General features: G+C 37.9%; 120 protein-coding genes (2 of these 120 cut by a window edge). 73 read left to right on the top strand and 47 right to left on the bottom strand.

Annotation, left to right across the window (positions count from 1 at the left end):
- A protein-coding gene (locus BM000_RS03120) for a hypothetical protein (RefSeq protein WP_091494718.1) crosses the window boundary here: on the top strand, positions 1-166 show its 3' end. It extends 1,373 nt beyond the left edge of the window; only the last 166 of its 1,539 coding nucleotides appear in the window; its start codon lies beyond the left edge, outside the window; it ends in the stop codon at positions 164-166.
- Between the two features lie 276 nt (positions 167-442).
- On the opposite strand, the gene BM000_RS03115 is transcribed toward BM000_RS03120, so the two are convergent.
- The gene (locus BM000_RS03115) at positions 443-646 is read right to left on the bottom strand and encodes a hypothetical protein (RefSeq protein WP_091494715.1); all 204 of its coding nucleotides are present in this window, start codon (positions 644-646) and stop codon (positions 443-445) included.
- A gap of 216 nt (positions 647-862) precedes the next feature.
- Between BM000_RS03115 and BM000_RS16595 the strand changes: the two genes are divergently transcribed.
- The 5 genes from BM000_RS16595 to BM000_RS03095 all read left to right on the top strand — a co-directional run bounded on the left by BM000_RS16595 (position 863) and on the right by BM000_RS03095 (position 5,496).
- On the top strand, positions 863-1,063 hold the full coding sequence (locus BM000_RS16595) for a hypothetical protein (RefSeq protein ID WP_143063879.1): 201 nt from the start codon (positions 863-865) through the stop codon (positions 1,061-1,063).
- Between the two features lie 39 nt (positions 1,064-1,102).
- Positions 1,103-2,308, top strand: a complete 1,206-nt coding sequence (locus tag BM000_RS03110) for an EAL domain-containing protein (RefSeq protein ID WP_177178180.1) — start codon at positions 1,103-1,105, stop codon at positions 2,306-2,308.
- 41 nt (positions 2,309-2,349) lie between these two features.
- Entirely contained in the window at positions 2,350-4,035 is a 1,686-nt protein-coding gene (locus BM000_RS03105) for a methyl-accepting chemotaxis protein (RefSeq protein ID WP_177178179.1), read from the top strand.
- A gap of 26 nt (positions 4,036-4,061) precedes the next feature.
- Complete coding sequence (locus BM000_RS03100) at positions 4,062-4,757, top strand: CBS domain-containing protein (protein ID WP_091494709.1); 696 nt, start codon at positions 4,062-4,064, stop codon at positions 4,755-4,757.
- A 289-nt stretch (positions 4,758-5,046) separates the two neighbouring features.
- Entirely contained in the window at positions 5,047-5,496 is a 450-nt protein-coding gene (locus BM000_RS03095) for a Dps family protein (protein WP_091494707.1), read from the top strand.
- A gap of 19 nt (positions 5,497-5,515) precedes the next feature.
- Here the strand turns inward: BM000_RS03095 and BM000_RS03090 are convergent, their stop codons facing one another.
- The 4 genes from BM000_RS03090 to BM000_RS03075 all read right to left on the bottom strand — a co-directional run bounded on the left by BM000_RS03090 (position 5,516) and on the right by BM000_RS03075 (position 8,311).
- The gene (locus BM000_RS03090; RefSeq protein WP_091494705.1) at positions 5,516-5,893 is read right to left on the bottom strand and encodes a response regulator; all 378 of its coding nucleotides are present in this window, start codon (positions 5,891-5,893) and stop codon (positions 5,516-5,518) included.
- Positions 5,894-6,147: 254 nt separating this feature from the next.
- A complete protein-coding gene (locus BM000_RS03085; protein ID WP_091494703.1) occupies positions 6,148-6,267 on the bottom strand; it encodes a YjcZ family sporulation protein in 120 nt (39 codons plus the stop codon).
- Between the two features lie 176 nt (positions 6,268-6,443).
- Entirely contained in the window at positions 6,444-7,298 is an 855-nt protein-coding gene (locus BM000_RS03080) for a Cof-type HAD-IIB family hydrolase (protein WP_091494701.1), read from the bottom strand.
- Positions 7,299-7,522: 224 nt separating this feature from the next.
- Positions 7,523-8,311 carry an HAD family hydrolase gene (locus tag BM000_RS03075; RefSeq protein ID WP_091494699.1) on the bottom strand — a complete coding sequence of 263 codons (789 nt, stop codon included), beginning with the start codon at positions 8,309-8,311 and terminating at the stop codon, positions 7,523-7,525.
- Between the two features lie 555 nt (positions 8,312-8,866).
- Here BM000_RS03075 and BM000_RS03070 point away from each other — a divergent pair.
- Entirely contained in the window at positions 8,867-9,778 is a 912-nt protein-coding gene (locus BM000_RS03070) for an AEC family transporter (protein ID WP_091494696.1), read from the top strand.
- 252 nt (positions 9,779-10,030) lie between these two features.
- On the opposite strand, the gene BM000_RS03065 is transcribed toward BM000_RS03070, so the two are convergent.
- Positions 10,031-10,435, bottom strand: a complete 405-nt coding sequence (locus BM000_RS03065; RefSeq protein WP_091494694.1) for a hypothetical protein — start codon at positions 10,433-10,435, stop codon at positions 10,031-10,033.
- Positions 10,436-10,858: 423 nt separating this feature from the next.
- Between BM000_RS03065 and BM000_RS03060 the strand changes: the two genes are divergently transcribed.
- The 4 genes from BM000_RS03060 to BM000_RS03045 all read left to right on the top strand — a co-directional run bounded on the left by BM000_RS03060 (position 10,859) and on the right by BM000_RS03045 (position 14,960).
- Positions 10,859-11,617: an alpha/beta hydrolase gene (locus BM000_RS03060; RefSeq protein WP_091494692.1), complete on the top strand. Its 759-nt coding sequence runs from the start codon at positions 10,859-10,861 to the stop codon at positions 11,615-11,617.
- A gap of 472 nt (positions 11,618-12,089) precedes the next feature.
- Positions 12,090-12,773: a response regulator transcription factor gene (locus BM000_RS03055; RefSeq protein WP_091494690.1), complete on the top strand. Its 684-nt coding sequence runs from the start codon at positions 12,090-12,092 to the stop codon at positions 12,771-12,773.
- Entirely contained in the window at positions 12,763-14,112 is a 1,350-nt protein-coding gene (locus tag BM000_RS03050) for a sensor histidine kinase (RefSeq protein WP_091494688.1), read from the top strand. The genes BM000_RS03055 and BM000_RS03050 overlap by 11 nt, the downstream gene beginning before the upstream one ends.
- 89 nt (positions 14,113-14,201) lie before the next feature.
- On the top strand, positions 14,202-14,960 hold the full coding sequence (locus tag BM000_RS03045; RefSeq protein ID WP_177178177.1) for a PepSY domain-containing protein: 759 nt from the start codon (positions 14,202-14,204) through the stop codon (positions 14,958-14,960).
- A gap of 97 nt (positions 14,961-15,057) precedes the next feature.
- On the opposite strand, the gene BM000_RS03040 is transcribed toward BM000_RS03045, so the two are convergent.
- Positions 15,058-15,258, bottom strand: a complete 201-nt coding sequence (locus tag BM000_RS03040) for a cold-shock protein (RefSeq protein WP_091494684.1) — start codon at positions 15,256-15,258, stop codon at positions 15,058-15,060.
- Between the two features lie 313 nt (positions 15,259-15,571).
- Between BM000_RS03040 and rlmN the strand changes: the two genes are divergently transcribed.
- Positions 15,572-16,636, top strand: coding sequence for a dual-specificity RNA methyltransferase RlmN (rlmN, locus tag BM000_RS03035; protein ID WP_091494682.1), 1,065 nt, complete (start codon positions 15,572-15,574; stop codon positions 16,634-16,636).
- Between the two features lie 53 nt (positions 16,637-16,689).
- Here the strand turns inward: rlmN and BM000_RS03030 are convergent, their stop codons facing one another.
- From BM000_RS03030 to BM000_RS03000, 7 genes are all read right to left on the bottom strand, one after another.
- Positions 16,690-17,973 (bottom strand): lysine N(6)-hydroxylase/L-ornithine N(5)-oxygenase family protein, encoded by a 1,284-nt coding sequence (locus BM000_RS03030; RefSeq protein WP_091494680.1) that lies wholly within the window; start codon positions 17,971-17,973, stop codon positions 16,690-16,692.
- A 329-nt stretch (positions 17,974-18,302) separates the two neighbouring features.
- Complete coding sequence (locus tag BM000_RS03025; RefSeq protein ID WP_091494678.1) at positions 18,303-19,082, bottom strand: ABC transporter permease; 780 nt, start codon at positions 19,080-19,082, stop codon at positions 18,303-18,305.
- A 1-nt stretch (position 19,083) separates the two neighbouring features.
- The gene (locus tag BM000_RS03020; RefSeq protein WP_091494676.1) at positions 19,084-19,815 is read right to left on the bottom strand and encodes an ABC transporter ATP-binding protein; all 732 of its coding nucleotides are present in this window, start codon (positions 19,813-19,815) and stop codon (positions 19,084-19,086) included.
- Positions 19,816-20,189: 374 nt separating this feature from the next.
- Complete coding sequence (gene metA / locus BM000_RS03015; RefSeq protein WP_091494673.1) at positions 20,190-21,095, bottom strand: homoserine O-acetyltransferase MetA; 906 nt, start codon at positions 21,093-21,095, stop codon at positions 20,190-20,192.
- 132 nt (positions 21,096-21,227) lie between these two features.
- Positions 21,228-21,368 carry a YvrJ family protein gene (locus BM000_RS03010; RefSeq protein WP_091494671.1) on the bottom strand — a complete coding sequence of 47 codons (141 nt, stop codon included), beginning with the start codon at positions 21,366-21,368 and terminating at the stop codon, positions 21,228-21,230.
- 117 nt (positions 21,369-21,485) lie between these two features.
- A complete protein-coding gene (locus tag BM000_RS03005) occupies positions 21,486-21,698 on the bottom strand; it encodes a DUF2922 domain-containing protein (RefSeq protein WP_091494669.1) in 213 nt (70 codons plus the stop codon).
- A gap of 40 nt (positions 21,699-21,738) precedes the next feature.
- Complete coding sequence (locus tag BM000_RS03000) at positions 21,739-21,963, bottom strand: DUF1659 domain-containing protein (protein WP_091494667.1); 225 nt, start codon at positions 21,961-21,963, stop codon at positions 21,739-21,741.
- Positions 21,964-22,112: 149 nt separating this feature from the next.
- On the opposite strand from BM000_RS03000, the gene BM000_RS02995 reads away from it, so the two are divergent.
- From BM000_RS02995 to BM000_RS02970, 6 genes are all read left to right on the top strand, one after another.
- Positions 22,113-22,895 carry a Cof-type HAD-IIB family hydrolase gene (locus tag BM000_RS02995; protein WP_091494665.1) on the top strand — a complete coding sequence of 261 codons (783 nt, stop codon included), beginning with the start codon at positions 22,113-22,115 and terminating at the stop codon, positions 22,893-22,895.
- 28 nt (positions 22,896-22,923) lie between these two features.
- On the top strand, positions 22,924-24,081 hold the full coding sequence (locus tag BM000_RS02990; protein ID WP_091494663.1) for a M20 family metallopeptidase: 1,158 nt from the start codon (positions 22,924-22,926) through the stop codon (positions 24,079-24,081).
- 106 nt (positions 24,082-24,187) lie between these two features.
- A complete protein-coding gene (locus BM000_RS02985; RefSeq protein ID WP_091494661.1) occupies positions 24,188-24,997 on the top strand; it encodes a transporter substrate-binding domain-containing protein in 810 nt (269 codons plus the stop codon).
- Positions 24,998-25,032: 35 nt separating this feature from the next.
- Positions 25,033-25,692 carry an amino acid ABC transporter permease gene (locus tag BM000_RS02980; protein ID WP_091494659.1) on the top strand — a complete coding sequence of 220 codons (660 nt, stop codon included), beginning with the start codon at positions 25,033-25,035 and terminating at the stop codon, positions 25,690-25,692.
- Complete coding sequence (locus BM000_RS02975; protein ID WP_091494657.1) at positions 25,685-26,407, top strand: amino acid ABC transporter ATP-binding protein; 723 nt, start codon at positions 25,685-25,687, stop codon at positions 26,405-26,407. Before BM000_RS02980 ends, BM000_RS02975 begins: the two co-directional genes overlap by 8 nt.
- Before the next feature lie 113 nt (positions 26,408-26,520).
- Positions 26,521-26,958, top strand: coding sequence for a DUF5392 family protein (locus tag BM000_RS02970; protein ID WP_091494655.1), 438 nt, complete (start codon positions 26,521-26,523; stop codon positions 26,956-26,958).
- A 58-nt stretch (positions 26,959-27,016) separates the two neighbouring features.
- On the opposite strand, the gene sda is transcribed toward BM000_RS02970, so the two are convergent.
- Positions 27,017-27,151, bottom strand: coding sequence for a sporulation histidine kinase inhibitor Sda (gene sda, locus BM000_RS16590; protein WP_143063878.1), 135 nt, complete (start codon positions 27,149-27,151; stop codon positions 27,017-27,019).
- Between the two features lie 141 nt (positions 27,152-27,292).
- On the opposite strand from sda, the gene BM000_RS02960 reads away from it, so the two are divergent.
- The 8 genes from BM000_RS02960 to BM000_RS02930 all read left to right on the top strand — a co-directional run bounded on the left by BM000_RS02960 (position 27,293) and on the right by BM000_RS02930 (position 33,689).
- A complete protein-coding gene (locus BM000_RS02960; RefSeq protein WP_091494651.1) occupies positions 27,293-27,508 on the top strand; it encodes a hypothetical protein in 216 nt (71 codons plus the stop codon).
- Between the two features lie 203 nt (positions 27,509-27,711).
- The gene (locus BM000_RS02955; protein WP_177178176.1) at positions 27,712-28,323 is read left to right on the top strand and encodes an alpha/beta hydrolase; all 612 of its coding nucleotides are present in this window, start codon (positions 27,712-27,714) and stop codon (positions 28,321-28,323) included.
- Positions 28,324-28,523: 200 nt separating this feature from the next.
- Positions 28,524-28,910, top strand: coding sequence for a GntR family transcriptional regulator (locus BM000_RS02950; protein WP_091494647.1), 387 nt, complete (start codon positions 28,524-28,526; stop codon positions 28,908-28,910).
- A 2-nt stretch (positions 28,911-28,912) separates the two neighbouring features.
- A complete protein-coding gene (locus BM000_RS02945; RefSeq protein WP_091494645.1) occupies positions 28,913-29,812 on the top strand; it encodes an ABC transporter ATP-binding protein in 900 nt (299 codons plus the stop codon).
- Positions 29,787-31,730 (top strand): ABC-2 family transporter permease, encoded by a 1,944-nt coding sequence (locus tag BM000_RS02940; protein WP_091494643.1) that lies wholly within the window; start codon positions 29,787-29,789, stop codon positions 31,728-31,730. The genes BM000_RS02945 and BM000_RS02940 overlap by 26 nt, the downstream gene beginning before the upstream one ends.
- Before the next feature lie 31 nt (positions 31,731-31,761).
- Positions 31,762-32,292, top strand: a complete 531-nt coding sequence (locus BM000_RS02935) for an RNA polymerase sigma factor (RefSeq protein WP_091494641.1) — start codon at positions 31,762-31,764, stop codon at positions 32,290-32,292.
- Between the two features lie 62 nt (positions 32,293-32,354).
- Positions 32,355-32,495, top strand: a complete 141-nt coding sequence (locus tag BM000_RS16720; RefSeq protein ID WP_177178175.1) for a hypothetical protein — start codon at positions 32,355-32,357, stop codon at positions 32,493-32,495.
- A gap of 147 nt (positions 32,496-32,642) precedes the next feature.
- Complete coding sequence (locus BM000_RS02930) at positions 32,643-33,689, top strand: lactonase family protein (RefSeq protein ID WP_091494639.1); 1,047 nt, start codon at positions 32,643-32,645, stop codon at positions 33,687-33,689.
- A gap of 71 nt (positions 33,690-33,760) precedes the next feature.
- Here BM000_RS02930 and BM000_RS02925 read toward each other — a convergent pair whose 3' ends face one another.
- The 12 genes from BM000_RS02925 to ilvD all read right to left on the bottom strand — a co-directional run bounded on the left by BM000_RS02925 (position 33,761) and on the right by ilvD (position 48,607).
- Positions 33,761-34,504: an amino acid ABC transporter ATP-binding protein gene (locus BM000_RS02925; RefSeq protein ID WP_425425155.1), complete on the bottom strand. Its 744-nt coding sequence runs from the start codon at positions 34,502-34,504 to the stop codon at positions 33,761-33,763.
- 71 nt (positions 34,505-34,575) lie between these two features.
- Positions 34,576-35,778, bottom strand: coding sequence for an amino acid ABC transporter permease (locus BM000_RS02920; protein ID WP_091494636.1), 1,203 nt, complete (start codon positions 35,776-35,778; stop codon positions 34,576-34,578).
- A 5-nt stretch (positions 35,779-35,783) separates the two neighbouring features.
- Positions 35,784-36,956 (bottom strand): amino acid ABC transporter permease, encoded by a 1,173-nt coding sequence (locus BM000_RS02915; RefSeq protein WP_091494634.1) that lies wholly within the window; start codon positions 36,954-36,956, stop codon positions 35,784-35,786.
- A 263-nt stretch (positions 36,957-37,219) separates the two neighbouring features.
- Entirely contained in the window at positions 37,220-38,320 is a 1,101-nt protein-coding gene (locus BM000_RS02910; RefSeq protein ID WP_091494632.1) for an amino acid ABC transporter substrate-binding protein, read from the bottom strand.
- A 245-nt stretch (positions 38,321-38,565) separates the two neighbouring features.
- Positions 38,566-39,156 (bottom strand): 3-isopropylmalate dehydratase small subunit, encoded by a 591-nt coding sequence (gene leuD / locus BM000_RS02905; RefSeq protein ID WP_091494630.1) that lies wholly within the window; start codon positions 39,154-39,156, stop codon positions 38,566-38,568.
- Positions 39,157-39,180: 24 nt separating this feature from the next.
- Positions 39,181-40,584: a 3-isopropylmalate dehydratase large subunit gene (gene leuC, locus BM000_RS02900; RefSeq protein ID WP_091494628.1), complete on the bottom strand. Its 1,404-nt coding sequence runs from the start codon at positions 40,582-40,584 to the stop codon at positions 39,181-39,183.
- Positions 40,585-40,630: 46 nt separating this feature from the next.
- The gene (leuB, locus tag BM000_RS02895) at positions 40,631-41,695 is read right to left on the bottom strand and encodes a 3-isopropylmalate dehydrogenase (RefSeq protein ID WP_091494626.1); all 1,065 of its coding nucleotides are present in this window, start codon (positions 41,693-41,695) and stop codon (positions 40,631-40,633) included.
- Between the two features lie 20 nt (positions 41,696-41,715).
- Complete coding sequence (locus tag BM000_RS02890; protein WP_091494624.1) at positions 41,716-43,233, bottom strand: 2-isopropylmalate synthase; 1,518 nt, start codon at positions 43,231-43,233, stop codon at positions 41,716-41,718.
- Entirely contained in the window at positions 43,220-44,251 is a 1,032-nt protein-coding gene (ilvC, locus tag BM000_RS02885) for a ketol-acid reductoisomerase (RefSeq protein ID WP_091494622.1), read from the bottom strand. Before ilvC ends, BM000_RS02890 begins: the two co-directional genes overlap by 14 nt.
- 64 nt (positions 44,252-44,315) lie before the next feature.
- Positions 44,316-44,840, bottom strand: coding sequence for an acetolactate synthase small subunit (gene ilvN, locus BM000_RS02880; protein ID WP_091494620.1), 525 nt, complete (start codon positions 44,838-44,840; stop codon positions 44,316-44,318).
- Positions 44,837-46,561, bottom strand: coding sequence for an acetolactate synthase large subunit (gene ilvB, locus BM000_RS02875; protein WP_091494618.1), 1,725 nt, complete (start codon positions 46,559-46,561; stop codon positions 44,837-44,839). The genes ilvN and ilvB overlap by 4 nt, the downstream gene beginning before the upstream one ends.
- 378 nt (positions 46,562-46,939) lie before the next feature.
- A complete protein-coding gene (gene ilvD / locus BM000_RS02870; RefSeq protein WP_091494617.1) occupies positions 46,940-48,607 on the bottom strand; it encodes a dihydroxy-acid dehydratase in 1,668 nt (555 codons plus the stop codon).
- 280 nt (positions 48,608-48,887) lie between these two features.
- Here ilvD and BM000_RS02865 point away from each other — a divergent pair, with 280 nt between their 5' ends.
- The 3 genes from BM000_RS02865 to BM000_RS02855 are packed head-to-tail and all read left to right on the top strand — an operon-like array spanning position 48,888 to position 52,176.
- Positions 48,888-49,346 (top strand): DUF6884 domain-containing protein, encoded by a 459-nt coding sequence (locus tag BM000_RS02865; protein ID WP_091494615.1) that lies wholly within the window; start codon positions 48,888-48,890, stop codon positions 49,344-49,346.
- Positions 49,347-49,388: 42 nt separating this feature from the next.
- Positions 49,389-51,164: a M3 family oligoendopeptidase gene (locus tag BM000_RS02860; protein WP_091494613.1), complete on the top strand. Its 1,776-nt coding sequence runs from the start codon at positions 49,389-49,391 to the stop codon at positions 51,162-51,164.
- A gap of 25 nt (positions 51,165-51,189) precedes the next feature.
- A complete protein-coding gene (locus tag BM000_RS02855; protein WP_091494612.1) occupies positions 51,190-52,176 on the top strand; it encodes a zinc-dependent alcohol dehydrogenase family protein in 987 nt (328 codons plus the stop codon).
- Between the two features lie 53 nt (positions 52,177-52,229).
- On the opposite strand, the gene spoVAE is transcribed toward BM000_RS02855, so the two are convergent.
- The 8 genes from spoVAE to lepB form a co-directional block, all read right to left on the bottom strand.
- Positions 52,230-52,580, bottom strand: a complete 351-nt coding sequence (spoVAE, locus tag BM000_RS02850; protein ID WP_091494610.1) for a stage V sporulation protein AE — start codon at positions 52,578-52,580, stop codon at positions 52,230-52,232.
- The gene (gene spoVAD / locus BM000_RS02845; protein WP_091494609.1) at positions 52,581-53,591 is read right to left on the bottom strand and encodes a stage V sporulation protein AD; all 1,011 of its coding nucleotides are present in this window, start codon (positions 53,589-53,591) and stop codon (positions 52,581-52,583) included.
- Entirely contained in the window at positions 53,588-54,049 is a 462-nt protein-coding gene (spoVAC, locus tag BM000_RS02840) for a stage V sporulation protein AC (protein ID WP_091494607.1), read from the bottom strand. Before spoVAC ends, spoVAD begins: the two co-directional genes overlap by 4 nt.
- Positions 54,050-54,065: 16 nt before the next feature.
- Positions 54,066-54,521: a hypothetical protein gene (locus BM000_RS02835; protein WP_091494605.1), complete on the bottom strand. Its 456-nt coding sequence runs from the start codon at positions 54,519-54,521 to the stop codon at positions 54,066-54,068.
- 143 nt (positions 54,522-54,664) lie between these two features.
- Positions 54,665-55,411: a hypothetical protein gene (locus BM000_RS02830; RefSeq protein WP_091494603.1), complete on the bottom strand. Its 747-nt coding sequence runs from the start codon at positions 55,409-55,411 to the stop codon at positions 54,665-54,667.
- Between the two features lie 18 nt (positions 55,412-55,429).
- Positions 55,430-56,554, bottom strand: a complete 1,125-nt coding sequence (locus BM000_RS02825) for a S1C family serine protease (protein WP_091494601.1) — start codon at positions 56,552-56,554, stop codon at positions 55,430-55,432.
- A 16-nt stretch (positions 56,555-56,570) separates the two neighbouring features.
- Positions 56,571-57,716, bottom strand: a complete 1,146-nt coding sequence (locus BM000_RS02820; RefSeq protein WP_091494599.1) for an FxLYD domain-containing protein — start codon at positions 57,714-57,716, stop codon at positions 56,571-56,573.
- Between the two features lie 18 nt (positions 57,717-57,734).
- A complete protein-coding gene (gene lepB, locus BM000_RS02815) occupies positions 57,735-58,244 on the bottom strand; it encodes a signal peptidase I (protein WP_091494597.1) in 510 nt (169 codons plus the stop codon).
- A 417-nt stretch (positions 58,245-58,661) separates the two neighbouring features.
- Between lepB and BM000_RS02810 the strand changes: the two genes are divergently transcribed.
- On the top strand, positions 58,662-58,838 hold the full coding sequence (locus tag BM000_RS02810) for an aspartyl-phosphate phosphatase Spo0E family protein (protein ID WP_091494595.1): 177 nt from the start codon (positions 58,662-58,664) through the stop codon (positions 58,836-58,838).
- 46 nt (positions 58,839-58,884) lie between these two features.
- Here BM000_RS02810 and BM000_RS02805 read toward each other — a convergent pair whose 3' ends face one another.
- Positions 58,885-60,036: an aminotransferase class I/II-fold pyridoxal phosphate-dependent enzyme gene (locus BM000_RS02805; protein ID WP_091494593.1), complete on the bottom strand. Its 1,152-nt coding sequence runs from the start codon at positions 60,034-60,036 to the stop codon at positions 58,885-58,887.
- A 99-nt stretch (positions 60,037-60,135) separates the two neighbouring features.
- On the opposite strand from BM000_RS02805, the gene BM000_RS02800 reads away from it, so the two are divergent.
- Positions 60,136-60,438 carry a hypothetical protein gene (locus BM000_RS02800; protein WP_091494591.1) on the top strand — a complete coding sequence of 101 codons (303 nt, stop codon included), beginning with the start codon at positions 60,136-60,138 and terminating at the stop codon, positions 60,436-60,438.
- Positions 60,439-60,444: 6 nt separating this feature from the next.
- Here the strand turns inward: BM000_RS02800 and BM000_RS02795 are convergent, their stop codons facing one another.
- Positions 60,445-60,903, bottom strand: coding sequence for a YkyB family protein (locus tag BM000_RS02795; RefSeq protein WP_091494589.1), 459 nt, complete (start codon positions 60,901-60,903; stop codon positions 60,445-60,447).
- A gap of 229 nt (positions 60,904-61,132) precedes the next feature.
- Here BM000_RS02795 and cbpB point away from each other — a divergent pair, with 229 nt between their 5' ends.
- From cbpB to BM000_RS02780, 3 genes are all read left to right on the top strand, one after another.
- Positions 61,133-61,603 carry a cyclic-di-AMP-binding protein CbpB gene (cbpB, locus tag BM000_RS02790; protein WP_091494587.1) on the top strand — a complete coding sequence of 157 codons (471 nt, stop codon included), beginning with the start codon at positions 61,133-61,135 and terminating at the stop codon, positions 61,601-61,603.
- A gap of 72 nt (positions 61,604-61,675) precedes the next feature.
- Positions 61,676-62,398 (top strand): 2,3,4,5-tetrahydropyridine-2,6-dicarboxylate N-acetyltransferase, encoded by a 723-nt coding sequence (gene dapD, locus BM000_RS02785; RefSeq protein WP_091494585.1) that lies wholly within the window; start codon positions 61,676-61,678, stop codon positions 62,396-62,398.
- Positions 62,399-62,608: 210 nt separating this feature from the next.
- Complete coding sequence (locus BM000_RS02780; RefSeq protein ID WP_091494583.1) at positions 62,609-63,727, top strand: N-acetyldiaminopimelate deacetylase; 1,119 nt, start codon at positions 62,609-62,611, stop codon at positions 63,725-63,727.
- A gap of 112 nt (positions 63,728-63,839) precedes the next feature.
- Here the strand turns inward: BM000_RS02780 and BM000_RS02775 are convergent, their stop codons facing one another.
- A complete protein-coding gene (locus BM000_RS02775; RefSeq protein WP_091494581.1) occupies positions 63,840-64,673 on the bottom strand; it encodes a mechanosensitive ion channel family protein in 834 nt (277 codons plus the stop codon).
- 390 nt (positions 64,674-65,063) lie between these two features.
- Between BM000_RS02775 and BM000_RS02770 the strand changes: the two genes are divergently transcribed.
- The 3 genes from BM000_RS02770 (at position 65,064) to BM000_RS02760 (ending at position 69,447) form a co-directional block, all read left to right on the top strand.
- Entirely contained in the window at positions 65,064-66,812 is a 1,749-nt protein-coding gene (locus tag BM000_RS02770) for an ABC transporter ATP-binding protein (protein WP_091494579.1), read from the top strand.
- 16 nt (positions 66,813-66,828) lie between these two features.
- Positions 66,829-68,658, top strand: coding sequence for an ABC transporter ATP-binding protein (locus tag BM000_RS02765; protein ID WP_091494577.1), 1,830 nt, complete (start codon positions 66,829-66,831; stop codon positions 68,656-68,658).
- Positions 68,659-68,778: 120 nt separating this feature from the next.
- A complete protein-coding gene (locus BM000_RS02760; RefSeq protein ID WP_091494575.1) occupies positions 68,779-69,447 on the top strand; it encodes a potassium channel family protein in 669 nt (222 codons plus the stop codon).
- A 101-nt stretch (positions 69,448-69,548) separates the two neighbouring features.
- Here BM000_RS02760 and rnjA read toward each other — a convergent pair whose 3' ends face one another.
- The 3 genes from rnjA to def all read right to left on the bottom strand — a co-directional run bounded on the left by rnjA (position 69,549) and on the right by def (position 72,316).
- On the bottom strand, positions 69,549-71,216 hold the full coding sequence (gene rnjA, locus BM000_RS02755; protein ID WP_091494572.1) for a ribonuclease J1: 1,668 nt from the start codon (positions 71,214-71,216) through the stop codon (positions 69,549-69,551).
- A gap of 3 nt (positions 71,217-71,219) precedes the next feature.
- A complete protein-coding gene (locus tag BM000_RS02750) occupies positions 71,220-71,429 on the bottom strand; it encodes a DNA-dependent RNA polymerase subunit epsilon (protein WP_091494570.1) in 210 nt (69 codons plus the stop codon).
- A gap of 329 nt (positions 71,430-71,758) precedes the next feature.
- Positions 71,759-72,316: a peptide deformylase gene (gene def / locus BM000_RS02745; RefSeq protein ID WP_091494568.1), complete on the bottom strand. Its 558-nt coding sequence runs from the start codon at positions 72,314-72,316 to the stop codon at positions 71,759-71,761.
- Between the two features lie 354 nt (positions 72,317-72,670).
- On the opposite strand from def, the gene BM000_RS02740 reads away from it, so the two are divergent.
- The 6 genes from BM000_RS02740 (at position 72,671) to BM000_RS02715 (ending at position 79,894) form a co-directional block, all read left to right on the top strand.
- Positions 72,671-73,321 carry a YkyA family protein gene (locus tag BM000_RS02740; RefSeq protein ID WP_091494566.1) on the top strand — a complete coding sequence of 217 codons (651 nt, stop codon included), beginning with the start codon at positions 72,671-72,673 and terminating at the stop codon, positions 73,319-73,321.
- A gap of 495 nt (positions 73,322-73,816) precedes the next feature.
- Positions 73,817-74,899: a pyruvate dehydrogenase (acetyl-transferring) E1 component subunit alpha gene (gene pdhA / locus BM000_RS02735; RefSeq protein ID WP_091494565.1), complete on the top strand. Its 1,083-nt coding sequence runs from the start codon at positions 73,817-73,819 to the stop codon at positions 74,897-74,899.
- Positions 74,900-74,902: 3 nt separating this feature from the next.
- Positions 74,903-75,880 (top strand): alpha-ketoacid dehydrogenase subunit beta, encoded by a 978-nt coding sequence (locus BM000_RS02730; RefSeq protein ID WP_091494563.1) that lies wholly within the window; start codon positions 74,903-74,905, stop codon positions 75,878-75,880.
- A 32-nt stretch (positions 75,881-75,912) separates the two neighbouring features.
- A complete protein-coding gene (locus BM000_RS02725; RefSeq protein WP_091494561.1) occupies positions 75,913-77,496 on the top strand; it encodes a dihydrolipoyllysine-residue acetyltransferase in 1,584 nt (527 codons plus the stop codon).
- Positions 77,497-77,502: 6 nt separating this feature from the next.
- Complete coding sequence (gene lpdA / locus BM000_RS02720) at positions 77,503-78,912, top strand: dihydrolipoyl dehydrogenase (RefSeq protein ID WP_091494559.1); 1,410 nt, start codon at positions 77,503-77,505, stop codon at positions 78,910-78,912.
- A 118-nt stretch (positions 78,913-79,030) separates the two neighbouring features.
- On the top strand, positions 79,031-79,894 hold the full coding sequence (locus BM000_RS02715) for a polysaccharide deacetylase family protein (RefSeq protein ID WP_091494557.1): 864 nt from the start codon (positions 79,031-79,033) through the stop codon (positions 79,892-79,894).
- 506 nt (positions 79,895-80,400) lie between these two features.
- Here BM000_RS02715 and BM000_RS02710 read toward each other — a convergent pair.
- The gene (locus BM000_RS02710) at positions 80,401-81,867 is read right to left on the bottom strand and encodes an aminotransferase class I/II-fold pyridoxal phosphate-dependent enzyme (RefSeq protein WP_091494555.1); all 1,467 of its coding nucleotides are present in this window, start codon (positions 81,865-81,867) and stop codon (positions 80,401-80,403) included.
- Between the two features lie 126 nt (positions 81,868-81,993).
- Here BM000_RS02710 and BM000_RS02705 point away from each other — a divergent pair, with 126 nt between their 5' ends.
- Complete coding sequence (locus BM000_RS02705; RefSeq protein WP_091494553.1) at positions 81,994-82,272, top strand: UPF0223 family protein; 279 nt, start codon at positions 81,994-81,996, stop codon at positions 82,270-82,272.
- Between the two features lie 48 nt (positions 82,273-82,320).
- Here the strand turns inward: BM000_RS02705 and BM000_RS02700 are convergent, their stop codons facing one another.
- Positions 82,321-82,875 (bottom strand): YktB family protein, encoded by a 555-nt coding sequence (locus tag BM000_RS02700; RefSeq protein ID WP_245751566.1) that lies wholly within the window; start codon positions 82,873-82,875, stop codon positions 82,321-82,323.
- 189 nt (positions 82,876-83,064) lie between these two features.
- Between BM000_RS02700 and BM000_RS02695 the strand changes: the two genes are divergently transcribed.
- A complete protein-coding gene (locus tag BM000_RS02695) occupies positions 83,065-83,871 on the top strand; it encodes an inositol monophosphatase family protein (protein ID WP_091494550.1) in 807 nt (268 codons plus the stop codon).
- 30 nt (positions 83,872-83,901) lie between these two features.
- Here the strand turns inward: BM000_RS02695 and BM000_RS02690 are convergent, their stop codons facing one another.
- Positions 83,902-84,108 carry a YlaI family protein gene (locus tag BM000_RS02690; RefSeq protein ID WP_091494548.1) on the bottom strand — a complete coding sequence of 69 codons (207 nt, stop codon included), beginning with the start codon at positions 84,106-84,108 and terminating at the stop codon, positions 83,902-83,904.
- A 148-nt stretch (positions 84,109-84,256) separates the two neighbouring features.
- Between BM000_RS02690 and BM000_RS02685 the strand changes: the two genes are divergently transcribed.
- Together BM000_RS02685 and BM000_RS02680 are read left to right on the top strand one after the other, a co-directional pair.
- Positions 84,257-84,511, top strand: a complete 255-nt coding sequence (locus BM000_RS02685; RefSeq protein ID WP_091494546.1) for a hypothetical protein — start codon at positions 84,257-84,259, stop codon at positions 84,509-84,511.
- 126 nt (positions 84,512-84,637) lie between these two features.
- Positions 84,638-84,919, top strand: coding sequence for an Fpa/YlaN family protein (locus BM000_RS02680; protein WP_091494544.1), 282 nt, complete (start codon positions 84,638-84,640; stop codon positions 84,917-84,919).
- Between the two features lie 257 nt (positions 84,920-85,176).
- Here BM000_RS02680 and ytvI read toward each other — a convergent pair whose 3' ends face one another.
- A complete protein-coding gene (gene ytvI / locus BM000_RS02675) occupies positions 85,177-86,232 on the bottom strand; it encodes a sporulation integral membrane protein YtvI (protein WP_342708148.1) in 1,056 nt (351 codons plus the stop codon).
- 590 nt (positions 86,233-86,822) lie between these two features.
- On the opposite strand from ytvI, the gene BM000_RS02670 reads away from it, so the two are divergent.
- The 6 genes from BM000_RS02670 to coaD all read left to right on the top strand — a co-directional run bounded on the left by BM000_RS02670 (position 86,823) and on the right by coaD (position 90,762).
- Complete coding sequence (locus tag BM000_RS02670; RefSeq protein ID WP_091494541.1) at positions 86,823-87,845, top strand: CAP domain-containing protein; 1,023 nt, start codon at positions 86,823-86,825, stop codon at positions 87,843-87,845.
- Between the two features lie 79 nt (positions 87,846-87,924).
- Entirely contained in the window at positions 87,925-88,308 is a 384-nt protein-coding gene (gene ylbD / locus BM000_RS02665; protein ID WP_091494539.1) for a spore coat protein YlbD, read from the top strand.
- A 381-nt stretch (positions 88,309-88,689) separates the two neighbouring features.
- On the top strand, positions 88,690-89,130 hold the full coding sequence (locus BM000_RS02660) for a YlbF/YmcA family competence regulator (protein WP_091494538.1): 441 nt from the start codon (positions 88,690-88,692) through the stop codon (positions 89,128-89,130).
- A 25-nt stretch (positions 89,131-89,155) separates the two neighbouring features.
- Positions 89,156-89,431: a YlbG family protein gene (locus BM000_RS02655; protein WP_091495037.1), complete on the top strand. Its 276-nt coding sequence runs from the start codon at positions 89,156-89,158 to the stop codon at positions 89,429-89,431.
- A gap of 274 nt (positions 89,432-89,705) precedes the next feature.
- Positions 89,706-90,284, top strand: coding sequence for a 16S rRNA (guanine(966)-N(2))-methyltransferase RsmD (rsmD, locus tag BM000_RS02650; protein ID WP_425425150.1), 579 nt, complete (start codon positions 89,706-89,708; stop codon positions 90,282-90,284).
- Entirely contained in the window at positions 90,277-90,762 is a 486-nt protein-coding gene (gene coaD, locus BM000_RS02645) for a pantetheine-phosphate adenylyltransferase (protein ID WP_091494536.1), read from the top strand. The genes rsmD and coaD overlap by 8 nt, the downstream gene beginning before the upstream one ends.
- An 813-nt stretch (positions 90,763-91,575) precedes the next feature.
- On the opposite strand, the gene ylbJ is transcribed toward coaD, so the two are convergent.
- A complete protein-coding gene (gene ylbJ / locus BM000_RS02640; protein ID WP_091494534.1) occupies positions 91,576-92,781 on the bottom strand; it encodes a sporulation integral membrane protein YlbJ in 1,206 nt (401 codons plus the stop codon).
- 203 nt (positions 92,782-92,984) lie between these two features.
- Between ylbJ and BM000_RS02635 the strand changes: the two genes are divergently transcribed.
- The gene (locus BM000_RS02635; RefSeq protein ID WP_091494532.1) at positions 92,985-94,007 is read left to right on the top strand and encodes a SepM family pheromone-processing serine protease; all 1,023 of its coding nucleotides are present in this window, start codon (positions 92,985-92,987) and stop codon (positions 94,005-94,007) included.
- Between the two features lie 82 nt (positions 94,008-94,089).
- Here the strand turns inward: BM000_RS02635 and BM000_RS02630 are convergent, their stop codons facing one another.
- On the bottom strand, positions 94,090-95,307 hold the full coding sequence (locus tag BM000_RS02630) for a nucleotidyltransferase (protein WP_091494530.1): 1,218 nt from the start codon (positions 95,305-95,307) through the stop codon (positions 94,090-94,092).
- A gap of 158 nt (positions 95,308-95,465) precedes the next feature.
- Between BM000_RS02630 and BM000_RS02625 the strand changes: the two genes are divergently transcribed.
- The 19 genes from BM000_RS02625 to BM000_RS02535 form a co-directional block, all read left to right on the top strand.
- Positions 95,466-95,987 carry a YceD family protein gene (locus BM000_RS02625; RefSeq protein WP_091494528.1) on the top strand — a complete coding sequence of 174 codons (522 nt, stop codon included), beginning with the start codon at positions 95,466-95,468 and terminating at the stop codon, positions 95,985-95,987.
- A 91-nt stretch (positions 95,988-96,078) separates the two neighbouring features.
- Entirely contained in the window at positions 96,079-96,252 is a 174-nt protein-coding gene (gene rpmF / locus BM000_RS02620; protein WP_091494526.1) for a 50S ribosomal protein L32, read from the top strand.
- Between the two features lie 234 nt (positions 96,253-96,486).
- Positions 96,487-96,945, top strand: a complete 459-nt coding sequence (locus BM000_RS02615) for a hypothetical protein (protein WP_091494524.1) — start codon at positions 96,487-96,489, stop codon at positions 96,943-96,945.
- A 314-nt stretch (positions 96,946-97,259) separates the two neighbouring features.
- Positions 97,260-98,135: a ketopantoate reductase family protein gene (locus BM000_RS02610; protein ID WP_091494522.1), complete on the top strand. Its 876-nt coding sequence runs from the start codon at positions 97,260-97,262 to the stop codon at positions 98,133-98,135.
- Positions 98,136-98,516 carry a DUF3397 family protein gene (locus BM000_RS02605; RefSeq protein WP_091494520.1) on the top strand — a complete coding sequence of 127 codons (381 nt, stop codon included), beginning with the start codon at positions 98,136-98,138 and terminating at the stop codon, positions 98,514-98,516.
- Between the two features lie 66 nt (positions 98,517-98,582).
- The gene (bshC, locus tag BM000_RS02600; RefSeq protein ID WP_091494518.1) at positions 98,583-100,208 is read left to right on the top strand and encodes a bacillithiol biosynthesis cysteine-adding enzyme BshC; all 1,626 of its coding nucleotides are present in this window, start codon (positions 98,583-98,585) and stop codon (positions 100,206-100,208) included.
- A 332-nt stretch (positions 100,209-100,540) separates the two neighbouring features.
- Positions 100,541-100,972, top strand: coding sequence for a division/cell wall cluster transcriptional repressor MraZ (mraZ, locus tag BM000_RS02595; protein ID WP_091494516.1), 432 nt, complete (start codon positions 100,541-100,543; stop codon positions 100,970-100,972).
- A 22-nt stretch (positions 100,973-100,994) separates the two neighbouring features.
- Complete coding sequence (gene rsmH, locus BM000_RS02590; protein ID WP_091494514.1) at positions 100,995-101,972, top strand: 16S rRNA (cytosine(1402)-N(4))-methyltransferase RsmH; 978 nt, start codon at positions 100,995-100,997, stop codon at positions 101,970-101,972.
- A 44-nt stretch (positions 101,973-102,016) separates the two neighbouring features.
- Positions 102,017-102,397, top strand: coding sequence for a cell division protein FtsL (gene ftsL, locus BM000_RS02585; RefSeq protein WP_091494512.1), 381 nt, complete (start codon positions 102,017-102,019; stop codon positions 102,395-102,397).
- Positions 102,398-102,418: 21 nt separating this feature from the next.
- Complete coding sequence (locus BM000_RS02580; protein ID WP_091494510.1) at positions 102,419-104,575, top strand: penicillin-binding transpeptidase domain-containing protein; 2,157 nt, start codon at positions 102,419-102,421, stop codon at positions 104,573-104,575.
- A 102-nt stretch (positions 104,576-104,677) separates the two neighbouring features.
- On the top strand, positions 104,678-106,615 hold the full coding sequence (locus tag BM000_RS02575; protein ID WP_091494508.1) for a stage V sporulation protein D: 1,938 nt from the start codon (positions 104,678-104,680) through the stop codon (positions 106,613-106,615).
- Between the two features lie 222 nt (positions 106,616-106,837).
- Positions 106,838-108,328: a UDP-N-acetylmuramoyl-L-alanyl-D-glutamate--2,6-diaminopimelate ligase gene (locus tag BM000_RS02570; protein ID WP_091494506.1), complete on the top strand. Its 1,491-nt coding sequence runs from the start codon at positions 106,838-106,840 to the stop codon at positions 108,326-108,328.
- 6 nt (positions 108,329-108,334) lie between these two features.
- On the top strand, positions 108,335-109,675 hold the full coding sequence (locus BM000_RS02565) for a UDP-N-acetylmuramoyl-tripeptide--D-alanyl-D-alanine ligase (protein WP_091494504.1): 1,341 nt from the start codon (positions 108,335-108,337) through the stop codon (positions 109,673-109,675).
- Positions 109,676-109,723: 48 nt separating this feature from the next.
- Complete coding sequence (gene mraY / locus BM000_RS02560; RefSeq protein WP_091494494.1) at positions 109,724-110,707, top strand: phospho-N-acetylmuramoyl-pentapeptide-transferase; 984 nt, start codon at positions 109,724-109,726, stop codon at positions 110,705-110,707.
- A complete protein-coding gene (gene murD / locus BM000_RS02555) occupies positions 110,707-112,053 on the top strand; it encodes a UDP-N-acetylmuramoyl-L-alanine--D-glutamate ligase (protein WP_091494492.1) in 1,347 nt (448 codons plus the stop codon). Before mraY ends, murD begins: the two co-directional genes overlap by 1 nt.
- Positions 112,054-112,096: 43 nt before the next feature.
- The gene (spoVE, locus tag BM000_RS02550; RefSeq protein WP_425425149.1) at positions 112,097-113,197 is read left to right on the top strand and encodes a stage V sporulation protein E; all 1,101 of its coding nucleotides are present in this window, start codon (positions 112,097-112,099) and stop codon (positions 113,195-113,197) included.
- 433 nt (positions 113,198-113,630) lie between these two features.
- A complete protein-coding gene (locus BM000_RS02545) occupies positions 113,631-114,434 on the top strand; it encodes a cell division protein FtsQ/DivIB (RefSeq protein ID WP_091494487.1) in 804 nt (267 codons plus the stop codon).
- On the top strand, positions 114,418-115,110 hold the full coding sequence (locus BM000_RS02540; RefSeq protein WP_091494485.1) for a DUF881 domain-containing protein: 693 nt from the start codon (positions 114,418-114,420) through the stop codon (positions 115,108-115,110). Before BM000_RS02545 ends, BM000_RS02540 begins: the two co-directional genes overlap by 17 nt.
- 12 nt (positions 115,111-115,122) lie before the next feature.
- Positions 115,123-115,343, top strand: the 5' end (the start) of a protein-coding gene (locus BM000_RS02535) for a DUF881 domain-containing protein (protein ID WP_245751564.1). Its footprint extends 493 nt past the window's final position; the window shows 221 of its 714 coding nt (coding positions 1-221); it begins with the start codon at positions 115,123-115,125; its stop codon lies beyond the right edge, outside the window.

Here is a 115,343-nt window from a genome sequence, read left to right as displayed (position 1 = left end):
TAGTCTTATTCCGTTTATCTTCTCAATGCCGTTCTTGGTCCATCCAGTGGTATTCTTTATGTTTGGAAAAGCAATGAAGGATGATGGCTTAATGCCTAAGAAAACGGTCTATGCAATTGCTTTAGTTGGCGTTATTGGTGTATTAGTTTCGATATTTGCTTTATAAATTTAATAAATGCACAAAAAACTCTGTAGCATCCACCAAAAGATGGATTGCTATAGAGTTTTTTCTTTTGCAACATATATCGGTTCTTTATCAAATAGCGATCGTTAAGCAAATGTTTGTATGGCTCCAGCAAAAAAAAAGAGCAGCTTTCTTGTGTGGCCTTTGAACACGTGCTATTCCCACAGGAGTCGGCTCTTTTTTGCTTCCGCCTATTCTTGGGGAATTATCTTACCAATGTTTTTTGATATACAACCCATATATCCATTCAATAATGATTTAGCCATTAAGCATAGTAAAGAACTGCATGTTTAAAGAGTTAGATGATTGATTCCATAATCCAATGATAAAGTAAACGAGGATGAGGATGACAATCGTCATCACTAAGTAACCCTTACCAAATCCTCTGAAAAACATATAAAGACAAATTGAAGCTGCTAGGAAAAAAAAGACACCGGCAGCTAATATTGCAAGGTAAGTCATGATGTGACCCCTTTCCCAACTAAAAAAATAGAATGAAAGAATAACTATCGACAAGATTCGATAAAAGTAATACCTATTTTATTATATATCCTTTGTCAAGTCCTATAAACTGCCGTTATTTAAGAATGGGTTTAATCCCTTACTTGAATAGATTATATGTGACCGAGCGTGCTATAATAATGATAACTAGCAACTAAAGCGAGGTTTTTTTATTCTATGACCAAACATTATCAACGATTTATGTATATGGCAATTTTACAGAGTATTTTACTGTTAACTTTTTTATTGTCCATGATTTTACTGTATCAAATATCGGTAGTAACGATCTCGGTAATCATTATTTTACTAATTGGTATTGGGATGAATATCATTTTATATCTATATTTTAGAAAAATAGCAACTTTAAAAAAAGAATAGCTAAAATAAACAAGATTGATTAGAGAGAGGTGTTGTAATGTGAGTGAACTTGATTTTTCAGAGGATATAAATGAAATTAGACCTGCTTTTCAACCGATTATTAGTGGCGTTACCCACGAGGTTGTCGGTTACGAATTGTTTGCTCAAAGGAACGAAGCAGGAGATTTAAGGAACCTTACTGAGGTTTTGATGCATGAGGACATTTCAGCTGAGCTTAAGCTGGAAATTAAACAACAGGTTTTACAACAAGCACTACGAACCGTAGCCAAAGATAAAAACTTGTTCTTATCAATTAAACGATCAGCACAAGAGTTGTTAATTGACGATGGCCAGCCTTTACTTGATACGCTTAATCATTTTGGTGAAACAGGTTTTCCAACTAATCGGATTATTCTAGAGGTAAATGAAGAAGATATTGAGTATTATTTTGCAGAGCTTTATCATTTATTACTGTACTATAAAAATTGTGGCATTCAATTAGCTATTGGGCAGTTAGGTAATAAAACGGCAACTATGGATCGAATTCGTCAACTAGAACCCAATGTCTTAAAGATTAATACCAAAATAATTGGAAACGATGACACCAAGGGCTACGACGATATTATGTATTCATTTGAAATGCTAGCTGATCGGATTGGGGCTAGCTTGTTATTTTGTAATATTGAAGATGATTTTCTCCAATATTTTGCCTGGAAGCATGGTGGACGTTACTATCAAGGGGCATATCTTGGAACTGCCCAACCAGATATTTCACCAATGAAAATGATCGGCATGGCTAAAATAACGAATCAGTTTGTTAATAGGCAAAAGCATTTAATTGAGGAGCGTATGAGTTGGATCATCGCCTGGGAAAAAACCTTAAATGAATTAGCTAATCAATGGAAGAATCTAGCTGGAGTTGAAGACTTTCTCGTTCTCCTAGGAGAAGCCTTTAACGAGGCATCGTTCAGAATATATATTTGTAATAGTGATGGTTTACAAGTTTCGCCTAACTACTATAAAGCTGATGGGCAATGGCTATTTGAAGATTTACATAAAGGATCTAATTGGGCATTTCGACCCTATTTTTTAGAAAATATGATGCAAATGCGAACTTGGAATCGTGCAATGCTGTCAAAACTATACGCAGATATAGAAACAAGAGAGCGAATTAGGACGTTGAGCTGTTCATTAAATGGCGATTTTTTTATTTTTATTGATATTTCATACAGCTTTTTATATGAAAATGAGAGCTTGCTTATTTGATAGTACTGACAGATAAAGAGGAAAGTATGGAGGGGAATACAATGAAAATAACCGGAAAGCTTATTTTAGTATCATTAATGTCTGTATTAATTTTAGTAAGTATTGGAGTCATTTCGCTGTTTGCATTAAACACGATTAATGATAATGCCAATCGTACCTACACTGAACGCGTGTTGCCATTACTCGATTTAAAAGAAATTATTCGTTTATCTGAAGGGACTAGAGTTAATATTGCAACTGGGGCGTTATTTCGTGACGCATCCCCATTAATTGATGTAGACGCAGATATTGAACAAATAAATGTTCATATTGAGCGACTTTTAGCTGCCAGATTAACTGATGAAGAAGAAACTGTCCTTAATCAATTTCAGGAAAATTGGTCAACATTCTTGGGGATCGTGGAACAAAACATTACCTTAATAGAAAATGGTCAGTATCAAGCTGCTATTCGTGGTATTCAGGAATCAGGTGCAAGCTTTAATTTAGTTAGTGAAGCATTATTAGTCCTGACTCAATTAAGCGAAGAAGAAATGCAAGCTACGAATGTCGCTAACAATCGATCTTCCGATCGGGCCCGACTAGTTGTATTAATAGCCATTGTAATAGCCTCTATCCTGTTAGTGGTGATTGGCTTCTTACTAGGGAGAAATATTGGACGGCCACTTAAAAAAATAGCTATTGAGCTTGAAAGCCTAGCAAATGGGAATTTGACAGGTGATTCAATTTCGTTAAATCGTACTGATGAAGTTGGCGTTCTGTTTATGGCTACTGACCAATTACGTTATGCATTTAAGCATGTGATCACCAGTATCCAACAAATGACGACGCAAGTATCTAACCAGTCAGAGCTCTTGACTCAATCCGTTGATCAAGTAAAAGATGGCAGTAATCAAGTCGCTATTACCATGGACGAATTGTCGAATGGAGCAGATAATCAGGCGGAGAAGGCAACGGCATTGAGTGAAATGATGGAACTGTTTGTTAATGAAATTAAGATGGCAAATACGAGCAGTGAAGAAACCGCTGTTACCGCAGAAGGAGTAACCAGGCTAACCGAGCAAGGCGTACAATCTATGAAGGCATCTGTCCAAGAGATTGAAGCTGTAAGCGAAACGATGGATACGGCTGTTCAAAGCGTTAGAAGACTTGATCATGATGCTAAGCAAATTACTAAGCTTGTTGATGTTGTATCAGACATTTCAGAGCAGACCAATCTGTTAGCTTTAAACGCAGCAATTGAAGCTGCCAGAGCTGGTGAGCATGGGCGAGGTTTTGCTGTTGTTGCTGATGAAGTGCGGAAGCTTTCTGAGCAGGTTGGTCAAGCGATAACAGAAATTACAGCAGTGACAAATAGAATTCAAGATCGATCGAGCGAGACAACAACTTTATTAGAAGCAGGCTATTCCAAAGTTAATCAAGGTGTAAATCAGGTGAATCAGACGGGCACTATTTTTAATCAGATTAATCAATCGTATGCAGAGATGGTTACTGAATTGGACGTGATTTGTCAAGAACTAAATAAGGTGGTTAAGGAAAGCATGACAATTAATGAAGCAATTGAGGATATCGCGTCAGTTGCTGAACAGTCTGCTGCGGGCATTGAAGAAACGACCGCATCAACAGAAGAAACGATTAGTACAATGTCGGATATTTCTTCATCAGCTGACTATTTAAAGCGTTTATCGGACAAACTAAATCAAGAAACTGAAAAATTTATCGTTACTTAAGTTATGTTTGGGAGCGTGAGTAGCAAATGAGAAATGATGAGCGGTTCTTAGTAGCATTTAATAAAATTGAAAAGCATTTTGATCAAAAACTTGATGATACAAAGTATGTACCGTTTCAACGTGCTGTATATCGCCTAAGAAACAGTGATGCTGCTATTAATCGGTATTCTAATGACCTACTAGAATTTTCAGAACTAAGAAATGCAATTGTTCATGAGCGTACAGAAGTTAATTATACAATCGCAGATCCTCATGACCAAGTCGTAGCCACAATTGAACAAATTGCCAAGGAAGTAACAGCACCACAACAGGTCATGCCAACTTTCGCCAAGGTGCTTAGAACCATCCAAGCTGATTTAAAGGTAAAGCAAGTATTTGGTATCATTCGTGAAACTGAATATTCCCAATTTCCGGTATATCGTAATAAGCGCTTTCTCGGTTTATTAACAGATAAGAAAATGTTGCATTGGGTCGCAAAAAACGTTAGTGGTGATACTACGAAGGTATTAGAAACAAGTATTTCCAAACTTATTGATGAAGAACAAGGTACCCACTATCAATTTATTCCACGTCATACGAGTGTTTATCAAGCGGAACAACTTTTTATTCAGAGTGTCAAACAACATAAACGTTTAGAAGCTTTACTAATAACAGAAACGGGTTCAAAGGATGAAAAGTTATTGGGAATGATCTCGCCACATGACTTAATTGAGATTCCTTAAAGTCATGTATTTAGGTAGAATAATAAAGGTTACTGGTTTGAATAATATAGGAATTAGCAATTGCAGTAATACGTATAAATATGGTTCGCTATTTGAGCGCCAGCACTTGAATTTGTGACAATTTTATAAACATAGGTTAATTTTGTTGAAAAATAATAATTATTATATTATAATAATTATTATATAGTTCGTTGTACTATGTACAAAAAAGCTAACTATTTTGTTTATTAAAGTTGACTTTTGGGTACAAGATATAATGTAAACTTAACTAATTATTGGAGGTAATGAAATGACTGCAAATCTTGAATTACAAAAGCATTTAAACAACCTTGTTGCGACACATGGCGTTTTATTTACAAAGCTTCATCAACATCACTGGTTCGTTAAAGGACCAAACTTCTTTGTTCTTCACGAAAAATTTGAAGAGTTATATGATGAGATAAATGAGCACTTTGATGAATTTGCTGAACGTCTGCTTACCATTGGTGGCGAGCCTTTTTCAACGTTACAGGAGTTTTTAGACAATTCGTCTGTTAGCGAAAAAGCTTATACGAAGGAAGTAAAGCAAGCTGATATGGTAAAAAGTGTCCTTGAAGACTTTCGTATCTTAGTAGCAGATTTAGCAACAGGTATCAAGCTTGCTGGCGAAGCTGAGGATGACATTACGGAAGATATGTTTATCGGTTATAAAACCGAAATTGAAAAAAATATGTGGATGCTAGAAGCATATTTAGGCTAACACTCAAACCCGATTGAGCTTAATCAATCGGGTTTGATTTGTCTAGCATAATGTTATCCATCTTATTAAGTAAATGTTCAAAATTTGGTTTCCTTATAAAGTCCTTAGCGCCATGTACTAAACACTCTTTAACAAGGAAGTCAGTTCCCATTGCCGAGCAGATGATCACTTTTGCGTTTGCATCAATTGACATAATTCTTTTTAGCACTTCTACACCTGTAATATCGGGTAAATGATTATCAAGTAAAACAAGGTCTGGCTTCGTTTTTCGATAATTTAAAATGGCCTCGTAGCCGTTCGAGGCTTCAGCAGCTATGGAATATGTCTGGTTGGTTATAAGTCTTTTCAGCCATGCCCGCATGAAAGAAGAGTCATCCACTATGAGTACAGAATACACTATCCAGTCCCCTCTCATGTCAATATACTTTTTTATCATAGCAAAAAAAAAATAAAAATGCGATGTTTTATTTTTGGAGAGCAATAGTTTTGGTTATTGTGTGGAAATAAAAACCTATTTTAACGTTAAAAAGCGAAGCGATATCTATTCAAGATAAGTCTTGAAATACCGCTTCACTTCTAGCTTGATCTACGTTACTTTTCTCGTTATCATCAATTAATGAGTACCCGTTTCTACAGGGAAATTACTGTGCATCAATAAAAAGAAGCACCAACAATAATTAATAAAATGAAGAGCACCACAATTAAAGCAAACCCGCCACCGAAGCCACCACCACAGGATGGCTGAGGGTATTGACATCCGCAACCGTACATACTAATTCACCACCTTACCTCTATTTACTTTAGCATATGCCCGCTTACAAACTTTGTTAGGGCATATGCCCCTATTTTTAAGAAAGTAAGCCTGGAAATTTGCAGTAAACAAGATAAGTCGAGTAGCAATTGCCTGGACTTAGCTAAATTAACGGTATGTAGTGACTAATCAGCTTCTAGAGGATGGCTTCAATTGCTTGAGCAACCCCATCTTCAATATTTGAAGCAGTGACATACTTACATCTTTTTTTCACACCAGCTTCAGCATTTCCCATGGCGACGCTCCTGCCGACCACATCAAGCATAGACACATCATTATAATTGTCTCCGATCGCCATTATTTCTTGCAAAGAAATCTTGTATTGGCTAGCAAATTGTTCTAAGGCAATACCCTTTTGAGCTTCAGGATGGTTAAATTCAACATTATCAAAACCTGATGAAGTAACAGTTAAATCTTGACGATTTAAAAATGGCTGTTTAATTCGTACTAATCCATCAGCCTCAAGAGAGAAGGCTAATGCTTTAAACACTTCGATTTCAGGATCATTAATAACTGCTCTAAAGTCATTTGTAAAAACAAATGACTCCTCTTGAAAGCGTTGCTCTGCTCTTTTTTCAATTTCTGCTCTCGTAATTTCAGGGTGTGCCGACAGCATAATATTAATGATAACATCTAGAAAATTCTCACGATCTTGTGAATAAACACCTTTGTTTGTGTATAGTTCAAAATAAGCATTTTCACGATTGACAACCTCAAATATTTCTAACGCTATTTTTTTAGTCATCGTTATATGTCTTAACTGTTCACCAGCAATGTTATAAATATTTGCCCCGTTCAAGCAAATAATAGGACAGCTTAGACCGGCTTTATTTATTGGCTCAAAAGCAGATTTATAAGATCGTCCTGTTGCGACGACAACCTCAATTCCAGCAGCTTGTGCTTGGCGAATTGCCTGAACATTTCGCTCACTGACCTCTCCCACTTGAGAGAGTAACGTACCATCCAAATCTGTTGCAATAAGTTTAATCATTAATAATTCTCCTCACTTTTACCTCAATAGTTAAATGTTGATAGGTTACTTTTTTTCTGAAAAACCACATAAATAGATGTATTTTATAATTGCTTATTCGAAAATATTCAAAACACATAAAAAACATTTATTTTTACTGATGTGGTATTAAATTGTCAAGTTGGTTCAAGTAATCGTTCTTTTAGTAAAGTTGAATATTATATAATGAAGCTAATTTAACCCATTTATTCAACTAATCCTAGTTTTCTTAATCCATTATAAATACCGTTGTCATCGACTGATGTTGTTTGCATACTTGCATATTGAAACAGATCCGGATGAGCATTTCCCATCGCGAAGCCCTGACCCACTATTGAGAGCATTTCCCGATCGTTTAATCCATCACCAAAGGCAATCGCCTGCTCAGGTCTTATTGCTAAAGCATTAAGAATCTCTGTGACGGCTGTTCCTTTATTTACATCCCGTTGGATAACATCATAAGTTTTTTCTAAACCGGCGACTATAACAGGTGAAAAAAATAGTGACTCGTTCTTAGTATAAAGTTGAATCTGATCTTGCTCGACATTCATCATTGTCATACCGAGAATGTCATGTCTATGTGCCTTTTGATATAGGAAATTCTTTTTCATATTAACAACTCTAATTAGGTCTTTTACATATGGGGGTTCGGTTCTTGTAAATAGATTGGCATTACGTGTGTAAAGTACAATGTCATGGTTGTATTGTTGTGCGGTTTTCTGATAGGAATCAACGAGCATAGGATCAATTGTCTTATTGTACAATTCTTTACCGTTATCGGTTGCAAAAGCACCGTTGTAGCCAATTATAGCAGTAATCCCAAGTCTTTGACTTAAATCATCCAGCTCATGTATTGGTCTACCGGTTGCCAGAAATACTTTTATCCCTTGTTCTTTAGCCAAGTGAATCGCGGTGACGGTCGATGGTTGAATAGCATGTTCACTTGTTAGAATTGTACCATCAACATCAAGAAATAGAATTTTATATTGCTTCATGTCGTTCTCCTTTTCATCATTTCTCGCTCTATTCTACCATACTATGATATAGTTAATCATGTTCTACCGTCTAACATAGTGTAAAAAGAATGTTAAGAATTAAAAAGTCACAGATGTGAATCAATTTCACCATGCAATATTCAATTTAAAAAACGAGCGTATATATGTTTCTTTTTTTTGTATGTGTTGGATTGTTGTTAACAATTAATATAATGGTTAGTATAGCGCACCTAGCACTTCGTTCGCTTACGGGCACTAATGTGACATCTTTAAGCTCACAGGACCTGAGCTAGTTACGTGGTGCGACGAGGCGTCGCGTACTTAGTCTAACATTCTATATCCATATTTAGTGTCACGCTAACCATGAGCCTGAGGTGATGACGCTTTTGTGTCGGTGGGTGAGAGCAAGTCCATTGGCTGACAGATCGGGTTCATTTACTAGTCCCTTTCTTAATATTCGAGTTTGAAACTAGTATAAGTACTGGTGTAATTCATGCATGTAGCTGTTTATTAATTTATTTTGTTTTCATACATATCTAGAAGGGATGATTATCCTTGGCAGGTTTTAATCAACAATTTATTTTGTCAATCTCAATTATTTTCGTAGGTTTTATTTTAAAACAAACTGGTCTGCTTAAGGAGTCAGACGGGGAGGCGGTATCAAGAGTAGTCTTTAATCTAACCTTACCTGCGTTAATTATTATATCTTTTCATAATATTATCTTTGATTGGTCACTGTTAATTGTTGTGGTTTCAGGTCTTGTCTTTGGATTTGTTTTTGCAATTGTAGGTATTCTCTTTTTTGCAAATAAATCGAAGACCATTAAGGGAATGCTTGTTATGATGATGCCGGGTTTTAATGTGGCATTGTTTGCGTATCCTCTGGTGGAAGGAGTTTGGGGTGTCGAAGGGATTAAATATTTTGGAATGCTAGATGTGGGAAACGCCTTTATTGTTTTTGGCCTCTCTTATTTACTAGGAAGCTACTATGCAGATGATCAAAGTCAGCTCACGTTGGCTGTCGCGCTGAAGAAGCTAACCCGTTCGGTACCGCTAATGACTTATTTTTTTATTTTTGCCATAAACATGCTCAGTTTCGAATTACCGAATGTTGTACTTAACACAGCTTCAACTATTGCAGTTGCAAATATGCCCCTGTCACTCTTATTGCTTGGCCTCTATGTTGATTTACGTTTCAACAAGGCTTATGTCAAAATGATTCTAAGTTATATTGGGCTAAGGTATGGAGTAGCTATACTAATAGGTACTAGTTTGTATGTTTTTCTACCAGTTAGTGAGATGATTAAATTAACTCTATTAATAGGTCTAATATTACCAATTCCACTATCGTTAATTCCTTATGGTGTTGAGTTTGGCTATGACAAGCGTTTTATTGGAACTGTTTCCAATGTCACCATGTTGCTCAGCTTTTTATTAATTTGGATCATTGTAAACTTGACCGTTTAGGAACATTGGCGAAGACCAAAGATAAACAAGGAATCATAATAATTAACCAAGCTTTTTTGTGTTTAAAATACAGCAACTGAAATATACAAAGCTCTAGACAAAAGCTGATAATGTATGACATAGTCGTTTGACTAAGAGCAGAAATCGTGTCATCATGTCTGTCGGTTTGCTATGGTGAAAGCGGGTATATCTCAGTTGCTAGCACTGAATGCACTATGAATAGCTACAGTAGGAGTGTCCTCTCTTAATTGACTAATCTTTTTCTTGTGAGAACTGTTTGAACAAATCAGTTATTTGATCATTTTCTATTAATGATTTAAACATATCAAATGATTCGTCTAGAATCTTCGGGTTATCCTTTAACTGACCAACAATTTTAGTTAAGAAATCATCTTTCTCTTCTGTCACTTTATTCAACCCCTTGTCAAGAAAAGCTTCTAAGAGTAAGCTCTGTAATTTTTGATAGCCAAATTTTAAGAAGCTAGCTAGTAGCTCATTTTCTTTTATTTTTTTAAATAAGATTTGGAAAGAATCTGCGTCAATGCTAATTAACGATTGATATTTAGGCAAATGTGACGAACCTTCTTGATCTTCTGGCCATATCCTGCGAAATTTCCCGTTATGATCCCGTTTAAATTGCGCTATTTCTTCAACCAAAGTATCAACTCCTTTCAGTCTGCTACTCTATATCTATGCAAATAATAAAATCTATTTCAGTCATTTAACTCAGAAGGAATAAAAAAGGCTATAATCTAGCAGACAAATATGGATTTATAGTAGAGGCAGGAGATTTAACCAATCAATGATTGTGAGCTAGAATACGCTATTGATGTGAGGCCATACAAGTTGATAGAAGGGAGGGATAAGCATGATTGCAGCTTTAGCATTACTCTTCTTTTGGTTCTTTATCTTCACGCCGATTGTGTTGATTATTGCAGTCCTTGCATTTTTAGGTCTATGAACAGATGAACGCACCCCATGTTAACTGGGGTGTGTTTTTTCTATAAAAAAGTAGCAGTTTAACGATAAGTGTGTAAAAATAGATTGAAAGCGTTTTATATAAAAAAGGAGGCCAAGTGAATGGCAAAAATAACGTGTGAGTTCTTTTCAACTGTTCTTAATTTAAATACGACGATGACGGTGTTAATACCAGATCGCGAGCTTAGTACTGAAGAACACGGCTATAAAACACTGTATTTATTGCATGGTTATAGTGATAACCACTCTGCGTGGACACGACGAACATCAATTGAAAGATATGCTGAAGAGGCTGGAATTGCTGTTGTGATGCCAGAGGTCGATCATAGTTTTTATACCGATATGACTTATGGAAAGAAATATTGGACATTCCTAACAAAAGAATTACCAGCTCTAGCTCGAAAGCTATTTCCATTGTCTGACCGTAGAGTAGATAATTTTGTAGCGGGGTTATCCATGGGGGGATACGGTGCATTTAAATGGGCATTAAATTGTCCAGATCAATTTGCCGCTGCTGCATCACTTTCTGGCGTGCTCGATTTGGCTGCTCACCAAGAGCTCACACCTATAGATGAGCCTATCGCTAAATCCTTGAAGCACGCCTTTGGTGATGAACCATTGGGTCGTACCATGCACGATATTCTCTACCTTATCGAGCAGCACAATCAAGATTCACAAGTCAAGCCAATGCTTTATCAAGCCTGTGGCACGGAGGATTTTCTTTATCAGGGAAATGTTACTTTTAAAGAACGAGTAGGTCAGACCGAGTTTCAAGTTAAAACAGTGTTTGATCCGGGTACACATGAATGGGGTTACTGGGATAAGCATATTCAGAATGTCATTAATTGGTTACCTCTTTAAAGTTATAGCTCTAGTTACGTATGTCTACCCCAAAGGTAATATTCTTTGGGGTTTGATTTGGTTGGATAGCAACTAACGGCGGTAAGTTAATTTCCCAGGTTTAAGCGGAAGCAAAAAAAAGAGCCGACGCCACGCAAATAGCTATCTATTTGCGTACGACGTGATGTATTGCTTTCGTCGTTTTCCTTCTCCTGCGAGAATAGCACGTGTCGCAATGTCTAACTGACTCACACCTGTGTGAGCCCTAGGCCGTGCCAGCGAAAAGCGGCACTCTGTTGCAGAAGCCATACAAATATTTGTTTAATCAAACTATTTAATGAAGATCTTATTATTTATTTAAAGCGAGGTCTCTTCTCTTATTATACAGGCCGTTTGAGCTACTTCGTTTCTAATACTGTCAATTTGGTAAAGAATAAACGACTAATTGTAGCCAATTATGCTAAACTAACAGTAATTAATAAAGGGGTAGGTGATGGCGGTGCATATTTTAGTTGTTGAAGATGAAGATAAATTAGCGCGTTCTTTGCAATTAGAATTGGAATTTGAGGGCTATCAGGTCTCGGTCAGCTATAATGGTCGAGAAGCATTTGAAATGATCCAAACTAACCAATACCAATTAATTTTATTAGATATTATGTTACCGGGCTTAAGTGGAATAGAGGTCCTACGCAGAATAAGGGCTATCGGTAATCAAACACCAGTTATTCTATTGACAGCAAGAGATGGAACCATTGATAAAGTTTCAGGCCTAGATCTAGGCGCAAGTGATTATGTCACAAAACCATTTGAGATTGAAGAGCTGTTGGCAAGAATTCGTTTGCAAATTAGATTGACCAATGATCAAGCACACCGTAGCAAAAAACTTACTATCGGAGAGCTTATTATTGATCAAGATCAATATAAAGTGTATTGGCAGGGTAAGGCAATTGAGTTAACTAAACGTGAATTTGATTTGCTTTATTATTTAGCACTAAACCAGGGAAATGTTTTACATCGTGAGCAGCTTCTAAATGAAGTATGGGGCTTTAATTATGTTGGTGAAACTAATGTTGTTGATGTTTATGTCCGTTATTTACGACAAAAGCTGACTTATGAGCTCATTCAAACAGTAAGAGGAGTAGGTTATAAGCTAAGGGTGAATCACCATGACACTTAAGGGTAAAACAGTATTAACTTCAATTACTACTTTTCTCTTATTTCTTATTATTGTCTTTAGTTTAATTTACTTTTCATTCCGATTTATTTCAGTTAATCAAGAAATGTCGCGCATTGTAGATCAAACAGACATTGTCATGGAAGCATTAGCTAGTGATGAAGGACAAGGTGTTGATGCGATTCAGCTATTAAGAGCATATCTTCCAACCGATGGAATGATTAGAATCATTGGGCCTGACGGTGCTGTCATACAAGCGATTACCAAAGAGCAACAGTTAACAACAATTGAACCTATTTATCGAGCAAGTCACCATCAGGCTCAAAAGATTGACAATCAGCTAGGGCATTATGCTTTAGTGTCCAGACCAATTATCTGGAGCGATGGCAGTGTGGTAACCTTGGAAGTTGTTGAATCATTAGAGCAAATTGATGAAGTGATGGAAACATTGAGTCTCGTTCTTTTTGTCGCTCTTCTTATTATGGTTATACCTGCATGGCTTGCGGGCAAATGGATTGGCCAAATTGTCATTAAACCAATTGGCCGGCTAAATGCTGTTATGCAAGAAAATCAGCAGAATGGTCAATGGAAAGACCTTGTTATTAAAGGTAAGGAGAAGGATGAAATCGTTCAGCTTGGGTTAACCTATAACGAGATGAATGGTCGTATTAAAGACAACTTTCTTAAACAGAAGCAGTTTGTTGCGGATGCATCACACGAACTTAAAACGCCATTAGCAATTATTAAGAGCTATGCTCAATTAATTAAGCGGCAGGGGCAGACAAGGCCAGAAGTACTGAATGAGTCTGTGCAGGCCATTGAATTTGAGACGAACCGAATGGACAAGCTCATTCAACAAATGCTTGCATTAGCAACCTTAGACCGAGCAGATAAATTGAAATTTGAATCAGTAGATATTGCTAAGCTATGTCGTGAGATTGTTCGTTCCTGTTCGCTTACTTACAACAGAACCATTACCTTTGAATCTGATCAAGCAGCTATCCTTGCGTCTGTTGACCGTGAAAAAATAAAGCAGGTACTTTACATTCTATTAGATAATGCTCAAAAGTATAGTGAACAACCAATTAACGTGGTTGTTCAGCAGTTTAATGACTGTGTTAAGCTATCGGTAAGCGATTTTGGTGAAGGTATACCAGCTGAGGAGCAAGCTAAGATTTTTAATCGTTTTTATCGGATTGATAAAGCAAGAAGCAGGGGAACTGGAGGAAGTGGCTTAGGTCTAGCTATTGCACATGCAATTATTGCTGCTCATGGTGGTGAGCTTGCAATTGAAAGTGAGGTAGGAAAGGGATCAACCTTTAGCTTCACCTTGAGGGAATAGTTTTTTCTCATCAAATTCTCATTTTAATTAAAGCGTCTTTTCATTTTTAATAAGTAAACTAAAGATAATCACATAAGGAGGTTATGAAAATGAAAAAAGCGATAATTAGTTTAATTGGTGGTGCGGTGGTCTTCGTCATAGCTTTACTTGTTTTTCAAGGACTCTCAACAACATCCCAAGCGAGAATAACAAAATCTGAAGCTGAGCAATTAGCTACACAACAATTTCCAGGACAAGTTATTGCAATTGAATTTGATGATGGTCGCTATGAAGTAGAAATTGCTAATGAAGACATCCACTATGAACTAGATTTAGATGCTGTAACTGGAGAAATTTTAAAGCTTGAAGAGAAGCAGGCCGGTTTGCCAAATAACTCAAACCAACAAGAGGACAATCAGGTTGTTGATGACAACACTTTAGCAAGTGGAGAGCTTATTACAATAGAGCGAGCAATGGAAATCGCTTTGGAGCAGGTTACTGATGGTGTCATCATTGAACTTTCATTAGATTCAGATGATGGACAGCGTTACTATGAGATTGAGCTAGAGACGTCTGATCAAGAAATTGAGCTTGATATCGATGCTTATACTGGTGAGGTGCTCGTTATATCATACGATCGTCACGATTTCACTGCTAAATGGCAAGCTAATATGCTTCCAATAGCTGAGGCGATAAAGCTAGCTCTTGATGACGAAATGGACGGTACTTTAAAGCAGATTAAGCTCGAACAGGAAAATCAAAAAGCAATTTACGAAGTTGAGTTGATCAGTAATAATCAAGAAATTGAACTAGAGCTAGACGCATTTACTGGTCAAATCAGTAAGCGAGAATTTGATACTTTAGATTAACGCTGATTCTTAATTGATTCATGTTATATAACGCCAAATTATAAAAAAAGCGCATTTACTCAAATTGAGCAAATGCGCATCTTTTATTAAGCACTAATTAGTTTTTTTCAACGTTAGCTGCTTGTGGTCCACGGTTACCTTCTTCGATATCGAAAGTTACGCTTTGACCTTCTTCAAGTGTTTTAAAGCCGTCGCCTTGGATAGCTGAGAAGTGTACGAATACATCATCTTGACCTTCAACTTCGATAAATCCAAAACCTTTGTCTGCGTTAAACCATTTAACTGTACCTTGTGCCATATTACTTTTCCTCCTAGTGTGGACGTTCCACACAATGTATTACTATTCTTGCTCAAGCATCAAAACGAAAACTTTCACGTTGCATGTTACTTGAAGTGTTTTGTCGAACAAAATAGCTAATCACATTATAACAAGTCTGTTCTTTGATTGCAACCCCTTACGATAAAAATAGCAGAAATTCCTTTTTAAAAATTCTGAATTTAAGCACACAGTTTCGAGTTTACGAAATGTCCTTGCTTAACAGTTCGATAACAGATAGTATAGTAACAGAGATTAGACAAGTTCTGATTTAATATAAGAGAGGTGTAGTAGAATGGAGCAGAAACAGTCCATTTATGGTTTAACTAAAGCTCAATTGACAGCTTGGCTTACTGCACAAGGGATTAAGGAATTCCGCGCAAAGCAAATCTGGGATTGGCTATATATAAAAAGAGTAAAGCAATTTGCTGAGATGACCAATTTAAACAAAGAAACACGTGAATTACTTGCCCAACATTTTACTTTAGGCTCTTTGACAGAAGAGATTAAGCAAGAGTCAAAGGATGGCACCATTAAGTTCTTGTTTAAGCTGACTGATGGGAATCTAATTGAAACGGTGCTGATGCGCTTTTCATACGGATTATCTGTTTGTGTCACAACGCAGGTGGGCTGTAACATTGGTTGTACTTTTTGTGCAAGTGGGTTACTGACGAAAAATCGCGATTTAACAGGTGGAGAAATTGTAGAGCAGATCATGAAAGTTCAGCATCATTTAGACGAACAAAATGGTGACGAACGGGTTAGCCATATTGTTGTGATGGGCATTGGAGAACCGTTTGATAATTATCAACACACGATGAGCTTTTTAAGAATTGTAAATGATCAAGAGGGGCTCTCAATTGGGGCACGCCACATTACCGTATCGACCAGTGGTTTAGCGCACAAAATAAAGGAGTTTGCTGATGAGCAATTACAGGTGAATTTGGCTGTTTCTTTACACGCACCGAATGATCAACTACGGACTCAAATTATGAAAATTAATAAAGCCTTTCCGATTGCCAAGCTAATGGAAGCTGTTGATTATTATTTAACTAAAACCAATCGCCGCATTACCTTTGAATATATATTGTTAAAGGATGTTAATGATCATAAGGAAGAGGCACTTCAATTAGCGAAGCTATTGAAGGATAAGCGTCACTTATCATATGTCAATTTAATTCCTTATAATCCAGTCGAGGAACATAACCAATATGACCGTAGTGAGAAAAAGGCAATTGTTGGTTTTTATGAAACGCTATTAAAAGCAGGTATTAATTGTGGTGTGCGTGTTGAGCAAGGTTCAGACATTGATGCTGCCTGTGGACAACTGAGAAGTAAGCAAATGAAAAAAGCAAAATAATGTGGTTTAAAAGGGCGAGCTGTATCAGCATCGCCTTTTTTGGAGCCATTTTTTTAAAAGGAAGTGAAAATGCCGCCTGTTTGCCTTTGATAAACTTCTTTTCCCATAATCGAATTAATAATTTGAATATTACGGTCAACTGCTAAGCCTAAATTAGTTGCGCTGCTCCCATGCGAGTGTTCAAGGTTAGTATGTGTGTAAAAACGACTGTTACTACCATCTTTAAAAATAAGTTGGTGATCTTCTGAAACTTTAAAGCGATTTTGATCTTCATAAACCATTAATGGGGCTATCTTTTGATTAAACCATTCCGGAATATTAGGCTTGTAGCCGGTTGCAAGAATAATTTTGTTTGTCTTCCAACTGAAGCTTTTGCCCTGTTGCCATTGCTGCATATTTAACAAATAATGCCCATTTTTGCTCTCAATTGCCTCTAATGAAGTAAGAGGCTGAATGTGCACGGCAAGATTGGGTTCATTAATCGATCGATGATACAACTCATGATAAATTTGGTGAAGGGTATCTTTTTGCACACCATTCCTAAGTGGAGCTAACTGTTCAAGGGCTTTGGTTCTTGTTGAATAGTCAAGTTGGTGGAAATACTTCACATAGTCTGGTGAAAAAATTTCTTGACCAAGCTTGGAGTGATCAAGTTGGACATGACCCGGGCTTCTGGTAAACCAACTGAGCTGATAATGACAATCATCTTGGTTTTTAAATAAATCAAGAAAAATTTCTGCTGCACTTTGGCCAGACCCGATAATGGTAATATTATTAGCTTTAATGGTGTCTTCTTTATGATATAAATATTGACTGGAATGATGGACGTCATGAGACGGAAAGGCTGAGAGATCGAGAACAGTGTTTGGTTTAGCGCCTGTTCCCATAACAATATTTCGCGTTAAGAAATGCCTTGTTTTACTTTCGTTATCCTTCACTTCAATTCGATATAAATCATTTACAAACTCAACGTTAGTAACTTGATGGCCAAATTGACAAGAACTAAGCTGCTTAGCTACCCAGCTTAAATAAGCATCATACTCCTGTCTCGGTATCTCAAATTGATGATAAAAAAAGAAAGGGTACAGTCTGTTTTTGGTGTGAAGATAATTTAAATATGTATACTTGCTTTTAGGATTTGCAAAGGTAGTCAAATCAGCTAAGAATGATACTTGTAAATCAGTCCCGTTGATTAGCATACCAGGATGCCAGGTTAGATAATCGTTTTGTTCAAAGAAAAGTGCATGCAGTTCGGTCTGTTCATCTATTAAGGCAGCTAAGCCTAAATTATAAGGGCCAATGCCAATACCAATAATATCGTAAATTGTTTCGTTCATAGCTACTAAGCCTCTTTTCCACAGAAAATTTCTTAATAACTATTCCCTTAAAAAGCGCTGCTTAACCCTAGCCATGTAAAAGATGAAAAACGGTTATTTATTTTAATAAGTTGTGTAAACGATTTAGTTTAATGTCTGTAATGATCCCAATAATTTTTTGTAATTTGAATTAATTTCTCCATTCAATATTCAACCTTAAAAAAAAGGCGTTTATATATTTTTGTACGCGTTAGATAGTAATCATTATAATGGTTAGCATAGCGCACCCAGAAGTCCCTTTGCTTGCCAAGGGACTTCTGGGTGATTATGTTCAGTGGGCGAAAGTTGAGTTACTTAAAATAAGAAGATTGCTCCCCTTTTTCGAGACTTGCCCAATTACATGCCCATTGCTCAAGGAGATCAATACTTTTAAAAATGAACAAGCCAAGTAAACTGATCGCGATAATACCAGCATACATCTCTAAATAATTAATGCGCGTCCAAGCGTCCATAATAAAATAACCAATACCGTAGCGGGTAGCAAAGTTTTCAGCAAAGAATAAAACTGAAATACTTGTTCCTACGCTAAGTCTAAGTGCTGTTAGTGCTTTTGGTAGAATAGCTGGAAGAATGAGATGCTGATAAATCTGTAACTTTGATGCTCCTGTAGAGCGGACTGATAAAAACATTGTTCTACTTAAGCCCTTAACACTGTCGCGAATGGTTACTAATACTTGGAACATAATAATAACCGTAATTAGGATTATCTTCGAGGTATTTCCTAACCCAAATAAAATCATAAAAACAGGCAAAAAAGCGATCTTTGGTATCGGGTATAGTAGGTATAAAATTGGTCCGAAAAAACGATCAAAGCGATCATTTAAGCCCAGAAAAAGCCCAAAGGTCCCACCAATGAGCAATGAGAATATGATAGAAATTAAAATTCTTAGTGTACTCGCTCCGAGGTGAAAAAGAAGTTCACCTGACAACAATCTAACAAAGGTTGAAATCGCATCAAATGGATTTGGTACAACCTTTGTTTGCATTGTTAAATGGATAAGATACCAGATTAGCCAAATCACTATGGTTGCGTAGGCAGTTTGATGTTTTTTTATTAGCTTACTAAGCATACTAGATTCCCTCCATTTCCTGTCGCACATGAACACATAGCTTATGAAACGCAAATTCATTTCGAAATTTAACATCGCCAAAATGAGGGTTGGTTATGATCCGCTTAATTTGCCCTGGATTAGGCTGCATGACAATAATCCGCTTACCTAGAATAACAGCTTCCTCAATACTATGGGTTACAAAAACAAGGGATAACTTATGCTCTTGATGTAGGTTAAGGATAAGATCTTGCATTTCTTCCCTGACGGTTGCATCTAGAGCAGAGAAGGGCTCATCCATTAACAGCAGGTCAGGCTCCGCTATTAAAGCGCGGGCGATAGCAACGCGTTGTTGTTGACCACCACTCAATTGAACAGGAAACTTATTAATTTGTTCTTCAATATGTAATGCGTTTAGTAATGCATTAACCTTATCTTCTATAACGCTCTTGGCTACACCGCGAATAGATAGTGGCAAAGCAACATTTTGATAGACATTTTTCCATGGTAGTAAGCCATAATCTTGTAAAATTACACTTGTTTCCATACGTGGCTCTAATAATGACTTCCCATTAATCATGATAGATCCAGAAGTTGGTTTTATTAATCCCGCTATGCTATATAGAAGCGTGCTTTTACCACAGCCTGATGGGCCGATAACAGCAATTGTTTCATGGTCTGCTATGGCGAGGTCTGTAGCTGCTAATACGTCTTTACTGCCATAGCTAACTGTGAGCTTATTAATCTCAATCACACCTAATAACCCCTTTCAAAAAACACTATTTCTAGTGTAATTGAAAAGGGTTGGCCATTCAATGTGAATAAATGCACAATTTTATGAACTTTTTATAAATAAAAGTTGAACGAAAAAACAACAATTAGTCAAAGCCTGATTTATTTCAGAGGCTATTACTTGGGGGAGGCGCCCTTTGACCAGATCTTTAAGTGAATGCCTGTGTCACTAACCATTAGTGACGGCACAAGAAAACTGCGGGCAACTCATTTGTAAAAATGACATACTTCTTTTATCCCTAATCTTGCTCTGAAATTCATTTTGTCTTGTCTAACAGAGCAGAACTAATTAAAGTGTTTTGCCGAAACACTATAAATACAAAGTCTTTAATGGCGCTATAGGTTATAAGGCGTTACTTGATAAACGTAGTAATTTAGCCAGTTTGAGAATAATAAATAGGCCGAGGAGCGCCAGCGATTTAACGGTGTGTTATTTATATTTTCGTTTGGATAATAGTTTTCAGGCATGTTTACATTAAGACCCTTAGCTAAATCACGTTGATATTCTTCAGCGAGTGTATTCGCATCATACTCAATATGGCCAGTAATCATCACATGCTTTTTATTGCGCGAAGCAATCAAAAGTGGTCCTGCTTGTTCTGAATGATCTAAAATAAACAGCTCAGGGTGGTGTTCAATTGCTTGAAAATCAGTATCGGTATACCGCGAATGTGGTGCGAAAAAAAGGTCGTTAATACCTCTTACAAGTTTATTAGTTGGTTCAATTAGCTGATGACTGTACACGCCACTTATCTTATTGCTACGATCAAATTTATCAACTTGAAAATGATGATAAAGTGCTGCTTGAGCACCCCAACAAATATGCAGAGTTGAGGTGACATGCTGATCAGCCCAATCCATAATCTCAACCATTTCAGGCCAATAATCTACCTGCTCAAAATGCATTTGTTCGACTGGTGCACCAGTAATAATTAGGCCATCGTAGTGCTTTTGTTTCACATCTGAAAATGTAAGATAAAACTGTTCTAAGTGCGACTTGGGAACATTACGTGACTGATAACTTTCAGTATGAATAAAATCAATTGATATTTGCAGTGCTGAATTACTTAGCAAGCGGAGCAATTGTGTCTCTGTTCGCTCCTTTTCTGGCATTAAATTAAGAATTAAAATCTTTAAAGGTCGGATATCTTGCGCTGAGGCACGATCTTTGTCCATTAAAAAGATGTTTTCTCTTTCTAGTATCGTTCGTGCTGGTAACCCCTTTGGAATGTTAATTGGCATTGTCACGCTTCCCCCCGATGACAGATCCGAATTTTTTATTACCGTCAATTATAGCTATCTTTTCTGGCAACGGCAATATAAAGTTTGATAATTCCGACAAATTCTCTAGAGGGAAGGTGAGCTGTAAATGAATTATTTAGTTAGTTTTTCGGATAAGAACATAATTGATTCAATGACCGTATTTAACTTTGTTTCAATTCTGTGTAGTAAATAGAAGGTGACCGCTACTGGAAAACCCACATCTGTTAACAAAGATAACCATTGGTCTGACATATCTATACCTCCTTCGAATAGCTATTGAGCGTTGATTAACTATCTGTACAGCTTTCACTAATTAAAAATTGACTAGCTCTATTAACGGTCATTGTCAACAAAGCTAGTCGAGTCTATTTAGATTTCAATCTCTTCAACATGTCTTTCTACCAGACGAGCACTGTGCTTATCAACGATAGCCCCACCTGTTGATGTGAAAGCGCCGGATGCAATAATAACCGCCATTGTATCTTGAATTAACTGAGGATCGACTGGTTCAATTGGTTTTTCTAATGATAATGTGACAAGCCGATTTTCTTGATTAACAAACCTAAGTTCTAATTGCTTCACTTGGTTCACCTCCTTTTTTAAAATTAGCAATCCAGAGTGATTAGTCGTTTGATAAAATGGTCGTGTCGTTTCTGCGCACTTCATGGAGGTTGAATTGCTGCAGTGTAGCTAACGCTTCTGTAACAGCTAATAGCTGTTCTGTTGTTGCTGAGGTATTAATATTATTAAACGATTTTGACTTTGTTTCTACCTCACCAACCTCGTCGTTATAGCCTGTTTGAAAAACTAACTGCAATCGCGTGTTAATTCTTTCTTCTAGTACCATTTGTATCACCTCCTTTCATAGCTATAATCGAACAGGGGCATTTAAAGAGGCTTATAATTAGTTGAAATTTGAAAAAAAGCAACTGATATTTAATTGTGCTATACTAGGACAGGATAAAAGATAGGCATTACTACTGAGGGGGACAGCTGATGAATAAGAAATCGGTAATTTTTTTTGATATTGATGGAACACTATTGAATGAACAAAAACAAATGCCACAATCGACAAAGGCTGCGATTGAGCAACTTAAGTCTGATGGCCATCTCGTTGCAATTGCAACAGGACGGGCCCCATTTATGTACGAGCAGATTAGAGAAGAACTTGGCATTAATACTTACGTAAGCTACAACGGTTCTTATGTTGTTTTAGAGGGAAAGGTTATTTTCACAAACCCATTAAATAAAGATGCATTACTTGCCATGACAAAAGAGGGTTTAGAAAATGATCATCCCATTGTGTATATGGATGAGCATGATATGCGAGCGAATGTACCTGATCATGCTTATATCAATGAAAGTATTGAATCATTAAAGGTTGGCCGCTTTCCAACTCACGATCCAGATTACCATCAGGGTAGAGATTTGTATCAATCATTGTTCTTCTGCACTGAAGGCGAGGAGGAGCATTATCGTCAACGATATGATAGCTTTACATTTGTTAGATGGCATCCATTGTCGGTTGATATTCTCCCAAAAGGAGGATCAAAGGCACATGGTATTAAGCAAGTGATTAACGCATTAGCTATTTCTGAAGAAAATGTGTATGCATTTGGTGATGGTCTTAATGATGTCGAGATGCTAACGACAGTAAAGAATAGTGTTGCGATGGATAACGGTCATCAGGCAGCTAAAGAAGCAGCTAAATTGGTCACCAAGTCTGTTGACGATGATGGGATTTATCACGGTTTAAAACAGTTAGGATTAATTAAATAAAAGACATAGGTAAGAGGAGAACTGAACAATGAAAGAGCAATTACAAAGACACATAGGAGATATAGCGGCTGACTTAATTAAGACAAGTCAGCAACTATATGATAACCCAGAGCTGGGCGGAGCGGAATTTAAATCTGCGCAATTACTAGTTAATTATCTAAAAGCCCACAACTTTAAGGTAGAGGTTGGTTTAGTAGAGCGCCCAACAGCATTTCGGGCAATTTTTGAAAGTGAAAAACCAGGTGCTACCATTGGTTTTATGGCGGAATATGATGCTTTACCAGGTGTTGGGCATGGTTGTGGTCATAATTTAATTGGGACGATGAGTGTTGGGGCGGCCATTGCTCTAAGTAAGGTCTTGCATGAAACAGGTGGTAGAGTAATTGTTTACGGTACACCTGCAGAAGAAACAAATGGGGCGAAAGTGCCAATGGCTGAAGCTGGACTTTTTAATGAATTAGATATTGCAATGATGGTTCATCCAGCCGGAGAATCAGTTAAAAGTGGTGCCTCATTAGCGATGGATGCCCTTGAATTTTCATATCGAGGCAAATCTAGTCATGCTGCTGCTGCACCAGAGGAAGGAATTAACGCTTTAGATAGTGTGCTTCAGTTATTTAGTGGTATTAATGCGCTGCGTCAACATGTTAAATCAGATGTCCGTATTCATGGGATTATTCCTGAAGGGGGACAGGCAGCAAATGTTGTGCCAGACTATGCCGTTGCTCAGTTTTATGTGCGTGCACAAGAACGAAAATACTTAAATCAAGTGGTTAAGAAGATAAAAAGGATTGCACAATCAGCTGCCGACATGACTGGAGCAACTCTTGCTGTGCGAAACTATGAATTAAGCTATGATGATATGCGTACCAACCAAACTTTATCAGCTATTTATTCAAAGAACTTGATTGCATGTGGCGAAACGCTGATTCATGATGCTAAAGGAGGTTTAGGTTCAATTGATATGGGTAATGTTAGTCATGTTGTTCCAGCTATTCACCCCTATATTAGTTTAGACTCACCTGGGTTAGTTGCACATACTAAGGAATTTGCTAACCAAACGGTTACGGATTCGGGGCGGAAAGCTTTAGTCCGTGGTGCTTTATCCTTAGCTATGACTGGCTTTGATATTCTAAATGATGCGACTTTACTAGAGCAAATTAATCAAGAATTTGATATAAATTAAACTTTTTTAGCGATTAGGCTTCCCAAATGCATAAAAATTTGTTAAAATTCATTATCATGAATAAATATACAAATATATTTTAATAAAGAGAAGGGGAGTACTTATCATGAAAAAGAATTTATTGATGCTGTTAATGGCTGCAATGTTAACATTGGTTTTAGTTGCCTGTGGGACAAGTAGTGAAGACGATCAAGTAGATGATCAAACAACGGAAAATACTGAGGAGCCAGGTGAAGGCGGGGAAAATAACTTGCTAATTATGGCGACCTCTGCTGATTATCCACCATTTGAATCAATTGATGAGTCAGGTGAGTTCGAGGGCTTTGATATTGAGCTAGCACGCTACATTGCTGAAGAGCTTGGTTATGAGCTTGAAATTAGAGATATGAACTTTGATGGTTTGATTGGTGCATTACAAGCAGAGCGAGTTGATATGGTCTTATCGGGAATGTCTGCCACTGAAGAACGTAAAGAAAATGTAGATTTTTCAATTGAGTATCATCGTTCAGGAGAAATGTTCGTCACAAGAGCAGATTCTGATATTGAAGGCATTGAGGATCTTGACGGCATTGTATTAGGTGTTCAATTAGGAACAATTCAAGAAGAAGGTGCGTTAGTTCTTCAAGAGGATTATGACTTTGAAATTTCTGCGCTAGATGATGCTCAAGTACTTATTCAGGAGCTACTAACTAATCGGATTGATGTTGTTTATTTAGATAAGCAAGTGGCTCATGGCTTTATTGAAGCACAGGGCTTAACTGGATTTGACGATCCAACCCGTGTATCACCAGGTATGGCGATTGCATTTCCAATTGGGAGTGATCTAGTTGATGAAATTAATGCTGTCCTAGAAGAAGCACTTGAAAACGGAAAAATTGCCGAGCTTGAAGATGAGTGGTTACTGGATATAGAATAATTAACTAATTTATAGAAAGAAATGAGGTGTAAGGCATGAATTTGGACTTTAGCCAAATCGTGCCTTATATTCCTTTTATTTTAGAAGGAATATGGGTAACATTACAATTTGTATTAGTATCAATTTTGCTCGGTTTCTTATTGGGAACCGTTTTAGCTTTGTTTAAAATTAGTAATATTAAATTACTGAAATGGCCGGCTGATTTTTATACATCAATTTTTAGAGGGACACCGCTAATTCTACAATTAGCTATTATTTATCTAGCAACACCCCAATTGACTGGTTATGATATATCACCCTTCCTTTCAGCTGTGTTAGCTTTTGGTCTTAACTCATCTGCCTACGTTTCTGAAATTATTAGGGCAGGAATTTCGGCAGTAGATCGGGGACAAACTGAGGCTGCCATAGCATTAGGCATACCTTATCGTCCAATGATGAAGGATATTATTTTACCACAGGCGATGAAAAATATTTTACCAGCATTAATGAATGAATTTATTACCTTAACAAAAGAGTCTGCCCTTGTTTCGACAATTGGTTATGTTGACTTAATGAGGAGAGCCCAAATTACCTCTTCTAGGCTATATAGCTATTTCGAGCCACTGATGTTTGTCGCAATTATTTACTGGTTAATGGTCATGGTTTTAACATTACTAGGGGGCTGGGTAGAACGGAGGATGAAGGAAAGTGATTAAGGTAGACAAGCTGTTCAAACAATTTGGCAACAATGAAGTTTTAACGGACATTTCAATTGAGATTAATAAAGGTGAGGTTGTCTCAATTATTGGCCCATCTGGATCGGGAAAATCGACCTTTTTACGCTGTATCAACCTATTAGAAAAACCAACATCAGGAACCGTTTCAGTTGCTGATCAGGTCATGACAGCTCCAAAAACTAACGTTACCAAAGCACGTGAGAAAATCGGCATGGTATTTCAGCATTTTCATCTTTTTCCCCATTTAACGGTGTTAGAGAACTTGACTTATGCGCCAATGAAGGTACGTGGCTTGAAAAAGGCTGAGGCAAATGAAAAAGGTTTGCAATTATTAGAACGGGTTGGCCTGGCTGATAAGGAGAAAGCTTATCCAAGTAGCCTTTCGGGCGGCCAAAAACAACGGGTAGCCATTGCTAGAGCGTTGGCAATGGAGCCAGATTTAATGTTGTTTGATGAGCCTACTTCAGCGCTAGATCCAGAGATGGTGAAAGAAGTCCTTGATGTTATGAAGGATTTAGCTCACACCGGGATGACAATGCTGGTGGTAACCCATGAAATGGGATTTGCTCGTGAGGTAGCTGATCGGGTCTTGTTTTTAGACGAAGGACGTTTAGTCGAAACAGGCGAACCGAATGCATTCTTTACCGATCCACAGACAGAGCGTGCGAAAGACTTCTTAGCTAAAATTTTATAACGTATTACTTACAATGGGCGGCTGCTAGCAAATTAATTGACCAACAAGGTCTATTGACTTTATAATGACAGTAACATATCTATTTGCAATTTGTTACAGGAGGAGTGGTACATTTGAACTCTGCCCAATTTGAACAGCTTCCACCGTTTATTAAAAGGGAAATGGACCTGATTTCTGAAAAGATTAGACCAATTATGAAGAAGGTCTCAACGTACTACATGTTTGGCTTTCCATTAATGCTGATAGGAATATTAAATATGGTACTCCCGTTTATTAATACTGATTTTGCGATGGAGACATTATTAATACCGGCAATCTTTGCCCTTGTGGCGGCGATAGGAATTGCTCTGTTTAAAGAATCACGCTTCTTAAGAAAGCAGATTCACAGAATAGGAAAAGATTATATGGTCGAGCGAATTAGCAAAAGTGAGGTTATGGAAGACTCGGAGAAATCCCGTTATATTACTAATGTTAAGAAGCAGGTCAGAATGGATTTACAACCTTTTTTTAAATTTCTGACCGAAGAGAACAAACGACGGCAGCTAAGATGATTTAAATAATAAGCGAAGCACTTCATTAAAGAGGTGCTTCGCTTATTTGTTACGGGGATCAATTAATCTTATTTACGTTTAATTGCCTTGTGCTTATTTCACTCCACAACAATTTAATAAAGCGCTGATCTAAGTGATGATCAATTGCGGATAAGTAAGCTTCCACGAGCAAATCGTCAGTTAGCAAGTTCATACTGGGCAACACTCCTTTGTTATATAGATGTTGTGGCAAAGATAATGATAAAATCGCTATTTTCTTATTGTGAAATAGTTGAAAATACTTTATCATGATTGATAGTATAAGTTATTTATGTATTTATCTTGAGGTGAGTCCATGGAATTGATTAAAGAAGCAATACAAGAACCGTTTGAAAACTTACTTGGTCTTTTTATTTATTTCTCAGCAGTTGTCTTAATTACGATTGCAATTGCAGGCTTGGCATTATACTTAATCCCGAATCCTCTATCTAATCGGATAAAGAATTTAATTATTAGCGGCATAACGTTTACCGTTATTTTTATTTGGATTCAAACTGTAATTCTAAACTAATTAGTATGGCTAGTACTTATTTTTTCCCGTATAACTGGTTTTTAAACCAGTTATTTGCTAAAGTTATTTGAAACCGCTTTCAATTAATATGACAGTATTATTTTGAATAAACAATGGTTTGGTTAACAGGCTACCAATTGACATCGCCTCGCCTTAATTGCTATTATTATCTTGAATTCAAACTAAAAAGGAGGGTGAAGATAGTGAAGCATTTATTTAAGCAGGGGAGTAATGATCATCCAGTGTTATTGTTGTTGCATGGTACGGGTGGGACGGAAAAAGATTTGCTGCCAATTGCTGATCGAATTGACCCTGATGCTAGTGTTTTAAGTGTGAGAGGGAATGTAGTCGAAAATGGCATGCCTCGTTTTTTTAAAAGACTGGCAGAGGGCGTTTTTGACGAACAAGATCTTGTTAAACAAACAGCAGAGCTTAATCAGTTTATCTCTGTAGCGAGTGAACGGTATAATTTTAACAGGGATACTGTTGTTGCTATTGGCTATTCAAATGGTGCGAATATTGCTGCCAGCTTGCTGTTCCATTATAAAAACGTGTTTAAAGGTGCGGTATTGCATCACCCAATGGTGCCTCTCCGTGATATTTCTAGACCAATGCAGATTGATATTCCTATTTTTATTGGTGCTGGTGTAAATGATCCGCTCTGTGCTCCAGAGGAAACGACTGAGCTGGAAGGGTTATTAACTAGCCAGGAGGCAGTGGTAACGGTTCATTGGGAGGAAAATGGTCATCAATTATCACATACGGAATTAAATGCTGCGAAAGACTGGTATACGACCAATCTGTTAAATCAATAATTTATTAATTAATACGTTTACCTTAAACAAAGGATATTATTATCCGAAGTTTAAGGTTTTTTTATTGTGAAAATCCTTACTAAGCTATTCTAGAGATCATTTAAATTAAATTTTCTTCTTTACAAAGACACAAAGGTGGAGTAAGATGTAACTGTATTAAATAAACTAGTACGGTTAATACAGTTGAAAGGGAGGGTGTTATGTTTGAGTTAGATCTAAGGAGTCGCGATCCAATTTATCAGCAACTGGTTGATAAGTTTAAGGCACTTATTATAAAAAAAGTGCTCCAAACTGATGAAAAACTCCCGTCTGTTCGTACACTTGCACAACAAATGACGATTAATCCTAATACGATTCAGAAAGCTTATCGTGAGCTTGAATCATTGGGTTTTATCTATTCAATAAAGGGAAAAGGCAGTTTTGTTGCGCCAATGGTTGAAGAGGAGAACGGGGAAGCAATACGTACAATTAAAGCTAGCCTAAGCCAATTGATTCAAGAGGCGTTGTTTTTAGGTGTGACGAAGCAAGACATAATTGAATTAATTGAGCGAGCCAATCATCACCTGCACAGTAAGGAAGGGGAATGAGCATGATCCAAGTTCAAGATTTAACAAAAGCATATGGTAAAAAACCAATTCTAAATAAAATAAATGTTTCAGTTAATAAAGGTTCCATTTATGGATTGCTGGGATCAAATGGAGCGGGTAAGACAACCTTATTAAAGATGATGGCGGGTGTGCTCAAGCAGGATAAGGGATCGGTACTCATAAATAATCAAGCTGTTTTTGAAAATACGGTGAATAAACAACAGATTATTTTTATTCCTGACCAACCCTATTACTTCCCGCAATACACGGTTAAGCAGATGGCTCAATTCTATGCAGCAACCTATCCAAGCTGGAGCCAGGAGCGTTTTGATAAGCTTCAGCAAGTGTTAAATTTGGATCTTAAAAGTAAAGTGCAGCAATTCTCAAAAGGTATGCAACGTCAGGTATCCTTTTGGCTGGCATTAAGTGCGATGCCTAATTATTTAATTTTAGATGAACCGTTTGATGGTCTTGACGCAGTTGTTCGCAAAAAAATAAAAAATTTGATTGTTAATGATGTAGCAGAACGGGAAATGACGGTAATTGTATCATCACATAATCTAAGAGAAGTCGAGGACATTTGCGATTATATTGGTATACTACATAATGGTAAATTTCTACTAGAGAAGGATCTTGATGATCTTAAAAGTGATATTCACAAGGTACAAGTTGCATTTAAGGAAGAGCCGGCAGCGGAATTCTACAGTACTTTTCAAATATTACATCAAGAAAAGCGCGGCAGTGTCTATCAATTTATTATTAAAGGTGAACGAGACGTTGTCGATCAAGCATTTAGCCAAGAAGCGCCACTTGTCTATGATTTACTACCATTAACTCTAGAAGAGATTTTTGTTTATGAAATGGAGGGCGTTGGCTATGCGATCGAGAACATCCTGGTTTAATAAAGAAATGATCAAACAAGATTTCCGACAAGTTGGTTGGATCAGTCTTATTCATTTTGTAACGTTGCTGCTGTCTGTAGTGATGGGAATCTTAATCAGGCTTGAGCAGGTAGCAGATGATTATTACTATTACTACTCAAATTCACTTTTTTCTTTTGCTACCTTAATTCAAGTTATTTTAATTTTTATTATCCCAGTGTTAATGGCGGTATTTGGTTTGCGTTACTTGCATCAAAAGGATGCAAGTGATTTCATGCATAGCCTGCCAATATCTCGTGGTCGCTTATTTTGGCAGAAAATTTGCTTCGGGTTATCGAGCTTGTGGTTTTCATATCTGGTCAATGCACTTTTAATTGTGCTAATTTATGTTACTCAAGATGTCGCACTGTTGTTCAGATTTAGCGATATTTGGCATTGGTTAGTCATAAGTGTTGTGATAAGTTCCTTTGTCTATTGTTTATCAATATTTGTGGGTATGTTTACTGGTATTTCAATTATTCAAGGGGTATTCACTTATATTTTTATGTTCTTTCCAGTCGGCTTTAGCATGTTAATAACCTATAATCTTAATTTTGCACTGTTAGGGATACCGCAATCATTTTATATAGAGGATCATGTTTTAGTGTTTTCGCCTATTACAGATTTTGAGAGCTTCTTTTTTTCTAACGGTATACCTCAAATGAAAATGCTAATGTATAGTTGTTTATCGCTTTGTTTGCTCGTATTTAGCATGGTTTTATATTTAAAGCGCCCGATAGAAGCAGCAAGTCAGGCTATTGTTTTCCAAAGGTTAAAGCCTGTGTTTATTTATAGCTTTACCTTTTGTTTTATGCTAATTGGCGGATTTTACTATGGAATGATTAGAGTTTCAAACCACTGGATTCTGATTAGCTATTTTATTTTTTCTTTAATCGGTTATGTGATTAGTCAAATTATTGTGCACAAAACTTGGCGAGTATTTAGTGAATGGCGTGAATATGGCTATTACCTTATTGGTACATTAATTTTAACCTTAATTATTATTTTTGATGTATTTGGTTTCGAGAAAAGAATTCCTAGTTTTGAGGATGTTTCACAAGCCTACGTTATTAATGATACGTATATGTTTGCTGAACGACAATCTTATTATGGTGGGTTAATTGGCTTTACTGAGCCCGATGAGCTTGAATTGGTAAATAATCTTCACCGTGATCTTATCGACAAAGCAAATCGTAATAATACGTTATATTATGGTAATGAGAATATCACACTAAGATATGAGCTTAATAATGGTTCGACTCTTATCCGTGAATATTATGTTGATCAATCATTTTATCAAGAGCCGACTTTACAACAGATTATTGAAACAGATACTTATAAAAGATACAACAATGCGATTCATATGATTAATTCAACTAGATCCGATAAGATTACTTTTACCGCTGATCAAGACTACAAGCAAGTGGAAATTACTGATCGAGATCAGATTATCACCCTAATTGATTTACTAGGTAAAGATGATTTAACTGTTTCTGCTCATGCAGCTGATTTAATGACAACCGCCACAATTCGAATGGTTAACGAAAGTGATTTGGAATTAAGATTGTCGAACGAACATCTTAAGACAATTGCGTGGTTAGAGGAAGAAGAATTGTTTGATCAAATTAAGATTACCGCTTCAGATGTAGAGCAAGCCTTTTTAATACCTTATTATGATGGAATTAATTACTATAATTCAATATTTGAGTTGGAGCGACAATTAGCAAACATGGATTATCAAACTTTTACCGATGAAGATGGCATTGATCAATTACTAAATCAAGTACCATATACATTCTATTCAATGCCTTATTACGACTATACAGGATGGGTAGAAGAACAAGTCCTTGTTATCTATTTAAAACAAAGAATGGAACCGTTAGTTTACTTTATTAACTAAACACAGCAATGACAAGAAGGAGGGTGATGGAATGGAAGCACTACAAGCGCAAGAACAGTTTGATTTTAATTGTTATTTTAAAGCGTACTATCAGGAAATGTATTACATTGCAAAACGAATTGTCCATAATCACTATACCGCCGAGGATGTCATTCAGGAAGCCTATATAAAAGCTTATCGCAATTATGTTTATTTGTCTGATCATGCCAAAGGAAGGGCGTGGCTAAGAACGATAGTCATTCGTACGGCGATCGATTTTTATCGCAAAGAAACAAAGTATAGTGTTGCTTCTGTCGAGGCACAGGCAGAAGAAGGACATGAATGCTGTGTAGCGACTAAGCAAGTGCAGGATCAATTTGATTATCAAGTTAATATTGAATTAATTCAACAGGCTTTGCTCAATTTGCCAATTCGATTACGCCAAGTTATTGAATTAAAATTAACCAATGATTTATCAGACGCAAAAATAGCAGAGAAATTAAATATTTCCCTCTCAGCGGTTAAAACAAGACTTCACCGTGCGCGTAAGCAGCTCATTCTGTGGAATCCTTGCCATGATTAGCATATATTGCTGGGCTAGCAATTAAAAAGCGGGGCATGCTATTAGTAGGGAGGTGATGGTAGATGAATCACAAAAGTAATATGATTATCCCATTGATCGCATCCATTGGTATTGGCTGTGCAACATATTATAGTATGCGTCATAATGGCAATTTCCATCCTTTTCAACAAATGAGTCAAATGATGAAAGGCTCAATGAAATAAAATTAATGCAGTTACCGACAAGCGGATATTAATCTGTTTGTCGGTTTTTTAAACAAAATGGTTTTTTTAAATACCTTATCCTAGTGGGTTAACCTGATTTTTGTTATAATATGTGGTAAGTAAATGATTAATTAAAGGAGAGGTAAAATGACGAAGCAATTACATGGTTATATAGGTACATATACAAAAGCTGAAAGTGAGGGTGTCTACAAATTCACATTAGATCTAAATGAAAAAAAACTAGTGAATGTCACATCAGTAGCAGTGTTAGATAATCCAACTTATGTAACAATGACTAACGATCAGAAGTACTTATATGCAGTAGCTAAAGAAGGTGACCAAGGAGGAGTAACAGCCTTTGCAGTTGATGCTCATACAAAGCAGTTAACAAAATTAAATAGCTTAACTTTGCCTGGTTCACCCCCGTGTCATGTTAGTGTTGCAAGTGACAATCGAACAATAGTCACTGCTAATTATCATACCAAGCAAATTGTTGCTTATGTGACGAATGAGGATGGTTCATTAAAAGAAATTTCTGATGTAGCTGAGCATGATGGCTCTGGTCCTCATGAACGTCAAGATAAGCCCCATATGCATTATGCGGGTTTTTCTCCTGATGAGCGCTTCGTTATTGCGGTGGATTTAGGAAGTGATGAGATTACAACTTACGCACTAAGTGCGGGTAAGCTGATTAGAAAACATGTATTTAAAACACCAGCAGGTAGTGGGCCACGACATATTAGCTTCGCGCCTAATAGTGCATATGCGTATGTTATGACTGAATTAACCTCAGAGGTGCTCACGTTAAAATATGATCAAGAAACAGGTGCGTTTGCGTTATTAGGAACAATTAAGGCAATCCCTGATGAGCATACAACGGTGAATGATGGTAGTGCCATTCATATCTCAGCAGATGGGAAATTTGTCTATGTTGCCAATCGTGGACACAACAGCATTGCTGTATTTCAAATAAATGATCAAACACATTTACTTGAATTTGTTGAATGGACATCAACAGAAGGGGACTGGCCACGAGATTTTATCTTAACTCCTGATGATCAATACCTTATTGCCACAAACCAAAAAACAGGTACACTGACTTTGTTTGAACGAAATAAGAAGACAGGTAAATTAACTGCTGTTCAAACTGATGTTGTGGCACCTGAGTCAGTATGTATTAAAATACTTGGCTAGGTAGAAGGCTTTGGCTAATTAAACTTAAGAACCGACAAGCATTAATTTGCCTGTCGGTTCTTTTTAATTATTTAAAGAATTTGAGATAGGAAGAGCTTGGTCCGTTCATGTTTAGGATTATCAAATAACTCTTCTGGTGTCCCAGTTTCAACTATTTCGCCACCGTCGAATAAAACAATCCGATCGGCTACCTCTCGGGCAAAGCCCATCTCGTGCGTCACGCACAGCATCGTTATCCCAGAGCGAGCAAGTTCTTTCATAACATCTAATACTTCTTTAATCATCTCCGGATCAAGAGCTGAGGTAGGTTCGTCGAACAGCATAATTTCAGGCTGCATTGCCAGTGCTCTTGCAATAGCAACACGTTGTTGTTGGCCGCCAGATAGTTGTCCGGGATATTTGTCCGCTTGTTCAGGTATTCCAACACGTTCGAGTAGTTCGCGCGCAATCTTCTCTGCTTCTGCCTTAGGTTTCTTCTTAACCCAAATTGGCCCAAGCATAATATTCTTAAGGATTGTCATATGCGGGAACAGGTTAAATTGTTGAAAAACCATGCCTGTTTCCCTTCTGATTGCTTCAATATCCTTAATATCATGTGTTAAGCTAACCCCATCAATTTCAATATGTCCTTTTTGAATCGGCTCCAAACCGTTAATCGTTCGAATAAACGTTGATTTTCCGGATCCAGAAGGGCCGAGGATAACAAGCACCTCTCCTTTTTTAATTGTTAAATTAACATCTTTTAGAACATGCATATCACCAAACCATTTATTAATGCCCTCACAGGTTATAATTGTTTCCTCTGATTTAGCCATCGGACTCACCTCTACACTACTTTGTGATTGTGCCATTTAAATAGCCTCCTTAATTTTGATTAATCTGTAACCTAACGTTCTCCCACACCTAATGATTTCTCAATTCGTCTACTTGAATAGGACATTGAGTAAGCAATAACCCAGTACACAAATGCAATGTAAATATAAACCTCCATGTGACGCCCTAAAAATTCAGGATTTGATTTAACCGATTGCGCAATCCCAAGTAGATCAAGTAAACCAACAATAGCAACAAGTGAAGTGTCTTTAAACATAGAAATACTTTGACCAACAATTGTCGGGATGATCGCCCGAAGTGCTTGTGGTAGGACGATAAAAAACGTTGTTTGAAAAGGATTCAAGCCAATTGCTTTTGCTGCTTCGTATTGTCCATTAGGGATCGACTGTAACCCACCCCGAACATTCTCAGCGGCATAAGCAGCTGTGAAAAGGGTTGCCCCTAGCATGACCCGTAACAAGTTGTCAATTGTAAGGCCAGTTGGCAGGAATAACGGAATGAGCACTTGAGCCATGAGAAAGATTGTAATTAGTGGAACTGCACGAATGAGCTCGATATAGCCAATACAAAAGTATTTAATAGCCGGTAGTTTACTTGTACGCCCTAAAGCAAGTAAAACACCGAGTGGAAAAGATAAAATAATGGCAACACCAGCTAACAGTACGGTAAGTAACAATCCGTTCCAAAATGTTGTCCTTACTTCAGGAAGAATACCAAAACCATGGATAAAGAAGAATACTAAAGGTATGGTAATAACCCAGCCAATAATGGCAATTCGCTTATTATAGGGTAGTTTAAGCGCAATTAAAAACCCGATTACTAACCCAGCTAACTGCACAGCTAGCCAAACTTTTGAACTGCTTGCTGTAAAGGGAGCAAGCAAGTGGATCAGATAAATGCCAGCAAGAATCCCAGATAATCGTAAGATCGTCCCCTTAAAGCTGCCCGAGCATAGACCGAACATAAAGGATACGATCGTTAATAAGCTCCAAATCCGCCATAGTTCAGACAGGGGGTAGCGCCCAACCATGAACAGTCGATAATTATTAGTAATAACAGTCCACTGAGCTTCAAAGAGGACCCAACTTAATACGTTATAGGCGATGCCAATAATGATAAACCCAGCAACAAACGTAAGAATCGTATTGTACCAATTATTAAACAGGTTATTTCTCACCCAATCCCATAGTGAAGCAGATGTTTTTGGCGGAGCGATCATTTGCTTATTCTCGACAATTTTTAAATCAACACTCATCTCAATCACCTCTCAACCAATTGTGTTTTTCGATTAAATATATTCATAAACAATGAAGTCGTTAAATTTAATGCTAAATAAACACAAATGATAATTAAAAATACTTCTACGGCATGACCGGACTGATTAATGGTTGTATTCCCGACAGCAACCAATTCTTGATAGCCGACTGCAATGGCTAAACTTGAATTTTTGGTTAAATTCAAGTATTGGCTCGTAATAGGTGGAATAATAATCCGGATTGCTTGTGGTAAAATAACAAGCCGCATCATTGTTGAACTTTTAAGTCCAATTGCCTGCGCGGCCTCGGTTTGGCCTTTATTAACCGATTGAATGCCTGCTCGAACAATTTCGGCAATAAAGGTTGCTGTATAAATAACAAGTCCAGTGAGGATCGCAAGAAATTCAGCTGAGACCCGTAACCCACCACTGAAATTAAAGTTACCTAATTCAGGAATTGAAATATTGAAAGGTCCTGATTGAGTGACCAGAAAGGCAAGTAACCAGCTCGTTAAAAGTGCAGCTAGCGCCCAAATAAATGGAAATGTTCGTTTTCCTTTTTTTACTTGTTGATTTAACTGGAAGCGCCAAGTGAAAAAGGCTCCTGCCAAACCGACAATAAATAGAACAAGCCAAATTAATGTGCCATCATTTGAGAGAAACCAAGGAATGGCGATTCCACGATTGTTAAAATAAAAATTACCAATAGCAAAGCTTTCCTGTACTTGAGGAAGGGGTAAGATAACGGCGAAATACCAAATGAAAATTTGCACAAGTAAGGGTGTATTTCTAAAAATTTCAATGTACATGCCGGAAAGCTTTCTGACCAGCCAGTTTTTTGATAATCTACCGATACCGACAAGGACACCTAAGATAGTTGCTAAGATGACCCCAATTATTGCAATGCGGAGGGTGTTTAGCATACCAACAATTATCGCTCTTCCATAAATATCGCTGGCATCATAGCTAATTAATGATTCGGATATATTAAATGAGGCAGTTCTTCTTAAGAAGTTAAAACCGAAATTGATCCCTAATCGACTTAGACCATTAATAGCATTATTAATTAAAAAGCCAAAAAACAATACAACTATTACAACAAACACAACTTGAAAGATGATAGGCAGGATGCGATCATCGCGCCAAAAGGGCGTTTTAACCTGTTGTGATTTACTCATAACTCGACACCTCATTTTTTTATTGTCTAAAAATAATAATATCCAAACGGATAAACAGAATAGCAACGGTTCATTCCATCATGCAACAAGTAGTTGCTTACAACACCACTATGATAAGTTTCCTTCAACTCACCATCATTCATTAGCGTAATTGATACTTACCACTGACTAGTTGTTTATATGGAACTTGCTCGTTTGTACGCTACTGTTAATGGAAAGAACCTGCAAAACGCAGCAGGTTCTCTCTTTTTACGTAACAGGTATTAACGGAATGGAGGGGAGTAAAGAATGCCACCATTTGTATAAAGATCATTTAATCCTCTACCTAAGTTGAAAATGGTATCTGGACCTAAGTTTCGATCATAGATTTCTTGGTAGTTACCAACGTGCTTAATGACGTTGATTGCAAAGGTATCGTCAATTCCGAGCATCTGACCAAGCTCGCCTTCTAAGCCAACGAACCGTCTAACGACAGGATCTTCACTATCTAGAAACTCTTCATAGTTTTCAGAGGTAATACCAAGCTCTTCTGCTTCAATTGTAGCAAGTGTTGCCCATTTAACAATGTCAAACCATTGATCGTCACCGTGACGAACGGTTGGCCCTAATGGCTCTTTTGATAAGCTTTCCGTTAAAATACTATGGTCGTCCGGACTAGCCATTGTTGCTTGTCGTGATACTAAACCTGACTTATCAGTTGTCCAAGCGTCAATATTACCAGATTCGTAAGCTTCCACAACTGCGTCACTATCATCAAACAGTACTTGCTCATAAGTAATCCCATATTTTCTAAACTGATCAGCTAAGTTTGATTCTGTTGTAGTACCTGTTTCAACACCAATACGAGCACCTTCAAGTTCTTCTAGGGATGTGATACCGCTATCTGCTCTTACCATGATCCCTTGCCCATCGTAGAATGTTGTTGGGGTAAAATTCGTTCCTAAAGCAACGTCGCGATCTAGTGTCCAAGTCGTATTACGGATTAAGACATCGACTTCCCCGGTTTGTAATGCTGTGAAACGTTCTTGAGCTGAGAGTGGGCGAATTTCTAATGCGTCTGGATCATCGAATAATGCAGCAGCTACAACTCTAGCAAAATCAACATCAAACCCTTCGTAATCACCATCTGAATTCACATAACCAAAACCAGGAAGCTGATTGTTTCCACCAACAATGACATAACCACGATCCAATATCGCAGCCAAGGTATCGCCTTCATCTGGCTCAGGTGTTTGGGTCTCCTCGCCACTGGCAGCATTTGGCTCGCTTGTTGTGTCTTCATCTTCGGCACAAGCCACTAAAAACACACTACCAATCAGTGTTACCCAAAGTAAAAGTGTTAATAATTTCATTTTCTTCTTCATTATGAATCCCCCTAAAATAGATTAGATGTAATATCTAACATCGATTGTAAAGTATAGACATTTATCCACCTACAAACCTGTAAGATAATCTAACGTACTTTTTCTGAATTTTCAGTTTATTGTTCACATTTAAATTGACGCTGATTGTTGATATATTAGGGTTTTGATGTTTAATCTTGTTGGAAAGTGATTGGATGTTCACATTTTTAATGGAGGTAAAAAGATCTAGTAACAGATCTTTTTACCTAATAGACGGTATGTTTTCTTTCGAAGGTAGCAATCTTATCTTGATGTGTAAGGGTAACTGAAATTTCGTCCCAGCCATTTAATAACATTTGGCGTGGATATTCAGCTAAATGAAAAGAAGCTTCAAATGATGTAAGGTCTGTAACCTTATTAGCTTCAAGATCAACGGTGAGTTGATAAGTGTCTGTTTCGGCATTTTTAATTAATTGTTGTATTTCAGTTTCAGGTAAAACTACTGGTAGAATTCCATTCTTGGTGCAATTGTTAAAGAAGATATCAGCAAAGCTAGGAGCAATAATGACCTTGAAGCCAAAATCCTCTAACGCCCATGGGGCATGCTCTCTGGAAGAGCCACAGCCGAAATTTTCGCCGCCAACAAGAATAGAAGCGGTTTTATACTTTGGTGAATTTAACGAAAAATCGGACCTAAGATTATCTTTCTCATCATAGCGCCAATTATAAAACAAGTATTGACCAAAGCCTTGCCGTGAAATACGCTTTAAAAATTGCTTAGGGATAATTTGATCGGTATCGACATTGGTACGATTTAATGGATAAACGAGGCCTGTGTGTTGTTTAATTGGTTCCATCTAATCACCTCCAGTTATAATTAATTAAACAAATGATCTTACGTCAACAAAATGACCAGCTAAGGCAGCGGCAGCCGCCATCTCAGGACTTACCAAGTGTGTTCTTGCATTCGTCCCTTGACGACCTTCAAAATTTCGATTAGATGTTGAGGCACATCGCTCGCCAGCAGGCACAATATCATCGTTCATAGCTAAACACATGCTACATCCCGGTTCCCGCCATTCAAAGCCTGCTTCAATAAACACTTTATCTAGTCCCTTTTCTTCCGCTTGCAATTTAACGGTTTGTGAACCTGGCACAACAATTGCTGTTACGTTTTCATTTACTTTTCTACCATTAATTACACTGGCAGCCTGCTCAAGATCACGTAATCGAGAATTTGTACAAGAACCGATAAAGACATGTTCAATTGGAACCGAGGTGATGGGAATATCCGCCTCTAAGCCCATGTACTGAAGTGCTTGCTCAATAGCTTGCTGATCACCAGCGTTTTTTGCTGTATTAGGGTTTGGGATCTTGTCATTAACTGAAATACACTGACTTGGATTCGTTCCCCATGTTACTTGTGGTGCAATTTCGGAAGCATTTAATGTAACGGTATGGTTATATTCCGCACCTTGATCACTTGCAAGCTCAAGCCACTCTTGTTTAGCCTGTTCGAATAATGTACCTTCAGGGGCATACTTTCTTCCTTTAAGGAAATCAACAGTAGTTTGATCAGGACTAACTAAACCAGCACGAGCTCCCGCTTCAATTGACATATTGCAAATGGTCATCCGTTCTTCCATTGAGAGCTTGCGAATTGCATTACCTGTATATTCTATGACATAGCCGGTACCAAAATTAACACCATATTTAGCAATAAGTGCAAGGATGATGTCTTTAGCGGTCACACCGGTTCCAAGCTGACCATCAACTTTAACGTTTAATGTTTTTGGTCGTGCCTGCCAAATGGTTTGAGTCGCCAGAACATGCTCAACCTCACTAGTGCCAATACCAAATGCTAGAGCACCAAATGCTCCATGCGTAGAGGTATGACTATCTCCGCAAACAATTGTTTTTCCAGGCTGGGTAAGGCCAAGTTCTGGTCCAATTACGTGAACAATTCCTTGATGTTTATGCCCCATACCAGCTAAAGGGACACCAAATTCTTCGCAATTTTGCTTTAAGGTATCCATTTGCAACTTTGAGACTTCATCCTTAATAATGTTGGTATGAACAGTAGGAACATTGTGATCCATCGTCGCAAACGTCAGCTTTGGTTGTCGAACTGTTCTGTTCTTCATTCTTAATCCTTCAAACGCCTGTGGTGAAGTTACCTCATGAACAAGGTGAAGGTCAATATAGAGCAATGCAGGCTTACCTGGCTCTTCAAAAACGACGTTCTTTTCCCAGATTTTTTCAATAATTGTCTTAGGATTAGTCACTCAGAATCACTCCTTTAAACTAGCAATTTAATTAGCTAAAAATATGTTAGATATTCCGCAAAATATTATTGGTCATTTCTTTTGTAGTCACAAGGCTACCAGTTTTTACTTTTAAGTCTGCCGTATAATAACCATTATTAATTGTCGCTTCGACTGCTTGCTCAATATTGCTAGCTTCAGTATCCATTTTAAATGAATAACGGAGCATCATAGCTGCTGAGAGAATCATTGCAATTGGATTAGCGATGCCTTGCCCAGCAATATCTGGAGCAGAGCCATGTGCGGGTTCATATAAGCCAATCCCGTTCTCAGCAAGACTAGCAGAAGGGAGCATGCCAAGTGAACCGGTAAGAACTGAAGCTTCGTCACTTAGAATGTCACCAAACATGTTTTCAGTCACAATAACATCAAATGAGTTTGGTTCAGTAATTAATTTCATTGCTGCGGCATCAACAAGCATATGGTTAACCTCAACATCAGGATAAAACGGTTTTTGTTGATCAACAATTTCCCGCCATAGCTTACTAGATTCAAGGACATTTGCTTTATCAACAGACGTTAGTTTCTGCTTGCGTAGTTGAGCACTTTCAAAAGCTTTCTTAATAATACGTTCCATTTCATAACGTGTATAAGTTAAGGTATCGACAACAGATTGCCCGTCCTTGCTTCGTTGACTTGGTTCACCAAAATATAACCCGCCTGTTAATTCCCGAACAATTAACAAATCGCTACCGTTAATAATATCAGGCTTTAGGGGAGAGGCATCTAATAGGTGTTCAAAGCCTTTTACAGGACGGAGGTTTGCATATAGATCGAGCGCTTTGCGAATGGCGAGTAGTCCGCGCTCTGGACGTAAGTGGGAAGGGTTCTGGTCCCACTTTGGTCCGCCAACGGCCCCTAATAAAACAGCATCTACTTTTTTTGCTGCAGCAATTGTTTCAGTAGGGAGTGGGGTAGAGGCTGCATCAATGGCAGCCCCCCCAATAAGATGTTGCTTAAAAGTAAATTCATGCTTGAATTTTTTTGCTATTGCCTCTAGGATAGCGACAGCACTATCAATAATCTCAGGGCCAATTCCATCTCCGGGTAGCAAAAGAATGTCTTTCTTCATTTTATATCACGCCAATCCAATTAATTTCTTAAGATGAAAACTCGATTAACAGCATTTAAGAACGCCGATGAGGCAGCTTCGAGTACGTCCTGAGCTGTACCACGACCATTTACAGTTTGACTGTCCACGCTTAAGCTAACATGGACTTCGGCAAGAGCATCTTTGCCTCTGCCAATTGAGCTTAAATTAAAGTCAGTCAAATAGGTTTCTTCTTTAATTAAACCTTCAATTGTATTGTAAAGTGCTTCAACACTTCCAGCCCCCGTGTTCTTACCCGACACTTCTTCACCATCTGGCGTAAGAAGTGAAACAGTAGCGGTGGGGGAGTGGGCTGAATCATACTGCACTTGAAACGAGCGCAGCTGGTATTGCTTACGATTACTTGTATCTGTCTGAATCTCCATTAGAATAACAAATAAATCATCATCGGTTACTTCTTTTTTGCGGTCTGTTAATTGTTTGAAAGCTAGGAATGCATCGGCTATCTTCTCATCTGATAAATTAAAGCCAAGCTGTTGAATACGATCTTTAAATGCATGTCGACCTGAGTGTTTGCCTAAAACAAGGTTATTTGAATGGACACCAACAAGCTCAGGTGTAATAATTTCATAGGTTTGGGCATTCTTTAGGACACCGTCTTGGTGAATACCGGACTCGTGGGCAAAGGCATTGCGTCCAACAATTGCTTTGTTTCCAGGTACGACCATACCAGTAAATTGACTAATTAAATCACTTGTTCTCTTAATTTCATTTAAGACAAATTGGGTAGTAAAAGGGTAAAAGTCCTTTCTAATTTCAAAGGTTACCGCCAGTTCTTCTAGCGAAGCATTTCCCGCTCGCTCACCAATACCATTTATTGTTCCTTCCACCTGAGTTGCCCCATTTTGCACGCCAGCAATAGAATTAGCAAGAGCCATTCCTAAATCATCATGGCAGTGGGTCGATAAATCAACTCGCTCAATATTGGGCACATTTTCTTTCATATATTTGAACATTTCACCATATTCTTTTGGGGTCGTATAGCCCACCGTGTCGGGTAAATTAATAACCGTAGCCCCAGCATCAATAACCTGCTCAATAATTGCAGCTAAGAAAGCCAAGTCAGAACGGGAAGCATCCTCTGCAGACCATTCAATATCGTCACATTTTTCTTTTGCGTATTTCACCATTTCAACAGCAATTTCGACAACTTGTTCAGGTGTTTTTTTAAGCTTATCCTTCATATGGATAGGGGAAGTGGCGATAAAGACATGAATACGTGGATGTGAAGCATCCTTTATTGCTTCCCAGGCACGGTCGATGTCATTTCTGTTTGCTCTTGCTAGTGCGGTGACAGTTGAATTCTTTATTGTTCTAGCGATCTTCTGCACTGCATCAAAGTCACCTTGTGAGGAAGCGGGAAAGCCCGCTTCCATAACATCAACGCCTAATCTTTCAAGCTGCTTAGCAATTTCTAGCTTTTCAAGTTGATTTAGGTTGACACCAGGTGATTGCTCACCATCACGCAGGGTCGTATCAAAAATCTTAATTCGAGTCATCAGTGACCACTTCCTTCTTAGCATTAGCACGTTGCTTAACGAAAGGCATTAGATCACGCAGTTCTTTCCCTACTTTCTCAATTAGGTGATTATTCTCTGCTTGGTTAATTGCATTAAATTGAGGGCGGTTTGCTTGATTTTCTAAAATCCATTCCTTAGCAAACTTTCCTGTTTGGATATCAGTTAAGACGTCCTTCATCCGTGCTTTCGTATCAGCATTTACTACCCGTGGTCCAGAGACAAAGTCGCCCCATTGTGCAGTGTCTGAAATTGAATAACGCATACCTTCAAGACCACCCTCATAGAGTAAATCAACAATTAACTTAAGCTCATGTAAGCATTCAAAGTAGGCAACTTCAGGTTGATAGCCAGCTTCAACTAACGTTTCAAAACCAGCTTTTACAAGGCTAGTTGCGCCCCCGCATAGGACAGCTTGCTCACCAAACAAATCAGTTTCCGTTTCTTCTTGGAAAGTAGTTTTCAGAATACCAGCACGTCCTGCACCAATCCCTTTTGCATAGGCAAGTGCAATGTCCTGCGCTTTACCAGTGTAGTCTTGGTAAATACCGTAGAGGGCAGGGACACCAGCACCTTCTTCAAAAGTACGTCGAACGAGGTGACCTGGTCCTTTTGGTGCCACTAAAAAGACATCAACATTTTCAGGTGGTTGAATTTGACTGAAATGAATATTGAAGCCGTGGGCAAATACAAGTGCATTGCCTGCTTCAAGATGATCCTTGATGCTCTCATGATAAATCTTTGGTTGGTACTCGTCAGGAAGCAATACCATAATGACTTCGGCCTCTTTAGCTGCTTCAGCTACTGTTTTAACGTCAACACCATCCTCAACCGCCTTATCCCATGACTTTCCTTCTCTTAAACCGACAACGACATCGAAACCACTTTCTTTAAGGTTTAAAGCATGTGCGTGTCCTTGTGAACCATAACCGATTATTGCGATTTTTTTCCCCTTTAATACGTCCTCTTGAATATTATTGTTGTATACTACTTTTGCCATGAAAATCATTCCTTCCAATTTTGTTTTATATAGTAAATGTAGAGCTACATGTTACTGCATTTAATTATCTTAATAAAGAAAAGGGTGTTGCATCCTGACTTGCTTGGGGCTGTTGTCCTCTTAGAAAAGCAGTCACGCCAGTCCGGGCAATGTCCTTAATACCATATGGTCTTAACAAATCAATTAATGCTTCAACTTTTTCTGATTTACCTGTTACCTGAATAGATAGCGTATCTTTACTTACATCAATCACACTGGCACGAAAAGGCTCGATAATCCCTTGAATCTCAGAACGAAGTTGGGCATTGCTGGTGATCTTAATTAAGGCTAACTCGCGAGCTACAATGGCTTTATCCGTAATATCGGAAACCTTTAAGACATCAATTTGCTTATTAAGTTGCTTAGTAACTTGCTCAAGCTTCTGATAATCCTCAACATCAACAACAAAGGTGATCCGAGAGGTTCCTTCGTGCTCAGTTCGGCCAACCGAGATACTTTCAATATTAAATTGTCGTTTTTGCAGTAAGCCGGTAATGCGGTTAAGCACACCACTTCGATTGCTAACTTTTGCTGTTATAATGCGTTTCATGGTTTCACTCCTATCATTTCATGAATCCCTTTGCCAGGTGCAATCATTGGATAGACATTTTCCTGTTGTAGCACGCGAGCATCAATTAAAACTGGGCCATCATGGGCAAGTAAATCAGGTAGCTGTTGCTCAAAATCGTTAGGACTTTCAATTTTAACACCTCTGACTTCGTAAGCCTCAGCCAACTTAACAAAATCGGGTTGAATACTAAAAATTGACTCTGAATAGCGCTCTGAGTAAAACTTCTCTTGCCATTGTCTAACCATACCTAAGGCAGCGTTGTTAACGATAATTACCTTTACCGGTAGGTTGCGTTCTTGAAGGATTGATAACTCCTGTAATGTCATTTGAAAACCACCATCACCTACGATTGCAATGACGAGGTCATCTGGTGCAGCAAGCTGAGCACCAATTGCCGAAGGGAAACCAAAGCCCATTGTGCCTAATCCACCTGAAGTTACCCAACGATTCGGTTTCTTAAATTTGTAATATTGTGCTGACCACATTTGATGCTGGCCCACATCAGTTGAGACGATTGCTTCACCTTTTGTTTCCTGGTAAACCTTATCAATGACCCATTGACCAATCATCGCTTGCTCTGGTTGCTTATACCACAATGGGTAGTCTTGCTTATATTGATAGACATGCTGTCTCCAATTACCAAAATCAGGCGTTTGATTAATTTGCTTTTTCATTTCCTTTAAAGCATACTTGGCATCCCCAACTACCGGGATATGTGTGTTAACATTCTTGCCAATCTCTGCTGGGTCAATATCAATATGTGCTACAATAGCAGAAGGTGCAAAATGGTCTAAATTACCGGTAAGGCGATCATCAAACCGAGCCCCAATATTTATTAATAAATCAGTCTCATAAATGGCCATATTAGCAGCATAAGTACCATGCATGCCGCCCATTCCAAGAAAAAGCTCATGCTCGCCAGGAAATGTTCCAAGACCAAGAAGTGTATTAACAACTGGAATTTGATGCTGCTCAGCAAAAGCGATTAGTTCTTCAGAGGCTTGAGCAAATTGAACCCCAGCCCCAGCTAGAATAACGGGTTTATTAGAACTTAGTAAAGCTTCTTTCAATTTCTTAACCTGGAGCGGGTTTGGTTTAACGGTTGGCTGATAGCCAGGGAGATGAAAATCATCTGGGTAGTGATCAGCACAAGGGTTAGCCGCGATATCCTTTGGAATATCAATTAAGACGGGTCCAGGTCGGCCGGTTGTTGCAATGTGAAAAGCTTCTTTAACAATTCTTGGCAAATCACTGATTTTTCGAACCTGATAATTATGCTTTGTTATGGGGGTGGTAATCCCAATAATATCAGCTTCTTGAAATGCATCTGTACCAATAACAGTTTGATTAACCTGGCCCGTGAAAACAACCAACGGCAGGGAATCAATCATTGCATCCGCTATTCCAGTTACTAAATTTGTTGCACCCGGACCAGAAGTTGCAATAACAACACCTGGTTTTCCAGATACGCGGGCGTATCCTTCAGCGGCATGTATTGAACCTTGCTCATGACGAGCTAGCACTTGGTTAAACAAATGTTTCTTTTTATAAAGGGCATCAAAGATAGGTAACACTGCTCCGCCTGGATAACCAAACAGTGTTTTGACATCAGCAACAATTAAGGATTCAATTAATAGATCGGCTCCAGTTTTGGGTGCGTGCGTCACCGTTTTTTGATGTTCTTCTTTTGATTTGACCATTTCAATCCCTCCTGTTTTTTTAAAAAGTCGTTAGTGAGCGGTTTGGAGCATAAAAAACTAGATTTAAAAAAGACCTCTTCTCACTGTAATCCTGCCCAAAAAGCAGGGGTTACAAGGGAGAAAAGATCTTATTTTCACGGTACCACCTTGGTTCGTTATATTTTTACAAATATAACCTCAAGAAGCTATTACATTAGCTTCGTTTTGATAACGGGTCATTTGGTAGACCCGGTTAAATCTAAAAGGGGCAATCCCGTTCAATTTAACACTCCAAGACGATGTCAGAATAATATGCATTTCCGGGCTTCCAGCAACCCCGGCTCTCTGAATATGCAAACTAACTTATTCCTTTGCTCTTATCATCATTTTCATCAGTATTTAAAAGGACATCACACCACCAGTGTTTGCTGATGTGACTAACTTCGCGTATTTCCCTAAATAACCAGTCGTAATCTTTGGTGCTGGTTTCGTCCAGCTTGCTAGTCTCTTTTCTAATTCTTCCTCAGAAACGGATAATGCAATTGACCGATTAGGAAGATCAATCACAATCTCATCTCCTGTTTCAACTAAAGCAATTGGACCACCTTCAGCAGCTTCTGGTGAAATATGGCCAATTGAAATCCCGCGTGATGCGCCTGAGAAGCGCCCGTCGGTAATTAATGCTACATCTTTATCTAATCCTCTTCCGGCAATTGCAGCAGTAGGGGCCAGCATTTCTGGCATACCTGGACCGCCTTTTGGTCCTTCATAGCGGATAACAACAACATCACCAGCTTTAACTGTTCCATCATTTATGCCTGCTTGTGCTTCATCCTGAGATTCAAATACAACAGCTGTTCCAACAAATTTCTTAATTGAAGGGTCAACTGCACCTACCTTGATAACAGCACCATTTGGGGCGATATTGCCGTGTAAAATTGACAATCCACCTACTGGGCTATAAGGCTTTTCAATAGTATGGATAACCTGTTCGTTTTTAATGAGATGATCTTTCACATTTTCATAAATCGTTTTGCCGGTTATGGTGATACGATCCTTGTGAATCCCATTCTCTAGTTTACACAGTTCCCGAATAATAGCACTTACACCACCAGCAAGATGAAGATCATGCATAGTGTAATCTGATGCAGGGCTAATCTTTGACAGATAAGGAATGCGTTCTGCTACCTTATTAATCCTCTTTAGATCGTATTCTATCCCAGCTTCATTCGCAATTGCGAGGGTGTGGAGTACCGTATTTGTTGACCCGCCCATCGCCATATCTAGAGCAAAGGCATCATCAATTGTATCCTTTGTGATAATGTCTCGTGGTTTAATATCTTTTTTAACTAAATCGATTAAGTGATGAGCTGCTTGGTAAATTAGCTCATGACGTTCATCAGATGTTGCCACAATTGTTCCGTTGCCAGGAACAGTCATCCCGAGCATTTCCATCAATGAGTTCATCGAATTAGCAGTAAACATTCCTGAACATGATCCGCATGTTGGACAGGCAAGTGTTTCAAGTTCTTTCAGTTCTGCCTCAGTCATCTTCCCAGATGCAACTGCACCGACCCCTTCAAACATGGATACTAGTGATAAATGATCACCGTCAGGGGAAACACCACCCTCCATTGGCCCGCCAGATACAAAAACTGAAGGGACATTGGTTCTAACTGATGCCATTAACATACCTGGTGTAATCTTGTCGCAGTTGGGAATGTAAAAGACACCATCAAACCAGTGGGCGTTAATAACTGTTTCAGCGCTATCAGCAATGATCTCGCGACTAGGTAATGAATACCGCATCCCGATGTGACCCATAGCAATTCCATCATCTACACCAATGGTATTAAATTCAAATGGAATACCGCCGGCCTCTCTAATCGCTTCTTTAACAACCTCTGCGAATTTATTTAAGTGCTTGTGACCTGGTATAATATCAATATAGGAATTACAGACGCCAATAAAAGGTTTCTCCAAATCCTTAGTCTTAACCCCTGTTGCGTGCAATAAGCTACGATGGGGAGCACGATCTAAACCTTTCTTTATCATATCACTTCTCATGCTATTCGCTCCTTACACTTACTATCAACACGACTAAAGAAATACGATAAGATGTTTTCAGTATTTACTTGTCAAAATAGTAAAATAATTAATTGGTTGTCGACAATCATACAATCAAATTGTGTGTGGGTCAACAGGTTTTGCGAAATTTTCTGACTTTTTGTTTTATTTTTAAAATAACATCATTGTTATCGCTTTCTGAGATAGATAATTTCCTTTTTAAGTTAACCTATTCATGCTAAAATCTAACCATAACATTCAGTTTGGAGGATTCGATAAGGTGCGAGAATTAGCAATTATACCATGTGGGAAGCGGAAAATATGGGATGTTAATCCGACATTTGGTCAGGCAACTGTTAACGAAGCTTACATCGGAACATTACATCGGTTAACGAAACAGTATGCGCAAACATTTTGTGATAATTGGGTTATACTGTCAGCTAAACATGGTTATTGTTTTGGGGATGAGATTATTCCATCGAATTATGATCTCACTTTTGGAATGAATAATAAACAAGCAATTATTTCTAATGAAAAGCTTAAGGCACAAATACATGAAAAAGAATTATTGAATTGTCAGAAAATTATTGTGTTAACTGGTCAAAAGCACAAAAGGGTTGTTGAAGCTTCCTTTGAAGAGCAGGACAGACTATTCTTTCCGTTGATAGGTGGAAGAGGTATTGGTGACATGCAGCAGAAGCTTAAGCAGGCACTTGTGTTAAAACGACCGTTTCTTTAAAAAATGTATAGAGCTTGTTTAAACAAGAAAGGGGAAATGAAAGTGAAACAAGATTTAAAGCAAACTTGGGATTTGGAACAAATTTTTCAAGGTGGTAGTAGCTCAACTTTATTTCAGAGCTTTATAAAAGAAGGTGAAGCAAAAATAGTGGCTTTCTCTGAAAAAGTGAATTATTTTAATGAAGGTAAACAATTAGCTGCATTTAAAGCTGTTATTAATGCCCTAAAAGAATCTGGTATTTTCTTAGGTGAGATTAGTTCGTTTATTAGCTGTCTATCGGCACAGGACGTTACTGACAAACACGTTAAAGAGCTCATTGCCAAAAAAAATCGACTAAGTGCAGCTTTTAAAAATGAAATGAATTATTTTTCATTTAGCTTAACGAAGATCCCAGATCAAGAATGGGCAGAATGGCTTGCAGATAGTTACTTAGTTGATGTTCATTTTGTCCTTGCTGAATACCGTCAGGAAGCAAAAGAAAAGCTGTCAGAAGCGGAAGAAAGTATTATTACGGACTTATCAATTGATGGCTATCATGGTTGGGGGGAAATGTACGATACCATTGTAGCTGGAATGGAGATTGAGTGGGAAGGGGAGTTGCAATCAGTTGGTCAAATTGCAAACCAGTTAAATAATCCAGACCGTACCTTAAGAAAGCGTGCCTTTGAAAAGTATGATCAAGCTTGGCAGAAGCATGCTGATCTTTTTGCAGATACATTAAATCACCTAGCAGGCTTTCGTTTGCAAATGTATAAGCATCGTAACTGGCAATCTGTTTTAAAAGAACCGTTAACCTATAACCGCATGAGTGAGCGTACATTAGCTAGCATGTGGCAGACAATAATTAAGAACAAATCAGCTTTTCATGACTATTTTGACCGTAAAGCAAAGCTACTAGGAATAGCCAAGTTAAGTTGGTATGATCTAGATGCCCCTATTTTTCAAGACACCAAGGTTATCGGTTACCAGCAAGCTGCTGAAAATATTGTTGAGCAATTCGGTAAAATAAGTCCAAAAATGGCGGACTACGCCGTCAAGGCTTTTGAGAACAATTGGATTGAAGCTGAGGACCGGAGTGGGAAACGACCTGGCGGCTTTTGCACAAGCTTTCCAAAAAGTAAGCAGACTAGAATATTCATGACCTATTCGGGAAGTGCATCGAACGTAGCCACTTTAGCACATGAACTAGGTCATGGTTATCATCAGTATGTGCTGGATGATCTGGATCCCTTGAATCAAAATTATGCGATGAATGTTGCAGAGACTGCTTCAACTTTGGCCGAGCTGATTGTTGCCGACTCCGCTGTTAAACAAGCAAAGTCATTGGAAGAACAAATTAGCCTTGTTGAGGATAAAATTCAAAGAAGTGTAGCATTCTTTATGAACATTCACGCACGTTTCTTGTTTGAAACGCGCTTCTATGAATTAAGAAAAGTGGGTTATGTTTCAGCAGGTCAATTGAATCAGCTTATGGAAGAGGCACAGCGCGAAGCATACGATGATCAACTTGATCAGTATGATCCATCATTCTGGGCATCAAAACTACATTTTTATATTACGGATGTGCCGTTTTATAATTTCCCATATACATTTGGTTATTTATTTAGTTTAGGGATCTATGCTTTTGCCAAAAAAGAGCCTGCACAATTTGAAAGCTTCTATGATTGCTTACTTCGTGATACTGGGAAAATGACTGTTGAAGACTTAGCCCAAAAGCACTTGAGTGTAGACTTATCAACTGAGTCATTTTGGCAAGGAGCTATTGATTTGTGTACTGAAGACATTAACTTATTCTTAACATTAACCAAGTCACAATAAATGAACTATAAGAGGTGTATGTGATATGAAAGCATTTGTACATAAAGGCACGCAAATACTTAGCATGGAGATGAACAAGCCATCCGTTTCAGTTGGCCAGTTGTTAATTAAAATGCATAGTGTTGGTCTAAATCGACGTGACTTAATGATTCCAGCTCGACGAGGTGAGCAGCCAGAACCCGTTATATTAGGTTCTGATGGTGTTGGTATAGTTGAAGAGATCGGTTCAGCGGTGAGGAAATTTAAGAAAGGAGATCGTGTGATTGTTAACCCAGGAATGGGTTGGGAAATGAACACAAGTGCTGCTCCAGAAACACTTGAAATAGTAGGTTATCCTAGCCATGGAACATTTGCAGAATACTACCTTGTTGATCAACGCTGGGTAGAGCCGATGCCAAGCTATCTTGCCTGGGATGAAGCTTCTGTATTAGCATTGGCAGCATTAACGGCTTATCGTGCCTTATTTACCAAGGGTAAATTAGCGCCTAATCAGACTGTATTTATTCCTGGGATTGGCAGTGGTGTCGCTACCTTTTTGCTTCAATTTGCAAAAGCTGCTGGTGCAAATGTCATTGCGTCATCTCGTTCGGCAGAAAAAAGAGCCCGTGCTGAACAGTTAGGGGCCGATTTGGTAATTGATACAAATCAAGACTGGAAGGGATGTATCGCTAATCGACAAATTGATTTAGTCATTGATAGCATTGGATATGCTACCTTTCACCGTTCACTGGAAGTATTAAAGCCAGGGGGAACTCTCGTGACATTTGGTGCTACCACAGAGGATAACGTGACCTTCAATGTTCGGAATTTCTTCTATGCCCAACAGCAAATTATCGGGTCGACATTAGGGAGTAGAGAAGAACTTAGAGAGATGCTTACTTTTATTGAACAACATTCAATTAGGCCAGTTGTAGACTCGGTGTATGCCTTTGAAAGCTTTGGTCAGGCTTTTGAACACTTAAAACATGGTAAGCAATTTGGTAATATCTCAGTTAAAATTATCAAAGAATAGCAATAACTTATGATTCTCCCAGCATCGCTAAACCGTATGCCGGGAGAATCATTTTAACCTTTAGGTTTGAACAACAATGCACCAATCATACCAAAGATAATTGCTGCAGAAATTCCGGAACTTGTTACTTCGAACATTCCGGTAATTACGCCAATCATGCCGCTTTTTTCAGCCTCAAGCAAAGCGCCATGCACAAGAGCATTACCAAAGCTTGTAATAGGAACAGTCGCTCCGGCACCGGCGAAATCAACAAGTGGCTCGTAAAGACCAAATCCATCTAAAATTGCACCAAGGACGACAAGTAAGCTAAGGGTAAAGCCAGGTGTCTTCTTGAAGATATCCATAATTAATTGACCGATGACACAAATAATGCCACCTACAATGAAAGCCCATAAAAAGACCACTCAAATCGCCCCGCTTTCTAGTGCTACCGCATGTGCAATAACCGGAATAGATTGCTTTTGTAAAGTTGATAGTGGTGATAGTAAAGCACCTGTTGCAACAAAAAGAACTTTATTAAGTTTACAAGTCTTAAGCTGTTGATAAAGCTTACTATATAAGTAAAGTGCAGAGCAACCAGCTCCACTCCCACCAGAAAAGACATTCTGATTATCCGCATAAATTGAAAGTCCAGAATCAATAAATTTATCAGCTTGGATATTTAAGCCATTACTTCTTAACAAATCGATTGTAATTGATCGCCCTATTTGTCCTAAATCTCCTGAAACAATGAGATCGTAATAATTGACGGCAAGCTTATGATCATTAAAGTGATTTAAGATGGTATCAGCAGCAGCAGGAGCCATAGCAGCCCCCATATTAAAGGGATCTTTCTGGTTTAAATCCATTACCTTGCCAATTGTTGCACGAGCAAGGTAGGGGCCATTACCGTTTTTACTAACTAAACCAATTCCTGCTCCTGTAACCGTCCATTGTGAACTTGGTGGTTTTTGTGCTCCATACTCGGTAGGGTATCGAAACTGTTTTTCGACAGCTGCGTAATGACTTGAAGCTCCTGTTAAAATATGCTGAGCTCCGTCACTATTTACGATTAAGCCCGCCATTGCTAGGGCGGCAGCTGAGGTAGCGCATGCATTTGATATCCCTAAAAAAGGTATGTGGTTGGATCGAGCTGCAAAGTTGGTGGGTGTTAGCTGATTAATTAAGTCACCACCAATAAAAAAATCAATATCTGCAAATCGTAGCTCTGCATTCTGGACCGTTAATTTACAGGCATCCTCTATTAATTGTTGATGTGCTTGCTCAAAGCTAGGTTGGGCCATATAGAGATCTTTATGAATTAAGTCAATATAATCTGCAATATTACCTTTGCCTTCAAACGGACCCGCCGCTGTTCCGGTTGATAATAGGCGAGGCTTATTCTGATAAAGCCAGCTCTGTTTTCCTATTTTCATCCTATCACTCCAAACTCCATTAGCGCTGTTTTAATTAATGCGACAATGAAGGCTGAAAAGACGCCAAATAAAATGACCGATCCAGCTAGTTTAAACATGTTAGCACCAACACCTTGAACAAAACCCTCTGTTCGGTGTTCCATTGCTGCAGAAATAACAGCGTTGCCAAACCCAGTAACCGGAACAGCTGTACCTGCACCAGAGAATTGTGCAATTTTGTCGTATACGCCAAATCCTGTTAATAACATGGTAATAAATATTAAGGTAGCAACAGTAGGGTCACCAACTGTTTCTTCAGTAAAATCAAAGACATACATGTAAAAAAAGCTAATCCCTTGACCGATTACGCAGATAAATCCTCCTACAAAAAAAGCTTTTAAGCAGTTTTTTAAAATAGGTCGTTTTTGATCATGAGCAGAAACTAAATTCTGATAGTCATCCTTCTTTATTTGTAGCATAATGCTCCTCCTTGTCTTATTTGCCTTCTATAAGCTGAATAATTTCATCAAAGAGCTTATCGAAGTCGCTTTTTGATAGATCCTGATCCGCAAGCTGTTGCTTTAAGCGATCAATTTCAATATAGATTTTTAGGTCAGATGACACTTTTGGTTTAATGTCCTCATTTGATTTCTTAAGGTATGATTGGACTTCTTTGGCAATTTTTTGCTCGTTAAACTGAGCAAGTTGATCAACCTTAATAGCCATAATAAGCTCGTCATTATTTGAGATGCTTGTTACATCCACGATGTCTTCAAACTGATTGTAAATATCTCCGTTCAAAGTGTCTTGGTCAATCACGGAATAATTTGTTTGCTTAGCCGCCAAAGGATTATCTGATTGATTATCAAGTGTTTGTCCCGTTTGACAGCCCGTAAGAACGAGCAAACTTAGCCATACCACGAGCATATTACATGATTTACTTTTCTGCATAAAATCTTCACCTCTTTTTAAGATAGGTTTTGATTTAAAGCGTTTTTTATGCAAAAAAAAACTGCCTGATAAAGGCAGTTTCATTTTTGAGGGGCAATTTCTTATTTGTGAAGTTGTTCTATGATGCATTCCAAAGCATGGTATTAATTAGTCGTTAAATAAAGAATATGAAACTGGAGTTCTTGCTCCTCAGACTCGAACCACTCTGTTAGTGATTCACTGTCAGGTTGATTTACGTTTGGAATTTCTATTTGAATATTTTCGTCATCTTGCCATTCAGCTGAGAAGATCGGCCATTGAAACGTTTGAAAACCAGTCAAAGTAAGGTTGTCTGAAGTTAGCTTTACTTCAGACCAGCTATCAAGGTCAAAAACCATGAGGCGATTTAGATCCCATTCCTGCAAACTTTGCGGCCGTTGATAGGTAATCAATAACTTTGAACGATCAGGTGATGGCTGGATAGCTAAAATATCTGATTGATCGGCTAATAGCTTTGACTGCTCCGTGTCTGTATTTAAAAGCAAATTACTACAAGCATTATCTTGACAGGCAAAATTAAGTAGAAACAATGATTCAAATCCTTCTTCATTAATCTGAGTTAACTGCATCTCGTTAATAGCTTGATTACGATCGCGATGTTGTGCTAAATAATTAGAGATAATTGGGATTTGATCAATATGCAATGAAATTTGTCGATCAATTAAAGTAAATTCAACAAACTGCTGAATATCGCTTTCCTCTTCACCAGAATCAATTTCCTCTTCGATGAGCTCCGTTGATTCTTCAGCATGCTCGTTTAACTCTTCTTGAACAATGACGGGTTGTTTATTACTACAAGCTATTAAAACTAATAAGGAAATTCCAATCAGGATAACGCTTTGTTTAATCATAATATCACGATCCTTTTCCTACTCTAATTCATACTCAAGTATCTTTAATTGGTCATTCTCGTATCCGACGATAAAACGATATTGGATAAGGGTACTTTCGTCATTAGCTTGAGCTAAGCTGTAGTTTAACTTTAATTGCAAACTAATCGTGTCCCTGTCAGTATGTGCTTCAATATCACCGAAAATGGTTAAATCGACCAGTTGCAAATATCTTGACCGGAAGCTTGGATAATCAATATCGCTCTGCAAAGCACTTCCAAGTAGCGTATATGCGTTAATATAATCATGCATCGCAATGCTCTCAATAAAGTATTGAACGAGGTACATTGCATCTTCGGTTAAGGCATTAATGTTTTTATCTTGTCTAATAATCGAACTAGGGAAGGTAAGTGAACCATTATCAGTTGATGTGGACCACTCCGTAATGTCATCAATGATGTCCGTTATCGGAATGCTAAAGCCAATATCACTATCCTCGTAGCCAGCTGAATTAATCGCCACCACTTTGCCAGTTTTTCGATCAATTAAAGGTCCGCCACTATTGCCATGGGTAATTGTCGCAGAGATTTGATAGACGTTCTCGTAAGACGCTTCATTAATAGAGAAAGAGCGGTCAACTCCTGAAATAATTCCTACCGTTACAGAATGTTGCAGACCTAAAGGACTACCTACTGCTATAATTTCGGCACCAGGAAGCAATTTCTCTGTCGTATTTAAATGAATGGGTTGTTGATTAATAAGTTGTGGAACTCGGATTACGGCAATATCTTTTTCAACATCAAAACCTACGATCGCTGCTGGATAGGTTTCGGCATTAGACATGGTTATGTTAATGGACTTTGCATCTTTAATAACATGTTGATTGGTTACGATATCTCCTCTGGTGTTGTACAGAAAGCCAGAACCGACTCGACTTGAATTTTCAGTTTCAACGTTAATCTGAACAACATTTTTTTGTGACTCATGAATGATATGTTGTAGATCAGTTACATCAGAACTTGATTCGCTATATTGAAGAATTGAATGCTCGGCATAAATGGTCTGGCGTTCCAGATAAGTTAACAGCCAATAATTCATTCCTAATCCTATCGTTAAGATAAGGAAGCATAAAAATCCAATAAATGCACGTTGCCTGTTTTTCATTACTTAGCCTCACAATCTATTCGTTTACTAACCATGTTATTGATACCATTTTAACCTCACTGACAGCATCATAGAGGTCGGTATCAAAGTAAGTAAAATCAAATTGTCCATTCTCACCTGGATAAAGTATATCGGGGTGAACAAAAACTTGGTTGTCTTCAAGGATTTCATCGTTATGATCAAGTAAATGGAAATGCACTTGAATAGTTGAAATTGGAACGGTCGCTACGCTGGTCAGTTCTCCTGATACAGTTAAATGACCTTGTTCTGTTTCTACAAAAGAAATGTCGATGAGGTCAATCGCTTGATTTTGATTAATTTCCACTTCTTGTTCATAAGCAGAGAAGGCTTGCTCCATTCGTGTTTCCAAGTCGAATTGAAAACTAGCCTGTTCAGTTTTAATGTTCGCAAGGAGACTTTGTAGCTTTTCATCATTAGGAATATAATAAAGTCCATTTTCAACTAGTGTTTTTGCTTCTGAAAACTGGTTTCCTTGCAATAAATGATTCGCTTGACTTAAGGTATAGGCACTAATCTGATTTCGGATAGTTTGAACAAATTCATAACCATCTGGACCTTGAATGCCTTCTGCTTCCCACAATATTGCAGGCAAATCCTCTGGATCCGGTTGACCATCAAGCTTCTGTTGAATTGAGGTTAGCTGGATTGTAGAAAGCTGTTGCCTAAGCAGCTCTTGGAAATCTGTTGCAATTTCCCCTTGATAAAGATCCAACTCTGTCTGTGTCTGTTGAATTAGCTGGACTTTGTCCTGAAAGCCTTCAGTTTGCTCAATATCGTCAAGGGTGGAGAAGGCTAACGCAGAGAATTGTTGCAGTATTACTGCTTCAGGGAATTGACTATGTTTGTTTAGTGCGTCAGTTGCAAACTGGAAGGCAAGTTGGTAGTCACCTTCCCAAATAGCTTCCTCTGCATTTTCATAATAGCCTTGGGCTTGCTCTCTTTGAAAATATGAGAATATCCCAACACCGATAGCAATGACAATGACAATGACCAAACTAATAAGTGGTAATTTAAATACTTGTGAAAATCGCTTTTTCTCACCGATTCGTTCATAGAGATCTTGAGGTAATTTCCCCCCACATGTTACGCAAAATAGCTCATGATCATTTACTCTTGCTCCACAAGATGGGCAATATGCCAATATTAACACCTGCTTTTTTTAATAAATTACTTGCCAATCTGAAAAAGGATAAACAATAAATTCAGCTCGACCAATGATGTCAGCTTGATTAATGAATCCTAAAGAGTTTCTACTATCTCGACTTAGTCTACGATGATCGCCTATTACGTAGTAGTGCCCATCGGGAATAAGGGTGTTGGGTACATCGTGTGTCCAAAAACTTCTATCATCAGTTAGAAAGGTTTGTGAATAGGGTATATCATTTATAATCAGCTGTTGATCGGTAATATTGAGTGTTTCATTCGGCAGACCAATCACGCGTTTAATATAGGTCTTGTCAGCTAGTTCAATAACAACGATATCACCCCGTTTAGGCTGATTAAATAGATAGCTTGCCCGGTTGGTAATAATCCATTGATTATCCAGTATTGTCGGGGCCATACTATCACCAGTAACATTAGAAATAGTAAAAATAAAATAATTAAAAAATAAAAATAAAATAAAACAAATAATGAAATATTTCCCTGATTTTATTAAAATCCCTTTCATTAAAACAAAAATCCTTTCTGAAAAACGTTAATACTGATAAATTAACCTATGCTTATTCTATCATAAAGATAAATTAATTAGAAAGATGTCTTTATAATTCAATTCATTTCATTTTCAAATGAATGAACGTCTAAAGCTTATGCTATTCCTAGAGGAGCTGAAGCAATTACATAGCCCCACTTAGTTTGGTGTTCATAATGAGTGAATAAGTTCAATCCGAAAAAGTTAGTCCAAGCTACGCCGATGAAAGCGGAAGATGGCTGTAGTGAGGGTTAATAACGATCGCTTGATTAGACTGGGATTGCTAATGATTTTAAAGGAAATGCTAGAATTTTCTGTTTTTTGAAGGTGTTGAAAGTATCTAAAAAAGTATTTTTATGTTAAACTAGATACCTAACAAATGAAGGGGGATTACAATTGAAAACATCTAATTTGTTGGAGCAGATTGAAGACTTAAGGAAAAGTATGATCGAAGTAGCTGTTGAAAAAGGCTTTTCTAGTGAAGAGTCTATTATAATGAGCCATAAACTAGATCAATTATTAAATCAATATGAGCAAGAGAAACGGTTAAGAAAGCATAGACGACCATTTTAATTAAAAATGGCCATCCAATAGAGTGCGTAGTTATTAGGTTATTCAATTATTTTTGTAATCTCAAGTATGCCTCTAATCTACTTAACCCTTCTGCTAGTGTATCCAAGCTATAGGCATAAGATAGTCTAAGATATCCCTGTCCAGCCTCCCCGAATGCATCTCCAGGAACTAACGCAAGTCCTACTCGTTCAACCAAGTCCAGAGCAAGCTCTAAAGAGGATTTACTGCTCTTTATTCTCACCATAAAGTAAAAAGCGCCATCAGGCTTTATTACTTCTATTCCCATGTTAATTAGTTTTTTATAGACAAAATCTCTCCGAGTCATGTATGCCTGTTTCATCTCAATTGGTGCAGCCTGTGCTTTGGTCACGGCAGCTAAGGCCGCATATTGACTTATTGATGAGGCGCAGGAAACATTATATTGCAGGACCTTTATACAATGTGGCGTTAGCCATTGAGGTGTAATAAGAAAGCCAATTCGCCAACCGGTCATGGCATGAGATTTTGATAAACCATTAATAACGATGAGTTGATCTTTAATTTTACTAATCCTTGCCATTGAATAGTGTGGCTTTTCATAGGATAGCGCACTATATATTTCATCAGTTATTAAAAATAAATTATGTTTGTGCACAAGCTCGGCAATTTTATGACATTCCTCTTCATCTAAACTAACACCAGTTGGATTTGAAGGATAGGGGAGAATAACACATTTTGTTTGTGGCGTAATTGCTCGTTCAAGTAATGACGCAGTAAGCTTGAAGTCTGCTTGCTGTGTATTAACATGGACAGCAGTTGCCCCAGCTAATTTAATTAATGGCTCATAACCTGGATAGACAGGATCTGGTAAGATAACTTCATCACCAGTGTTCAACAAGCTACGACAAACAACATCAATAGCCTGTGAAGCCCCAACAGTTATGATTACTTGCTCTCCTTGAATTGAAGTTTGATAGGATTCATTCATGTATTGTGCGACAGCATGTCTTAACTCAGGTAGACCTGCGTTAGCTGTATAGCTTGTTTTGTTTTCTTCAACGGCAAGTATAGCTGCCTCTTTCACAACAGTAGGAGTTGGAAAATCAGGTTGACCAATTGTTAGCGAAATAACATCTTTGCGCTCACTAACAAGATTAAAAAATTTTCTAATACCTGAAATTTCTATCTGTTCCACTTGATTATTAATTGACTTGGTCATTATTGTCCTCCTTTAAAATGCATTAGAATAAAAAAAACCCGCTCATTGTATAGGGTTAGAGCATGCTGGTTATCCTTGAAAGGGAAAGGATGTGGCGATATGGGTAATAGAATTTACACACAATTACAAATTTTAGGATTTTCTGATCTTTTTTTAATGCTGTTTTTTTTCCTAATTTGCTTTTTCGGACTGTTCGTTTGCCTTTATCCAATTATTATGTGGTTGACGCGTAGAAAAATGTATCACGTTGTTATTTACACAGTGACAGTCTTAGCTACCTTTATTATTATGAATTATTTAACAGTTAGTCATCCCATCAGTATGAAATTATCTTTCTATTATTTAAGTGCTTCATCTGGAGCAATGGTTGTCTGGCTTTTGGTGAAAAAAATAATTAGATAGACAGCTTTATTTTCTCCGTTTATTATGGTAAAAAGAGTATTCCCATTTTCCCAATGACGATGGTGTATAGTATGAAGCGCAAGGTTTGTTCCGTTTATGCTCTTTAACTGGAATGCCTAGATAATTACATATAATTTTTTTGGCCTGTGTCAAAGACATTTTTGTTTTTGGATTGCGATAGCTCTGATCGAGATCGCCCAAATGCTTAATCTCTTTAAAATCTTGTTTGTTCGGAGGTATGTGAAAGAAGTAATCTCCAACTTGAACGAGGACAGTAGAATGCTGTCGACTAAATTTAGGGCTCTCGGAAAAGTGTAGCCCCAATTTTTTGGCCTGATGCTCTTCTAAAAGCTTCTGAATTACTTGTTTCTTCATACTATAAAGTTCTTTTGGATTAAGTGCTGTTTTAGCATGGCGGTTAATAACAAAAATGGCTTTTGCTATGTCGTCAATCTCTTGCTTCACAAAAAATAAACCTCCCTCTTCAAAACGATCACTTGGTAAGTTAGTAGTTACATTTTATCACGAAAAACCACATAAAACTATTCTTGAGGGCAATTTAATTGGATTGTTTAATCTTTAGCTAATTAGCAGGTGGAAATAGTTTGTATCGTGCTCTATTTATGATAAACTAATAGGTGGGAAAGAAAGCGTGAAAATCCTTCCTTCAACTGCTCGTTAGGGAGTGTCAAAAATGGAACATTTAAAAGAATTACCTTTATTGCAAGTGACAGCTGAAATGCTTATGGTTTCCTCTGAAAAGGTAGCGCATGTGCAATTAAATAATCCGATCGAGCATGCGTTGCTCATTCTAGTTAAATCTGGATATTCAGCAGTCCCGGTACTTGATATGCAGTATAAATTTCAAGGGATAGTCGGGAAAAATACAATTTTAAATGAAATATTAGGACTAGAACGATTTGAGCTTGAGAAGTTATCTTCAGTGACCGTTGAAGATGTTATGACGTCAGATATTCCATGCCTAAGAAAATCAGATCCTTTTTTAACCTGTTTAAAAGCACTTATGGACCATACATTTGTTTGTGTGGTTAATGCTAATGGCTATTTTGATGGTATTGTAACAAGAAGAGCAGTATTAAAGCAGTTGAATAAATACATTCACGTAAATAAAGCCTTATTTAATGAAAATGTTGACGAAAAATAGAAAGCATTACTAGTCAAGCTTTTATCAACTTTGATAAAGTGAGACGTATTGAAATTTAAGGGGGACTTCCAAATGAATATGATGGATGCAAATGAGATAATTTCATTTATTTCAAATAGTGAAAAATCAACACCAGTAAAAGTATATGTAAAAGGTAGCGCGTTAAATAAGATTGATTTCCCAGAATCTATTCAATCGTTTGTTGAAAGTGAAACAGGTGTGTTGTTTGGCGAGTGGAAAGAAATTAAAGCAATATTAGCTACATACAAAGAGCAAATCTTAGATTATGTCCTTGAAAATGATCGCCGTAACTCTGCGATCCCATTGCTAGATCTAAAGGATATTAATGCGCGTATTGAACCTGGAGCGGTCATTAGAGACCAAGTTGCTATTGGTAATAATGTTGTTATTATGATGGGTGCAATGATCAATATTGGTGCAGTGATAGGTGATGGCACGATGATTGATATGAATGCTACTCTCGGTGGTCGAGCAACCGTAGGGAAAAACTGCCATGTTGGTGCAGGCGCAGTGCTTGCAGGTGTAATTGAGCCACCTTCTGCAAAGCCTGTAATTGTAGAGGATGATGTTGTAATTGGCGCAAATGCAGTAGTAATTGAAGGGGTTACAATTGGAAAAGGTGCTGTTGTAGCAGCGGGTGCAATTGTTACTAGGGATGTGCCATCTAACACTGTTGTCGCTGGTACACCGGCTCGAGTAATAAAGGAAATTGATGATCAAACGAAGTCAAAAACTGAAATCATGCATGCGTTAAGGAATTTAGGCGAGCAGTAATACAGGTAAATAACATTGGGACTAAGGTGAAATAACTTTAGTTTCCTAACTTCAAGCTAGTAAAGCAACGGTAATATGAGGCTGCTGAGGGTAACGGGTTTTTAGATAAGTTATACTTATTCTATTCGTTACGCTCCAGAGAAGTCACATAAGAACCGTTGCTTTTATCGTATTTTTATATTTAGTTAAAAAGAGGATAGAGGTGTAACAATGAATGAATTAACTTACTTACAACAAATAAGACGTGATTTACATAAAATACCTGAGCTTGGCTTTAAGGAATTTAAGACACAGGCCTATTTATTAGCGGCGATAAAGCAGTTTAGTCAGACTAACTTGACTATTGAAACGTGGGAAACAGGTATATTGGTAATGGTTAAGGGTACAGAACCAACAAGGACAGTTGGCTTTCGAGCTGACATTGATGGTTTACCGATTGTTGAACAAACTGATTTATTATTTCAGTCAATTCATCAAGGGAAAATGCATGCGTGTGGACATGATTTCCATATGGCAATCGCTCTTGCAGTGCTTAAGCGCCTTTCTGAGCAGCCGGCACAAGATAACGTCTTGTTTATCTTTCAACCAGCTGAAGAAGGACCAGGTGGTGCGCTTCCCCTGCTTAAATCAGGTCAATTAAATAAGTACGGGCTTGCATATATTTTTGCCCTGCATATAGCACCAGAGTTGCCGGTTGGTACAATTTCTTCGCGACAAGGTTTATTATTTGCTAACACAAGTGAACTATTTATTGATTTTAAGGGGAGAGGTGGCCATGCAGCATACCCACATTTAACTCATGATATGGTAGTAGCGGCTAGTAGTTATGTCGCGCAATTACAGCATATTGTAAGTAGGGTTATTGACCCTATTGAGAGTGCTGTTGTTACAGTAGGTAAGATAACGGGTGGAACTGTCCAGAATGTTATCGCTGAGCACGCTCGACTTGAGGGAACAATAAGAACAGGTAATCCAGCGACCATTGCAAAAATAAAGCACGCAATTGAGAACTTTGCTAAGGGCTTTGAAGTAAGTCATCATTGTCAAATTAATCTTGATTATGGTTCAAATTATTATCAAGTATATAATAACAAAGAATATGCTGTACGTTTTGAAAAATTGGTTAAAGCTGGTCCATATCAATGGCATGATGCCACAGCTGCTATGACTGGTGAGGATTTCGGCTATTTTCTAAAGGATATACCAGGTTTTATGTTTTGGCTCGGGGTTGGATCTGATTACGGTCTACACCATAGTAAATTAACACCTAATGAAGATGCTTTGTTAGTAGGGGCTAATATTGTAGAAACAGCCATTCGAAATCTTTAAGCTTATTATTATCCTATAAGAGGCTAACAATTAAGTTCTCAAGCTATTGTTTTTAATCATATAGCTAGCAGAGTACTATATATGGTCAGCCTCTTGTCGGACTTGAAAAAAATTAATCTTCTAATTTTGTCTCTTTTTTTACGAAGTTTACGTGCTGAGTAAAAGGACTACCAATATTGTTGTCATCAAAGGCTTGTTTGATTGCCTTTCGGAGGTCATATTCGGCCGCCCACTGTTTCATATTTTCAGTTTGACCAATGACCCGTAGTGTAATGCTGGTATTGTCAATTTGATGAACGCCAATAACGTTAGGACCATCTGTAAACCGGTCATCAGTTACGAAGTTTTGACAAACGTCCTGTAGAACAGTCAGTGCCTTATCCAAGTTTGTTTGATAACTAATATTAATATCAACAAGTGCTCTCATTGTTCCTCTTGAATGGTTACTTACTACCTCAAGCTGTCGGTTAGGAATGAAATTTAAAGTGCCGTCAAAGCTTCTTAGCTTAGTCGTTCTTAAACCAACTTCCTCAACAATTCCATCAAAGCCAGCTGCTGATACGTATTCGCCAACATCAATTTGTTTTTCTAGTAAGATGAAAAAGCCAGTCACTACATCACTTACAAGTCCTTGAGCGCCAAATCCGATTGCCAAGCCAACAACCCCGGCAGAAGCAAGTAGGGGTCCAATATCTAAACTAAATATACCAAACAGCATCGTAATGAAAATAAAACCTAAAATATAGGAAAAAACATTTAACAATAGCTTTTCTAACGTTAAGCTCCGAGCCTCGGAAACATTTCTCTTTTTGGTGAAGTTATTTATTATTTTAGTAATTAATCGTCTTCCTAATGGATTTATCAGCACATAGGCAACAATTAGAAGAATAAGTTGCAGACCAATACCTAATGATACTTCTAGAATAGTGTCAAGATTAAAGCTCATATATGTATGCTCCTTTTAAAATAGTAGGTAGTAGTTTATCAAAGCAGTACCTAGTATATACCCCGGCTGCTTTCCTCTTAAACATTATCTTTCTTCAGTATATGCATTTCTTAATAAAGCCTTATTTGATAAATTCAACATCGTTAGAAAGAAATTTTTTACACTATTACATGATTTTAAACGCTGTTGAACCAAGTTACAATGGAGAAGGGAGAATTAATTCACTTCCTAATTCTTCATGCATTACTTTGAAAGCAGAGTCGCTCATATTATCGGTCTTAAGGCTGATTTTGCTTAAAACGGAAAAAACTAAGGCAAAAGGGTAGAAATTTATTTCGGAACCCGATATATTAGTAGTTATGAAAAACGAGAATAGAGGAGGGAAACATCATGAAAACGTTTAAAAAATTAAAACAATTTTATTGGCCTTATAAACGTTTTTTTATTTTATCATTATTGTTTGTCTTAATTGTGACAGCTATAACGGTTATTTATCCAATGGTTTTACAGATTACTATTGATGAAGTAATTATCGGTAATCGCTATGAGTTAATCCCATTACTTTCAATTGGCTTTCTTGCAATAATGATTATTAAGGGGATTGCTAATTTTTTTCAGCAATACTATGGTGATGTGTTTGGTGTCACATCTGTTTATCATTTGCGCGATGAATTATATAAGAAGTTACAACGCCTGTCATTCACGTATTATGATAATGCACGTACCGGTGATCTGATGTCCAGGTTAACGATGGATGTGGAAGGGTTCAAATTCTTTTTAGCAGCGGGATTTAAGGAACTTATTCGCGTCGTCTTCTTAATGCTAACTAGCTTGGCGGTTATGTTCTATTATTCAATTCCACTTGCCCTGGTTACTATGGCGGTTATGCCACTCTTAATTCTAGTGGTAAGACGTTTTGATAAAGAAGTACACCCAGCTTTTCGCTCAATTAGAAAGTCATTAGGAAATTTAAATACACGTATTCAAGAAAATGTAAGTGGAATGAATACAGTTAAATCGCTGTCAAAAGAGGATTTTGAGATTGAACGATTTACAACCGATAATAAGCAATATCGTGAAGTCAATATTCGAACATCAGATATTTGGGCGCGATATTTTCCATTCATGGAGTTTATCGGAAATGTAGCAATGATTGTATTACTTGTGTTCGGTGGCTGGCTTGTCATAAACGAAAATATGAACTTAGGTTCATTAGTCGCCTTCTTCAGTTTAGTGAGTTATATCATTGGCCCACTGATGCATTTGGGTTTTATTGTCAATCAATTCTCGCAAGCAAAAGCAGCTGGAGAACGCTTGTTGGAGATACTTGAAGCTCCAGAGGATATTGAGCAAAAAGCGGATGCACTCATTAGTGAAAAGATAACAGGACACGTTACGTTTAACGATGTTACGTTAAAATATACAAAGGATGACGATCCGGCTCTTAAGCATATTAGCTTTGATGCACCACCGGGAGCAATTATTGGGTTAATTGGGGCAACTGGGGCTGGAAAATCAAGCATTACCCAGTTAATGACCCGTTTTTATGAACCGGCGGCTGGAGATGTACTTATAGACGGTAAATCGACAGCAGATTTTAATTTGAAATTTCTTAGAAAACATATTGGCTTTGTCTTACAGGAATCGTTTCTTTTTTCAACAACAATAAAGGAGAATATTGCTTACGGTAACCCTGACGCTACAATGGAAGAGATAGTTGCTGCTGCTAAACGAGCGCAGGCACATGAATTCATTGAAGAGCTTCCTAAAGGCTACAATACTATGCTCGGAGAGCGTGGTATGGGATTGTCTGGTGGTCAACGTCAGCGGATTGCAATTGCGCGTGCCTTACTTATTGACCCTAGTATATTAATTCTAGACGATGCTACATCAGCTGTCGATATGGAGACAGAATTCAAGATACAACGTGCTCTAAAGGAAGTCATGACAGAGCGTACCACTTTTATTATTGCACACCGAATTTCCTCTTTAAAGCATGCTGATGAAATACTTGTTTTAGATGAAGGTGAGATTGTAGAACGAGGTACACATGAAGAATTATTATCAAATGGCGGACATTACCAACGGATATATGATATTCAGTATCAGGATAAACAAGCCATTATGGGATCAGTATAAGAAGGGAGTGTAGATAATGGCTAAAGTGAAAGATAATCGTTATGCAAGTGCACATGTCAAACGGTTTTATTACCCACAAGAGAATGCAGTCGAAAAGCCTTTTAACTGGCGACAGATGGCTAGGTTATTAGAGTATTTAAAGCCGTATGCAAAAACACTGTTGCCCGCAGCGTTCATCGTTATGCTCGTTAATATGATTGTCAGGTTAATGGTACCTATTCTAATTGGGGAGTGGGTAGTCGGTCGAGCAATTGAAGATGGTGATGTGACATTGCTAACAACATTAATTATTTCTACGACAGTTCTTTATTTAATTAATTATTTAGCTAACCGTTACCGGATTAAAATCGTTAACAATCTTGGTCAGAGAACGATTCATGACTTAAGAAAACAATTGTTTTCGCATGTACAACGGCTGTCACATAATTTTTTCGACAAAAGATCAGCGGGTTCAATTTTAGTTCGGATTTTAAATGATGTTAATTCATTGCAGGAGTTGTTTACTAACGGGATTATCAATTTATTGATGGATGTCATGATGTTAATAGGAATTATTGCCATCTTAATTGTCCTAAGTCCACAGTTAGCCTTAGCAGTGCTAATTATCCTACCAATTATGTTTTATATTTCAACCAGATTGCGACGTAATATAAGACGTTCTTGGCAAGATGTTCGAATTCAGAAATCAAGATTAAACTCACATTTAAATGAGAGTATTCAAGGTATTCGAATAACGCAATCATTCTCGCAGGAGAAGGAAAATACCGAGTACTTTGATGGGGTTAATATCGACAACTTTGAAAAAGAACGTTTAGCAATGAAAAAGAGTGCTTACTTTGGTCCCTTTGTGGAAATGAGTAATGCAATAGGTACAGTTATTTTAATTGCATATGGGTCTACACTTATCATTAATAATACAATTGGAATTGGAACATTTGTCTCGTTCGCATTTTATCTAGGTATGTTCTGGGAGCCGATTTCTAGACTTGGACAAATTTATAATCAACTTCTTGTTGCAATGGCTTCTTCAGAGCGGATCTTTGAATTTCTAGATGAGCAGCCAAACGTCAAAGAGAAGAAAAACGCTAGAGTATTTAAAGATATGAAAGGAAACATAACCTTTGATCGGGTTCAATTCTCATACGATTCGGAACGGGTTGCCTTGCATGAAATATCAATTAATATCAAAGCCGGCCAAACCGTAGCATTAGTGGGTCATACAGGTTCTGGTAAATCAACAATTGCTAACCTGATTAGTCGCTTCTATGACCCTACCAAAGGGATAGTAAGTGTAGACGGTCATGATTTGAAGGATATGAAATTAGCTAGCCTTAGAAATAATATTAGTGTTGTGCTACAGGATACCTTTATTTTCTCAGGCTCAATTATGGAGAATATTCGATTTGGCCGACCAGAGGCAAGTGACGAAGAGGTTATTGAATCAGCTAAAGTTGTGGGTGCACATGACTTTATTCTAAGGCTGGCTGATGGCTATCACACTGAGGTTGAGGAGCGAGGCAATATTTTGTCTGCTGGTGAGCGCCAGTTGCTTTCATTTGCCAGAGCGCTACTTGCTAATCCTAGAATTTTAATTTTAGATGAAGCAACTGCTAGTATTGATACAGAGGCAGAAATGAAAATCCAACAAGCATTGCGCAAGCTACTAAAAGGGAGAACTGCTATTATGATTGCGCACCGTTTGTCAACCATAAGAGAGGCAGATAATATTATTGTTCTAGAGCATGGTCGAATTCTGGAACAGGGGAATCATGAGGAACTTATTGCACAGCAAGGCGAATATTATGGACTGGTAAAATCTCAGTTTGAAATGTTAGAGGTTTTATAGGAGTATTGGGGCATCCTTTGGGTTGCCTCGTTTTTTTTTTTGTGAAGAAATAATAGAATATTTCCTTTGTTGTTTAATCATGTTAAACTAGTCCTTGGATAGTCAAGGAGGGAATATACTTTGAAACGAGAGTTTGCTGTTATTGGATTAGGTCGATTTGGTGGAAGTGTTTGTAGGCAGCTAAGTAAGCAAGGTATGAGTGTTCTAGCGATAGATAAAACCGAGGCGAAGATCACTGAATTTCGCAATATAGCTTCACATGCGGTCATAGCAGATGCCTCTGATGAGCGTGTTTTAAAAGAATTAGGTTTAAGAAATATTGATCACGTCATCGTTGGTATTGGTGATGATATCCAATCTAGTATATTAATTACACTGATGTTAAAAGAACTAGGTATAAAGAGAATTACAGCCAAGGCACAAAACGATTATCATGAAAAAGTCTTGCTTAAGATTGGTGCTGATCAAGTTATTCATCCTGAACGAGATATGGGAAAAAAAATTGCACACAGTATATTATCTAATAATATAATTGAACATATAGAGCTTTCAGATGAGTACAGTATCGTAGAAATTAAAGCAAGTAAAAAGATGGTAGGCAAGACTCTAGTGGACTTAGATATTCGAGCTAAATATGGTTGTAACGTGGTAGCGATAAAATCAGGTCTTACTAAAGAAATTAATGTGTCACCAAGTGGTGATGATCCAATTAGTATTGAAGATATTTTAGTCATTATCGGAGCTGATGCTGATATTTATAAACTAGAAAAAAAGTTTAACGAAAGTTAGTCTGTTAAATTTTTAAAACAAAGGACAATTAAAAAATCCCCGATAAAGTAGACATATAATAAGTGTCTATCTTATCGGGGATAGTTTTTTTATTCGTCCTACTATACTTCCATAATAATTGGTAACACCATTGGTCGACGTTTTGTCTTTTCAAACAAGAATGGAGATATCGTATCGGTTATCTCGTTTTTAATTTCAGACCATTGCGTTGTGCGGCGTTCCATTACTTTACTAATATGTGAAGAAACAAGTTTCTGTGCTTCATTAATTAAATCTTCTGATTCTCTCATATATACGAATCCACGAGAGATGATATCTGGCCCTGAGGCAATCTTAAATTCCTTCATATTAATGCTTACTACAACAATAACAAGGCCTTCCTCAGAGAGAATGCGGCGATCACGTAAAACAATGTTTCCAATATCGCCAATCCCGCTACCATCTACATAAACAGATCCTGATGGGATCTTGCCTGCAACAGCAGCAGTATCCTTACTTAGTGCTAAGACATCTCCATTATCCATAATGAAACAGTTTTCTGGCTCAACACCACATGCTTCAGCCAATTTTGTATGTTCTTTTAACATCCGGTATTCACCGTGCATTGGCATGAAAAACTTAGGACGTAATAGGCGTAGCATGAGCTTTTGTTCCTCTTGACTACCGTGTCCAGACGTGTGGATATTATTAAGTGAACCGTGAACAACATCTGCACCAGCGCGGTAAAGCATGTTAATCATGCGACTAACACTCACGGTATTACCCGGGATAGGTGACGATGAAAACACGACAGTATCACCAGGGATAATCTGAATTTGCCTGTGCGTACCGTTCGCAATTCTTGAGAGGGCTGCCATCGGTTCGCCTTGAGAACCTGTACACAAAATGGTTACTTCATTGGCTGGTAATCGGTTTATTTGATGCGCATCAATAAAGGTTTGATCAGGAGCTTTGATATAGCCGAGCTCACGTCCAATTGTAATCGCGGCTTCCATGCTTCTACCGAAAACGGCAACTTTACGTTTATGCTTAACTGCTCCATCCACCATCTGCTGTAATCGATGAATGTTAGATGCGAATGTGGCAAAAATAACCCGACCATCCACGCGATTAAATATTTCGTTAATGCTTTCGCCCACAACTCGTTCGGACATTGTAAAGCCAGGCACTTCACTATTTGTACTATCAGACAGTAAACAAAGCACCCCTTCATTACCAATGTCAGCCATTTTAGCTAGATTAGCTGGTTCCCCAACCGGCGTAAAATCGAATTTAAAATCCCCAGTATGCACCACGTTTCCGGGTGGCGTTTTAACCACGACCCCATAAGAGTCTGGTATGCTATGTGTTGTTCTAAAAAATGTTACGGATGTTTTTCTAAATTTAATAATATCATCTTCTTGATAAGTGTGTAACTTTGCATGGCGTAGTAAGCCGTGTTCTTCAAGTTTGTTTTTAATTAAAGCAAGCGCAAGCTTTCCTGCATAGACAGGAATGTTAATTTCTTTTAATAGGTAGGGTATACCACCGATATGATCTTCATGCCCGTGTGTCACGAACAAGCCTTTTATTTTATCTTGATTTTGCACGAGATAGGTGTAATCAGGAATGACGTAATCAATTCCCAGTAACTCGTCTTCAGGAAATTTAATTCCGGCATCGATTAAGATAATTTCATCTTGAAATTGGACACCGTAAGTGTTTTTTCCTATCTCACCAAGACCTCCAATACCAAAAACTGCTGTTTGGTCATTTTTAACAAATTTCATATGCTAAATATTCTCCACTTTGAAATCTTCAGACCGCTTCTCGTATGCAAGGTGTTCCCCTTCAAGTGGTTGAATGTATTCAATATTAATTTGTTGATCTTTTAGTGCTACCCTAACTTGCCGCTCGTTTGTCGCTTCATAGTATAAGCGATGTGTATTTTCTCTTACAGGCACTTCATCTGCCTTTTCTTGATATAAAACTTTAAAAATCATTTCATCTCTCCTTAATGTTATTACATAGCATTTTGCATTTTTTTTGGGGAAATATTAAATCTATGGGTTAAGCATTTGGAACGCGATTCTGGTTAAATAACCTTTTCCATTTTTTTCGTAGCTTTTCTTTTAGCCGTTTTAACATGGTATAACAGCTCCTTTCAAAAAGCAAAACAATTATCCGATCCAACCCTCTTAATACTAGTATAGTACGGATTAGCATGTTTGGGAACAGAAAGATACTAATTTCCCAATCAATTCTTTATTAATTAGTATTTTTCACTGAAAGAATCAATGTTATACACCAGGGTTACCAACTTCACAAATCTCTAATCAACATCGCAAGCTTTTGCATGTTCGGGGATAAGAAATGGCTCCTGTTTATTAATGCGATCATAGAACATGACGCCGTTTAAATGATCAATTTCATGTTGGAAGACAATGGCTGCATATCCCCTTAATCTCAATTTCACATGCTCACCCGCTAAATTAATCGCTGATACCGTGATACGAGCATACCTTGGAACATACCCAGCCACTTCACGGTCAACTGAAAGGCAGCCTTCACCAGATGATAAATAAGTGAACTCGACAGAGTGACTAACTATTTTTGGGTTAAAGTAGCCGTCGCTATACAATTGGTTATTAAAATCTTCAAAATGAACTGCAATCATCCGCTTTGAAAGACCTATTTGAGGTGCTGCTAAACCAACACCTGCTCTAAGCTCATATTCTTCAGCAATTTTCTCATCTTGGCTATTTTTTATAAACTGAATCATCTTCTTTAATGTTTCTATATCCTGCTCTGTGGGTGGAATTGAAACATCCTTAGCAGAATGATTAAGAATGGGATGTCCCTCCCGAACAATATCCTTCATAGTAATCAATGCTATGCACTCCTTTATCGATAAATAGCTTAGTCATATATGCTAACCTCGCCGAGGGATATTTGGAACTTTGCTGTTACATAGTGTAACACAATTCTGATTAAAAAGGGATATAATTCACTAGGATAGAAATATGAACCATTTAATTCACGGTGGAAGCTCTTTTTAACGTTATCTGGTTTTTAAAAAAGTGGTATTAACATAGGTAGTGCTTATTAGGTTTATCTGAGAAGCAATCAGGGAAATTGTAATACGATAGCGAAATCTGAAAAAATTTATGCAACGTGGCTATCTTATGTTATACTATTTTTACTATATGAAAAGTAGTATGGGAGAGAGAATGGAGGCAGGAAAGTGCGTGTTAAATGGTTAGGTCTTTTTTTATTAAGTAGTCTTTTATTGGTTGCTTGTTCTGGAGAATCTACACAGGAGCAAATATATGAGCATATGGAGGAATCTGTTCAATTAGAGGCGGATTTTGTCGCTCAACAACAACCATTAAATGAACTTGAACAAGAAGAACAAGAGATTTATGAGCAAATTACTGAGCTTGGTATGGAAGATTTCGATGAAATTGTTTCTTTAGCACAGCAAGCTATTGAATCCATTGAAAGTCGAAAAGCGTTAACAGAGAATGAATTGGATAGCATTCAAGCCTCTAAAGACGAATTTGACCAGATTGAAGAGCTAATAAGTGACTTGGAGGATGAATCACTAGTGGCATTAACTAATAACTTGGTTGATTTAATGGAAGAGCGTTATCAAGCTTTTGTTACATTAAATGAAGTCTATGTTGCTTCATTAGAATATGATCAAGAACTATATGAATTGCTGATGCAAGATGATTTACAAGAAGAAGCGTATACTGAACAGGTAAACCTTATTAATGACCAATATCAACTCATTCAAGAAGCAAATACTTCATTTAATGATGCGACGGATGCATTTAATGAACAAAAACGTGAATTTTATGATCAGTCTGATTTAAATATTACTTATGAATAAAAAAGAAAAGCAAACCTAGATTTGACTAACAGATGTATAGTTGAATTTAGGTTTTTTATATACCTTTTAAAAGAAAAGTGTTGCTTACACTTAGGGAAGTGGAAAGGCTTAAAAGGTTGTTCACTATCAATTAGGAAAGTTTATTACAGCAGGACATTAATAGTACACAACGATTTTGTCATTGATACAGTTAACTGCCAGAAAGTGAAACAGTTCACAAAAAAGAGTTATTAAACAAAAAAGTTTAATAATTATTGAAGATTATTCATGCAAAGTGATTGACCGTTTTAAAATGATGTTATAAACTAATAGCAGATGATAAATTGTACTAATCATTTCATAAACTTTTTGTATAACAGTTTGTATTTCTTTTTGGTTATTAGGTTAAAAAAAGTTTTGAAAGGGTATCGTAAGCTTAGGTGCAATTTATGCTAAGTATATTTTTTAAAAAAGCACAATAAAAAAGCTGGATAAGGAAAGGAAGAGGTGATTTTTTTGAAACGTACAAATGAAAAAATTGCAGAGCAATTCAAAACGTTTCAAATTCTGGATGAAGAAGGTAAGGTTGTTAATGAAGAAGCTATGCCTAAACTTTCAGATGATGAATTGAAAGAATTAATGACAAGAATGGTTTACACAAGAATTTTAGATCAACGTTCAATCGCTTTAAACCGCCAAGGACGTTTAGGTTTCTATGCGCCAACAGCAGGACAAGAGGCTTCTCAGTTAGGTTCTCAATTTGCATTAGAGAAAGAAGATTTTATCTTGCCTGGATACCGTGATGTGCCACAGTTAATCTGGCATGGTCTACCATTATATAAAGCATTTCTATTTTCAAGAGGACATTACATTGGGAACCAATTCCCTGACGGTGTTAATGCTTTAAGTCCACAAATTATTATTGGCGCCCAGTATGTTCAAACTGCTGGTGTGGCAATGGGAATGCAAAAGCGTGGGCAAAAATCCGTAGCAATTACTTATACTGGAGATGGTGGTACCTCTCAAGGGGACTTCTATGAAGGAATGAACTTTGCGGGTGCATTTAACTCACCTGCCATCTTTATTGTACAAAACAACCGTTTTGCGATTTCAACACCTGTTGAAAAGCAAACAGCAGCAGATACTTTAGCACAAAAAGCCGTTGCAGCAGGTATTGAAGGTGTTCAAGTTGATGGTATGGATGTTCTTGCTGTTTACACAGTAACAAAAGAGGCACGTGAACGTGCTGTAAATGGCGAAGGACCAACATTAATTGAAATGCTAACCTACCGTTATGGTCCTCATACAATGGCTGGTGATGATCCAACTCGTTACCGTTCTGAAGAGTTAGATAATGAGTGGGAAAAGAAAGATCCACTTGTTCGCTTCCGTAAATTCCTTGAGGAAAAAGGAATTTGGTCTGAGGATGAAGAAAACGCAGTTATTGAACGAGCTAAAGATGAAATTAAAGCAGCTATTAAAGAAGCTGATAATACACCGAAACAAAAGGTTACTGATTTAATAGGGAATATGTATGAAACACTTCCAGCAAACCTTAACGAGCAAATGGAAGAATATAAAGCAAAGGAGTCGAAGTAAATCATGGCTCAAATGACGATGATTCAAGCAATTACTGATGCACTACGAGTAGAATTAAAAAATGATGAGAATGTTCTCGTTTTTGGTGAAGATGTTGGTCAAAATGGTGGGGTTTTCCGTGCGACAGAAGGCTTACAAGCTGAATTTGGCGAAGACCGCGTTTTTGACACACCTCTAGCTGAGTCTGGTATTGGTGGTTTAGCAATTGGTTTAGCTACACAAGGTTTTCGTCCAGTTCCAGAAATCCAATTTTTTGGTTTTGTTTATGAGGTTATGGATTCTATCAGCGGTCAAATGGCACGGATGCGCTATCGTTCTGGTAACACCATGAATGCTCCGATTACTATTCGCTCACCGTTTGGTGGCGGTGTGCATACTCCTGAAATGCATGCTGATTCTTTAGAAGGTTTAATGGCACAACAGCCTGGATTAAAGGTAGTTATCCCGTCTAATCCATATGATGCTAAAGGTTTATTAATCTCTTCTATTAGAGATAATGATCCGGTTATCTTTTTAGAGCACATGAAATTATATCGTTCATTCCGAGATGAGGTGCCTGAGGAAGCATATGAAGTTGAATTAGGCAAAGCAAAAGTTACGCGTGAAGGAACAGATGTAACATTAATAGCTTATGGAGCTATGGTTCAAGCTTCTGTTAAAGCAGCAGAAGAGTTGGAGAAGAATGGTGTAAGCGCAGAAGTTATTGACTTACGTACAGTTGCTCCACTAGATATTGATACAATTGTTGAATCTGTTAAAAAGACCGGCCGTGTTGTGGTTGTGCAGGAAGCACAGCGTGTTGCTGGTATTGCGGCGCAAATTGTTGCAGAAATACAAGAGCGTGCTATTTTACATTTAGAAGCTCCTGTTTTACGTGTGACTGCTCCTGATACAGTTTATGCATTTACACAAGCAGAAGAGGTTTGGTTACCAAACCATAACGATATCGTCGAAAAAGTAAATGACGTAATTAACTATTAAGAGGATTAAATTATCCAGGGAGGTTAGCAATAATGGCGTTTGAATTTAAATTGCCTGATATCGGTGAAGGTATTCACGAAGGCGAAATCGTAAAATGGTTTGTCAAAGCAGGCGAAGAAATTAACGAAGATGATGTACTATGTGAAGTTCAAAATGATAAAGCAGTTGTAGAAATCCCATCACCAGTAAGTGGTACAGTGAAAGAGGTTCATTTTGATGAGGGGTCAGTAGCAACTGTAGGTGAGACAATCATTTCGATTGATGCAGAAGGCTACGAAGATGATGCTAGCTCAGAAGCGAATGAGAGCTTAAGCGCTGAGTCTGAGGCTAATAGTGGTCAAGGCGTCTTTGAATTTAAATTACCTGACATTGGTGAAGGTATTCATGAAGGTGAAATCGTCAAGTGGTTTGTCAAAGCAGGCGAAGAGATTAATGAAGATGATGTATTATGCGAAGTTCAAAATGATAAAGCAGTGGTGGAAATCCCATCACCAGTAAGTGGTACAGTGAAAGAGGTTCACTTTGATGAGGGAGCAGTAGCGACTGTTGGTGAAACGATTATTTCAATTTTTGCAGAAGGTTATGAGTCTGAAGAAGTAAGTGAGGCACCGAAAGCAGAAGCAAAATCAGAGCAGGCAACCGCTACTAAGTCTGAAGAAAGCTCAAACAGTAATGCGAGAGTTATTGCAATGCCTTCAGTACGGAAGTTTGCTCGTGATAATAGTGTGACTATTGCCGATGTTAAAGGTTCTGGAAAGAATGGCCGAATTTTAAAATCAGACGTAGAGGCATTTTTAAGTGGTGATCAGAGAGTAGAACAAGCTGAACCAGCTAAAGCAACTGAAGCTCAGTCTACCTCAAAAGAGACTAAGGAAGCGAAGCAAGCAACTAAACCAGCAGCTACAAGTAGTGATCTTGTAGAGACGCGTGAAAAAATGTCTGGTATTCGTAAAGCAATTGCAAATGCAATGGTTAATTCTAAGCACAAAGCACCTCATGTGACTTTACATGACGAAATTGATGTAACTGAATTAGTAGCGCACCGTAAGAAATTTAAAGCCATCGCAGCCGAAAAAGATATTAAATTAACATATTTACCGTATGTTGTTAAGGCGTTAGTATCAGCACTAAAGCAATTCCCAATTATTAATGCTTCAATCGACGATGAAACTGATGAGATTGTTTATAAGCACTATTATAATATCGGTATTGCAGCTGACACTGACAAAGGTCTTTTTGTCCCGGTTGTTAAAGATGCGGACAAAAAATCAATATTTGATATTTCTAAAGAAATTAATGAACTTGCTAAAAAAGCTCATGATGGTAAGCTTTCTGCTGACGATATGAAAGGTGCTTCAAGCACAATTTCAAACATTGGTTCTGCGGGTGGTCAATGGTTTACACCTGTTATTAACTACCCTGAAGCGGCTATTCTAGGTATTGGGCGTATTGCAGAGAAACCAGTTGTCAAAGATGGTGAGATTGTTGTAGCACCAGTGTTAACACTTTCATTAAGCTTTGATCACCGTATTGTTGATGGTGCAACTGCTCAATATGCTCTAAACCAAGTGAAACGTTTATTAAACGATCCACAATTAATTATGATGGAGGCGTAATCGAATATGGTTGTAGGAGATTTTCCAATTGAATTAGATACTCTTGTTGTCGGTGCAGGACCAGGTGGCTATGTAGCTGCCATCCGCGCTGCTCAAACAGGTCAAAAAGTAACAATTGTAGACAAAGGTGCATTAGGGGGAGTTTGCTTAAATGTAGGCTGTATCCCTTCAAAAGCTCTTATTCAGGCAGGTCATCGCTTTGAAGAAGCACATGGTTCTGATGTAATGGGCATAAAAGCAGAAAACGTTACAGTTGATTTCAGTAAGGTGCAAGAGTGGAAGTCAAGTGTTGTTCATAAGCTTACCTCTGGTGTTGAGGGCTTATTAAAAGGGAATAAAGTTGATATTGTAAGTGGTGAAGTGTATTTTGTTGATAAAAATACAGTACGTGTTATGGATGATAAAAGCTCACAAACTTATACATTCAACAACTGTATTATTGCGACAGGATCGACACCAATTGAGATTCCTTCATTTAAGTATTCTGACCGTATTCTTGACTCAACAGGCGCTTTAAATCTTAAAGAAATTCCGAAAAAGCTTATTGTTATTGGTGGCGGTTATGTAGGAACTGAATTAGGTACCTCATATGCTAATTTCGGTACAGAAGTAACGATTCTTGAAGGTATGGATGATATCCTTGGCGGTTTCGAAAAGGATATGTCTTCGATTGTTAAGCGTCATTTGAAAAAGAAGAATGTTAAGATTGTCACGAATGCCATGGCAAAGAGCTCAGAAGTCACTGATACTGGTGTAAAGGTTACGTATGAAGCTAAAGGTAAAGAAGAAACAATTGAAGCTGATTATGTTCTTGTAACAGTAGGACGTTATCCTAACACAGGCGAAATTGGTTTAGAACAAGTTGGTATTGACATGACTGATCGCGGCTTAGTTAAAATTGACGAGCAATGTCGCACAAGTGTTGATAATATTTATGCAATTGGTGATATTGTTGCTGGTCCTCCGTTAGCTCACAAAGCTTCGTATGAAGGCAAGATCGCAGCTGAAGCAATTGCTGGTGAGAAATCAATTATTGATTACAATGGTATTCCTGCTGTTGTGTTCTCTGATCCAGAGCTAGCGACTGTTGGCTACACAGAAGCAGAAGCGAAGGAAGCGGGCTATGATGTGACATCTTCTAAATTCCCATTTGCAGCTAATGGACGTGCATTATCATTAAATAGTGGTGATGGCTTTGTGAGATTAGTTACACGCAAAGAGGATGGCCTAGTATTAGGCGCGCAAATCGCTGGTGCTAATGCGAGTGATATGATCTCAGAATTAGGTTTAGCAATTGAAACAGGTATGACTGCTGAGGATCTTGCCCTTACAATTCATGCTCACCCGACTTTAGGTGAGATTACGATGGAAGCAGCAGAAGTAGCAATGGGAACACCAATTCACATTGTTAAATAACAATAAAACACCGGGAATTCTTTAGAATTCCGGTGTTTTTGTTTTATTTTGTTTAAATAATAAGGTAAGCTAATTATAGTAAGAAATTTAAATACAACAACTACAGGGAGTTTACATGATGGAATTAAAAGTAAAACAACTTATCCTTTTTTTCTTTGCAGCTCTTTTATTACTTGGTTGTGCTAGTAATGGAACAGATGAAGCACCAGAGTTGCCAAATGAAGAGCCAGATGATAGTGAAGAGGTTAGCCTAGCACCAGAGCTTGATGAAGATGATTCAATTGATAACGATGCTGAGGATGAAGAAATTGACTCCGCAGCTAATTTGGAAGAGGAATTTGAAATGAATTATGAAGTAAACCAAGTAACATGGACAGTCGAGCCTATTAATGAAGAGGTTACCGAGCAAGTAGTCCTGTTAACCATTGACGATGCGCCGGACAAACATGCTTTAGAAATGGCCCAAGTGTTAGCAGACCTAGATGCACCAGCAATTTTCTTTGTAAATGGTCATTTTCTACAAACGGAGGACCAGCGTCAAGTTTTAAAGCAAATCTTTGATTTGGGTTTTATGATCGGTAATCATACGTATTCACACCCGAACTTAAATGAACTGACAGAGGAAGAGCAGCGAAAAGAGATTGTGGAATTAAATAATCTTGTTGAAGATATTATTGGGGAGCGCCCTAAATTCTTCAGAGCGCCATTTGGTGTTAATACGGACTCTTCTAATCAAATAGTTGAGGAAGAAAATATGGTGAAAATGAACTGGACGCAAGGGCATGACTGGGAAGCTGAGTACCAAGACAAGGATGCGTTAGTCAATGCAACCCTTTCTGCACCAGAATTGCGAAATGGTGCTAACCTATTAATGCATGATCGAACTTGGACGTATGAAGCTCTCCCTGAAATAGTAGAGGGCTTGCGTGAGCAAGGTTATAAAATAATTAACCCGAAGCAAATTCAGACGTTAGCTAACTAACTTGTAACATTAAGTTATCATTTAATGTTTAAGGTGTGGAAAATGACCACGCTTCTATAACAACAAATAATGAATATAGAAGACTAGGAAAGTTTCACAAAGCTAAATTAATGATTTGATGGGTAATAAGTGTGGATCTTATGTTTGGCGGTTTAATTTCATTATTACTTTGGATGATGTTTAATCCGAAAAGTAGTTTAACAAACGGGGAGTTAGTGGATGTATATCAAATAGCATTGGTAAGATAATTTCCCAATATTAGATGGAAGCAAAAAAGAGCTGACTCGCATCCTGTGAGCCCGAGGCCGTGCACGCTTGTGCCCTTGGGTGTTAGCGGCTCTTTTTTGCTGGAGACATACAAACATTTGCGTAATCAACGCTATTTGATGAAAAAAAGTGTTAGGTTAATTGGGGGATATTCCAAAATGGAACTTCATAATTTGAAGTTCCATTTTGTATAAGTGATAGCACTATTAAACTTAAGCAGAGCGTTTTAACAAAAGACACTATTTAATAGCGTGCATTTCTTTAATGACGTGAATCTTCTCAAGTTTGTCATCTTCTAGACCTTGAACAGGAAGTCCGGCTTCAATGTTTTCTTTAATATAGGAAAGGCTATCTTCTGTAATGATCTCACCTGGAATAAAGATAGGGATACCTGGTGGGTAGATCATAATTGATTCTGCACTGATACGGCCAGCTGCTTCAGATAGGTCTATTTGCTCTGTTTCGGCATAAAAAGCTTCCCTTGGTGAGATGCTTAAAGCCGGTATAGGAGGAGTACTGACTTGAATAAGACGTTCTGTTGCTTGATCCTTAAAGGATAGAATTAATTGCTTCAATGCCTTCAATAAAAGCTCTATCTCCTGTTCACCATCCCCAGGCGTAACGATGCAAAGGATATTGTACATATCAGAAAGTTCTACTTCAATTTTAAATGTATCTCTTAACCACTGTTCGGCCTCATACCCTGTTATCCCAAGTTGCTTAACAGAAATAAGGATTTTAGTCGGATCAAAATCAAAGGTTGCTGATGTATCTAAAATTTCAGCACCTGGGCAATATAAGTAGTATAGCTCATTAATTCGTTCGCGTAGCTGCTCGGCACGTATAATCGTATCAGCTAACAATTTATTTCCTTGTGTTGCAAGTTGTTTTCTGGCGACATCAAGTGATGCGAGCAAGAGATAGGAGGTTGAAGTGGTCGTAAGCATTGAGAGCACGGTTTGCACGCGCTCTTTTGATATCAGCCCCTCTTTGCCATTTAATACTGAGCTTTGCGTCATGGATCCACCAAGTTTATGCACACTTGTCGCAGCGAGATCAGCTCCAGCCTGCATTGCTGACAAAGGAAGCTGATCGTGGAAATGGATGTGGACGCCGTGGGCCTCATCTACTAAAACTGGGATCTGATGATGGTGTGCAATTGCAACAATTTTCTTCAAATCAGCTGCAACCCCATAGTATGTTGGATTAATGACAAAGACAGCCTTGGCATCGGGATGCTCTTCAATAGCATGCTGAACAGAGTCTGGTGTAATGCCGTGAGCAATACCGAGTCTATTATCTAACTCAGGATGAACAAAGATAGGAACTGCCCCAGAAAAAATTAATGCTGACGTCACAGATTTATGAATATTGCGTGGTACAATAATCTTATCACCAGGTTGACAAACGCTTAATACCATTGCCATAATAGGACTACTTGTGCCTTGCACTGAAAAGAGAGTGAAATCAGCTCCAAAAGCTTTTGCAGCAAGCTGCTCAGCTTCCTTAATCATGCCGTTTGGGTGATGAAGATCATCTAATGGGCTAATATTAATTAGGTCGATTGCTAGCGCGTTTTTACCAATAAATTTTTTAAAAGTCTGTTCCATACCTTTTCCGCTTTTATGCCCTGGTATGTGAAAAGGAATGGGATTATTATTGACATGTTGTAGAAGGCCACTGAAGAGTGGTGTTTGATCTTGCATTGAACTAACCCCTTTAATAATATGATAACGTGATGAAGCAAAGAGCATTATAGCAAATTTTCTGCTAAATAGCTAGTTTATTTGCTAGGTAAACATTTAAGTATGACATGAAAGGAACGATACTAAATGAATTATAATTTTCCATTAGATGAGTCTTGGTCGACTAATGAAATTGTCAGTGTAGTTGAGTTTTTATCAATAATTGAGCAAGCCTATCACAAAGCAATTTCAGCACAAGAAATTATTAGTAAATACCGTAGATTTAAAGAGATTGTACCAAGTAAAGGTGAGGAAAAAGCAATTGGTCGACAATTTGAAAAAGAGACAGGCTGCTCACTTTATTTGACAGTGAAACAGGCTCAGCAAAATAGTAACCAAAAAATAATAATGAGTAAATACAGCTAATACTTGCACTACCCGCAACGTGCACGGGCAGTTTTATATATTGTCACATTACGCTAAGCTCTTTAAACTCAATTGATAGTAGGGAAGTAACGCGTTATACGCATCTTTAATAGTCGCTAGCAAATCCGCTTCAGAAAGTGTGCTTGCTTGTTCCTTGGAAAGTTGCTTTCCTATTAGAAACTCTGCTTTTTTAACGTCCTTAAAACGCTTGAGTTGCTCCTTTGTTAACTGGTTAACTGGAATAGCATCTTTCTTCATATGATCAAATGATATAACAAAGTCACTTGCTAATGCTTTAATTTGGTCAATATTAGCTAAAAAGGTGCGAGCTACATTAGCCTTTTGTGGCAGCTCATAAATAAAGGCTAGCCAAATAAAAAGGTGATCATCAAACAAGCCAACTTGAAAATGTGGGTGCTTTTTGTAGCCGCGTTTATTGTTGGCTATTGCTAACCAAGTGTCGTTCGGAGGATTAACAGATCGTCTAGCATGTTTAGCGATATGGAGAAACATCTCGTTGCCCAGTTGTGTAGCTAGGTAATCAGTTAGCTCCGTTCCGATCACTTTAAATTTTGGTTGAATTGTCTCTTGAATGGCTGTCATTCTGGATTCTAGTCCTTCTATTTTAAAAACAGCAAAATCATCTTTGTTAAAGCCAGTTACCACTTGTCATCAGCCTCTCTTTATTTATCATCATTCATTTTAACATATTCAAAATAAGAAATATAATGGGATGCATATTTCGTCGTATTTTGCTAAACTTATGGTAAGAAAAAGAGAGGATGGAGCAATATGCAAGATTTCAAGCAGGAGGACGTATATCAGCAAGCAAAAGCATGGGTTAAGCAGGCTGGTGTGCTGATCCGGGAATCCATTAATCAGCCAAGAGAGGTTGACACTAAAGCTGATGAAAACGACCTTGTTACAGAGATGGATCGTAAGATAGAGAAGTTCTTTACTGATCATATTAGAGCTACTTATCCTAATGACCGTATACTATCGGAAGAAGGATATGGTGATGATGTGCGTGATTTAAAAGGAACTGTCTGGATTATTGATCCAATTGATGGCACAATGAACTTTGTCCATCAAAAGCAGATGTTTTCAATTTCCCTTGCTGTATATTGTGCTGGCAGTGGAGAAATTGGTTTTGTCTACGATGTAATGGCAGATATCCTATATCATGCCAAAAAAGGACAGGGGGCATTTAAGAATGAACAACAGCTTGATATGCTCAAACCTGAAAAGATACTTACGCAATCTTTATTAATGGTTAACACCATTTGGTGTACAAAGAATTCTCGGATAAATGATGAAAAAATAAGAGCGCTTGTCCAAACAGTAAGAGGTGTAAGAACTTATGGTTCGGCAGCTTTAGAATTTGCCTATTTAGCTGAAGGAATTGTTGACTGTTACATATCAGTTAAGTTGCATCCATGGGATTTAGCAGCTGGTTGTATCTTGTACAACGAAGTGGGCGGTAAGACGCTTCAGATGACCGGAGATGCACTTACTATGGTTAATCAAGAACCGATTATTGCAGCGCACCCAAGTATAATTAAGCAGGTTATTGATGAGTACTTAGAGTTAAAGAACTAAAATTTTTAAATAAAAAAGAAAGACGATTCCTTACTGGATGTATGGATCGTCTTCCTTTTTTTCCTGAAATAACTTAAAAGCGCCGGTTTCGTGTCGCTTCTTTGTATTTTTACCAATTCGATCTGTACAAGCTTGGCACAAGTATAAATGTTTTCTTCGATTACGTAATCGTTTAGCAAGCGGTGAATCATAATCAATTTGATCCACACAGTCACAAATCGGACATTTTACATCCATGTTTCTTCACCTCAAATTAACAGAAATCATGCTAGATTGTCTCTATTTTATCATAAAAAAATTTGATTTCATATACAAAGCGGGATTGTTTGGGATTTAATAAATCAGGGAAGACTTTTTATATAATAATAATTGCGAGGTGTTTATGATGAAAAAAGTATTATGGGTTAGCGGAATTGTCGTTGGATCTTCGGTTGTTACTTATCTTACGCTTAATAAACAGCAAAGAAATACGATGACAAATTGGGTAACAACAGCTAAAAAGAAAATGAAGTTAAAGCATAGGCAGGGATTTCCGATTGAGCAGGCAGGTGATCCGATCGGTGATCACTTAGAGAATGCTAATATGGTTAGCGAAGGATCACAGTATGGTGTAAATTACTACAATGAAATCAAACAATAGTTTGTTTTACTAAACTTATATAATGTAACCGTAATTATGGTCCCCTTAGCCTGAAATAACTTGCATTTTAAAATGAATAGCTTTAATATTAATAAGAAGAAGGATCATTTGTGGAGGGGGATTTAGATGATGCAAGAAGCCGTTGTAACAAATGCAAATGAGGCCTATGCCCTTCTTAAGGCTGACGCAGATAAAATTTTAAAGCTTATTCAAGTGCAAATGGATAATTTAACAATGCCTCAATGCCCTTTATATGAAGAGGTTTTAGATACACAAATGTTCGGTTTGTCGAGGGAAATTGATTTTGCGGTCCGATTACACCTAATTGGTGAAGCTGAAGGTAAGGCCTTGTTAGATAATTTAGAAAAGCAATTACATGTGCTTCACGAAAAGGCACAAAATGAATAAATAGCTAATGGACTAGCTCAATGCTAACTAAATTAATAGAGAAACACAGCATCTAAACGGATGCTGTGTTTTGTTTTAGTCCAAACATTATTGCAGATTCACTGCCTGCAAGCACACCGATTGAAGTATAAGCGGACCAAGTTGGGGTTCACTATCTGTAAAAGTCGGATTTGTTCAGAGCCTGTTCATGGGGAGGCCCGCCCTTGGGTCATACCTGTAGGTGATAACAAAAATTCTTTATTAATTCAAGATTCACTTTATAGCTTAAGATTCCACTTAATAATACCTGCTTCTTTAGCAGATGTAAAAGCAATAATAGTTAACGGACCAATAATAAAGCCGAAAATACCAAAAAGCTTTAATCCAATATACATGGCAATTAATGTAGCTAGTGGTGATAATCCAATATGCTGACCCATCACCTTAGGCTCTACTGTTCTTCTAATCGCCAGAAGAACGATTGCCAGAATGGTGAGCTGCGTGCCCATCACAATATTGCCACTAAAGAACATGTAAATAGCCCAAGGCCCAAGTATGACTATTGAACCAATAATTGGGATTAAATCAATTATCCAAATAATGAGTGACATAATAACAGCATACTCAGGTAAAATTAGGAAGAGTCCTACTAAGCTTACCGCTAAAATAATCAGGCTGACAAGGAACTGGGCTTTTATAAAACCTACAAAAACGTATTTTAATCGATCTGTCATAAATTGAATTTTAGCCGTTGTTTGATCAGTGAAATTATGGTAAAATTTAACTTTAAGCGTAGGTAATTCCATCATAAATAGAAACAAAGCAATTAAATAAACAATAAAACTAACGATGTAGTTGGGAATAACGGCAACGAATGCTGCTAACCGCTCAACTCTTAAATTAGTTCTTAAAAAAGAAGTTAGCGTGTCGATACTACTCATTATACTCGTATTGACCTCGTCAATAAATTCTTTTGGCAGTGTTTCTAGTATTCGCTCTAAATCATTACTCCAAGATAGGAACAGGTCATTAATTTGGACAATGTAATCTGGTAAATTTTCAGCAAGGCTGACAAGCTGAGTAATTGTATTTGTGATGGCAATTGATCCTAAAAATGCAATAACGACAACAAAGATTAAGTAAATCGAAATAACACTTAAATGACGTTTGAATTTAAATTTAGCTTCTAGTAGGTTAACTAGTGGATTTAGTGATAATGCTGTTAGAAAAGCTAAAATGAGTGGTAAAGAGACTGGCAAAATGAAAAAGCTCAAAACAAGGATAATGATGGTTAAAAAAATGATCGTCCATTGACGTCTTGTTAAACGAAGCAAGATGATACCCCTTTCATCATTTGAAAATTTATCTGTACTTGAAATATATCAGATAAATCACTATTTGAATAGTAGTTTAATTTTGTGGATGGTATTAACTCAACTTTCGCAGCGTAAAATTACAGTCTACCCATTGCTCTGAGCGTCTAAATAGATAATTTTATATAGACGTTTAATTGCATGTAAGTTTTGTGACAGAAGAACGACTCCGCGTTGGGAAGTGAGGGAGCTTCGCTTTCTGCAGGCCCGAGGCGATCCCCCGGCTAGAGCTACACCGTTTTTGCGACTTAAGGAGCTAAAACGTATGTTGAATTTGTGCCCGTGGTAAAAGCGAATCGATTGACGCCTTGAGCGTAAACTGAGTTGGGATCATTTATTTAGAGACAATAGTCAAGTTCTATCCTTAATTCTAGCTATTATGCGATGACATTGGCGTTGTTCACTTTTTTTAACTGCGGCAGTTGAGGTATTAACAATAGCCATTAAGTAAAATAGCTAGCTGGATGACTAGACAGACTAGACATACCGTAGCGTTAATTTTGATGTGTGAAAATGGATCTCGAAATAATTAACAAGAAAGGGTGAGGGAAATGAAACATGTCATTAGGTTGATCATATTGGTTTTCTGCTTTTTCTTTATTTATGAAACACTAAGTCAAACGTTACGATTAAATGATGGTCAGGTGGAGCCTAATTTTAAGCATGAAGAGCAAAAGACGGACCAATCACATTTAGGTAATGATTTGTTCGTTGTTGAAAATATTATTGGCAATCCGGTAACATGGTTACTTGAAGAATATGGAGAACCCAATCGGATTGATCCTAGTCGCTATGCTTATGATTGGTACTTTTATCATGATGATCAATCTCTCCAGCAGTTTGCTATTAAAAACGAAAAAATTGTTAGTGTTTTCCTTACAGGCATTAACGAAGTTGTGGCACCGTATCAATTAGGTATGTCTTATCAGGATGCTGCTGCTCTACATGTCTTTAAGGATGAAATAGCATTTGGTTCTTTTACTTTTCAATTAACTGATGAAGATTTGTTACAACACCCATTGATTAAGCTTAATGATAATACTTTTGTTCAATTATATTTTGATACTTTCACAGAAAAGCTGTCCGCTATCCGAGTAATGGATCAGGAAACGATTCTAGCTCATCAACCATACACACTTTACTATTACGGTCAGCTTCCTAAAGCGCCACAAATTAGTGATGATCAGCGACAACTGATCGATGTGGCAGAGCAATATTATATCTACCAATATACTAATGTAATAAGAAACAGGCATCAATTAACAAGTCTTGATTGGGGCGATGCGATTACAGAAGTAGCTTTTGAACATAGCAAAGATATGGAAATTAATCAGTATTTTTCGCATACCTCTGCTGATGGTAGAGAATTAGGGGAGCGTCTTAATGATGGTGATGTAACCTTTGTTAGGGCAGGAGAAAACATTGCTGCTCAGTATATTGATGGGTTAGCGGCAGTCGAAGGCTGGTTAAATAGTGAAGGTCACCGAAAAGCATTGCTGGATGAGCAATTTACACATATAGGTGTGGGAACCTACAAACAGTATTATACACAGAACTTTATAACAGTACGGTGATAACCAGTTGTTACACAGATTTAGCCTCTATTCATAAGCTATAGTAAGATAATCGTACTGGAGTGAGGAGGTTAAATAAATGGCAGAACGTTTACATCCTAACGTTGTTAAGTTTAAATCCTTTGCTCAGGGGCACCCAGAGTTACTTAAAAATGTTAGAGCTGGTAAGGAAACTTGGGCGCATTATTATGAGCGGTATAAGGCATTGGGTGAAGAAGACCATTATTGGCTCCAATTTAAAGATAAAGGAGCCAATAGTGAACCAGAGAAGAAGGATGATAGCAAACTTACCGATAAGCTATTAGGCATGTTAGGCAAAATTGATTTCGAGAACCTGGATAAGCATATTGACCAAGCAGATCAGGCAGTTTCTCAACTAAAAAATCTAATGGAGCATTTCTCTGAAATTAGAGGAACAAAGCGGTCCAAAAACAATAACAACATGAAGCGACCGAATTTTTAATAAAGCTGAATGCATTTCATAATTGCTTATACTAGTCCCAAACACGATCTTTCAGAAAGAAACAGATCATGACTAGAGTATTATCTGTCACTTTGTTAGCCATTAGGCTCACTTTTTATTATCTAAAGGAATGGCGGGTAAGTACTACGCAAAAATCTTTTTAATGACTATCTAACACGTTTAAATTTTAAAATAATTTATCAACATTAATTCTACCTCGGAATATTGGTGCAATTGCAAAAACAAAATTTTTCTTTAACGAACTAACTTAATATTTACTATATAAACCATTTATTAGAAATGAGACAGTGAAAAAAGCGTACTGCGCTTTTTTTTTGCTTGCAATACTGTTATGATAGGTTTTATATGGAGGTGGTTTTTGTGCTAGCGACTTCAGAAATTTTAGAGATCTTAGATTTGACAGACGATTTAGGTCAAATGATTATTCAATCTGAGGCAATGCTCAATTATTTATCACGCAAAAAGCAACTGAAAGACGATATAGAAGCTCAAAGTTTAATTAAGCAATTTGAACGGAAGAAGGTTGAATATGAGGAAGTTCAACGCTTTGGCAGGTATCATCCTGACTTTAGTCAAACGACGAAGGAGACAAGACTGTTAAAGCGTGAGATCGATATGTTAGAAGCAGTTGCTCAATTTAAAATTGCTGAGCGAGAATTACAAATGCTACTTGATGATATAAGTCAAACACTTGCATCTAGTATTAGCAAGCAAATTATTGTTCCGCGAGATGGTGCTCTCTTCCAAGGGAGTGGCTGTGGGTGCGGATCCGGTGGTGGCTGTGGTTGTAAAGCTTCATAAATTAAGTTAGTGAGGTAATAGAATGATGCGGTCAAATAGACAAGGATTAATCATTTGGTTTCAACATATGAAGAACATAAAGCAATTAAAGCGATATGGCCATCTAATTGCTGTTTCAAGGGAGTTACGCTATGCCGTTATTTATTTTGATCAAGAAGAGATAGAGGATTACGTTATAAAAATAGAGCGGTTGCCATTTGTATCAAAGGTTGACTATTCATACAAACCGTTTGTCCGTAGAGAATTTGATAATACAAAGATAGATAAGGCAAAGGAATATGATTATAAGATGGGTATCTAGGATAACAATGTAAAAAAGCCTGCAGATATGTATGCTCTGCAGGCCCTTTTTAGTTCGACCAATTAGAACCAAAAAGGCAAAGGGAGAGGAGAAACCGGAAAAGCAACTATGGGGAAAAGTAGGCTTTTCCGTCTTCTAGAAGTGGTGTTAATGATTAACGACACTTCATTAGCAGAGTATCACCCAATTAAGCCTAATATATACCTTCTTACCAGTTTTCCCTTTAAAAAACTGCTAGTTTCATTTTAAAAAATTGGCTAGACTAGATAAAGAGGTGATTAAAATACGTGTTATTGCAGGACAATATAAGGGCCGCCCAATTAATCCAGTACCAGGTAAGCTAACACGTCCAACTAGTGACAAAGTAAAGGAATCATTGTTTAATCGCTTAGGTCCTTATTTTAGTGGTGGACTTGGCCTGGATTTGTTTGCTGGAAGCGGTAACTTAGGTATAGAAGCATTAAGTAGAGGGCTAGAGCGTGTTGTTTTTGTTGACCAACAGAAAGAGGCTATTCGGGTCATTCATCAAAATATAGCGATGTTTCCCTTAGATAATAGGGTAGAAGTCTATCGAAACGATGCATTTAGAGCGTTAAAGGCGTTACATAAACGTGAGTTTAAATTTGATTATGTATTTTTAGATCCGCCATACAAAAAGGGGCTTTACGAGCAGTTATTAGCAGATCTATCCAAGTATCAACTAACTAGCGACCAAGCGATCATTGTTTGTGAACATGAGACCAGTAATGTTTTACCAATTGAAGTTGGTAGTTTCAGTCAAATAAGGTCAGAAAAATATGGGGGAATGACAACAATTTCTTTGTATAAGCGAAAGGAAGATGAGATTGAGTAGGTTAGCAATTTGTCCAGGTAGCTTTGATCCAGTAACCTTTGGTCATCTGGATATTATTGAGCGCGCAGCAAAAGTGTTTGATCATGTTATCGTAGCTGTTTTTCATAATGATTCAAAGTCACCATTATTTTCTGTGGAAGAGAGAATATCGCTATTACAGGCGGCCACAAAGCATATTGAAAATGTATCGGTAGACTCACATGGAGGCTTGCTAATGGATTATGCTAGAGAAAAAAAAGCCCATGTCCTTGTAAGAGGGTTACGAGCAGTCAGTGATTTTGAATATGAACTCCAAATTACCTCGATGAACAGGAAATTAAATGAGGATGTCGAAACTTTTTTTGTTATGACCAATAATAAATATTCGTTCTTAAGTTCAAGTATGGTGAAAGAAGTAGCAAGATATAAGGGAAATGTTTCTGACCTTGTTCCAGAAGCAGTTGATCAGGCACTAAGAGATAAGTTTAAACATTTATAATTCAATCATATATATAGAATGTGCATTGGGAATTATCTCAATCATGATTGGACACATATCAATTTAAAATATTTATGCTAAGAAGTTTTTGGATTTTTTAAAAGGTTAATGAATTAGGAAAATGTCATTTACTCAACTTGCGCCCACTGAAAATAGTCATTAAGCCTTACCCGTGTTTGGGATAGTGGATATGCAATGCCCAAGTTGACTTTCCTATCAGGTTGGCGCGCTATGTTGTTCCGAAAAGCAATTGGACTGCTTTCCATGGGGCTGGCTTCGGGCCTACAGAATATAGGTCAGTTAGACGTTGTCACAAGTGTTTTCGGTGGGACGAGTAATCCCAGTCCCAGGACGTGACCGGTTTAGTCTAACACCCCCAATTTGTGAAGAAAGACACTTTACAAATGTGGAACTTCAGCTCATCATATTCCCGCAGGAGTCTCACCCATCGCTTATCTCCACTTAGTTGGGTGTTCATCATGAATGAATCAGTCTAATCGTGCAAAATTAGGAGTAGAAGCGAAAATAACGCCGACGGTAAGCAGAACATATCTCCCCTGAGGGATAATAACGATAGCTTTATAAGAAAAGGATTATTCATTACACGAGCTAATGGTTCTGTCAATACGTAGACTTAATCCTTCGTCCACGCTTCAGCCAGTTTAGCTGAAGCGAAAGTTGAGTAATTTATAAAGGCGTGTTACGGCAATAACTTTGCGATATAGGTATTGTCGTTATAACATTGTTAGCAGAATTGGCAAACGTGGACGTGTCTATAAGACTTGGATGAGCAAATTTAGGCTCACCCAAGTCTTATTTTGTCAGCCTTCTTCTTGCATAAATCATTAGTGCTATCCATAAGCTAATCAAAGTCAAGAATTGACCAAGCTGGTGCCAATTAAGTAATGAAAGCAATCCTTTAGGCTCAAGGAGCCTGCCCTGAACGGCAACTGCATAGCCGGTAGGTTCTCCGGATGGGTTTACAAAAAACGGATAAATTATAATTAAGATCATTGCTGAGAATAAACTCTGTAGAATTCTACCAATAAAATATGGTGAAAAGCGAATATCTGTTTCGGCTAAAATGCTGGCAACCTGAGCTTGTACACTTAATCCATTAAAGGCTAATAACATACTTGTTAAGATTGCTTTAGAAAGCATTGGGATTTCAACAAGGGCACCAAGCTGCTGGGCACCTAGAGTAATTTCAAAAATACCAGTAATAAAAGGTAGGGCAAGTTGATCTGACAACTGAAGAACAGAAAAAAGTTTGGCGACACCTGTGCCAAGCTGTTCAGCAATACCAATATTAATAAGTATCATTGAGAAAACAGAGAAGAAAATTATAAATCCACCGATCATGAGTAGCGTTTGTACAGAATTAATGACAGCATCACCAAATAGCTTACCGAAAGGTTTTTTAGTCTCCAATCTTTTTTCATGCAAAGCATGAAATGCTCTTGCTAAAATGTGTTGGTGACTTCGCAGCAGTGGTGTGCTTGTCTCGTTCTGACGGTGAAAGCGCATCACAAAGCCAACAAGGAAATTTCCAACATAATGAGAGATTACTAGAATAATACCTAAAGTAGCGGATTGGAAAAAACCCACCGATACAGCTGCAATAATAAAGAGGGGATTTGAAGCATTTGTAAACGCGATTAATCGCTCTGCCTCAGCCTGAGTAACTTGTCCTTCTTGTCTAATTCGAGCGGTGAATTTAGCGCCTGCAGGGTAACCGCTGGCCATACCCATCGCCCAAACAAAGCTTGCTACTCCAGGCAAGTTAAAGACGGGTCGCATAATGGGTTCAAACAGAACACCAATAAAGTGGACAACGCCAAAACCTATTAGTATTTCTCCAGTAATAAAGAATGGAAGAAGAGACGGAAAGACAGTTCCCCACCAAATGTCTAACCCGCGTTTACTAGCTGATAATGTTTCTGTTGGTAGCGCTATTAAACAAATTGCAAAAGCAACTGCTAAGGCAGCTAGCAATGCCGATTTAAAATGTGCTTTCAATCTGCTCCCCCTCACTCAAATGCATAATCATCTGCTTTAGTTCATCTGCTGTGCTATACAGACACATGAAAAAATAGTAAAATATAATAACTTGAATAGTTAATTTCTTTAATACTATACGCATTTAATGCGTACATTTATGCTAGTAACTTAAAATATCAGCAGATTATTTGCTGAACGATTATCAGAGGAGAGTGCTTAATGTGCGTTTTACTAAGAAGCATGCAATTTACCTGCTTATTATTGCTAGTTTTCTAATTACACTATTATTACCGTTGCCTTATTACATCTATAAACCTGGCACGGCAGACCCTTTAACGCCAGTTGTTCAAGTGCAAGATGGGTTTCAAAGTGAAGGCGATTTACACCTCGTAACGGTTAGAGGGGGCAGGGCTACGCCACTTCAGCTTCTAATTGCTGGATTCTCTGACTACCAAGATATTATGCCACTAGAGGATGTCTTTCCTGAAGGTTATGATCGAGAAGCGTATTTACAAGCCCAGTTTCAACTTATGGAGAATTCTCAGGAGGCAGCAACTGTTGTTGCCTATCAAGCCGCAGGAGAAGCTATTGATATTCGTTATGAAGGGGTCTATGTTCTAAATGTTATTGAAGGGATGCCAGCTGAAGGTATTTTAGAAATAGGCGATCAAATTCTTCAGGTAAATGGAGAGGAGATTAGCGATACAAACCATTTAATTGAGACAGTGAATAGCTTTAATGCAGGCGATAAGGTTATCTTTTTAATTGAACGGCTTGAAGAACAATTTGAACAAGAAATTGAACTTGTTGCTTTTCCAAATAATCCCGACCAAGTTGGGGTTGGTGTGCAGTTGGTTACAAACAGGGAAGTTGAAGTGGAACGTTCAGTTGAATTCGCAAGTGGCAATATAGGTGGTCCAAGCGCTGGACTCGTATTGGCATTGGAAATATACGATCAATTAACTGGCGAAGATATTACCAATGGAAGAGAAATTGCAGGGACTGGGGAAATTGATTATGACGGCAGTGTTCATCGAATTGGTGGTGTTGATAAGAAAGTTATTGCTGCTGACCGTGAGGATTGTAAAGTGTTCTTTGCTCCCTATGAAGGGGGTTCTAAAACGTCTAACTATGAACTTGCTAAAGCAACAGCAGAAGCAATTGGTACAGATATGGTGATTGTCCCGGTCAATACATTTGAGGATGCACTTGCGTACCTAAGAGATGGTACTTTAATTGAATAGTTACAAGAAATAGAGGCTGGTCCATTCTAGCAACGTTTAGAATGGACCAGCTTATTGGTTAAGTATGGTGAGTCAGGTAGCTTTACTGTCTATGTGGTGGTGAAAAATCTTTGTGGCGTAGCTTTGTTTGACTGGGCTCTGTAATCGGGAGATAATAAATGGCCGAAGCATTAGCGTCAATTGCCATAGTGGCTGAACTGTTTTTCTTAAGCTGTCCAATGAATGTTACCTCACTGCGTGGTTTTAAAAAGTTTAAATACAATTGACCGGCTTTAGTCATTGCCAACAGCCGGATATCGTTAAGCTCGCCAGTATATAGGTTGTTGACATGAAAATGGACCGTTTCAGTTGTTAGGTTTAACAGTACATGTAAGAAAAGTCGTTGAAGCCGTGCTTTTGTATATCTTTTGGTTAATACGTTTGATAAAAAGTCGTTAAAATTTTTGGATTGGTTAATCTGTTTCTTTAGCCGATATTCTAAGCCCTCAGTCATCCCGTTAATCATGCTTAACTGTTCGAGGGTATCTGTTAGCAAGCGGTATTTTAATAATGGAAAATAGTCATCCCATGTATGAAATAATCCCGCATACTCCCGGTAATTGTTTAATAGCGCAATGCTCTCGTTAGGCATAGAAAGGTCTTTAACGTCGAGCATAGGATTGTCGCTGAACAAATAATTACGAATTGCAGTTGCGCTGGCAATTGGTTGAGATAGGCTAGCTTCATGATAGCTAGCTTGTTTCCGTTTAATCGTCTCAAGCTTAATCGTCCGATTTATTTGCTGTTGTGCCTTAAGGTAGCTTAACCCAAGAATATTGTTAGGTAGCTTTAAGTCTAACTCAGTTTTTCCTATTAGTGTAGCCAAAGCAAGTTGGTTAGCGTGTGGGTAGCTTAATCCTTGTTTTAACGATGCTTTTACTAAAGCTTGATAGGTAGGTTTTTTTTCACATTCAATTTCTGCTATTTTATAAAAAGGCTCAATAAGTCCAGCTTCACTACCGAAAATAATAAAATCGACTTGTAAGCAATTAAGTAAATAGACAGCTGCATAAGCAAAAATATCGCTATGTTGAATCGCGTAAATAGTGGGGAGTTCAACGACAAGGTCTGCACCATGTGCGATCGCCATCTTAGCTCGAGTGAATTTGTCGACAATTGCTGGCTCGCCACGTTGGAGAAATTGACCACTCATTATCGCAATAACGATGTCGGCGTTTGACTTGACCCTTGCTTGTTCGATATGATAAAGGTGACCATTATGAAAAGGATTGTATTCAACAATGATACCAACAGCTTTCAATGAAAATCACTCCTGTCCTAAACAGTATTTTACCATAAGTTGAATATTAACAGCGTTTCTTTCTGTAATATTCAATTTCATTGATGCTGTAAAGAAAAAATATTGACAAATCGGTAAAATACTCTTACAATAATCTTTGTGCTTTCGAGGTGATACTAATGAAAATTCCAATACAAAAAATTCTTCAAAAGGATGAATTTTCTTTTCAAGATCAAGTAGATGTCTCAGAGTTAGAAGCGTTGAATAATGATATTCGTCAAGTTGGCCATGTCTCTGTTAATGGAAAAGCGTCCATTCAGAATCAGACGATAACCTGTCAGCTTTTAATATCAGGTACAATGATATTACCGTGTGCCAGAACTTTAGTTGATGTTTCTTATCCATTTGAGATTGCTACTGTTGAAATGTTCTCCATTGATCCTTTCTATGAAGAAGAAGATGAGTCGGAAATTCACCCAGTTAGTGGAGAAGTACTTGACTTAGAACCTTATATAAAGGAAAATGTATTATTAGAGGTTCCGTTTCGTGTTTTTGCAAATGCGGAGGAAATCGAGGAAAAAGCTTTATCAGCCGGCAATGGCTGGACTGTCGTGAATGAAGAAGATCAAGTGGATAAAATTGATCCGCGCTTTGAAAAACTACAGTCACTATTAAATGATGATAAAAATGAAAATCAATAAAGAAGGTATGAACATTACTTCTAGAACTTCAGCATGTTCATTTAGAGATGTGAAGGAGATTTTCGTTTCGGAAGTTAAGGAGGTGTAAGACATGGCAGTACCAAAAAGACGAACTTCAAAGAAAGTGAAGAATCAGCGACGTACACATAAAAAACTACATGTACCTGGAATGGTTGCTTGCTCAAATTGTGGTGAGCTTACTAAACCTCACCATGTTTGTAGAGCTTGTGGTCACTACGATGGTAAACAAATCGTTGAAGCATAATTTTTAAAACAAGATTTTCCTCCTGACTAATGAAGCGGCTGGAGATAAATCTTTAACTTAAAATTATAAGATTTAACGCAAAGTACTAGTCCTATAGGGGCTAGTGCTTTTTAATTTCATAACTAAGAAAGCTAGTTTAAGTTTATTAGTAATGACATATTTTTAGCCACTCTTATTCTATCAGCATAGCTCGTTGCATATAGTTATAGCAAATAGGGATAAGGAGCGGTTTATATGAGCGTAAATAGACAGGATGCATGGACGCAAGAGGAAGATCAATTATTAGCAGGAACAGTAATTGACTATATAAAAAGCGGGCGAACCCAGCTTGAGAGCTTTAAAGAGGTGGCAAGGAAATTAAATCGAACCCCGGCAGCCTGTGGTTTTAGGTGGAATGCAACCATACGTAAACATCATAATGAGGCAATTCAAACTGCAAAACAGTCTAGGAAACGGATAGCTAAGCAATCTATTGAATTTCAGCAAGAGCAAACAGATACCTTCTCTTTAGATCAAGCAATTCAATGGCTTGAAAAGGTTAAGCATAACTTTGATGAACAAGGCAATGAGCAGAAGCATAGCTACTATAAAGCAGTCAGTTTGGAGAATGAAAGGTTAGCACAAGAGCTGGTGTTTTATCATCAGTTAATGGAAAGAATTGAACAATTAATTAAAGAGGTTAAGGTAAGATAGTCTAAATAGTAACCATACTAGCAATAAATTACTAAGCGAGATCTGAGTGATACGTCATTATTGTAAAGGATTAGAAACAAACCTTTTACAAAAAAACGTATTAAGGAGGATACTCGTTTTTTTAGGTGTACACCATGTAGCATTGGTGAGAAATATTCGCAGATTTTGCTAAAAGAAATTCTTATTTTTTAACCAAAAAGAGAATAGAGGTTGATCTGTGTATTATTTATTGTCCTTTGACGAAACAGCAAACTTGTTATATGATTTCTAAGATTAGCGCAATATCGTGCGGGTTAAGTTGCAGAGGGTGATTAATGTTGAATATTGCAATTATCGGCGGAGGGGCCATTGGTCTATTAACCGCATGCTTGCTAGAAAAAGACCATCATGTAACGCTTTACATAAGAGATAAACAACAGTATAAAGTGATTGAAAAAGAGGGGATCATTTGTCTACCTGTAAAGAAGCGTTATCCTATTTCAGTACAAATGATTAGTCGAATTTCAGCTAATCATGAACTAATCATTATTGCTGTCAAGGCCTATCATCTACAAGTTCTGGTCAAACAGCTTAAGCAGCTAAATGTTCCGTTGTTATTTATCCAAAATGGTATGAGTCATCTGTCAGTAATAAAAGAGGCTTTGGCCGAGCACATTACGTTTATTGCAACGGTAGAGCATGGCGCGCGTAAGGAAGGCTTGAATGGTGTAACGCATACAGGGATTGGTAACGTGAACGTGGCACCTTATGGTTTGAACGCAAAACAAAAACCATTAATCATTCAAAGACTGGCGACGCATTCATTTCCTATTAAGGTAATGCAGGATGGGGAAAGGCTACTAAAAGAGAAAGTGATGATTAATGCTGTTATTAACCCGATTACTGCAGTTTATCAAGTTCGCAATGGTGCTATCCTTACCGACCCTAGGTTACATGAAGAAGCCAAAAATTTAGCAGCAGAAGTGGCGCGGGTGTTAGCGTTGAATTTTAATGAACAGTGGCAGCGGATTGTTAACATCGCTTCCCGTACAAGTCGCAATGATTCTTCAATGAAAGTAGATATCGATCAAGGCAGGTGTACAGAAGTTGATGGTATTCTTGGCTATCTAATTAATCTAGCAAGTTCGCCGATACCGAAAATAATTGATTATTATCAAGCGATTAAGGAAATGGAGAGGGGGGATCAATAGATGCCTAACGTATTGGTGTATCTGCTTGCTTTTGCAATAACCTTTCCGTTCCTCATGACCTTATTAATTTATTGTCTTGTTAAAGCATTGACGGGAAGTAAGAAAAAAGCTTTTCATCACGCAATAGAGTGGTCTGCACTTATTTATTTAGTAACGAATGATTTTATCTTGCGTACCTATTTTTCGCTAAATTTAAGTTTGCTCATCCTATTAATTATGCTCATCATCTTTTTATTATTTATTATTTTCCAATGGAGGCTTGTCGGAGATATTTTCATTAAGCGAGTCTGCCAATTATTTTTAAGAGCAACGTTTTTATGTCAATCGCTGTTAAATATCGGTTTAGTAATCGTTATTTTAATAAAAAGTCTAATTAATTAAAATAGTTCTTGAATTAGTGTAAACTAAACCTATCAGAAATTCGTAGCAGCTAAGGAGACGGTTTAAGTGAAGTTTCAGGCAATAGAGGTTAACCATAATAAACTTATAAAAGATTACATAGCACAAGAAAAAAAAATCTGTTCTTTTTTTGATTACAATCCGTACCAACAGCATAGCTTTAAACAGCGGCTAATAGATTTAACCAACAGAGACTTTAATCGGGAGCAATTGGTTGTTTTACTTCAGACGCTTTATCAAAAGTGGGGTAACAATGAGGCGGTGCTGAAGCAAATAGATCGACTAAAAGAACCAAATAGTGTCGTTGTCGTTGGTGGTCAACAAGCAGGATTATTAACAGGACCACTTTATACCATTCATAAAATGGTATCAATTATTCTCTTTGCCAAGCAACAGGAGAAAAAATTACACGTCCCAGTCATTCCAGTCTTTTGGATCGCCGGAGAAGATCATGATTTTGATGAGATAAATCATATTTATCAATCCGTTGATAATCGACTTATTAAGCAGAAAATTGGTCAATTTGAATTGGAGCGAAAATCAATTTCTTATCTTAATTTGGACAAGAAGAAATTATTAGAATGGCTTAACCAGTTATTTTCAAATCTTACTGAGACTGATTATAGTCTAGCCTTATATCAAAAACTGCTTAACATCACTAATCAAGCTAAAACTTATGTTGATTTTTTCGCAATCATTACAGATACACTACTTGGTGATTACGGTCTTGTTCAATTTGATTCAGGTGACCCGCTTGTTAAGAAGTTTGAAACCAGCTACCTATTAAGCATTGTCGATAAGCAAGAGGAAATTGCCGCCAATGTCTGGCAGCAAAAGCAGCGTTTAGCTGGAGCGGATTATTTTATTGACTTAGATTTAAAGCAGAACGACGGTCATTTATTTTATCTGCATCAAGGCTCAAGGGTTTTATTAGAACGGGAAGAAAATGGCGATTGGGCATCAAAGGAAGGTTCTGTTCGATTTACTAAGCAGGAATTAATTGCTCATATTCAAATTAATCCGGAATCATTTAGTAACAATGTTGTGACACGCCCACTGATGCAAGAATATGTTTTTCCAACCTTGACTTTTTTTGCAGGACCAGGTGAAATTGCCTATTGGGCTGCTTTACAGCCTGGTTTTCATGCACTTGGAATCAAAATGCCGCCTGTTTTACCGAGATTATCCTTCACATTATTAGACCGCACTGCTGAGAAAATGATTGAAGAACTTGGCTACGACATTGCTCAAATTATTAACCAAGGGCTTGAGGAGGACAAGTTGCGTTATTTAAAAAGTCAGCTTCATCCACCTATCGATGCTTTAACAGAACAAATTATGTTGTCAATTGACGCTGTACATCGACCGCTAAGAGAGCTAGCAGCAACATTAGGTTCTGATCTCGAAGGGTTAGCAGAAGAGAACATGGAGCTGATTAATAAACAAATATCCTTTTTGCGTAAAACGATTGAAAGAAGAGTAAAACAGAAGTATCAGACTGAACTAAATAAGTATGATTACCTTCAAGCATTATTGAGACCCAATCAGGCTTGGCAAGAGCGGTTCTGGAATGTTATCCCGTTCCTAAATCGATATGGAGTAGATTGGTTAGACGAATTACTCCATACAGACTTTTCTTTTAGTAAAGAAACACATTACCTTATTAAAATGTAACCACAATCCCCCACTCCGAAAATATTATTTAAAAATAGTATTCATTTTTAAGCTGGCGAGATTCCCTCGCCAGCTTTTTTCGTTCGAAATTTCTAGTCCTTAAAATAGTTGACCATTATTAAAGTTGGATAATAAACGGTGTATCCCTCGCTTTTTTTTAAAAAAATCAACAATACAGTTTATTACTTGAAGTTGTTACCTTTTTTCAGGTGCATTTTTTATTGAAATGCGAACATATGTACTATTTTTCCATTTTTTCTAACAAACACCCATAAAAATGTGGTGGGAAGTGGGGTGATGTGGTACACTATTAAAAAAGGTGGGCGACTATTATGTTTATGGGTGAATACAAACATAATATTGATGTCAAAGGTCGGATTATTATGCCGGCTAAATTTCGTGATGATTTAGGCGAGAGCTTTGTTGTGACGAGAGGGTTAGACGCATGTTTGTTTGTGTACCCAATGACAGAATGGCGCATCCTTGAAGAGAAGATTAAGAAGTTACCCTTAACGAAGAAAGATGCACGTGCATTTACACGGTTCTTCTTTTCAGGGGCAACTGAATGTGAGATTGATAAGCAAGGTAGAATTAACTTGCCGAGTGCATTAAGGGACTATGCTAAGATTGAAAAAGCTTGTGCCGTTATTGGTGTATCAAATCGCATTGAAATTTGGTCAGATGATATTTGGACTAATTATATCGATGAATCAGCAAATGATTTTGCTGAAATTGCAGAGAATATGATGGAGTTAGATTTTTAATTAATGAATGTAGGTGATAGCTTTGTTTGAGCATGATAGCGTATTGCAGCAAGAAACAATAATTGGCATGAATATTAATCCAAATGGCATTTATGTTGATGGCACTCTTGGTGCTGGGGGGCATTCAAAAGAAATTGCCAAACTGTTGGATAAGGGCAGGCTGATTGCCTTTGATCAGGATCAGCAAGCATTGACAGCTGCTAAAGAACGTCTGTCTAGTTATCAAGACAAAGTAACATTTGTACATTCGAATTTCCGCTATTTAGATGATGTTTTAAATGAGCAAGGAATTGAGACTGTTGATGGGTTTTTATTTGACTTAGGCGTATCTTCGCCACAGTTAGATCACGCAGAGCGTGGCTTTAGTTATCACCACCACGCTCCACTCGATATGCGCATGGATCAAAATCAAAAAGTATCTGCTTATGAGGTTATTAATCATTGGTCATATCAAGATTTAGTGCATATCTTTTTCAAGTATGGTGAAGAAAAATTTTCCAAGCAAGTTGCTCGAAAGATTGAAGAATTTCGAGAAGTAACACCAATTCAGACAACAGAAGAATTGGTTGAAATTATTAAAGATGCTATTCCTGCAGCGGCACGGCGCAAAGGTGGTCATCCGGCAAAACGAATTTTCCAAGCTGTGCGAATTGCTGTTAATGACGAGCTAAACGCCTTTTATGACGTTTTACACCAAGCTGCCAAGCGCACCACAATCGGTGGGCGAATAGCGGTCATTACCTTTCACTCTCTAGAGGACCGCATTTGTAAACAAGCTTTTAGAAAGTGGAGTACCCCACTTCCAGTGCCGAGAAATATGCCGGTAGTACCTGAGGGGAATTTGCCACCTTTTAAACTGATAACACGTAAACCAACTATTGCTAATGATGAGGAGTTAACTCGTAATCGCCGCGCCCGTTCAGCAAAACTGCGGATTGTGGAAAAAGTGAAGAATTGGAACGATGATTATCTCTATACTAATAAAAAAACCAAAAATTAATTCGCTAACGTAATAAAGACTATTAATAAAGGGTGGGATGAATAATGAGTTTAAATGAAGCTAGACAATATCAATCAATAGCTCCTCAGCGTAGAAGGTCAGAACCAGCTCAGCAGCCTAAGAAACTTGTCAAAGTTAAAACAAAAGGATTAACAGTAGGTGAAAAACTTTTAGGCGGAATATTCGGTATTTCCCTATCCGTTTTTCTTATATATATGGTTTCATTCAGTGCTAATATTGATACAGTAAATCGCCAAATTCAAAGTCTTGAACGAGAGATCACAGAGCAACAAACGGTTAACGATAATCTTCGCCATCAAGTTATGGATTACAGTAATCCAGAGCGGATCTTATCTATTGCTAAAGCAAATGGATTAAATATTCAAAACACACAAGTAAAGCAAGCGGCTCAAATTAATGAGTAAACTTTAGCGAGGTTGATGATAATGACGAAAAGAAAAACTTCATCTTGGAGCGTCCATCTTACCTTTGGCTTGTTTGTGCTCATGTTCTTAGCGTTGGCGGGGAGATTCATTTATATCCAGGTGACTGGCGAGGTTCAAGGTTTTAATTTGCAAGTATGGGCGGATAACCAGCGGACAAATCATGTGAACATTGCATCAAAGCGCGGCTCGATTTATGACCGTAATGGGATGGAGCTAGCACAGGATATTGCTGTCTATAAGTTGTACGCAGTAATTAGCGAATCGTATTCACCTAATCCGGACAGACAACTAAATCATGTAGCTGATATTGAAAATACGGCAAAAGCACTTGCTCCTCTTTTGGAGATGGAAGAACAAGAAGTGCAGCAAGTACTAGAGGATGGTAAGGAAGACGATAGGTTTCAAGTTGAGTTTGGTCGAAATGGGACAGAGCTTTCAAGAGAGACTAAGCTTGCCATCGAAGCATTAGAGCTTCCGGGGATTAATTTTATTGAACAAGCAAAACGCTATTACCCTAACGGTATCTTTGCCTCGCAGGTTATTGGACTAGCGCAAGCAAATGACGATAGCCAAATTGCTGGTATTACTGGGATTGAAGCGCAATTAGATAATGTGCTTTCTGGAACGGATGGTTCTATCTCGTTCCAACGTGATAAATATAACACGCGGTTGCTTGATGCTAAAGAGGTCATTACTGAAAAACATGATGGCTATAATATTAACTTAACCCTTGATCAAAAAGTACAAACGATTTTAGAAGATGCGATGAGTTATGTTGATGAACAATACTCTCCTGAGCGGGTAACAGCAACAGTGATTGATCCAAAAACAGGTGAAATTCTAGCGATGAGTAATCGACCTAGCTACGATCCAAACCAATTGGGGGATGTCACCAATTGGTATAACGATATTGTGTCAACGCCAATTGAACCGGGTTCTACCATGAAGTCGTTCACTATTGCGGCAGCAATTGAAGAAGGTGTGTATAATCCGAATGAGACTTATCAATCTGGTACATATAAGATTGATCGAATTGATCGGCCTATCCCGGATTATCGCCGTCATTGGGGTGAGATTACATATGCAGAGGGTTTTCAGCGGTCATCAAATGTAGCGATGTCAAAGCTGGTGTGGGAGAAAATCGGCACTGATCGTTTTTTAGATTATTTAAAAGCCTTTCACTTTGACCAACCGACCGGCATAGATTTACCCCGAGAGCAAGCAGGGACGATTTTGTATCGTTATCCAATTGAACAATTAACAAGCTCTTTTGGCCAGGGGACAACAGTGACACCAATTCAGATGATACAAGCAGCAACTGCCATCGCTAATGATGGGAAAATGATGAAGCCCTATGTCATTGATCGAGTCACTGATCCTAATACTGGTGAAATTATTGAACAAAAAGAACCGGAGATTGTTGGTCAGCCTATTTCAAAAGAAACTGCTGATCAGGTCAGAAGCGCAATGGAGTCAGTGGTAACTGAAGAGGTTGGAACCGCTCATAATGTGTATCAGCTTGACTCTTATTCAGTAGCTGGAAAAACAGGGACTGCGCAAATCTCTGGAGGAGCAAGTGGTTATCTTCAAGGTGATGAGAACTATATTTTCTCATTTTTAGGGATGGCCCCTAGTGACGACCCGAAACTTTTAATGTATGTGACGGTCCAACAGCCTACTCTTCAAGAAAACGAATCTGGTTCAGCGCCTGTTTCTTATATCTTTAACCATGTGATGGAGAATGCCTTGCATTATCTAAATATTCAACCAGATAAAGAGCAGGAAGAGACTGTTAATCGTCTTGAAATGCCTAATTGGAAAGAGAACGCAACAGCTCAGGTTACTAACGAGCTTGAAGAAAAAGACTTTAAGCCGATTGTGATCGGTGATGGGGATAAGATTGTAGCAGCTAATGTTGAGGAAGGCGAGGCTGTTCTCTCGACGCAACAGCTTATCCTTGTAACTAATCAACCCAGCATGCCGGATTTAAGTGGTTGGTCATTACGTAACGTAATCGAATTTAGTAATCTCCTTCAGTTAAATCTTGAAGTAATTGGTTCCGGTTATTTAACTGAACAAAGCATTGAACCAGGAACAGTGATAGATAATGGTCCTTATTTGCTAGTAGAATTTGCTGCTCGTGAAATAGCGGATTAACGAGGACAAACAGGCGGGCATCATAAAACAGTGTACTATTCGCAGAAGCTTGTCATATATTAGATACGATTAATCATTATTTGAAAAGCGGGGCGTTAAATAATGAAACATGTATCTCATGTGACGATTAGAAAGCGAATAGTCGCTGTTTTTTTGTTAGCCATTGCTGTTTTTATGGTGATGGCGATTCGGTTAATGATTGTTCAGTTTATTCTGGGTGATAAGTTAACAGATCAAGCCGAAACCTCTTGGAGTAGAGATATTCGCTTTGAAGCAAAGCGCGGGAAAATAGTCGATCGTAATGGCGAGGTGCTTGTTGACAATGTCTCTGCTCCAACGGTCATGTTTGTCCCAAGACAAGTGGACGACAAAGAAGTAGTTGCTGAAGCAATCGCCACAATTTTAGAGGTCGATCAAGACCTTATCACAGAGCAACTGAACAAAAATATTAGTATTGTACGTTTTCCAGAGGGCAGAAAATTAAACGAGGATCAGGCTTTAGCCATTCAACAGCTTGGTTTCTCAGGTGTTTATTTAGCTGAAGATTCTAAACGCTACTATCCAAATGATCGAATGTTAGCTCATGTCCTTGGTTTTAGTGGCATTGATAATCAGGGATTAGTCGGTCTAGAGTTAGCGCACAATGAAGAGATTAGCGGTGTGTCTGGGAAGCTGTCTTTTTACTCAGATGCTAAGGGGAGAAGGCTGCCTGGTTTATCAGACACTTATCAAGAGCCGGTGGATGGGAAGGATTTAAAGCTTACGATTGATTACGCTGTGCAATCAATTATTGAACGAGAGCTTGATATTGCTGAAGCAACTTATCAACCCGATGGCGCTTGGGCAATTGCTGTTAATCCTAACACAGGGGCTATTCTGGGCATGTCTTCACGCCCTAATTTTCACCCAGATGACTATCAATCTGTTAATAGCGAAATTTACAATCGTAATTTACCAATTTGGAGCACCTATGAACCTGGATCAACCTTCAAAATTATTACGCTGGCCGCTGCTTTAGAAGAGCAACTAATTGATTTAGAAAAAGACATGTATTATGATACTGGTGTAATTGAGGTTGGAGGAGCCAAGTTGCATTGCTGGAAGAGAGGCGGGCATGGTAGTCAGACTTATTTGGAAGTCGTGCAAAATTCTTGCAACCCCGGCTTTGTTTCATTGGGGCAAGCTTTAGGAAAGGATTTAATGTTTGATTATGTTGATGCCTTTGGGTTTGGTGAGAAGTCAGGTGTTGATCTTGCTGGAGAATCAACGGGTATAATATTCAATCGGGATCGAGTTGGACCGGTTGAACTGGCAACAACTGCCTTTGGACAAGGTGTTTCAGTTACACCGATCCAGCAAGTGATGGCTGTTTCGGCGGCTGTCAATGGTGGCTATTTGTACCAACCCTATATTGTCGATAGCTATCTTGATCCAATTAGTATGGAAACAATTGAAGAAACTGCTCCAGAAGTAAAGCGGCAAGTCATTTCAGAGCAGACCTCTGAGGAGGTCAGATTGGCGTTAGAGTCGGTAGTCGCAAAGGGGACTGGGAGAGGGGCATATGTTGAGGGCTATCGTGTTGGTGGTAAGACGGGGACCGCTCAAAAAGTGGGCACGAATGGGCGTTATCTTGAAAATAATCATATTGTGTCCTTTATTGGCTTTGCTCCTGCCGATCAGCCAGAGATTGTTGTTTATCTAGCGGTTGATAATCCTAAGAACACCGTTCAATTTGGTGGCGTAGTCGCTGCACCAATTGTGGGTAATATCATCGAAGATAGCTTAAGTGCGCTTGGCGTTGCCAAGCGCGATGATGGGTTAGAAAAAGAATATCAATGGCCCAATCAGCCTTTAGTGGAGGTGCCTGATTTAATTGGGTTAACACAACAAGAGATGGTTAGCTACTTAACCCAACTATCCATCGAAGCTGTTGGAGAAGGTACGTTTGTCATTGAACAAGCTCCTGCTCCAGGAGAAAAAGTACCGATGGGTGATACAATCCGGCTATTATTTGGAGAAAAAGTAAATGATGGTTCATGATAGTTTGTCACTTTTTTGATATAATAATGGAGTGAGAAGAGATAATGAACACGAACATGCGACACTCACTTGCTTAAGCATGGGTGTCGTATTTTTTATTAATAGTGGTATTATTTATTGGTGGAAGAAACGGGTAAGTTATTATTTTGCAACACTGTTGCAATGAGAATATAGTATAATAGCGTTGCAATTGTTAAAAGAATGTTAAAGTGAGGTTGGAAAATGAAAACTTTAAAACAACTATTAGATACGATAAAGTTCAATTACAGTATAATTGGTGATCGTAATATTGAGATTCATGGAATAAAGGTTGATTCAAGAGCGGTTAACCAAGGTGATTTGTTTATCTGTTTAAAAGGGTATACAGTTGATGGTCATCGCTTTGTCGATCAAGCAGTTAGCAATGGAGCTGTAGCGATTGTAGCAGAGGAAGAGATATCTGCAGATGTACCTGTTATCCTTGTTGCAGATACAAATCGGGTCTTAAGCTATTTAGCTAATGTTTTTTTTGACTTTCCAACAAATGATATCCATCTTATCGGTGTAACAGGAACGAATGGAAAGACGTCTATTACATACTTACTCGACACTATTTTCACATATGCGCAAAAAAAGACCGCATTAATAGGAACGATTCAAATGAAAATTGGTGATCACGTTTATCCGACTGCTAATACGACACCTGAACCATCCTATTTATTTAGTAGCTTTAAGAAAATGGTTGATCAACAGATTGACCATTGCATGATGGAGGTTTCTTCACACGCACTTGAGCTGGGTCGTGTAAATGGTTGTGATTTTGATCTTGCTATATTCACCAATCTAAGTCAAGATCATCTGGACTTTCATGGTAGTATTGAAGATTATGTTAAAGCAAAGCAACGGCTGTTTTATCAGTTAGGTAATAGCATTAATCAGGCTAAGCCTAAGTATGCAATTATTAATCATGACGATCAATATGCTAATGATTTTATATACGCAACAAGTCAACCGGTTATTACTTATGGTTTAACGAAAGAGGCGGATGTGTATGCTGATGATATTGTACTGTCATCAACAGGGTCAACTTTTTCCATGCATGCGCTTGGTGATACTGTAAAGATTAAAACACCGTTAATGGGTCAGTTTAATATTTATAATATTCTTGCCGCTGCTACCGCTGCTTCATTATCGGGAGTAGAATTAAACACGATTAAAGAGAGTATTGAGCAAATTACGGGTGTGAGAGGACGGTTTGAACCTGTGAAAGGGAATCAGCCATTTGGTGTCATTATCGATTACGCTCATACACCAGACTCTCTTGAGAATGTTCTAACAACGATTAAAAGCTTTGTAGAAGGAAAGATTTATCTTGTCGTGGGCTGTGGTGGAGATCGTGATCGGACTAAACGGCCATTAATGGCGGCAATTGGTGAGACCTATGCTGATTATATGATATTAACCTCAGATAATCCTCGATCAGAGAATCCGATGCAGATCATTGTTGATATGGAGACAGGGCTGAAGAAAGCAAATTATAAAATTGAGCTTGACCGTGAACAAGCGATTATAGATGTCATTACAATGGCTGAGGTGGGCGACGTTGTCTTGATAGCAGGAAAAGGGCATGAAACCTATCAAATTATTGCTGACCAGACGATCGATTTTGATGATTATCAAATTGCTAGTCAAGCATTAAACAAGCGGTACAATGCAAGTGAAGAAGGGAGATGATCAAATATGCTAACAATTGAGTTGTTAAAATCGGTCTTCACCAATCATGCTGATTATGGTTTTGAAGATCTAACAATAACGGGCGTAAGCACAGATACGCGCGAATTGATGACAAATAAATTATTTGTCCCATTGGTTGGAGAACGGTTTAATGGACATGATTATATTACGACAGCTAGAAAGCAGGGAGCTGTAGCTGCATTGTGGCAAGAAGATAGACCTGTTCCGGCTGAACTTACTGACACATTCCCATTATTCTATGTTGAGGATACATTAATTGCCCTACAACAGCTAGCAGAATCCTATTTACAGCGATTAGCAGCTAAAGTAATTGCAATAACAGGCTCTAACGGAAAAACGACGACAAAAGACCTCGTCGCTTCTGTTTGTCGCATGCACTTTCAAACCCATTGTACAAACGGAAATCTAAATAATCATATTGGTGTGCCATTAACTATTTTAGCTGCTCCAAGCAATACGGAAGTGTTAATTCTAGAAATGGGGATGAGCGGTTTTGGTGAAATTGAATACCTGTCTAAGCTAGCAAAGCCTGATATTGCTATTATTACCAATATTGGCGAGTCACACATTGAGCATTTAGGCTCTCGAACAGGTATAGCCAAAGCGAAGCTTGAGATTGTAGACGGGCTTAATGAAAATGGTCTATTGATCTATGATGGAGACGAAGCACTTCTTAATCAAGTTGATCAGTTAGAAATAATAAAAGTAGGCTTTCAAGCAGGTAACCATTACACAATTAAAAATGTGGAGGTTTGCCATGATCAGACTTTATTTGAAGTTGGAGACTTCTCTTTTACAGTTCCATTGGTAGGTGCGCATCATGCAAAAAATGCGACATATAGTATTGTTGTTGGCCATCACTTAAATCTAACAGATATGCAAATACAATTAGGTCTTAATAGTATTGAAAAGACAGCTATGCGCTTTGAACAATTAAAAACCAGTCATGGTGCGCGCCTTATTAACGATGCTTATAATGCTTCACCCACTTCAATGAAGGGGGCAATAGATGTTATTAGTCAATTCAATATGTATAATAAGAAAATATTAGTGCTTGGTGACATGCTAGAGCTAGGAGAACAAACTAAAGCGTTTCATGAGGAGATCGGGAAATACATACCAGACACAGTTGATTTTGTTTGTACGCTTGGCGAGTACGCCGTTAACATCCATCAACAAACAGCAGTACCATCTAAGCATTTTCTAACTCATGATCAAGTAGCTGAATTTTTACAATCAAATCAGGATCCATCTACAGTCATACTTTTTAAGGCTTCACGAGGTATGAAATTCGAGCAGATCATTAATGAGCTCATCGAACGATAATACTAATTACATTAATTAATTAGTAGCTTAATTTTAGGAGGATTTATTATGGAAGACTATTTACTAATTATAACGGTAGGAATTGCATTTCTAATAACTGTTCTTACATGTCCGATCTTTATCCCTTTTTTAACTAGATTAAAATTTGGTCAGAGTATCCGTGAGGAAGGGCCGCAGTCGCATTTAAAGAAAGCCGGAACACCAACAATGGGTGGACTAATGATTATTTTAAGTATAGTGACGACAGCTCTTATTATGCTGAATAGAACAGCAGCAGTCCTCTTCTCTACCGAAACGATATTAATCTTAGTTGTTCTATTAGGTTATGGATTACTTGGCTTTTTAGACGATTTTATCAAGGTTGTTCTAAAACGAAACCTTGGCTTAACATCTAAGCAAAAATTAGCAGGGCAATTGCTTATAGCCATTTTGTTTTACTTAATCTTACGAACATTAGCGTTGCCTACTACGCTTGGGATTCCTGGGACTGATTTGCAGCTAGAACTTGGTTTTCTCTACCCTATTCTAGTTGTGGTGATCCTTATTGGCACATCGAACGCGGTCAATTTAACAGATGGTGTAGACGGATTGGTTTCTGGTAATGCGGTACTAGCATTCGGTGCCTTTGGTATTTTAGCATGGACTGTTCACCCGCACTTAGAGGCAGCTATCTTTTCGGTGGCCATTGTTGGTGCGCTGTTAGGCTTTCTTATGTTTAATGCTCATCCAGCAAAGGTATTTATGGGTGATACGGGTTCTTTAGCATTAGGTGGTACGTTAGCTGCCATCGCTATTTTGTTAAAGCTAGAAGTACTTCTGATTATTATTGGTGGTGTATTCGTTATGGAAACATTATCTGTTATGATTCAAGTTGCTTCATTTAAAACAAGAGGAAAGCGGGTATTTTTGATGAGTCCGCTTCATCATCATTATGAGCTTAAAGGCTGGTCAGAATGGCGTGTTGTCATGAGTTTTTGGATTGTAGGTTTTATTTTAGCGATGCTCGGACTCTTTCTTGAGGTGTGGTTGTAATGAATAAGTTAACTAATTTTCCATATCAGCGTGTTCTTGTGTTGGGACTAGCGAAAAGCGGAACTGCAGCAGCAAATGTTTTGCAACGCAATGGTGTATCTGTTATTGTTAATGACTTAAAAGCAACATCTGATCAACCTGATGTTCAGTCCCTAGTAGCTAAAGGGGTAAGGGTTGTTCTAGGTGAACACCCGCTGGAGTTACTGAACGAGGTAGAGCTCGTTATTAAAAACCCTGGTATCCCCTATAGCAATATGATGATCAATCATGCGCAACAAACCGGCTTACCAGTCTGGACGGAGATTGAATGCTTAACCTACTTAATTAAGAATCCAATTATTGCGATAACAGGGTCGAATGGGAAGACGACCACGACTACGCTAACATACAATATGCTTAAAGAAAGTGGCAAGTCGACAAAGGTAGCTGGCAATATTGGCAGTGCAGCGATTGAAGTTGCTGAGAAAATGGCAGAAGAGGATCACCTGGTATTAGAATTGTCTTCCTTTCAGCTAATGGGAACAGAATTGTTTAAGCCTAAAATTGCAGTTTTGCTAAACTTATTCGAAGCTCATCTCGATTATCACGGCGGCTTTGAGGGTTATCAGCAAGCAAAGGCTCAGATATTCCGTCAATTAACTAGTGATGATTTCCTTGTCTATAATGCAGATGATAAAAGAGTGTCAAAGCTAGTGGAACAATCGCCAGCACAACTGATCCCGTTTAGTGTATCAACCTCTATGCAAGAAGGGGCATGGGTGGATGAAACCACCGTATATTTTAAAAATGAAAGAATTATCTCTCGATCCGATATCCGCTTAGTTGGCGATCATAATCTTGAGAATATCCTTGCTAGTATTGCTGCGACTAAGCTGCTTAATGCCTCAAATGAAGGAATTAAAGAAGTACTAACCACTTTTCAAGGTGTCAGACATCGCCTGCAATATGTCACCGAAAAGCAGGGGAGGCTATTTTACAATGATTCTAAAGCAACTAATATTTTAGCAAGTTCTAAGGCAATCACTGCATTTAATCAGCCTGTTATCCTAATTGCGGGCGGATTAGATCGTGGGAATAGTTTTGATGAACTGATCCCGTTTCTAACTAACGTCAAGGGCTTGTTCTTATATGGTGAAACAGCTAGCAAGCTTGCCGAGGTTGGTGAAAAAGCCAGCGTGCCGGTGATTAATACAGGGGATCAGCTTGATCAAATGATTAAACAGGCTTATCAATTTTCTGACGAGGGAGATGTTATTTTACTATCTCCTGCCTGTGCTAGCTGGGATCAATTCAGCACATTTGAAGACAGAGGAGACATGTTTATCGACGTCGTGCATAAACTGTAATACGGACAAGCAATTGTCAATCGTATAATAGTTAGGGCGTGTCTTGATGAAGAAAGAGCAAAAAGCAGATTGGTTACTAACCTGCTGTATTGTCATCTTGGTTGTGATTGGTGTTTTAATGGTTTATAGCGCATCAAGCATATGGGCGAGCTACCGCTTTAATGATCACTTTTACTTTGCAAAACGGCAGCTTTTATTTGCAACTGTTGGTTTAGCCGCTATGCAAGGAGTCAGCCGGATTCCATATCATTCATGGCGGCGATATGCTAAGCCGATTCTGTTAAGCTGTTTTATTTTGCTTGCTATGGTTCTCATTCCAGGCGTCGGCCTTGTTCGTGGTGGGGCGAGGAGTTGGATCGGAATAGGTGCGTTTAGTATCCAACCAGCAGAGTTTATCAAGCTTGCACTTTTAATCTTTTTAGCTGATGTTATTTCAGATCGACAAAAGCTGATTACCCACTTCTTTAAAGGGTTTGCTCCGTTACTGCTGCTCGTCATGTTTTGCTTTGGTTTAATTATGCTTCAACCCGATTTAGGGACCGGTGTTGTTTTAGTTGCAGCGTGTCTAACGCTATTATTCGCAGCAGGTGCGCAAATAAAACATTTTGTTTTTCTGGCATTTATTGGCATATCGGGCTTCGCTGGCCTAATTATTTCAGCCCCTTATCGGATTGATCGAATTACTGCTTTTATAAACCCGTGGGAGGACCCGTTAGGTAATGGTTTCCAAATTATTCAGTCACTCTATGCAATTGGCCCAGGCGGCTTATTCGGTAATGGCTTTGGCCAGAGTTTACAAAAGTATTTCTATTTACCGGAACCACATAATGACTTTATCTTCGCCATCATTGCAGAAGAACTTGGCTTCATTGGAGCGACCGGTGTTTTGATTATCTTTTCTTTATTATTATGGCGTGGTGTACGAATAGCGCTGGGTGCTCCTGATAAATTTGGTGCTTTACTCGCTATCGGTATTGTTGCGATGATCAGCTTGCAAGTAGCTATCAACATAAGTGTTGTTATTGGTTTAATTCCGGTTACCGGTATTACACTACCTTTTTTAAGCTATGGTGGCTCATCTTTAACTTTAACGTTAGCATCAATGGGAATCGTGCTTAACATTAGTCGGCATTGCTATTATTAGTCACTTAGAATCTCTTTTTAATATGAGGTTCTTTTTGTTTAGCTCTAATAACATCCGGATAAAATAAAGCCAAGCTTCACAGGCATGTACCTAAAGGTATAGCCAAGGTGAACCTCTCAACGAATGGCTTGTAAACCAATCAATCTAATACTCAATGTTGATCCCTAACTTGGCCGATTCTCGTATCCTTGAAGATGGATTACATAGCTAATTAATCTACACTAAATGAGTCATTTTACCTGAGTTAAATGACATTAAATAGAGGAAATAAAGTATAATAACGGTATGGTAATAGTTTTATTGACCTAGATCAACATTGTGGCTATTTACTTATAAAAAGAATCGGCTTTTTTAGTTAAGTTATGCTATAATTTAGGTAATTAGATTTAATGAATTTAAGACTTGAAAAGGTCAATTTAAAAGGAGATTACAGATGGATAGTCAAAAGGTAGTCTCGATAGAGGATCGGATTCCGAAATTAAAACAAGCACGCCGAAAAAAAACAAATCGTCGCCTCGTTTTCTATGTTTGCTTGTTCTTTGTGCTTATTTCTATTGTGGTCTACTTACAGTCCCCGCTGAGCTTTATTAATGAAATAAATGTATCAGGGCAACATTACATAGATGAAGAGGAGATTATTGCATATAGTGAGTTGTCTTCTGAGGTTAATGTCTGGGGCGTTAGAATTAGTGAAATAGAAAGCAACATTCTTCGTCACGATGAAATAAAGTCGGTTTCTGTTGTAAGACAGTTGCCAAACAATTTTAAAATAGAAGTAGAGGAATTGGATAAAGTCGCCTACTTAAGTGAAGGTGAATTTTTTTATCCATTGCTCGAAAATGGTCGATTATTAGATTCCTTTCGTATTATAGATTGGCAAGGAGACGCACCCCTGCTGTTTGGATTTAGTGAGGACTCTGCCTTAGAATTACTAACGGAACAGTTAACGAAGTCACCTGAGTTTATTAATAATCACATCTCTGAGATACATCTTACGCCAACAGACTCAAACCCGCTTAAACTACGCCTTTTTATGACAGATGGGTTTGAGGTGGAAACTAGTATTAGAAATTTCAGTCAAAACCTAAGTAGTTATCCATCGATTGTAAGTCAATTAGACCCAAGTAATAAAGGGGTCATTCAAATCGGAGAAGGTGGGGCTGTCTTCAATTCTTTTCAAGATTTAGACCAGCAAAAAAATAACGAGGATGAACAAGAAAATGAAACTGAGGGGTAAACATACTATTTTAGCGCTTGTTATGCTTTTTTTCGGTTTCATGCTCGCTTTTAGCTATCAGCACACAAAAGCTTTATTAAACGAAGACCAGATTGATAGCGCGGACTGGGAAAAGGAGTTCTATTACAGGCAACAGCTAATACAATTCGAAGAAAATAATAATCAATTGCAACATGAAATTGATCAAGCAAGATTCGATATTTTGCAGCTCGAAAATGAATTGTCTGACCAAACTGAAGTGTTAGGCAATTTAGTATTAGAAAAAAAAGATTTACAGGCTTTAGTTGGGGAGCTCCCAGTGGAGGGACCAGGCATTTTTGTCTCATTAAAAGACAGTGCTTTTATTCCGACTGAAGAAAATGTTAATCAATATATCGTTCATGACCGCCATATTCACATGCTGATTAATGAACTCTATAGTGCCGGTGCTGAGGCAATTGCTATTAATGGACAGCGAATTTTTCATGATAGCCATATTGTCTGCATTGGTCCTGTTATTGCTATTGACGGTAATCAGTATCCGGCACCATTTGTTATTGAAGCTATCGGTAATCAGGAAACGTTACAGGAAAGCCTTGAATTATCGGGTGGCGTCATTGATATTCTGGTAAATGATCAAATTGAAATTGAAATCGGGAAGAAGTCTAACATTCAAATGAACGCAAGGATGGGTTAATAAGTGAATGATATGTCGAAAGCAAATAAACTCTTGTTTTCATTGGCGATTGCAATTATTGGTTTTATGATCGTGCTCTACTTTAATTCACATGATGATATTGAAGTGCGAGATACAAGAGATGCATGGGAAATCAGATCGCAACTGCAAATTGAGCAGCAGCGCCAACAAGCTTTACAAGCTGAGTTAAATGTGTTAATTGAAGCAAGGTTTGACTATGTATCATCATCAGA

Source organism: Amphibacillus marinus (assembly GCF_900110345.1).
Lineage (GTDB): Bacteria > Bacillota > Bacilli > Bacillales > Amphibacillaceae > Amphibacillus_D > Amphibacillus_D marinus.
The sequence above is the reverse complement of the archived record's forward strand: the minus strand, read 5'-3'. Positions and strand labels throughout refer to the sequence as shown.

Bases quoted from the DNA above. Each gene is read 5' to 3' on its own strand.
- BM000_RS02775 (WP_091494581.1), bottom strand. From the start codon at position 64,673: ATGAGCTTTAATCTTGACACTATTCTAGAAGTATCATTAGGTATTGGT.
- BM000_RS03040 (WP_091494684.1), bottom strand. From the start codon at position 15,258: ATGGCACAAGGTACAGTTAAATGGTTTAACGCAGACAAAGGTTTTGGA.
- spoVAD (WP_091494609.1), bottom strand. From the start codon at position 53,591: ATGAAAATAGGAAAACAGAGCTGGCTTTATCAGAATAAGCCTCGCCTA.
- BM000_RS03060 (WP_091494692.1), top strand. From the start codon at position 10,859: ATGGCAAAAATAACGTGTGAGTTCTTTTCAACTGTTCTTAATTTAAAT.
- BM000_RS02825 (WP_091494601.1), bottom strand. From the start codon at position 56,554: ATGAAAAACAGGCAACGTGCATTTATTGGATTTTTATGCTTCCTTATC.
- BM000_RS02705 (WP_091494553.1), top strand. From the start codon at position 81,994: ATGAATTATAATTTTCCATTAGATGAGTCTTGGTCGACTAATGAAATT.
- ilvN (WP_091494620.1), bottom strand. From the start codon at position 44,840: ATGAAACGCATTATAACAGCAAAAGTTAGCAATCGAAGTGGTGTGCTT.
- BM000_RS03085 (WP_091494703.1), bottom strand. From the start codon at position 6,267: ATGTACGGTTGCGGATGTCAATACCCTCAGCCATCCTGTGGTGGTGGC.
- BM000_RS02680 (WP_091494544.1), top strand. From the start codon at position 84,638: ATGATGCAAGAAGCCGTTGTAACAAATGCAAATGAGGCCTATGCCCTT.
- spoVAC (WP_091494607.1), bottom strand. From the start codon at position 54,049: ATGCTACAAATAAAGAAGGATGACTATCAGAATTTAGTTTCTGCTCAT.
- BM000_RS02830 (WP_091494603.1), bottom strand. From the start codon at position 55,411: ATGATTAAACAAAGCGTTATCCTGATTGGAATTTCCTTATTAGTTTTA.
- BM000_RS02890 (WP_091494624.1), bottom strand. From the start codon at position 43,233: ATGACTCGAATTAAGATTTTTGATACGACCCTGCGTGATGGTGAGCAA.
- ylbD (WP_091494539.1), top strand. From the start codon at position 87,925: ATGGCAGAACGTTTACATCCTAACGTTGTTAAGTTTAAATCCTTTGCT.
- BM000_RS03095 (WP_091494707.1), top strand. From the start codon at position 5,047: ATGACTGCAAATCTTGAATTACAAAAGCATTTAAACAACCTTGTTGCG.
- BM000_RS02855 (WP_091494612.1), top strand. From the start codon at position 51,190: ATGAAAGCATTTGTACATAAAGGCACGCAAATACTTAGCATGGAGATG.
- ilvC (WP_091494622.1), bottom strand. From the start codon at position 44,251: ATGGCAAAAGTAGTATACAACAATAATATTCAAGAGGACGTATTAAAG.
- BM000_RS02540 (WP_091494485.1), top strand. From the start codon at position 114,418: ATGAAACTGAGGGGTAAACATACTATTTTAGCGCTTGTTATGCTTTTT.
- BM000_RS03105 (WP_177178179.1), top strand. From the start codon at position 2,350: ATGAAAATAACCGGAAAGCTTATTTTAGTATCATTAATGTCTGTATTA.
- BM000_RS02615 (WP_091494524.1), top strand. From the start codon at position 96,487: ATGAGCGTAAATAGACAGGATGCATGGACGCAAGAGGAAGATCAATTA.
- BM000_RS03100 (WP_091494709.1), top strand. From the start codon at position 4,062: ATGAGAAATGATGAGCGGTTCTTAGTAGCATTTAATAAAATTGAAAAG.
- BM000_RS02575 (WP_091494508.1), top strand. From the start codon at position 104,678: ATGAAACATGTATCTCATGTGACGATTAGAAAGCGAATAGTCGCTGTT.
- sda (WP_143063878.1), bottom strand. From the start codon at position 27,151: ATGAACTTGCTAACTGACGATTTGCTCGTGGAAGCTTACTTATCCGCA.
- BM000_RS03000 (WP_091494667.1), bottom strand. From the start codon at position 21,963: ATGGTACTAGAAGAAAGAATTAACACGCGATTGCAGTTAGTTTTTCAA.
- BM000_RS02985 (WP_091494661.1), top strand. From the start codon at position 24,188: ATGAAAAAGAATTTATTGATGCTGTTAATGGCTGCAATGTTAACATTG.
- BM000_RS02945 (WP_091494645.1), top strand. From the start codon at position 28,913: ATGATCCAAGTTCAAGATTTAACAAAAGCATATGGTAAAAAACCAATT.
- BM000_RS02910 (WP_091494632.1), bottom strand. From the start codon at position 38,320: ATGAAGAAGAAAATGAAATTATTAACACTTTTACTTTGGGTAACACTG.
- BM000_RS03075 (WP_091494699.1), bottom strand. From the start codon at position 8,311: ATGAAGCAATATAAAATTCTATTTCTTGATGTTGATGGTACAATTCTA.
- BM000_RS02710 (WP_091494555.1), bottom strand. From the start codon at position 81,867: ATGCAAGATCAAACACCACTCTTCAGTGGCCTTCTACAACATGTCAAT.
- BM000_RS02690 (WP_091494548.1), bottom strand. From the start codon at position 84,108: ATGGATGTAAAATGTCCGATTTGTGACTGTGTGGATCAAATTGATTAT.
- ilvB (WP_091494618.1), bottom strand. From the start codon at position 46,561: ATGGTCAAATCAAAAGAAGAACATCAAAAAACGGTGACGCACGCACCC.
- BM000_RS02765 (WP_091494577.1), top strand. From the start codon at position 66,829: ATGGCTAAAGTGAAAGATAATCGTTATGCAAGTGCACATGTCAAACGG.
- BM000_RS03115 (WP_091494715.1), bottom strand. From the start codon at position 646: ATGACTTACCTTGCAATATTAGCTGCCGGTGTCTTTTTTTTCCTAGCA.
- BM000_RS02610 (WP_091494522.1), top strand. From the start codon at position 97,260: ATGTTGAATATTGCAATTATCGGCGGAGGGGCCATTGGTCTATTAACC.
- BM000_RS02565 (WP_091494504.1), top strand. From the start codon at position 108,335: ATGCTAACAATTGAGTTGTTAAAATCGGTCTTCACCAATCATGCTGAT.
- BM000_RS02545 (WP_091494487.1), top strand. From the start codon at position 113,631: ATGGATAGTCAAAAGGTAGTCTCGATAGAGGATCGGATTCCGAAATTA.
- lpdA (WP_091494559.1), top strand. From the start codon at position 77,503: ATGGTTGTAGGAGATTTTCCAATTGAATTAGATACTCTTGTTGTCGGT.
- BM000_RS03055 (WP_091494690.1), top strand. From the start codon at position 12,090: ATGGCGGTGCATATTTTAGTTGTTGAAGATGAAGATAAATTAGCGCGT.
- BM000_RS02715 (WP_091494557.1), top strand. From the start codon at position 79,031: ATGGAATTAAAAGTAAAACAACTTATCCTTTTTTTCTTTGCAGCTCTT.
- BM000_RS02700 (WP_245751566.1), bottom strand. From the start codon at position 82,875: ATGACAGCCATTCAAGAGACAATTCAACCAAAATTTAAAGTGATCGGA.
- BM000_RS03050 (WP_091494688.1), top strand. From the start codon at position 12,763: ATGACACTTAAGGGTAAAACAGTATTAACTTCAATTACTACTTTTCTC.
- BM000_RS02800 (WP_091494591.1), top strand. From the start codon at position 60,136: ATGGGTAATAGAATTTACACACAATTACAAATTTTAGGATTTTCTGAT.
- BM000_RS03025 (WP_091494678.1), bottom strand. From the start codon at position 19,082: ATGCTTAGTAAGCTAATAAAAAAACATCAAACTGCCTACGCAACCATA.
- BM000_RS03010 (WP_091494671.1), bottom strand. From the start codon at position 21,368: ATGTCAGACCAATGGTTATCTTTGTTAACAGATGTGGGTTTTCCAGTA.
- BM000_RS02930 (WP_091494639.1), top strand. From the start codon at position 32,643: ATGACGAAGCAATTACATGGTTATATAGGTACATATACAAAAGCTGAA.
- BM000_RS02990 (WP_091494663.1), top strand. From the start codon at position 22,924: ATGAAAGAGCAATTACAAAGACACATAGGAGATATAGCGGCTGACTTA.
- leuD (WP_091494630.1), bottom strand. From the start codon at position 39,156: ATGGAACCAATTAAACAACACACAGGCCTCGTTTATCCATTAAATCGT.
- BM000_RS02780 (WP_091494583.1), top strand. From the start codon at position 62,609: ATGAATGAATTAACTTACTTACAACAAATAAGACGTGATTTACATAAA.
- mraZ (WP_091494516.1), top strand. From the start codon at position 100,541: ATGTTTATGGGTGAATACAAACATAATATTGATGTCAAAGGTCGGATT.
- BM000_RS03045 (WP_177178177.1), top strand. From the start codon at position 14,202: ATGAAAAAAGCGATAATTAGTTTAATTGGTGGTGCGGTGGTCTTCGTC.
- BM000_RS02805 (WP_091494593.1), bottom strand. From the start codon at position 60,036: ATGACCAAGTCAATTAATAATCAAGTGGAACAGATAGAAATTTCAGGT.
- ftsL (WP_091494512.1), top strand. From the start codon at position 102,017: ATGAGTTTAAATGAAGCTAGACAATATCAATCAATAGCTCCTCAGCGT.
- BM000_RS03030 (WP_091494680.1), bottom strand. From the start codon at position 17,973: ATGAACGAAACAATTTACGATATTATTGGTATTGGCATTGGCCCTTAT.
- BM000_RS02960 (WP_091494651.1), top strand. From the start codon at position 27,293: ATGGAATTGATTAAAGAAGCAATACAAGAACCGTTTGAAAACTTACTT.
- BM000_RS02935 (WP_091494641.1), top strand. From the start codon at position 31,762: ATGGAAGCACTACAAGCGCAAGAACAGTTTGATTTTAATTGTTATTTT.
- BM000_RS02570 (WP_091494506.1), top strand. From the start codon at position 106,838: ATGAAAACTTTAAAACAACTATTAGATACGATAAAGTTCAATTACAGT.
- lepB (WP_091494597.1), bottom strand. From the start codon at position 58,244: ATGAAAGGGATTTTAATAAAATCAGGGAAATATTTCATTATTTGTTTT.
- BM000_RS16595 (WP_143063879.1), top strand. From the start codon at position 863: ATGACCAAACATTATCAACGATTTATGTATATGGCAATTTTACAGAGT.
- cbpB (WP_091494587.1), top strand. From the start codon at position 61,133: ATGGAACATTTAAAAGAATTACCTTTATTGCAAGTGACAGCTGAAATG.
- BM000_RS02950 (WP_091494647.1), top strand. From the start codon at position 28,524: ATGTTTGAGTTAGATCTAAGGAGTCGCGATCCAATTTATCAGCAACTG.
- BM000_RS02695 (WP_091494550.1), top strand. From the start codon at position 83,065: ATGCAAGATTTCAAGCAGGAGGACGTATATCAGCAAGCAAAAGCATGG.
- BM000_RS02995 (WP_091494665.1), top strand. From the start codon at position 22,113: ATGAATAAGAAATCGGTAATTTTTTTTGATATTGATGGAACACTATTG.
- BM000_RS02980 (WP_091494659.1), top strand. From the start codon at position 25,033: ATGAATTTGGACTTTAGCCAAATCGTGCCTTATATTCCTTTTATTTTA.
- rpmF (WP_091494526.1), top strand. From the start codon at position 96,079: ATGGCAGTACCAAAAAGACGAACTTCAAAGAAAGTGAAGAATCAGCGA.
- BM000_RS03080 (WP_091494701.1), bottom strand. From the start codon at position 7,298: ATGATTAAACTTATTGCAACAGATTTGGATGGTACGTTACTCTCTCAA.
- BM000_RS02940 (WP_091494643.1), top strand. From the start codon at position 29,787: ATGCGATCGAGAACATCCTGGTTTAATAAAGAAATGATCAAACAAGAT.
- BM000_RS02750 (WP_091494570.1), bottom strand. From the start codon at position 71,429: ATGATTTTTAAAGTTTTATATCAAGAAAAGGCAGATGAAGTGCCTGTA.
- rnjA (WP_091494572.1), bottom strand. From the start codon at position 71,216: ATGAAATTTGTTAAAAATGACCAAACAGCAGTTTTTGGTATTGGAGGT.
- metA (WP_091494673.1), bottom strand. From the start codon at position 21,095: ATGCCAATTAACATTCCAAAGGGGTTACCAGCACGAACGATACTAGAA.
- BM000_RS02770 (WP_091494579.1), top strand. From the start codon at position 65,064: ATGAAAACGTTTAAAAAATTAAAACAATTTTATTGGCCTTATAAACGT.
- BM000_RS02685 (WP_091494546.1), top strand. From the start codon at position 84,257: ATGAAAAAAGTATTATGGGTTAGCGGAATTGTCGTTGGATCTTCGGTT.
- BM000_RS02580 (WP_091494510.1), top strand. From the start codon at position 102,419: ATGACGAAAAGAAAAACTTCATCTTGGAGCGTCCATCTTACCTTTGGC.
- BM000_RS02925 (WP_425425155.1), bottom strand. From the start codon at position 34,504: ATGGCTAAATCAGAGGAAACAATTATAACCTGTGAGGGCATTAATAAA.
- murD (WP_091494492.1), top strand. From the start codon at position 110,707: ATGAATAAGTTAACTAATTTTCCATATCAGCGTGTTCTTGTGTTGGGA.
- BM000_RS02670 (WP_091494541.1), top strand. From the start codon at position 86,823: ATGAAACATGTCATTAGGTTGATCATATTGGTTTTCTGCTTTTTCTTT.
- BM000_RS02730 (WP_091494563.1), top strand. From the start codon at position 74,903: ATGGCTCAAATGACGATGATTCAAGCAATTACTGATGCACTACGAGTA.
- BM000_RS02835 (WP_091494605.1), bottom strand. From the start codon at position 54,521: ATGCAGAAAAGTAAATCATGTAATATGCTCGTGGTATGGCTAAGTTTG.
- mraY (WP_091494494.1), top strand. From the start codon at position 109,724: ATGGAAGACTATTTACTAATTATAACGGTAGGAATTGCATTTCTAATA.
- BM000_RS02725 (WP_091494561.1), top strand. From the start codon at position 75,913: ATGGCGTTTGAATTTAAATTGCCTGATATCGGTGAAGGTATTCACGAA.
- BM000_RS02915 (WP_091494634.1), bottom strand. From the start codon at position 36,956: ATGAGTAAATCACAACAGGTTAAAACGCCCTTTTGGCGCGATGATCGC.
- BM000_RS02625 (WP_091494528.1), top strand. From the start codon at position 95,466: ATGAAAATTCCAATACAAAAAATTCTTCAAAAGGATGAATTTTCTTTT.
- BM000_RS16720 (WP_177178175.1), top strand. From the start codon at position 32,355: ATGAATCACAAAAGTAATATGATTATCCCATTGATCGCATCCATTGGT.
- BM000_RS02655 (WP_091495037.1), top strand. From the start codon at position 89,156: ATGCGGTCAAATAGACAAGGATTAATCATTTGGTTTCAACATATGAAG.
- BM000_RS02920 (WP_091494636.1), bottom strand. From the start codon at position 35,778: ATGAGTGTTGATTTAAAAATTGTCGAGAATAAGCAAATGATCGCTCCG.
- BM000_RS02605 (WP_091494520.1), top strand. From the start codon at position 98,136: ATGCCTAACGTATTGGTGTATCTGCTTGCTTTTGCAATAACCTTTCCG.
- ilvD (WP_091494617.1), bottom strand. From the start codon at position 48,607: ATGAGAAGTGATATGATAAAGAAAGGTTTAGATCGTGCTCCCCATCGT.
- rlmN (WP_091494682.1), top strand. From the start codon at position 15,572: ATGGAGCAGAAACAGTCCATTTATGGTTTAACTAAAGCTCAATTGACA.
- dapD (WP_091494585.1), top strand. From the start codon at position 61,676: ATGAATATGATGGATGCAAATGAGATAATTTCATTTATTTCAAATAGT.
- leuB (WP_091494626.1), bottom strand. From the start codon at position 41,695: ATGAAGAAAGACATTCTTTTGCTACCCGGAGATGGAATTGGCCCTGAG.